This window comes from Pseudomonadota bacterium (assembly GCA_039033415.1).
GTDB lineage: Bacteria > Pseudomonadota > Gammaproteobacteria > Xanthomonadales > SZUA-38 > JANQOZ01.
The window spans coordinates 1-115,343 of sequence record JBCCCR010000006.1 but is presented as its reverse complement, the minus strand read 5'-3'; the positions used below and the strand labels follow the sequence as shown (position 1 = coordinate 115,343).

Genomic DNA, 115,343 nt, shown 5'->3' with positions numbered 1-115,343 from the left:
TCGGTGGGACATCCGCTGGAGCTCGACCGGGTGCTTGGCTACGAAGCCAACTACGCGGGCACCAGCTTTGCCACCCTCGACAAATGGCGCCAGGGTGATTTTCGCTATGGCTCGGACCAGGTCAATCTCGTCGCCGACAAGCAGCAGGTGAATTCGCTGGGTCGGGTTGCGTTTGATGATGAGGGTGTCGCAGCTCGCGAGTGGGATCTGGTCCGGGACGGCATTCTGGTGAACTATCAGGCGACCCGGGATCAGGTTCACATGCTCGATCAGGACCAGTCGCACGGCTGTAGCTACGCGGACAGCTGGTCGAGCGTGCAGTTTCAACGGATGCCCAACGTGTCACTGGAACCGGGCAAAGCGCCGTTGACGCCGGACGACATGATCAAAGAGGTCGAGAAAGGCATCTATATTGTCGGTCGCGGTTCGTACTCGATCGATCAGCAGCGCTATAACATGCAGTTTGGCGGCCAGCTCTTTTACGAGATTGTTGACGGGAAAATCACGGGCATGCTGGAAGATGTTACCTATCAGTCAACGAGCACTGAGTTTTGGAATGCTTGTGTCGCGAGCTGCGACGCTAGCGACTACCGCCTCGGCGGTACGTTCTTTGACGGAAAGGGGGAGCCAAGCCAGGTGAGCGCGGTTTCCCACGGCTGCTCAACCACCCGCTTTAACGATATCAAGGTGATTAATTCCGCCCGAAAAATATAACGATACGGGTGGGCCCGGCACTCGGTGTCGGGACTTTCGACACTGACCGCCGCCGGACGCGACCGGCAATATCCCGATCCATAGGCGTTCCGCACCACACTAGCGGGCCGCACAAACAGATTTGAGGGGCATTCCCAATGGAAAGACGAGATTTTTTGAAGGTCACCGGTGTCGGTATGGGCACCCTGGCGCTGCCGATCACCGGCAACGTGATTGCGGCGGAACAGCTGGTGCTGCCGCTGGAACTCGAGGTGAAAAAATCGCTCGCGGAGGCGGCGCTCAACACGGCGACGACCGCGGGAGCGAGCTACGCTGACGTGCGCGTCGGTCGATACCTCAACCAGTTTGTTGTGACCCGTGAAAACAAGGTCCAGAACATCGTCAACACCGAGTCGCTGGGCGTCGGCGTTCGGGTGATCAGCAACGGCACCTGGGGCTTCGCCGCCACGTCCGGGCTAGACCCCGATAGCGTCAACCGGGCGGCCGCCAAGGCGGTGGCAACGGCCAAGGCCAACTCGAAATTTCAGGACAAGCCGGTGGTGCTGGCGCCGGTCAAGGGTGTCGGCGAGGTGAGCTGGAAAACGCCGATCAAAAAGAACGCCATGGAAGTGCCGATTGCCGAAAAGGTGGACATGCTGCTGTCCGTGAACGCCGCGGCTTTGGGCGCGGGCGCCGATTTCATCAACTCGATTCTTTTTCTGGTCAACGAGCAAAAGTACTTCGCCTCGACCGACGGGTCTTACATCGACCAGGACGTTCATCGGCTTTGGGCGCCCTTCTTTGCTACCGCGATCGATAAGTCCACCGGGAAGTTCAAGTCCCGGCAGGGGCTGAGCTCCCCGGTAGGACGCGGCTGGGAATACCTCGAAGGCCGCGAGGAAGACAAGATCAAGAGCGTGACCACTCTGTACGACAAGTCCTACGACATGGTCGAAGACGCGCGGCTCGCTGCCGAGCAGGCGCGTGAGAAGCACAAGGCCAAGTCGGTTGAACCCGGCAAGTACGATCTCGTGCTGGAACCCAGCCACATGTGGCTCACCATTCATGAATCGGTGGGCCATCCGCTGGAGCTCGACCGCGTGCTCGGCTACGAGGCCAACTACGCTGGCACCAGCTTTGCCACCATCGACAAGTGGCGTGCCGGCGACTTCAAGTATGGCTCTGAAGTCGTGAATCTGGTCGCAGACAAGACCCAGGTGGGGTCGCTCGGCCACGTCGCCTACGACGACGAAGGCGTGCCGACCGGCGAATGGGACCTGGTGCGAGACGGTACGCTGGTCAACTACCAGGCGATCCGCGATCAGGTGCACATGATCGACCAGAATCAGTCGCACGGCTGCTGCTATGCGGATAACTGGTCAACGGTGCAGTTCCAGCGCATGCCCAACGTGTCGCTGGAGCCGGGCAAAGAGCCGTTGACGCCCGAAGAGATGATCAAAGACGTCGAAAAAGGCATTTATATTGTCGGCTCGGGGTCGTTCTCAATCGACCAGCAGCGCTACAACTTTCAGTTCGGCGGTCAGCTGTTCTACGAAATCAAAGACGGTGAAATTGCGGGCATGCTCGAAGATGTGACCTACCAGTCCACGACCAACGAGTTCTGGAACTCGTGCGTGGCGATCTGCGATGAACGCGACTACCGGCTTGGCGGTTCGTTCTTCGACGGCAAAGGGGAACCCAGCCAGGTGAGCGCGGTGTCGCACGGCAGTGCCACCACCCGCTTTAACGACATCAACGTCATCAACTCATCGCGCAAGATCTAAATCGGGAGACGCATCATGACCATTATGGACAGCAAGCAGGCCAAAGGCCTGATGGACAAGGTTCTGGGCTTCTCTAAGGCTGAGGAGTGCGAAGTGAATCTCTCGGGGGCCGTCACGGGCAACGTGCGCTACGCCCTCAACACGGTCACCACCTCGGGCGTCACTGAAGACGTGACGATGGTGGTGCAGTCGGCGTTCGGCAAGAAATCGGGGGTCGCCACCATCAACCAGTTTGACGACAAGTCGCTCGAGCGGGCCGTGCGGACCTCCGAGGAACTAGCGCGTTTGTCCCCGGAGAGCGAGGAGTACATGCCGCGGCTCGGCCAGCAGGACTACCTCGAAGGCAATGGCTTTGTCGACGCAACGGCCAAGATCACGGCGGAATATCGCGCGCAGGCCGCCGCGGACTCGATCATCCCGAGCCGCAAAGCCGAGCTGACCGCGGCCGGTTTCATCAACGACTACGCCAGCTTTTCGGCGATGGCTAACAGCAAAGGGCTGTTTGCCTTTTATCCGTCGACCGGTATCGATTTCTCCACCACCATCCGTACCGCTGACGGTACCGGCTCAGGCTGGGCGTCCCGTGACTTCAACGACGTACGCCTGCTGAACACGGCTGACGCGTCCAAGGTGGCGATGGATAAGGCCGTGCGCTCCCGCGAAGCCAAGGCGATCGAGCCCGGCAAGTACACCGTGATCCTCGAGCCCGCCGCCAGCGTCAGGCTGATCAACAACATGGCGGGCTCCATGAGCCGCCGCCTCGCTGACGAAGGCCGCAGTTTCCTGTCCAAGGAAGGGGGAGAAACCAAAATCGGCGAGAAGCTATTCGATGAGCGTGTGACGGTTTACTCAGATCCGCAAAACGCCGACAACCCGTATTCACCCTGGTCGGGTGACGGTCAGGCGCATACCAAACGCACCTGGATCAAAGATGGGGTGGTGCAGCAGCTGCCGTGCTCGCGCTACTGGGCTGAGCAAAAGGAATACGAGGCGATCGCCAATCCCAACGGTTGGATTATGGTCGGCGGCAGCGAGAGCACGGCTGATCTGATCAAGGGCGTGCGCCGCGGAATTTTGGTTACGCGGACCTGGTACATTCGCTCGGTGGATCCACAAACGCAGCTCTACACGGGCCTGACCCGCGACGGAACTTTTTTTGTCGAAAACGGCGAAATCCAGTATCCGGTCAAAAACCTGCGCTTCAACGAAAGCCCGGTGATCATGCTCAACAACATCGAGAAGCTCGGCAAGCCGGTACGGATCAACGGCAACATGGTGCCGCCGATGGTGGTGCGCGACTTCACGTTCACCTCGTTGTCTGACGCCGTTTAGTGTCCTGTCCCGCTAATTCGTTGCGTTTCAGCGCGTGTCCACAAGGCCCTGGGGCAAGGCGTGAGCCGCCGGCCAGGGTGGTTCCCTGGCCAAGGTTCGCAACGCCGCCCCAGGCCTTGTGGTGCGCGCCCAAAGGGAGCCCCCTTGGCGCCAATAACCGCGTTGCATCGCTTGCCAAGGGCTACGGCCATTGGCGGCGCGATGCGCCTTGTTCTTGGCCCCAAGGGGGCTCTGAAATGCAACAACTTAGCGGGACAGGACACTAAGTGGATACTAGGCGCCGGCAGTTTTGTCAGGTGCTATCGGGAATGGCGGCAGCAACCGCCGTTCCCGCTCTCGCTGAGCGAGCCTACGACTTTCGATTCACCCGGCTGATGTACGAATCGGGCAATTGGGATGTGGACGAGCGGATGCCGTCAAACCTTCTGAATAGCCTGATCGAGTACACGAACCTTCGCGTTGACCCCAACGAGTATGTGATTCCGCTGGCCGACCCGTCGATGCTCAGCGCGCCGTTCTGCTACATGGCCGGCCACCGACTCGTGCAGTTTACGCCCGAAGAAAAGCGAAACTTTGAAACCTACGTTCGCGGCGGCGGCTTTGTTTTTGCCGACGACTGTAACCACGATATCGACGGCCTGTTTGCCGTCAGCTTCGAGCGTCAGATGGCGGACATTTTTGGTGACGATGCGCTCGTCAAGATCCCCAACGACCACGATATCTACACCTGCTTTTTTCAGTTCGACGGACCGCCGACGACCTCGCTCGAGCTAAACGGCTGGGGTGATGACCTGGTGCACGACTACCTCAAGGCCATCATCATCGACGGCCGCGTTGGCGTGCTTTACAGCAACAAGGATTACGGTTGTGAGTGGGACTACGATTTGCGCAACAAGCGCTTTATGGCCCGCGACAATACCCGCTTCGGGGTCAACATCGTCGTCTACGCCATTTCCTCATGAAAACGACCCACAGCCCCCAACACGATCAGGTTGATGACCTGCTTAATTCGCTGGCCGGTGTCGGCCACGAGATGGCGAAAGTTATCGTGGGTCAGCAGGAGGTGGTTCGGCAGCTGCAGGTTGCGCTCCTGGCAGGTGGCCACTGCCTGCTGGAAGGGGTTCCTGGACTCGCCAAGACGCTGATGGTTCAGACGCTGGCGCGCTGTCTGGATCTGAGCTTTACCCGGATTCAGTTTACGCCCGATCTGATGCCAGCCGACCTCATCGGCACGGAGATTTTGCGCCGCGGCGAGGACGGCAGCGCGAGCTTTGAGTACCAGCCAGGACCGGTTTTCACCCAGGTGTTGCTGGCGGACGAAATCAACCGTACGCCCCCCAAGACGCAGGCGGCATTGCTCGAGGCGATGTCCGAGCGTTCCGTGAGCTACGCTGGAGAAACCCGCCTGCTGCCCGCACCGTTTTTTGTATTGGCAACCCAAAACCCGCTGGAGCAGGCCGGGACCTACCCGCTACCGGAGGCGCAGCTGGACCGGTTCCTGCTCCTGCTGAACGTGGCCTATCCGAGCCACGAAGAAGAGCTGGCCATTCTCAATGCCACCACCGGCAATCGGGAAGGCAAACCTCAGGCGCTGCTCAATGCCGAGCAGGTCCTGACACTACAGTCGCTGGCCCGCGACGTGGTGATCAGCGAGACGCTGGTCGACTATGCAGCCAGGCTGGTGCGCGCGACGCGCCCTGGCCAGAGCAAGATCGCCGAGGTGGATCAGTATCTACGCTGGGGCGCTGGCCCGCGGGCGGGGCAGGCGCTGGTGCTGACGGCCAAAGCCACCGCGCTCCTGGACGGTCGCTTTGCGGTCACCGAAGCGGATCTGCGGGCCAACGCGGGCCCGGTACTACGCCACCGGCTGCTGCCGAACTTCCATGCGCAGGCTGATGGCGTTACTGCCGACGATCTGGTTGACGCCGTGGTTCGAGGTGAGCCCCGGCCGGCCAGCCCGCTGGACTGAAGCCGCCCCGGCTCTTCCCATGAGCAGCGCAGCCGCCCGTCGTGAGGAGGTCATCAATCCCGCCACGCTCGCGGCCATCGACGACCTGGAGCTGGCGGGGCGTATGCTGGCAACCGGCTATCTGTTCGGCCGTCACCTGGGGCAGCGTCACGGACCGGGCTTTGAGTTTGCCCAATACCGCGCCTGGCAGCCGGGCGACTCCAGCCGGAGCGTTGACTGGCGGCTGTATGCCCGATCCGAACGTTTGAGCGTACGCGAGTCGGAGCTGGAGACCGACCAGCGTCTCTGGCTCCTGCTGGACACCTCCGCCAGCATGGACTTTGCTTCACCTGGCGGCGCCCTGAATAAGTTTGCTTACGCCTGTCGACTGGCCGCCGCACTGGGCTACCTCGCTCAGCAGCAGGGGGACGAGCTTGGCCTGATCACGCTGGCGTCCGACTGTCGTCTTCGCGTGCCGGCCAGCGCTGGTCGACTGCAGTGGTATCGGGTGCTGGGCGCGATGCGCGATCTACGCTGCGCTGGGAGCTTGGGCGACGTGTCGTCGATCGACGGTAACCCCACTGAGCTCCGGCTGCCGCAGGGCTTCAGCGACGCCTCGGAAGGTGCGCTGATAATTGTGCTGTCCGATTTTTACCAGCATCACGGCGAGCTCAGCGACCTGCTCGGCCGGCTGGCGAACGGCGGGCGCGACGTGCGGGCGGTGTGCCTGGAGACCGAGGCGGAGCGGACGCTTCCCTACCGGGGGGTTGTCCGCCTGCGAGATCCGGAGTCCGGCGTTGAGCGATTCACCGATCCAGCGCAAACACGCGCGGCGTATCGAGCGTCGCGGCAGTCTTATTTCGACGAGCTGCGGCGCACGCTGCTGGGTCGGGGCGTCAACTTTGAGCGATTCAACGTCGATGAACCGCTGGACGGTCGACTCCGGCGTTACCTGACGGATCAGCCATGATCAGCTGGCAAAACCCTGGCTGGCTTTGGGGGCTGACGGCCCTGGTGGTGCCGCTGGTGATTCACCTGCTCAATGCGTCGAGCGGCCAGCCGATGACCTTTCCGGCGCTGCGTTTCACGGCACCCAGCCGAGCCCGACGGGTGCGGAGCATCTCGCTCAGGCAACCCTGGCTGCTAGCGCTGCGCTGGCTGCTGCTCACGCTGCTGGTCCTATGGCTGGCGGGCCCCAGCTGGCGCCCGGCGGTGCCGGCCGCCACCGCGGGTCCGGTGTTGGTCTCGCCGCTGGCTCTCCAGCGATATCCGGAAGCCGCCCGCGCCAAAGCCCGTGAGCTGGCGGCCGCCGGCGCCGAGGCGCCGCGCCAGCTCGCGACGGGCTTCCCCGACCTTGACCAGCCCGCGGTCTACGAAGGCCCGGTCGATCAGATGCTCCGTTCGCTGGCGGACACCTGGCCTGAGCGAACCCAGGTTGTGACGGTGGCCGATTCTCTGGATCGCAGCTGGCTTGCTGAGCCGTTGCCGCCCGGCGTCACGCTGCACACCGTCGCTGACGGCGCACTCCCGCCGCTTGAGGTGGGGCTGCTGGTGGGCTCCGAACGTTCGGAAGATGCCCGTTACGTCCGCGCTGCGCTCACCGCGCTGGCGAGCGCTGACCTGGTTCGCTGGCGGGAGCTGACGAACGCCGCTGACAGCGGACCTGACTCGGTGGTGGTAGACGCGCTGGTGTTGCTCGGCGTTGACCCGAGCGAGGTGGACGTGGCGCATCGCTTCTTTCTGACTGACGCCGGTGACACTGGCGACCGGTCGGAGCTGACGGTGGGTGAGCAGCGTTTTACGGTGCAGCGCGCCGCTAACCTCCCGGCGGGTGAGCCGGTGCTGCGCGATGATGGCGGCGAGCCGCTGCTGGTGCTCAGCAACGCGGGTCAGGTGCCGGGGCTCACCTTTGCCGGCCGGTTCCATCCCGACACCAACGCCCTGGTCAGCAGCGCGGCTTTTGTCGATCTGCTCAACGAGTGGCTGGTCCTCGCGCGCCAGCTCCCGCAGCCGCTTGAGCTGGCTGAGAATCCCGCACCCAGCTCTTGGCTGGCAGCGTTGGTGCTGGTGAGCTGGCTGCTAGAACGCGCGCTGGCGCTGCGGGCCTCACCGACATCGATCAGCGCGACGCCGAAGGGCGGCGGCGAAGCGACGACTCAGAACACCCCGGCTGCGGTGACGTGAAGCTCGATCCGGCCCTTCTCAAACTCCAGCAGCGTATGCAGCGCCGCTTGCTGCTGATCGCTTTCGGGAGCGGTGCGGTCATGCTGGCGGCGGGGGCCGCCGTCAGCAGCGCCTGGCCTGGCTGGGCTCGACTTAGCGTCCTGCTGTTGCTGGGTGCATCCCTGGCGGCCTGGACCGAGCACTGGTGGCACCGGCTGCAGGGGAAGACCCTGGCCCGCCACCTCAACCGCCGCTGGCCCGTGCTGGAAGACAGCGCGCAGCTGCTCGTCGGAGACCAGGCGACGGCAAATCCGCTAGCGGCACGGCAGGCCAGGCGTGTTGTCCTGGCGCTGGAGCGGCAGCAGATTCCTGGCCAGCTGCCGCGAGGCGCGCGCCGCAGCCTGCTGAAGCTGCTGGCGCTGGCCCTGGCCGTCCTGCTGGCGCCAAAGCTCGGCATGCTGAGCACGCCGCGGGATGGACTCGGCGGTGCACACCTCACAGGTTTGGCACTTGAGGTCAGCCCGCCGGCCTATACCGGACAGGAAGCACAACGGCTGTCCACTGCGGCAGCGACGGTGGTTGAGGGCTCGCGCCTACGGTGGGAGCTGGCGTTTGCAGGCGTTGTCGATCTGGCTTGGCTGTCGTTTGACGACGCGCCGGACGTCCGGGCCACCGCCCTTGGTCCCGGTCGCTTTGCGGTGGACCAGCGGATCAGCAGCACTCGCGTCTATACCGTTAGCTGGCAAGCCGCCGGCCAGGAGTTCAGCACGGAGCCGGCACTCATCCAGGTTCAGCGGGATCAGCCGCCCTCCGTTAGTGTCCAGATCCCGGAGTTCAGCCCGCAAGAGGTTCGCGATCCGGTCGGCGACCAACCCACTTTTGTCGTCGAAGTCAGTGACGACTTTGGCCTGGGTGACGTGGTGATCCTGGCGACGGTCGCCAAGGGTGACGGGGAGGGCGTGAAGTTTCGCGATATTGAGCTCGCTTTTGACGACGAAGCGGCCGTGCCGGTCCCGACGGGCATGCGCGCGGCGGTCCGCTTCCAGCGCGCCTGGGACCTGGAGGCGCTGGGCATGGAACCCGGTGATGAGCTCTACTTCCGCGCGCGGGTCACCGATAACCGCGAACCCGAAGCCAATTCGGCGCAGACGCCCGTGCTGATGCTGCGATGGCTGGCACAACGCGGTCGTCGCACCCTGGCGCTCCAGGGGCTGGCGGTTGATATCTTGCCCGAGTATTTCCGTAGCCAGCGTCAGATCATCATCGACACCGAGAAGCTCGTGGCCGACCGCAGCCGGATCAGCGTCGGTGAGGGAATCGGTCGCTCGCGCTCGCTGGCGCGCGATCAGAAAACGCTGCGCATCCGCTACGGACAGTATCTCGGCGAAGAGTACGAGAGCGAGATCGGCCTGCCGTCAGCAGCTGACCTCGAGCTCGATGACAGCCACGCCGGCGAGAGTTTTGCTGAGCATCTGGCGCATGCCCAGGGCCCGCATGGTGGACCAGGTCACAATCATGGCGGTGATCCGACGGCAACAGGTGCCGCCGACGGGGGCACAACCATCGGCGGGCTGCCGGGCTTCATGGCGGATTTTGTGCACGCCCATGATTCAGCTGAGCAGGCCACGCTGTTCGACGAAAAGACGCGCGAAACGCTCAAAGCGGCGCTGGCGGAGATGTGGCAGTCGGAGCTAAATCTCCACTTGTCACGCCCGGTTCAGGCATTGCCCTACCAGTACCAGGCGCTGACGCTGCTGAAGCAGGTCCAGCAGGCCAACCGAATCTACGTGCGGCGCGCCGGCTTTGAACCGCCAGCGCTGGACGAGGGTAAACGACTGACCGGCGATCCGGACGAAAGCGCCGATTCACGCTCGGCATGGCGCGAGGATGACAAGTTGACTCGTAGTCGGCTACGCCTCAGTGAGCTGCTCACGGCTCTGGCCGCGGCCCAGCCCTCACCGGATGAGTTGGCCTGGCTGCAAACGCAGGCGATCGACGACGCGGATCGAACTACGGTGCGACTCGCGGCAGCAACGCTTGGGGTTGGGCCTTGTGCCGACTGTCTTCGACAGCTCCAGGCTGTCGTTTGGCGGACCCTCGGCTCGGTAGATCCCCCGGCCAATGTGCGCCGCAGTGGTCCGCAGGGTCGTTTCGCCGAGTCGTATTTTGCGCCGCTCGCCGTCGAGCCAGACGCCGCTGCGGCGGCCGGCTCCGACACCCGATGAGTCTGCTGGTGGCGCCGGCCTGGGCCACTATCAGCGCGCTGCTGCTGGCGGTGCCTGCGGCGGCGCTCAGCTGGCAGCTTATCCGGCAGCCCCTCAATAGCGCTCGACGTTGGCTGGTATTGGTTGTCCAGTGGCTTGGTGCAGTAAGCCTTTGGCTCCTGCTGGTCCAGCCCCAGCGCGTCGACAACGTCGCGCGGCCGGTCGTGCTTCTGACGCCCGGAAGTTCAGCGGTTGAGGGTACCGGGGTGGTCAGGCTCTCCGGCCTCGACCTTTATCCGCTGCTGAAGGAAGTGCCCCGGGCGGACCTTATCGAGGTGCGAGGCCACGGGCTGCCGCTGGAACAGTGGCGCGGAACCGACGCCAGCCTGTCTTTCAACCCGGCGACGCTGCCGGCAGGTCTGCTGGATGTCGACTGGCCGCAGCGTCTGATCCTCGGTCAGCCGCTGACGGTCTCCGCCCGCGCGCACCGGCTCCTGCAAGCGAGGGAAGCGGTGCTGCTGGCGCCCGGAGACGTTGAGATCCAGCGGACGTCCATCGGTAGAGACGGGCGCTTCAGCCTGTCGATGTTGCCGCCGACAAGCGGGTCGATGGTGCTGCACCTGGCGCTTCGCGACAGCACCGGGGGCACGGTGCTGCGTGAACCTCTGCCGGTGCTGATCGAAGAGCCCGCCGGTCCTCGGGTGCTGCTGGCGCTGGAGAATCTGAGCTTCGAGGCGCGAGATTTGCAGCGATGGCTGGCGCGCTCGACGCCGGGTCTGAGGCTCGAGGCCCAGGTTGGCGCGCGCGTCCGCAGAACGCTAACCAGCGGGGAATCGCCGGCGCTCGACGCCTGGCAGCGCGAACCCGACGCGCTGGATCTGATGGTGGTTGACAGTGCCTGGCTTGCGGGGCTCGGGGCCGTCGAGGGCGCCCGGCTGGCGCGAGCGGTGGTCGGCGGCATGGGTCTGCTGGTGCTGGGTGACGATCGGCTGCTGAGCCTAGCTACCAGTCCGCTGCTGGATACGTTTGCCCTCGAGGCTGCCGACGGCGGTGCAACGCGCCTGTCGTTCGAGGGGGGCGCGGCAGAGCTGGAGCGGGTGGCGGTCACCGGAGCTGGTGGGCGGGCGATCGTTTCCGCGACCGACGCATCGCCCCTGGTGCTGTCGCGATCACTCGGCGCGGGCTCGGTGGTGGTATCCCTTTTGCGAAACAGCTACTCGCTGAACACGCGAGGTCAGGAAACGGCCTACGCGTCGCTCTGGCGAGAGGTGGTGTCCACGGCCGCTCGGCCGCTGCCGGCCGAGGAGTGGATAACGTCGCCGCTGCCCGTGATGCGTGTCGGGGAGCGAGTGGCTCGCTGTGACGCCAGCCGCTGTCGGGCTGGAGCGCTACAGAACGCCGGTTGGAACGATCTCGACGGGCTTCGCCAGTTTGCTTTCTCGGATGACAACTGGTCGGCGTATCGAGCCCAGCTGCTGCAGGAACAAACCAAACTGGCCGTGGCGCTGCGGGGCGCAGCTGGGAATCCGGGCGCCGGCCGAGCGCCCTGGATACCGCTCGGAGTGTTGTGGTTGACGTTCGTTCTTAGCGCTGGCTTGCTCTGGCTGGAGCAGAAATTTCGCACCTAAAGCAGTTTGCTGACCCAGGTTGCAACGGTGGCGTGGTGATTTTGCCAGGCGGTCCAGGCTGACCCGGCCCAGCGGGTAACCGCTTCCTCGTGCGCCTCAGCGGAGGATGCCAGCGCCACGTCAGCGACCGTCACCTCGCCGACCGAAGCCGGCGGTTCAAGCCAGTGAAACCAGTCGCGGTGCTGGCTGGCTTTGGACAGCAGCGCGGTAGCGACAGCGGGTTCCACGCGCCGTTCCAGGACCGCATGCAGGCTGATCAGGTGGAGGCACACGGATCGAATCGCCGCCGGCAAAGGTTCGGTGGCGCTCTCGCCGGGATGCTGGACGGCGTAGGCGTCGACGGTCAGCCGATGCAGCCTCGCGTAGGTTGGGTTGGCGTACTCACGTTCCAGCACCGTGCCAAAGGTGGCCCAGCAGCCGGGGGACGAGATCATATAGCGGTGGATCGGTCCTTCGATATCGGGCACCTGGGCGCCACACCAGGGGCACGGCGCGGTGGCAACGGAGCTTTCGGCGCGCATCATCTTTACTGCCTGATCAGGCCTGCTGCGCTTCGCTGCGCCTGAGTATTATGAGTCCAGCGGCGACCCCTGCGATCCAGGCGACATAGACCGCGCCAACCATTCGCTCATACAGTCCGAGCCATCCGGGCGTCACAAAGTAGGCGAGCAGTACCAGCCAGAGCCAGATGCCAAGGCACGCGACCGTGAACAGGCCAAGTTCCCTGGACCGGCGGGCAAGACCCGGCTGGAGTGCACCCATAGCGAGGCCAATCAGGCTCGCGACGATCCACAAAGGATCGTTGGCGTCCGGCCCTGCGAGTACGTCCGCCGTGGCGCTGGCGAAGTAATAGGCAACCGCAAAAAGCGCTACGCCACTGATCGCCAGCAAGGCCCGCCCGTATGGCCAAAGGCGGCCGCGGTCCTGCCCGCCCAGCGCCAGCGTAAGCGCCAGATGGGCCAGGCCAAACAGCAGCAGCCCAAGCGTGTGCAGCGTGCCCCAGGGCTGTGAGCTCAGTGCGCTGATTGGATCACGAACCGCGTCGAGGCGGCTATTGAGCAGCACCACGGTATGCAGTACGGGTGTCGCCAGGGTGGCGACCAGAGCCAATCGCAGCCACATAGGGATCGAGGCTTTCCGGTGAGAAAGGTGAATCGTACTCCGGTGGGGCGACAGCGCAAAGTGTTCTTAAGCCAGCCGTCGCTTGTCGACGGGCTGCTGAGGCAGCACCGCCAAGGGCGCCTGGGCCGTGCTATGGTCGCACCGCTGCCCGCTATGACAAATCCAATCACACTGAACGATCCCGCTTTCTGGGTGGTGAGCATTCCCGCGGCGCTGCTCTTTGGTATCTCCAAAGGCGGCTTTGGCGGTGGGCTCGGCATCGTTGCGGTCCCGCTGATGTCGCTCGTGATGTCCCCGGTGCAGGCGGCCGGCATTCTGCTGCCCATGCTGTTGGTGCTGGACGCGGCAGGCATCCGCGCCTTCTGGGGACATTGGGACTGGCCGAGCTTCCGGCTGCTCGGCGGCGGCGCCGTGCTGGGCATCGCTGCCGGCGGCTTAACCTTCGGGCTGGTTAGCGCGGACGCGATTCGCCTGCTTGTCGGTGCCGTTGCGCTGGCCTTCTCGGCTTATCATTACTACCGCCAATGGCGACCGCTGGATCTAGCCGGGCGCAGCGGGGGCTCGGTGGTGGGCGTCGCTGCGGGCCTTGCGAGTGGGTATACCAGCACGCTGGCCCACGCCGGCTCGCCGCCTGTCACCATGTACCTGCTGCCCAAGGGGCTGCCTCGACAGCAGTTTGTCGCGACCACGGTGATTTTGTTTGCGTTGATCAACGCCACCAAGCTGATCCCGTACGGTTTGCTGGGCCAGCTGGCGCCGGGCAACGTCGCTGCCGCCGGGGCGCTGGTGCCGGCCGGCCTGCTTGGCCTCTGGCTGGGCATCAGGCTTCAGCGGCTGCTGTCGGAACGCTGGTTCTATCACATCTGCTACGGGTTGCTGGTGCTGGTCGGAGTGCGACTCCTTTATGACGGCGGTCTCCAGCTCCTGGCCGCAGGCTGACCCGTCCGCGCGGCTCTAGCGGAGCGGGTAGCGCTGGGCTACAGTGCGGCGCTGGCGTAAACAAGGAGTCTGCAGGAATCATTATGAGTGCCACCCGTCGCGAACTATTTGGCCCCGGTCCCACCAACGTCCCCGCGAGCATCCTCAGCGCGCTCTCAGCCCCGACCATCGGGCATCTGGATCCTGAGTTTCTCGAGCTGATGGATCGGGTTAGTCAGCGGCTGCGCCATGCCTACCAGACCGACAATCCTCTGACGTTTGTTCTGTCTGCGCCGGGTTCTATCGGCATGGAAACCAGCCTGGTGAACCTGCTTGAGCCCGGAGACACGATCATCATCTGCATCAACGGTGTGTTCGGCGGACGGATGAAAGAGATTGCCACCCGGGCCGGTGCAACCGTGGTCACGGTGGAAAACGAATGGGGAACGCCGGTTGATCCGGACCAGCTCGAGCAGGCGCTCAAAAACCACCCCGAAGCGGGGGTGGTGGCGTTTGTGCATGCCGAAACCAGCACCGGGGTTCGCTCCGACGCGCGCACCATCGCTGCGCTTGCCCGCCAGCATGGCTGCCTGACGGTGGCGGATTGTGTCACCTCGCTGTCGGGCGTCGAGCTAAGGGTCGACGGCTGGGGCATCGACGTCGCCTACTCCGGCAGCCAGAAGTGTCTATCGTGCGTGCCCGGCCTCTCACCCATCACCTTCAGCGCCGCCGCGGTCGAGCGAATCCGTCGCCGCACCCACCCGGTGCAAAGCTGGTTCTGCGATATTAGCCTGCTCATGAGCTACTACGAGACCGGCGAAAAAACCCGGGCCTATCACCACACGGCGCCGGTCAACTCCCTGTTTGCCATCGCAGAGGCGCTGCGTTTGGTCGAAGCAGAGACGCTGGAGAAGCGGTGGGCGCGGCACCTCAGCGCGGCCGTTCATCTGTACGAGCGGCTGGAGGCTGCCGGCCTGGAGCCGCTCGTGGCCGCAGAGCACCGCCTGCCGCCGCTGACGCTGGTGAAAATTCCGTCGGACGCCGACGATGCCGGCGTTCGCGGCACGCTGCTCAGCAAGCGCAACATCGAGCTGGGCGGCGGCCTCGGCAAGTTTGCCGGCAAAGCCTGGCGGATTGGCCTGATGGGGGAAAACGCCACGCCTGAACGCGCGGACTATCTGGTGGACGCGCTGCTTGAGGTGATGGGAGCGGGTTAGTGTCCGCCCCGCCTAAACCACCGCTAACCCCAGGTTCCGCTGTCCGTCGGGGGCGGCAGCAGGATGGATCTGGCCTGATCGCGAAGCGCCTCGCGATCGCTGCCCGGAGCCGGTGCGAGCTCGTAGATTTCGTTAATCATCTCGAAGGCTGAGCCCGCCTGTTCGGGGGAAAAGGCGGGCAGGCTCGGCTCCAGCACCTGCTGGAGGTTGGCGATGACCTCCTCGCCGCTGCCCAGCAGAAAAGTGCTCGATCGCAGCAGCGCAGCGGCGTCTTTCGGCGCCAAATGGAAGTCTGTCTGGAAGAGATCCAGCAGCTTTTGCTTCTCCTCAGCGCTGATCTCCCCGTCAGCTTTCGCAACGGCCGCCATGACCAGCGCCGTGGCGTCCATCGGCTTCTCGACGGCGTAGATGGGGTTGGCTTCATAGCGCTTTTTCCAATCGCGCCGTCGACGCCAGAGCCAGGGGTTCAGTCCCCCAAGATCAACACCCATATCGGCGAGCCGGTAAAGCAACCAGGCGAGCGTGACCAGACTCCCGAGCAAACCAATGATTATATGCATCGGGCTATTTTTCCCGCAGCTGTCGAGGTTTTCAAGCGCTAAAACGTCGCTTTACCCGACCATATTCGCGTGTCGGACCAGGTTCCTGGGGTCGGCATGTTGTCGCTTGGTCGGGGAGGAGCCACGTTAGGCAGGCCGGGCTTGGCCATCTGCCAGTGTACGGTGAGTTCACTCCCAGGTTGTCGCTCGATGTCGATGGTGGCGCCGGCAGGTACGCCGTAGAGCCTCAGGTTGGTTGGCTTGGTGCCGCTCACCGCGCGCCCATCAACATGCAGTACTGCCAGCGCCTCCGGTGGATCGAAGTAGAGGGCGGCTCGCGCCGCGGTCTCGCTCGCCGTCAGCGTTAGCGCAGCTCCAGCGCCAGCTTCTGTCGTTTGGGTGAACGCCGGACCGAACGCATCGATGCCGCTGATCTCCGCCCCTCGCCACCAGCTCCCGCGGCTGTTGGGCACCAGTTCAGCCAGGGGCAGCTGCTCCGCCTTGGCCATCGGCGCGCCGACGAAGTCGGGCGGATCGGGATCCCGGCTGCCCCACCAGCTCGTCCCGGTAGCCACGTCGGTGAGCGCAAACAGCTCGCTTGGCCGTGGCTGCGTGGCGGAAAAGCGGAACTGAAATTGTGCGGTGACCAGAACGGCCACACCAGCGGCAAGCAGCGCGCTGGACAGCGGGCTTCGGGCGGGCGCGATAGGCAGGAGGGTGGCGGCCAGCAGCAGCACCAGGAGGGCCAGCGGCAGCTGCGGCAAAAAGATGCCGAGGCCAAGGTACACCGCGTGGACCATGGCGGGCATCAGCAGCAGCGCCGGAATCCACGCCAATGCCAGCCAGGCGTTGAGCCGGTCACCGCCCTCCGCGGATCGTGCCGACATCAGCAGCAGTCCGCCGGGCAGAGCGAGCAGGGCAGCCGGATAGCTCGCATGGGGCAAGGTCAGGAGCGCAACGATGCCCAGCACGGTCCACAGCATTGCGGACAGTGCCAGCCAGGCAAGCGTGGGTAAGCCTCGACGGGCCGGGTAGAGCAGCGCCAGCGTCGCCAGCACGGTGATCGCCACCGGCACCAACCGGTCCGCGAAGAACCCGATGCCAAGCTGGACGGCCAGAAACGCTCCAACCCAAACCCAGGGGACCGAATAGCTAAGTCGGCGCCCCAGCCACAGCGTGCCGCCGATGGTGAGCAGGGCGGCGCCCAGAAAATTCAGCTCGTAGAGGTGAAAATTGCGCCAGAAGTCGGCATCGCGCCAGCCGCCGGCGAACCACAGATCGCTGAGGCTCTCGAACAGATTGCTGACATTCATGAGCACGGCCAGCAGCGCCGCCAGCGCTACCGCTAGCGACCGGCCGCTGAGCAGGCGGCGAGCCAGGACCAGCCTCAGGCCGACGAGTACCGCTGCCGTCGCCAGGCCCGCCAGCAGCCAAACCGTGAGCAGTGAGTATTGGACGAACACCCAGCTGGACAAATTAAAGTAGGTTTTGTCGTTGTCGGTGCGCGCCAGCGCGAGATCGGCGTTGATCAAGTGGCGGGTCAACGCCACTGCGTTGCCGGCCTGCTGGGCCAGCGAACGAGGAGAGAGATTGGTGGAGTTGTCTGTGGCCGCGTGGTAATTGGGATAACCGTCGATAAAGGCGAAGTTGATGCCCGGAATCCCCTCACCGAGGGAGATCGTCATATCCGTATCGTTGGGCATCCGCTTGTAGACCTCAAAGCTGATGGAGTTAGCCAGCGGGGATCCCAGCACGTCGCCCAGCATCTCGATCAGGCCGCTGTTCCCGCTACTGGTCTGAAACATCTGCGGCGGCCCGGCGTTGCCGCGCGCCTCGAAGTTGACAACGAGGTCGACTTCCGCAGCGAGCGGGTGCTGGCGGAAAAAACCCTGGGCGCCGAACAGACCCATCTCCTCGCCGTCGGTGATGACTACCAGTAAGCGATTTCGCCGATTGGGCTGTGACGCCGCCTCGCGGGCGCCGGCCAGCTGGGCGGCCACGCCGGATGCCGCGTCACCCGCGCCGGGGCCCTGCCAGACCGAATCGTAGTGACTCATCAGCAGAAAGGTGCCGGACTCCTCGTCGGGGGTGGTGCTGGGAAGTTCGGCCACCACGTTTTCTACCCACGCCACTCGCGGACTGGCGGAGGTGCGGCTGGGGTGCAGGTAGTCGACTCGCGTCCGCTGCACGGAAACCTCAAAGCCCAGGTCTCTGAGCTGCTGCTCAAGCAGTGAACGAACCCGACGGGCGGGCTCGGAGCCAAGCGGGTGAGGTTCAGCGGCGATCGACGCCACGTCGGCCTGCAGCGTCTTGAGGTCAAGGTCGAGCGGATCAGCGCCGCGCCTGGCGTCCCAGACGGCAAAGACGGCAACAATCAAAAGAAGCCAGAAAGGCAGGGTATGGGATTGCTTGATGGCGGCGTTTCCTTCTCCGTAGCCTGCCCGAGGCGGGCAAAACGATTGAAAGGATACGTTAGCTCACGCTGCTGGCGGTGGCCATAGGGAGCCGGTGGGCCTCGTCGGGACCTATCAACTCGATCCGGTCTCGCCCGCTGCGCTTGGCGAGATAAAGCGCCTGATCAGCGCGGCGCCGAAGGCTGGCGACGTCGTCCAGCGCTCCGAGCCACGTGAGACCGATACTGGTCGTGACGGAAAACTTCTGATCGCCCGCACCGGAAAAGTAGAGATCCGACAGGCGTCGGCGGATGTTCTCACCTCGCTCGCGCGCATGATTCAGGTCAGCGCCCAGCAGCACAATCAAAAACTCTTCTCCGCCCGAGCGGAAGATCAGATCGGAGGAACGACACGCCTGCCGCATGACGCCGGCAAAGGTCTTCAGCACTGCGTCGCCGCAGTCGTGCCCGTGGATGTCGTTGACCTTCTTGAAGTGGTCAAGGTCGAGGGTCAGCAGCGATAGCGCCGAATTGGAGGCCAGCGACATCGACAGCGCGTTACCCAAGGCCTGCTCCATGCTGCGTCGGTTGCCCAGCCCGGTGAGCGGGTCGGTGAGGGCCTGCTCCTGATATTCGCTGCTGTTCGCGCGGGCCTGCCGGCTCCAGCGGAGTAGCCCAAGGCCGGTGAGCACCGCGCCGATCATAAGCGCAACGTTCTCCGGCCATGATCCCAAGACCATGGCGCCATCGCGAAACTCGTCGAGCACGTCCTCCAGCAATCCTGCGCACAGCAGCGTCACGCCGCTGAAGATCAGCCAGTAGGTCGTCTGACTGGCGCGCAATCGAAGCAGGGCGATCAGGGAACAGGCTGCGAGCGCCAGCAGGAAGCCGCCGCCAACCACGTCGGGCCAGTCGACGCTCGTCACAGGCTGACCCGCGGACGCCGAGAAGCGACCCCAGACGCCGAGGCCAACCACCACGACGCAAGTCATGACAACCGCGCTGTCAATTCGGGGTTGGTTCAAACCCATCTCCTCCATCCCAATGGGGCGTCATTTTATGGGCGACGCCACCCGATATTGTGACTGCGCCGGCTAATTGGCTTTGTTTTAACATCGTTTGCAATGGTGACTATCGCCCGTATCGCCCCGTTTTAGCGGGGAGTGGCGATTGACATCCGCGGGAAAACCCCGGACGCTGCCCAACCTTTTTTCCATTTCGCGAAAGGTCTTTTCCATGGTCCTAGCCTTCCTCAATGCGACGGTTTGCGGCGCAGTTCTGCGTGTGTGTCAGGGTCGTGGGGCCCGCTTATGGCTGCTGGCAACGGCGGTGCTCGCCAGCGCGCCTACGCTGGCGCTCGACACGCGGCTGCTGGCGGGTCTGGAAGCGCGCAACATCGGTCCGGCTGCGATGTCCGGCAGGATTTCGGCACTCGATGCGCTGGCAAGCGATCCGAACTTTATTGTCGCCGGAGCGGGAACCGGCGGAGTGTGGATCTCCGAAAATGGCGGCCTGAACTGGCGTCCGGTTTTCGACGACCAGCCCGTGACGTCGATCGGCGCGCTGGCGATTAACCAAAAAAATCCGAACATCATCTGGGTGGGCACCGGCGAGAGCAACGTTCGGAATTCAACCTCGATCGGCGCCGGGATTTTCAAATCGGTCGACGGCGGTGAGACCTGGGTACAGATGGGTCTTGAGGACTCCGAGCGCATCGACCGTATCGCGCTGCATCCGGATAATCCTGATGTGGCCTACGTCGCCGCCCTCGGAACGCTCTGGGGCCCCAACGAGTCGCGCGGGGTCTATCGCACCATCGATGGGGGCAAAACCTGGGACAAGATCCTTTACGTCGACGAGCGCACCGGTGCCACCGACGTCAAGCTCGATCCGGCCAATCCACACAAACTCTACGCGGCGATGTGGGAATTTCGACGCTGGCCTTATCAGTTTAAGTCCGGCGGGCCGGGCTCCGGCCTCTATGTTTCGCACGATGGTGGCGACAGCTGGCAGCAGCGCACCGCGGCGGATGGGCTGCCGAAAGGTGAGCTGGGAAGGATGGTGGTAGCGCCATCGCCGGCGGACAGCAGCCGCGTCTACGTGTTGGTCGAAGCAAAGAAGAGTGCGTTGATGCGATCGGACGACGGTGGACGAACTTTTAAAACCGTTAATGACGATTACAACGTGGCCATCCGGCCGTTCTACTACACCGAGCTGTTCGCCGACCCGCAGAACCCGGACCGGGTTTACAACGTTGAGAGCCGGCTACGGGTGTCGGTCGATGGCGGCAAAAGTTTCACCTACAACGAGGCGGTGGACTGCTGTCGCCCGGGCAACTTTGTCCATATCGACAACCACGCGTTCTGGATCAATCCGTCGAACCCCGAGAACATTCTCCTCGGCAATGACGGAGGTATCGCGGTCACCCGCGATCGGGGAGAAACCTGGCGATTTGTCGAAAACCTGGCGCTGGCTCAGTTCTATCACATCGCGGTGGACAACGACGATCCGTACAACGTCTACGGCGGGCTGCAGGACAACGGGTCGTGGCGGGGACCGGCCGAGGTCCGCGAAAACGCGGGCATCCGCAATCTCCATTGGCAGGAGGTCGGCTTCGGTGACGGCTTCGACACCCAGCCGGACCCGCGCAATTCGCGGCGAGGCTTTTCCATGTCTCAGGGCGGTACCCTCTATCGCTGGAGTCTGGATTCCGGCGAGCAGCAGCTAATCCGTCCCGCTCCACCGACGCCGGATACCGAACTCCGCTTCAACTGGAACGCGGCCCTCGCGATTGATCCGTTCAATCCGGACGTCGTCTACTACGGCAGTCAGTTTGTGCACAAAAGCGTCGACTTTGGCGCGAGCTGGGAGGTGATCAGCCCGGACCTGACCACCAACAATCCGGCGTTTCAGACGTATCGCGAGTCCGGCGGTCTGACGCCCGACGTCACCGCGGCGGAAAACTTCACCACGATAGTGGCCATTGCCCCGAGCCCCGTGACCGAGGGCGTGCTCTGGGTCGGCACGGACGACGGACGGGTGCACGTGACCCGCGACGGTGGGGCCAGCTGGACCCGGGTGGATACCAACGTCCGCGGCGTACCGGCCGGGGCCTGGGTGCCGATGATCGAACCGAGTCCGCATGATGCCGCGGTGGCTTTTGTGGTTTTTGACGACCATCGCCGGTCCGATATGAAAACCTATGTGGCCCGCGCCGAAAACTATGGCGCTCGCTGGCGGCTGCTGAGCCGCGACGACAACCTGGAAGGCTACGCGCTGTCGATCAAGCAGGATCCGATAGACCCGGAGCTGCTGTTTCTCGGCACCGAGTTTGGGCTCTACTTCAGCAGCACCGGCGGCGCAAACTGGCATCGCTTCAGCGCGGGGGTGCCCACGGTTTCAGTGATGGACATGGCCATCCAGGCCCGGGAAAACGACCTCGTGCTGGGTACCCACGGACGCAGCGTTTATGTGATCGATGACTATAGCGCGCTGCGTGGGCTTGACGATGGAACGATGGCACAACGCTTTGCGCTGCTCAGCGCGGGCCCAGGCCAGCAGTACGTGCGGGCCCAGACGCCTGGCGGTCGTTTCACCGGGTCAGGGGAGTTTCGAGCACCCAACGAGCCCTATGGTGCTCTGCTGACGTTTGTCGTTGCTGGCGACGACCTGCCGCATCCGGACCAGGATGCCGAGCGCGAGCGCCTCAATGCCGAGAGCCGGGCGAAGGCGGAAGCGTCGGGTGACGAGGAGGGTGATTCGGACACCGGAGAAGGTGATGACAAGCCAACCAAGGTGGAGCTAAGGGTCTTCGCTGATGACGGCAAACTGCTGCGAACCCGTCGCTTTAAGGTCCACCAGGGTATCAACCGCATCACCTGGGATCTGCGGGCTGACGGGGTCCGTCCGCTGCCCGGCCCGGAGCCGGCCAAGCTGGAGGACGGCTTGCCGCGCGGCCCGCAGGTGCCGCCGGGTACCTACGATGTGGTGCTGACCTTCGACGGTATCGAGCAGCGCGCGAGCGTCGAAGTGCTGGCGGACGCGCATGCCGACTATTCCTTGGCCGGCCGCGAGGCCAACTACGCCGCGCAGCTCAGCCTTCAGGAGCTAAGAGAGCGGCTGGTGACGTTGACCGAGAAGGTGGTCCACGCCCGCGATGATGTCAAAGTCATTCAGGCGCGAATCAAGCGCGCGCAACGGGCAGAAGAGGATGTGCATGAGTCGCTGCTCGAGACCGCAGACTCGGTGCTCGAAGCCCTGAACGATTGGGAAAAGCGCGTCCGGGTGCCGGCAAAAACCCGCGGCATTGTCTTCGACGACGATAAGCTGACCAGCGTCCTGGGTATCGCGCAGTTTTATGTTGGCTCGACGCTCGGTGAGCCCTCATCGACGGCTCGGATCCATATGGAGCGGGCGGCGACGGCCGTTGGTGCCGCGGAAGCCGACTACGCTGAGTTTGTGCGCGAGACGCTCGAGCCATTTGCCAGCACCGCGGGCCAGACGCCGCTGGGTCTGTTTTCCGGCGGTGCGCGGTAACCGGCGTTGAGCTGGCTATTCGCGGCGCTGCTGCTGCTGGCCCTGGCCGCCAGCGTGTGGCTGTTCAATGGTCTGGTGCATGCGCGCAACCTGTGTGCTTCAGCCTGGGCGGATATCGACGTGCAGCTGCAGCGGCGTCACGACCTGGTTCCGCGGCTGGTCAAGGTGGTCAAGGCCGCCGCAAGCCACGAGCGTGAGACGCTGGAGGCGGTGGTGGAAAGCCGCGACCTGGCGGTGCGTGCCGGGGAGGTGGCCGACAAGGGAGAGCGCGAGGAGGCGCTCGGTGACGCCATCTCGCGGCTGGTGCTCCTGGTTGAGGATTACCCTGACCTGAAGGCCGGTGACAGCTTCCTCGAGCTGAACGAAGATCTCGTCGACATCGAAGACAAGCTTCAATACGCGAGGCGCTTCTATAACGGCGCCACCCGGGAATATAACAACCGGGTGCAGCGCTTTCCGGATCAGCTGGTCGCCGGGTCGTTCGGCTTCAAGCTGGCCGACTACTTCCAGGCTGACGCTGATGCGAGAACCGCTGCAACGGTGGGTCTGTCATGAGCCACCGCGGGTTCCTTCGGGCCCTTGCTGGATCGATGCTGATGCTGGGCCTGCTGCTGACCACTCATGTCGCGCTGGCACAGGAAAAGATTCTCCGCTTTGACTCGGTGATTGCGCTCGCCGCTGACGGGTCAATGGAGGTCACGGAGACAATCCGCGTGCGGGCTCAGGGGAATGCGATACGCCGCGGCATCTTCCGCGACTTTCCCACGCGCTATCGGGATCGCTGGGGCAATGAGGTGATCGTCGACTTCGATGTGCTGTCTGCCCGCCGTGACGGTCAGGCCGAGAATTTCCGAACCGAAAATCTCAGCAACGGCGTGCGCGTGTACCTGGGCCGTGAGGACGTGTGGCTTGAGCCGGGCGTCTACAGCTATGAGATCCGCTATCGGACCAACCACCAGGCGGGGTTCTATGAAGACTTTGATGAACTGTATTGGAACGTTACCGGCAATGGCTGGGACTTCTCAATTGCCGCTGCGAGCGCCCGGGTCCGACTCCCGGCGTCGGTAGCCGATGAAGCTTTGCGCCTGGCGGCCTACACCGGGCCATTCGGCAGCACCCGCAGTGACGCAACGGCTCAGCGATTGCCCAGCGGCGAAGTGTTGTTTGAAACCACGCGCGAGCTGGGTCCGCGGCAGGGCCTGACCATCGGTGTCGGTTTCCCCAAGGGGATCCTCATCGAGCCCAGCGGCGCGGCCAAAGCCGCCCGGCTGCTGGAAAACAACGCGGGCATGCTGGCTGGCGGCGGCGGTTGGCTGGCGGTGCTGGGGTTCTATCTTTTCTCCTGGCAACGGGTGGGAAAAGATCCGAAGGCCGGCATCATTATTCCGCGGTATACGGCGCCGGACGGCTATTCGCCGGCGGCGCTGCGCTACATTTGGCGACGAAAATATGATTCGGGTTGTTTCAGCGCCGCGCTGGTCAATCTGGCGGTTAAAGGCGAACTCAACATTCGCCGCAGTGACGGGTGGCTCAATCGGATGTTTTCCGTCCAGCGAACGCCGGAGCAGGGCGGGAAATTTCCGCTCGCGCCCGGAGAGCAGGTGCTGTTGGACCGGCTGCTGGGTCACCGCAAGACCCGCCTGAAGTTCGAAAACAAAAACCATAGCAAGATCCGAAGCGCTCTGAAGAACCACAAACGCTCGCTGGTCAGCGACTATGGCCAACGCTACTTCAGCCTGAACGGTAGTGTGTTGGGGCGGGGCGTGGTTCTATCGATTCTGGCGGCACTGCTGATGTTCGTTTTCAGTCGCTATGCCGGTGCCTATATGGCAATTGTCATCGCCATGCTGGTGATCACCAACGTGCTCTTTTTTCGTTGGATGGAAGCACCGACCATGCATGGACGCAAACTCCTCGACCATATCGAAGGCCTGCGGCTATATCTGGGCGTGGCCGAACGGCCCGACCTCGAGCGGCAGAAGGAGCCGCTACCCACCTTCGAAGAGTTTGAGAAGCAGCTGCCGTATGCCGTGGCGCTCGACTGCGCCAGTACGTGGGTCGATCGCTTCGAAAGTGAACTGGCACGGCTTCAGGAAGCCGGTCAGCTCAAGCATCGGGGCTGGTATTCCAGCCAGGGTGACCTGTCGTCAAGCGGTATCACGAGCAGCGTCAACTCGCTAGGCAGCGCGCTGGGCAGCGCCATCTCGTCATCGTCCGTTCCGCCTGGATCGAGCTCTAGCGGTGGCTCCGGCGGCGGCGGGTTTTCCGGCGGCGGCGGCGGCGGCGGTGGGGGCGGCGGCTGGTAGTAAACCTACTGCTGCTGACGGCTGCGCCGGTGGCCGTCGAGGCTGAAATAGGTCAGAGCGATCAGCTCATGCAGCTGACCGAGGTAAACCTGACAGCGGTCCAGATACTGGCTGAGCGCCGAGTCTCTTGCGAGGCGCTCGACGTCGCGCGAGAAGTGTTTGCTGAGCTCTCGACAGTAAGCTAACGCACGCCGATTGCGGGGCAGCTGCTTCAGCGCGAGACCCATCTGCGCGACACAGAATTCGAGCGACCGAGGGTAGCTGGCGTCGTGCAGCAGGAAGTCGAGTACCGAATCCCGGGAGATGGTGGCCTGCATCCGTCGACGATAGGCGGAGTCGGCTGACAGCGAGCGCAGGATGCCGCGCCAGTACCCCTGACGCGATGCCGGCGAATCGGCCTGTACCTCGCTGGCGGCGCGAACGTCGATGATTCGAGTGGTCATGTCGGCCCGCTCCAGGTTGCTGCCCAGCCGACGAAACTCGTAGGCATCACCGCGACTGAGACTGTTCTCCAGCAGCCCACTGAGCTGCTGACCCAACCCGATTAACCGTCGAAGGTGAGCGGCTCGCGCGGATCGCGACAGTTGGCCCGTGAGATTGTCCCGCGCGTAAAGATGCGCGGCATTGATCAGCTCCCAGGTCTCCGTCGGCATAATCTCGCGGATTGTCCGCGCGTTTTCCCGAGCTCCGGCCAGCGAGCTGATGAGCGATCCCGGGTTGTCCCGTTCGCTCAACAGGAATCGACACACCGCCTGTTCCTGGTTGGATGCGTCGGCGCGATCGAAGTGTGGGCTGCTGCCGGTAATATCGATTAGCGTCGACCAGCCGTCATGCCCCGTTGTGGGCAGGTCGAGCATCAGGTCCGTCGTCACGTTGATCAGCCGCGCCGTGTTTTCCACCCGCTCAAGGTAGCGCGCGAGCCAGTAGACCCGATCGGCAACGCGCGACAGCATCGGGGACAAGCTCACGCCTCGTCTCCCTCGGTCGTTCCGCCGACAATCCAGGTGTCTTTGCTCCCGCCGCCTTGCGAGGAGTTGACCACGATGGAACCTTTGACCATGGCCACGCGGGTGAGGCCACCGGCGGTCACCGCCGTGTCGGCGCCGCTGAGGATAAACGGCCGCAGATCCAGATGCCTCGGTTCAGCCTTGGCGCCGATTACCGCCGGGGCGGTGGACAGCGACAGCATGGGTTGCGCGATAAAATTACGCGGGTTCCGCCGAATCTTGTCGGCAAATTCCTGGCGTTCCTTGACCTTGGCTTTCGGTCCAATGAGCATTCCGTAGCCGCCGGACTCGCTGACGGGCTTGACCACGAGCTTGTCCAGGTTATTCACCACGTAGTCCCGTTCGTCTCTAACGTTACAGCGATAGGACGGCACGTTGGCCAGGATGGGTTCCTCGTTCAGGTAATAGCGGATCATGTCCGGTACGTAGGTATAGACGAGCTTGTCATCAGCGACGCCGCAGCCGGGTGCGTTAGCCAGCGCCACGTGGCCAGCCTGCCAGGCGCTCATCAGTCCGGGAACGCCCAGCATCGAGTCGGCCCGAAACACCTTGGGGTCGAGAAACAGATCGTCAATCCGCCGGTAGATGACGTGGATCCGAGTCAGTCCGCTGATGGTGCGTGCGTAAACCTTTCGATCGCGGCCTACGGTCAGATCGCTGCCCTCGACCAGCAGCGCGCCCATCTCCTGCGCAAGATAGGCATGCTCGAAGTAGGCGGAGTTGTAGATTCCCGGCGTTAGCACGGCAATGTTTGGCTGTGCCTCGGGCGTCAGGGAACAGAGTGTCTCGTAAAGCTGCGTCGGATAATCATCCACCGGTCGGATCAGGTATTCAGCAAACAGCTCCGGCAGGACCCGCTTCATCACCTGCCGGTTTTCCAGCATGTAGGCAACGCCCGACGGGACCCGGAGATTGTCCTCGAGCACATATACGTCGCCATTTTCGTCCCGGACCAGGTCGCTACCGCACACGTGAGACCAGATGCCGTGGGGCGGCGAGATGCCTCGGCACTCGGGTCGATAGTCTTTGCTGTTGGCGATGACTGCCGGATCGACTACGCCATCGTTCATGATCTGCTGGTCGTGGTATACGTCGTCGATGAACTGGTTGAGCGCCTTGACCCGCTGCTTGAGTCCCCGCTCAATCTCGTCCCACTCAGCGGCCTGGATGATTCGGGGAATGATGTCGAATGGCCATTCGCGGTCGATTGAGCCTTCGACGTCGTTGTAGACGGTGAAGGTAATGCCCATGGTACGGATCGCAAGCTCAGCGGCGGCTTTTCGTTCCTTAAGCTCGTGTGCATTCATCCCGGCAAAGGTTCGACACAGCGTGCCCGCGCCCGCTCTGGCCCGCCCGCTCGGCAGGATCAATTCATCGAAGCAATCGGGTGATTGGTAGTCTTTCCAGTCAATGGCCATACCGGGGCATGCTTGCATACCGGTGAACGTCGTGCCAGCATTTATCGAGCAAACATCTGCTGACCCCCATGACCTACTGTCTTGCCCTGAAAGTGGATTCGGGCCTTCTGCTCGCGTCCGATTCTCGCACCAATGCCGGTGTGGACCATATCAATACCTACAGCAAGCTACGGATTTTCGACGATGCTCCGGACCGTACCCTGGTTCTGCTCAGCGCCGGCAACCTGGCGACCACCCAGGCGGTCTCCAACCGGCTGCAGCGCGACCTGGAGGACAGCCGGTCCAAAGTGAATCTGCACAAGCTCGACTATATGTTCGACGCCGCGGAATACATCGGCCAGATCAGCCGGCGGGCGCAGAGTCTGACCGGCCCCGATCAGAGCAGCGTCAACACGCGGGCGAGCTTCATCCTTGGCGGGCAGATTCAGGGCCAGCCGCCGCGGCTCTATCTCATCTACCCCGAAGGGAACTACATTCAGGCCTCGAGCAGCGCCCCCTTTCTGCAGATCGGAGAGACCAAATACGGCAAGCCGATCCTGGATCGCCTGGTTCACAAGGGCCTGTCGCTGGATGACGCGGCGCGCCTGGCGCTCGTGTCGATCGATTCGACGCGGCGCAGTAATGTGTCTGTCGGCCCGCCGTTCGAAGTGGCCTATTACGAACGCGATCGCCTCCAGCTCACCCGCACGCTGAGCTTCGACCGGGATGACCCTCACTTCGTTCGGCTCTGCGATCAGTGGGGTGAGGCGCTGGAGCAAAGTTTCTCCGTGCTGCCCGCTTTCGACTGGGAGGACAGCGGAAAAGCGCCGGACGCATGAGCCCGGGAGGATCCGTGCCCCGCTAGAGGTCGTTGATCACCCGGTGCACAAAATCGAGTTTCTCGATCACCGGTTCGGTGAGCGTAAAGGGGTAAGTATCACTAAGGCCCATGCTGCGGTTCATCGCGTTGAGCGCCAGCGTCAGCTGCTGCCAGTCGTCGACCATCTGACCAAAGTTGGGATAGTGAGGGCTCCAGGGCTGCACGCTGAAGGCTTCAGCCTGCGGCGGCAGCGGCGAACCGACGGGTCGGTGCGCCACCTCAAAACCCATGGCGTGGGCGGTCTCCAGGCCATCGAACATATGTAGATAGTGGGCCCAGGTTTCCGCCCAGTCTTCCCAGGGATGAGCGCTGGCGTAGGCGCTGACGTACTCCTGTCGCCAGCTTGAGTCGCTGAGGTTGCTGTAGTGGTCTCGCAGGGCGGCCTCATAGTCGAGCGTCTCGTCGCCGAACAGCGCTCGAAACTCATTCAGCCAGCTGCTGGTACGAATCAGCTGATCCCAGAAATAGTGGCCAATCTCGTGCCGAAAATGCCCGAGGAGGGTCCGGTAGGGCTCGTTCATCGCCTCGCGCATCGTCTCCCGGGCGCCGGCATCAGCCTCCTTGAGATTGATGGTGATGACGCCACGATCATGGCCGGTATACACAGGGCTGCCCAGCGCGCCCTCCGAATAGTCGAGGCTGTCCGCCATAAAACGGAAGGCGAGCGCCCCGGGCTGTGACGCGTCCGTGATGAGCGGTAGCTCGAGCTGCTCAAGCGTGTAGAGCAGCCGTTTCTTCGCCGCCTCCAGCCGACCCCAAAGCCGGAGATTATCCGGGTCGGAGAGGTTGGGAATGACCTGGTTGAGGTTGCACGCCCAGCAGCGATCGCTCGGGGAGTCTTGGGGCAGCAGCCAGTTACAGACGCCATGCTCCAGCCCGTTGCTGCAATAGCGCAGGGGCGACTCAGCCGGCCGCATCTCCCGCGTGGCCGGGTCGTAGCCCACCGTACGCCCGCAGGCCAGGCACCGGGTGTTTTCGAAATGCAGCCGATTGCCGCATACACAGGAAAAGGGTTTCACCGAGAGACATCCATCCGTCGGACGATCAGGTTGCCACAATGCACGGTTTTGGCCGCTGAGAACAGTGATGGAATTCTCTTAACAACCCGCTAACCTCCAATAAGCTATACGTAATAATTCCACTCAACATCGGGGTATTTTATGAAAGCGACCGCCTTGCGTGCTTCACTCCTCCCCCTTCTCACCTTCGGCTACGTTTCTCTTGCCGGCGCCGCAACCTTTACCGTGGATGACCCTGGCGACCCGGTTGGCGTCAGCACAACCCTCCGGACCGCGATCACTCAGGCCAATGCCAGCGCCGATCCGCTCGACATTATCGTCTTCAATCTGCCGGCCAACAGCGTGATTACGCTGGCCTCGGAGCTGCCGGTGATCAGCGACGACGTCATCATCGATGGATCTAACGTGCCGGGGCTTGCCATCAACGGCGCCGGGCAGTTTCGGATCTTCAATATCGATACCGCCGCTGACGAGATTGTGATGATCAACGACCTGCAGCTCGCTGCGGGTGGCACCGGCGGCAGCGTCGGAGTCAACGGCGGCGCCATTTTTCTTGCAGACAGCGAGCAGGTGATGCTCACCAACGTTTCGATCGACGCCTCTACTGCTGACTCCAGCGGCGGCGGTATCTACGTCGGTTCCGCCACGCTGGAGATCTCCGGTGGCGTGTTCAGCAACAACGTCGCCAGCGGCCTGAGCGCGGCTGAGGGTGGAGGCGCCATCTATGGCCTGGGCGGCACGATCACGATCGCTGACGGCGCCAGCTTCAGCGATAACCAGGCGAGCGGGGTTGCCGGCAGCGGCGGTGCCATCCACATGAGCGGCGGTTCGCTTGACGTCACCGGCGGCGACTTTGCCCGTAATCTTGCGAGTCGTGCAGGCGGGGCGCTGGAAGTCAGCGCCGCGACGGCCCAGGCGACCGTCACAATCGACGGCGTCAGCTTTGACGAAAATGACGCGGGCTTGTCGCCGGGTAACGGCGGTGCGATTCACGTCACCGCGCCGAGCTCCGGTGCCATAGCGAGTGTCGACGTCAGCGGCGGTAGCTTTACCGGCAACATCGCCGGCGCCGAGGGTGGCGGGCTTTGGAACGACGCTACAGGCGTCATGAGCGTGACCGGGGCAACGATCACCGGCAATACCGCCAGCGGCGCCGCAGCCGACCAGGGTGGCGGGGGGCTGTTCAATAACGGCGGCAACCTGACTGTCGTCAACACCACGGTAGATGGCAACACCGCTGACGGTGCGGCTGGCTCCGGTGGGGGCATCCTGAATGACGGCGGGATGCTAATGGTCGCCGGCGGCGCGATCAGCGGCAACTCGGCCAGCCGGGCTGGCGGCGGCCTTGAGGCTACCACGACCAACGGTCGCGATTCTGACACCCTGCTCCAGGACGTCACTTTTTCCACTAATCGAACCGGACCCGCACCGGGCAACGGCGGCGGGGTACACGTGACTGATCCGTCCGGTGACGCCAACGCCAGCGACATGACCGTCACCGGCGGTGCGTTCTCCGGCAACATCGCCAGCGAAGAGGGCGGGGGCCTGTGGAACGACGCCGGCGGCACGCTGACCATCGACGGCAGCGCCATCACCGGCAACACCGCGAGCGGAGCGGGTGCCGATCAGGGCGGTGGCGGAATTTTCAACAACGGCGGCACGGTCACACTGACCTCCGCCACGATCGACACCAATATCGCTGACGGCGCCTTAGGGTCCGGCGGCGGGATCCTGTCGGTGGGTGGGATCGTTGGCGCGACCGGGGGCTCGATCTCCGGAAACACCTCGGTTAGAGCCGGCGGCGGCCTGGAGGTAGCGGCGGCCATCGACAACGCGGGTGCCAACCTGGCCGGGGTTGTGGTGGCGAACAACGCTACCGGCGGCTCGCCCGGAAATGGTGGCGGCCTCCACGTGACCGATCCGGCCGGCGACACCTTTGAGGTGACGGTCATCGTGACGGACGGCTCCTTTACCGGCAACACGGCATCCGCTGAAGGCGGCGGCCTGTGGAACGCGGTCGGCGGCACGCTCGACCTCAGCGGCACGGTTATCACAGGCAATACGGCCAGCGGCAGCAGCTCGGACCAGGGTGGCGGCGGCGTGTTTAACGACGGTGGGGTGGTCACGATCAGCGCGGCGACGATCGACGGCAACGCGGCGGACGGCAGCGCGGGCTCCGGCGGCGGTATTCTGAACGATGGGGGCCGACTGACCGTTACCGGTGGAACTGTGTCCGACAACTCGGCCGTTCGTGCCGGCGGTGGAATCGAAGCGAACACGCGAAATCTGCGTGATTCGGTGATCTTGCTCGATGGCGTGACCGTTTCGCTCAACACGACAGGAATTTCGCCTGGCAACGGTGGCGGCGTACATGTGTCTGACCCGATCGGAGACAATGCAAGCACGTTCACGATCAATGCAGGCTCAATTACCGAAAATATCGCTAATGAAGAAGGCGGCGGCGTCTGGAATGACGCGGGTGGCACGCTTCAAATCACCGGTACAAACGTGTCGCTCAACCGTGCGACGGCCGCCAACGCGGTCGGGGACGTGCAGGGCGGCGGCGGTGTTTTCAACAACGGCGGACGGGTCAGCGTGACGGACGCGACGATCAGCGGCAACGAGGTCAACGGCGTTCTGGGAGCTGATGACGGCGGCGGCGGCGTGCTGAACGACGCCCGCAGCAATCCGGGGTCGGTGACGCTTCGAGGCACGATTATCACCGACAACACGGCGAGCGTCGGCTCGGGGAGCGGCGGTGGCGTTTTGAGCGTCGGCGGCTCATTTGAGATCACGGGCGGCCGGATTTCCGGCAACAGTGCCGCGCGGGCCGGTGGTGGTGTCGAACTTCGGGCCGTAGAGGCAGAGGCCAGCCTCGCGGTCGATCAAACGGACTTTCGCGGCAACGCCACGGGCGGCGCCCCCGGGAACGGCGGCGCCATTCACGTCACGGCGCCGGTTACGGGCATGGCGGCGACGGTGACCGTCGACGGCGGAACCTACGCCAGCAACACGGCGGCTGCTGAAGGCGGCGCGCTATGGAACGACGCGAACGGCGTGATGAATGTCAGCGCCAGTACGCTCAGCGGCAACACCGCCAGCGGTGACGGTGCGGATCAGGGCGGTGGCGGATTCTTCAACAACGGCGGAACCGCTACGCTGACCGGCGTGGTTGTCAGCAGCAACGTCGCGGATGGCGCTGCCGGCTCCGGCGGTGGGCTGCTGAACGACGGCGGCACGTTGAATCTGACGGGCCTGACGATCTCAACCAACACGGCGATGCGGGCCGGCGGCGGACTGGAAATCACGACGGCCAACGCTCGCGCTTCCACCGTGACCGTCGCGAACACCACCTTCGATCAAAACACGACCGGCGCCAGCCCCGGCAATGGCGGCGGGATTCACGTGACGGACATCGCGAGCGGGCCCGCCAGCCTCCTGACCCTGGTCGGCGGCGCACTTACCGACAATAGCGCCGCTGCTGAAGGAGGCGGGGTTTGGAACGATGTTGGGGGTACCCTGATCATCGGCGGCAGCACCATCACCGGCAATGTGGCCGGCGGCGACAGCCCGGACCAGGGTGGCGGTGGCGTCTTCAACAATGGCGGACAGGTCACGATCGCCAGCGCGACGATCGACAGCAATATCGCTGACGGCGTCGCCGGTTCCGGCGGTGGCATTCTCAATGACGGCGGCAGCCTGTCGCTGGCTGACGGCAGCGTTTCCGGCAACAGCGCCGTGCGTGCCGGCGGCGGCCTGGAAATCACCACAGCTAACGCCCGCAATTCGGACGTGCTGGTCGACGGCGTGATTTTCGATGCCAACGTGACCGGCGCCAGCCCGGGGAACGGGGGAGCAGTGCACGTGACGGACCCGGTCGGCGGCAGCGTCAGCACGCTGTCGATACTCGCTTCCACCGTAACCAACAACACCGCTGACCAGGAGGGGGGTGGCCTGTGGAACGACGCGGGTGGCAGCCTGAGCGTCGAGGCCACCCAAATTGCGGACAACGTGGCCAACGCCGCCAACGCGGCGGCTGACATCCAGGGCGGTGGCGGTGTGTTCAACAACGGCGGCACCGTCACGCTCACCGACGTCACGCTGGACAGCAATGACGCCGCAGGACCCGCGGAGGCGGACGACGGCGGCGGTGGCGTCGCCAACGTCACCGGCGGCAGCGTGACGATTCGCGACAGCGTCATCAGCGCCAATACGGCGGACTCGGGGAGCGGCAACGGCGGCGGAATTCTAAATGCCGCCGGCGCCACGCTGCAGGTCAACAACGTGCAGTTCACCGACAACTCCGCCGCTCGCGCTGGTGGTGCGGTGGAAAACGAAGGGGTGGCGTCCCTCACCGAGGTCACCGCCAGCCAGAACAGCGCCGGCGTGAATGGGGGCATGCTGCACATTACGGGCCCCGGCAGCACGTCCTTCAGCTCGAGCACCATCAGTGGCAACACGGCCGCCAATGAAGGCGGCGGCCTGTGGCTGTCAGGCGGAGGGGTCCTCAATCTCACCACCACCGGCGTCGATGGAAACGAGGCCCCGTTTGGCGGCGGCGTTTTCGTAGACGCGGGGTCTACGGGCAGCGGCAGCCTCACCGTGGACATGAGCGCGATCACCGGCAACACCGGCAGCACCAACGGCGGCGGGCTGGCGCTGGAGGCGGGCACCGTGACCCTGGTGAACAGCACGGTCTCGAGCAACACCGGCGGTGACGGGGGCGGCATTTTTAACGATGCGGCGGCGGTCAACCTGTCTTTTGTCACCGTGGCCAACAACAATGCCAGCGGGCCAGGCGGTGGCGTCAACAGCGACGGGTCGGGCAGCGTCAATGCCGACAACACCATTATCGGCGGCAACGTCGGTGCCGCCGGCAACGATTTTCAGGGCGCCCTGACCAGCGGCGACTTTCTGATTATCAGCGACACCGCAGGCGCCACAGTCACCGGCACCACCACCAACTCCAGCCTCGACGTCGACCCGCTGCTAGGGCCGCTGGCCGACAACGGTGGGCCAACGCTCACCCACCTACCGCTGGCCGGGAGTCCCGCCATCGGTGGCGCGGACAACACGAGCTGTCCCGGCATGGACCAGCGGACCTTTGCCCGCAACGATCCGGACTGTGACGTGGGTGCCGTTGAGGTGGGCGGCGTAGATACCGACCTGGTTTTTGCCGACTCGTTCGAGAACTGAGTGGTTGTGGCGGCCGCCCGCGCGGTCCACGCGTGGGTGCTGCGTCACTCTTAACGTCGGAGGATCGCCCACCAGCGGCCGATATTGAGCAGGCTGATCAGTGAGCTGGACACGTAGGTCAACGCGGCCGCGGTCAACAGCCGGTGCGCATGGGGCCGATCCACCGGCTTGAGGATCTCGCCGTGGACGAGCAGGGGCATGGCGCGCCGAAAGCTGGCGTCGAGCTCGGTCGGCAGCGTGATCAGGTGGATTAAGGTGGTGGTTGTCAGGCTCAGCAGGCCGCCAGCAATCATCAGCAGCCCGGTGCCGGGGGCCTTGGTCAGCAGGGTCACAAACGGTGCGGCCACCAGGATCGCGGCACCCGCTTTCTGCAGCGGAATGGCCATCTTCACCAGCCGGGTTCTCCAAAGCAGAGCAGGGTAGCGATCTCGGTCCTGCAGCGCGTGGCCAACCTCATGGGCGGCCACGGTGATGGCGGTCAGGCTGCGCCCGTCGTGGACCGATTCGGTCAGGCGCACCGCCTTGTCCTGGGGGTCGTAGTGATCCCCCGCCTCGGTTCTCTCTACCGTCACGTTTTTCATGTGCAGGCCATCCAGCAGGTGCCGGGCGAGCTCCGCCCCGGTCCCCGGGTAGCGGTCGGCCGGGCGGCTGTAGCGCTGCATGACCCGCTTAACCCAGAGGCCGGGCCCGTAGATCAGGCCCAGCACCAGCGCGGCGATCACGAGAAAGTGCATGGGGTCAGTCGGTGAAGCGGGGCTCGCGTTTGGCCATCCCTGCCATCACGGCCTCCATCTGGTTGGGTTGGCCCATCAGCCCCGTCTGGACCTTGGCCTCCAGCGCTAGCGCTTCGACCTCACCCAGCTCGCGCGTGCTTAGAAACAAAGACTTGGCGGCTCGGACCGCGTCGGGTGACTTGTTCGCAATCGCGCTGGCCATCTCCTGCGCAGCACTGAGGGCGTCGGGTGCGGTGCGGGTGATCAAACCCAGCGTGAGGGCCTCGGGGGCCTCGACCACTCGACCGCTCAGCGTTAGCTCCAGCAGCTGGTCATAGCGCAGCAGCGACCGGGTGGTCACGGTGGCGCCCATGTCCGGGATGATGCCCCAGCGAATTTCCATGATCGAAAACTTGGCTTCCGGCGCGGCGATCCGGACGTCGCAGCCCAGCGCGATCTGCATGCCGCCGCCGTAACAGTGGCCGGTGATCGCGGCAATAACCGGGACCGGTAGACGCTGCCAGCCAATGCAAACCCGTTGATAGATGTTTGAGCCGTGGGGGTCCGTGTCGCTCAGCAGCCGGTGCATCTCCTGCAGCTGGTCCGGCTGGGCCGCCAGGCTGTGGAGATCGATGCCGGCGCAGAAGGACGGCCCTTCACCAGAAAGGACGACCACCCGCAGGCCAGGCTGCTGCGCCAGAGTCCCCAGGGTCTCCTCCAGATCGCGGAACAGCGCCATATTGAGCGCATTGTGTTTTTCGGGTCGGTTGAGACGAACGTGGGCAATACCGTCAGCGAAGTCGACGGAAACGGTTTCGGTCATGGGAAGCAAGACTCAAGCGGAAAAGTCGTATTGTACCGAGCCGAAGGTATGCACAGTAGGTGTTACTCGCGGTGGTCGGAGAGCAGCGCGCTGCCGCGCGTGCAGCAGCAGCAGGTGAAGCCAGGCGCCAGAATGTTGCGACGCCGGCCCGGAGGCCGGCTATCCGTCAAAATTTTGGCGTTAGAGGCGTTTTTTCGGCGCGAGGAGACGTTACCTCGCCTGACAGCCAATGGGTCAATCTGGATGCCGCCAGCGGAATGGCCGCCAGCATCAGGATTCCCAAGAACACGGGAACCAGCAGCAATCCTGCTGCGCTGCCTACCGCAACGGCTAAAGCCGTCAGCAGAAGGCTGTTACCTCCCTGTCCTGCCAGATCGCACCCGTCTGTGGGATGTGGGTCGCTTTTCATAGCTGGTACTCTCGACATGACGTGGAAATGTCTGAACTCAAGCAAGTTCCGGGCCAACTGGTCCTGGTTGCTAAACGTCGGCACGCAAACCGGGGAAGCTGAGATCAGGTGGGTCGAAGGTGTGTAGGCGCGAATTTTGTCGTCGGGGGATTCGTCCGCTGGGGTCCAGCCGACCGGCTTATGGGGATAAATAGCCGATACCGAAGTAATAATTCCCGTATTCGCTTTGTGATTATGCTGTTCGGCAGTGTAACAGGGCCTCTGGCCGCTGTCAGTTTCGCCAAATCCTGTAATGCTCATGCACCACACCTCCACCGCCAAGAGTAACCCGACGGCGTCGGCAAAACGTGATGGACCCCCCAGATATTGTGTCAATCTTGTGACAATTGTTTACCGTCACGTAGGTGTCATAGGCCGAACCGCAATAAAAACAGAGGCTTAGCTTCTCGGAGTCGAGAGTGTTCCCCAAAGGCCGCTGAGCGTCATACGTGGCGGGTCCACGTCCGTGTCGGCGGCGTTATAGACGCCACCGCCCCGGCGGGCAATCTCACGCCATTGCGTTTCTGTCCGCGGGTTGCGACCAACCTGCAGCGTGTCGAAGGCCCTGCCCTTGCGTTGTTCCGCGTCGATCAGCTGAACGATGGCCGGATCGCTGGCGCGATGCCCTGGCGCATCGCCAATGAGCACCAACAGCTGCCGGTCCGCGTGGCGGCTCCAGTCGCTCGCTGCCGCAGCCTCAAGACCCTTCAGCAGAGCCTCCTCACCCCCGCCGCCACCGGCGGCCGTCTGCTGCTGGAGACAGCGCAGGAAGCGCTCGGGTGAACCCAGCGGGCACCGTCGCGTGAGGTAGGCGTCCCCCCGGTCACGATAAGCCACCAGCCCGAGCCGCAACCGGGCGTCGGGATAAGCCTTCCGGAGGTCTGTCGCCCACCGGGGTGCCGCGAGCTTAAGCCTCGTCAGCGCAGGGGCCATGCTTGCGGTGGTATCCAGCACCACAACCACCTCGATCAGTTCTGTCTCCCGGACGTCTGATGGCCGGTGGGTGAGGGCGACAAGCCCCAAAAATGTGACGATCAGCAGTCCCAAAACCGCGCGAAAGCCGATCATGTCATCGGGCGGGAATAGAGGCGGCGAAGAGCGGCTTCGGCGCGTCGTCGGGCAGCTAAGAACGCCGCGTCACCGTCCGGCGGTCGAGGACGACCCGAGTGACGGCCCGGCAGCCAGGGCAGCAGCACCTGAATCAGGTAAAAACACCAGAGCGAAAGTGCCAGGCCGGCGCCCGCGCCCAGGGCCCATAGCGCCGACGCAACGCCGACCGCCAGCAGGGCACCGTCAGCCACGCAGCCCAGGATCGATCGATGGAGCAGCGCGCAGCGGACCAGCCAAGTCCAGCCCAGCATCGCCAGGAGCGGGACGGGACCGGTGCCGGACGCAATGAGGGCAAGCGCCGTCGAGACCAGCGTCAGAAGCCCGCCCGTCATTGTGCCTGCCGCGGGCCGGCATGCGGCGATCAGCAGCAGAACGTAAGTGCCGAGCCCGGTGATGGTGATGGCGGTCGTGGAGGCGTGGATACCGATGAGCGGCAGCAGCAGCAGCGCTGCGCCGCTCGCAACCGCGAGCGTCAGTGCCAGCAGCAGAAGCGGCCCCGCGCTTGGCCGGCTCACGACTTCCTCCGACGCTGTTTCTCTGCCAGGACAGCCGCGTCCACTTCCTGTTCGGTAATCGCGTCGGCGTCGCCCGTCAGGCCGGACGCCGGTTCCTGCGTTAACTCAAATGCCGCCAGCTTTTGGCGCAGGGAGTCGAGCGCTGCGCGGTTTGCGGCGAGCTGCTCGCGTTCGCGCACTTCGGCGTCGGCGCTTTGCTGCGCTTGCTCTCGCCGCAGGCCGTGCTGCCGCTCGCACAGCAAGCGCTGGCGAACGAGCTGCCTGACCAGCGTTTCATCGCCAGCGGTAAACGCGTGATCGATATGCTGACTGAGGTCTTCCAGCCGCGCTTGAACACGTTCGGATTCAAGTTCCTGCGATCGCCGTTGCTCGTCGCGTCGCCGCAGCCGTTGCTGCTGCTCGGCCAGGCTCTGTTCCATGTCTCGGATGGCCTGCTTCAGCAGAGACTCCGGGTCCTCGATTCGGTCCAGCAACGCGTGAAAGTCCGCGGTAAACAGGTGAGATATGCGATTCAGCAATGCCATGACGGCCCTCCGTTAAGACTTGGCTAGTCAGGCTAGCGGCGGCCCGCGGCGGGCCATAGGCCGCCTTTGGTAAACGTTCCCCTCGGCTGTTTACCAACTGTTTACCGAACTTGGCTTCCGCCGCTGCTACCATGCAAACGTGACCGCAAAAGCCAAAATTCTGGTGGTTGAAGACGAGGCACCGATCCGCGAGGGGTTGGTGGACCTGCTGGTTTTCCACGGCTTTGAGGTCGACACCGCCGCAGATGGCCACAGCGGATTGGAGGCGGCGTTGAGCGGCGGTTATTCGCTGGTGCTGCTGGACGTGATGCTGCCCGGGGTTGATGGCTTCACGATCTGCGACAAGGTTCGGCGCAGCTTGCCCGACCAGCCGCTGATCATGCTGACGGCGCGTTCCCAGGACGAAGACGTGATCAACGGACTTCGCCTCGGTGCTGATGACTACATCGCCAAACCGTTTTCCGTCACCCAGCTGGTGCTTCGTGTGCAGGCGGTGCTGCGCCGATCGACGCCCACGGTGTCGGATCAGATCATCGAACTCGTCGGAGCTTGCCGGATCGATCCGCTGAACCTGGCGGGTGAGGTGGACGGCACGGCGGTAGCGTTCACCCGCCGGGAGATGGAGGTGCTGCAATACCTGGCCATCCATGCCGGCCGCCCCGTGTCACGCGAGGAGCTGCTGCATCGGGTCTGGGGTTATGCCCGCGATCTCCAGATCGAAACTCGCACGGTGGATATCCACGTGGCAAAGATTCGCCGCAAAATCGAAGCGGATCCGTCGGCGCCCCGGCGACTGGTGACCGTCCGGGGCGCGGGGTATCGGCTGGAAGCAGTCCCCGCGACAACCGCTTGATGGCCATGACTGAGCTCCGGCGCCTCAGGTTGCTGTTGGCTGGCTTTGTGCTGGCGCTGGCGGTGCCCGGGGCGGTGCTGATCCGGCATGCGTATACCCAGCTTCACTGGCAGGCGTTTTTTGCAGCCCGGCTTAATGCCCAGAGCGCTTCCGAGCGAATAGACCAGGCGCTGGTCGAACGCTTGCTGCGCCAGGTCACGGTACCGATGGATACCGCCAATCAGCAGCGAGCGGCGCTCGGCGCGAATGCCGTCCTGGCTGAAGAGCTGGTTAGCCCGGCCGGCTCGAGCCGCGTCGGCGGCCTCATGGGTCTGTTTGAGGTCGACCCCGATGGTCGGCTGCGGTTTCCCGGCGGTGGCCGCCCGAATCCGCAAAGCGGTCCGGCAGATCGCCTGGAGGACATCCAGCGCGTCCTGCTGAACAACGAACTGCTGGCACCAAGCGCTGGACGTGTCAGTCCGCCGAACCCGTCGCCGCGAGAATCGCCTCGCGCGGTTGCGGCTGAGCGGCAGGCGAAGCCTACGGTCACTTCGGATGTTCCGGGTGCGTATAGAGCACCGGCTCAGCTCGAGCCTGCGACCAGCCGGTTTGATCGGTTGAGCGACGATGCCGTGCAGCAAACTCTCGTTCGAAAGCGCGCGAATTATGGCCAGGTTGAGGACCTGAAGCTGGACCAATCGCTCGACCAGCAGGCGAACAGTCGGCGCGAAAAAGAAAGCTCTGCGGTGGACGCCGCAGAGAATGGAGCGCTTGACCCGATCGTCGTGACCTCAGCGGTTCCGGCCGATGCCGCCGCAGAATCGCCGCAGGAAATTGGTGACCCGGAATTCCGAGCGATCACCGCCTTTGAGGTCGACGCCGAGCCGTTTCAATTCAGCCTGCTGGACAGCGGTCATTTCGCGCTGTTTCGCAGCATCTGGCGACCGGAAGGCCGAACGGTGCAGGGCGCGCTTTACGAGGCGGAGGCGCTGCTTTCGGAGCTGCGCCAGGACATCAACGCCGCGGCGTTGGACGGCGTTCAGGTCCTGGTCGCCTACGGGGGAACGGTGCTGGACGTCGTCGGTTCAGCGGCGAAGCTGGCGGCGCAACCCGGCAGCCTCGGCGGGTCGTCGAACACCGCAGCGGGCTATGGGCCTGCTGCCGAAACCCTGGCCAGCGGGGCGGGTGGGCAGCTCCTGTACCGGGCGAGACTGACGCCGCCGCTCAGCAATCTGGAGCTGGTTTATTACGCGGAGCAGCTGCCCCTCGGCGCAGGGCTAAGCCTGCTGCTCTGGCTCAGCCTGACGCTGGCGCTTGTGCTCCTCGGCGGCGCGTTCGCGCTCTATCGGCTGGGCCTTGGCCAGCTGCAGCTCGCCCGGCAGCAACGAGATTTCGTCTCGGCGGTCAGCCATGAGCTGAAGACGCCGCTTACCTCAATCCGCATGTATGGCGAGATGCTGACCAGCGGGCTGGCCCCCACCGAAAAACAGCCGCAGTACTTCCAGTATATTTTTGACGAGAGCGAGCGCCTGTCCCGGCTGATCGACAACGTTCTCCAGCTGGCTCGCTTCGACCGGGGTGAGGCGACGTTCAACGCCTCCCCGCTGACCGTGGGCGAGCTGCTGGACCTGGTTCGATCGAGGATTACCTCACAGGTGACCGCTGCGGGGTTTGAGCTGGTCATCGATGAGGGAAACGCCGGATCGAGCAGGCTGGCGGTGGACGCGGACGCCATGCTCCAGCTGTTTATCAACCTGACCGACAACGCGCTGAAGTTCAGCCGCGGCAGCGATCGGCAGCGGATCGAGATCGGCGCCCGGGACGAAGCGTCAGCCGTGGTGCTGTGGGTTCGCGACTACGGACCCGGGATCAGCCCGGATCAGATCGGAAAGATCTTCCGCCTGTTCTACCGTACCGAAAGCGAGCTGACACGGGACACGATCGGCACGGGTATCGGCCTCTCGCTGGTCCAGCAGATTGTCACGGCCATGAACGGCAGCATCGACGTCGTCAATGCTGGTCCGGGGGCTCGTTTTGAGGTCAGTCTGCCGCGCTTGGCGTCCTGAGCGCCCTCGCCATACAAATCTTCGCAATTTCGGCAACGCGTTGTGCGGTGGTGCAAAACCATTGGCACATGGCCGGTTCGGTGCGTCACCCTAGCATGAAGACTGGCCGTGCAGCCGGCAAACTGCTGCTGTTCGCGCGGCCTGCCCACTCAAACAAATGGATGGATAGCCATGAACGCGGCTAACGGTTATGTCGAAAAAACGCTGACGGTCAACGCTGACGGCGCCATTGTGGTACCGGCGGCGATGGTCGCAGATATCGAGCTAGAGCCCGGCCAGCAGGTCGAAGTGATGCATGACGGGCAGCAGCTGCGCCTGACCCGCCCGGAAGTGCATGCTTACGCCGACTGGCGCGATATCTCTCACCAGCTACTGGACGACTCCTGACGCCTGCTCGTCGATAAATGTTTCGATCCAGCCGGCGACCCGATCGGCATGCACGTGGTGGGGCTGATGACCGGTGCCCGGCAGACGCTGATAGGTGACGGCAGGTAACACCTCCACCAGCCGGTCTGCGTGATTCCACGCCGGGACGATGGTGTCGGCATCGCCATGCACGAGGAGTACCGGCTGCGTGATTTCGCCGTACCGCCGACTCGGTTCGACGAGGTATTCACTGAGCTGTCGGATGTCTCTGGCCGTGGCGGCAAAGTGCCCGGGCCTGAGATAGAGATCGATCCCGCTTCGCTCTCGATAAGACGGGATCACCGGATCTGGCGCAAAGCCGTTGATGATGCCGCTGTCCAGGCGCAGCGACCCGGCGGGGGCGATCAGGCTGTGTGTGACCAACGGGCCTAACACCGGCACGCCGGGCACGTGATTGATCCAATCCACACCGCCGTCCCAAGGATAGGCGGCGCCGGCCAGCATGACGCCGCCAACCACCTGCTCCGGCGCGTCGAGCAGCCCGGCCATCACCACAGAGCCGGCCAGTGAGTGGCCGGCCCAGACGGCGCGTGGGATACCCAGCTCTAGCTGCAGGGCCAAAATCGCCTGGGCTTGGGCCGCGGGGTTCATCCATTGAGTCCCGGTTTGGTGCGAATAGCCGGCACCCGGTCGGTCCACCGCAACTACCTGCAGAGACGCCGACAGCCGATCGGTGAGCGAGAAGAAGTCGTTGAGGTTGGTGGTGGCGCCATGAAGCAGAAACAGCGCGGGTTTCCCGGGCGTGGCCGGACCGGTCACGCGATAGTGGAGCCGCACCCCTGGCTGCTGCATGAAAGCGCCCACCGGCGGATGTGCGGCTTCAGCCCGGCTGGTTCGAGCCGCGGTGAATGCGGCGCCGGACAGCAGCAACAAGCCGGCGAAGATGGTGGTCCAGATCAGGAGTTTCAAAAGCGTGTTGGCGTTAGCGGTCAGGCGATAGAATAAGGAAGGACCCGCCGCTTTGGAACTGCTGTCGACCATGAATGAGCCGCTGTTGATCAAGGAGCTGACCCAGCACTACGCGCGCGCCGGTGAGGTGACTTGGCTGGGGGTGCGTTCGGCCCGGAAGGCGCCGCTTGAGGCCCGTCAGGTTATCGAGCTGGACCCGGAACGAGGCTTGCTGGGTGACCACTACGCGGGACGCTCAGGAAAACGCCACCTGACGCTGATCAGCGCCGAACACCTGGCCGCGGTGGCCGGCTTTCTCGGCACCGGTCCACTCGAGCCCGGTATTACACGACGCAACGTGGTGGTTTCCGGGCTGAATCTGCTGGCCCTGAAAGGACAAGAGTTTGAGCTTGGCGAAGCGCTGCTAGCTTTTACCGATCTCTGTCATCCTTGTTCACGCATGGAACAGGTGCTTGGTCCGGGTGGGTACAACGCCATGCGCGGGCACGGCGGAATTTGTGCGAGGGTACTCCGGGGTGGGAGCGTTGCGCTGGGCGATGAGCTGTCGGTGCCAAGCTTGTGAACCCGGCGGTACTTGCCGGCGGCTCTTGAACCTAGCTGCGCTGGCTCCCACTTCTAGGCTTTCGGTTATCGAGTCTCCCGCATGCTAACGCTGCTGACGCAAGGGCAGTATTCGCTATTCGCGCTGCTGTTGTTCGCCATTATCGCCTCGCTGACGCTGCATGAGTTTGGCCACGCCTGGTCCGCCCATTTGCTGGGGGACGACACGGCGCGCCTCGCGGGGCGGCTGACCCTGAATCCGATTCCTCACATCGACCCCATCGGGCTGCTGATGGTGGTTATGGTGGGCTTCGGCTATGCCCGGCCGGTGCCGGTCAATCCGCGCCGGTTAAGAAAATCGTGGGGTCACGCAGCCGTGGCGGCGGCCGGGCCCGGCATGAATCTGCTGCTCGCTTTCCTGTCGATCAACCTGCTTGCGCTCGGCGCGACCCAGCAGATCGAGCTACTCAGCGGCCCTGCGCAGCGTGCGCTGCTGGTGCTGCTGGCACAGATCAATATTTTGCTGATGGCCTTCAATTTGATTCCGCTGGGGCCGCTGGACGGTCGGTACGTGATGGAGTGGGCACTGCCCAACGGCGCTAGCCGACGCTACAGCGCGTTCAACAATCAGTATGGCGTGATGGTATTCCTGGCACTGATCGCCCTGAGTATTTTTGGCGTGCCGGTTTTCAGCTGGCTTCTCGGGCTGGCGGATAAGGTGCTGCCCTGGCTGATTGTGGTGCCGCTGCCCTCGGGCTAAGGGCACTGACGATTCGCTGACGAGCCAGGCGAAGTGACCTATCTATCCTGCTTGGCCCGCTAACGCCGCTGAGGCGGGTCCCAGACGGCGGCGCTGATGATCGACCAAAGGTGAACGATCCAGCCCAGCCAGATCACCCACAGCACCGCGGCCAGGACAAACTGAATAAGTGCCGCCAGCAGGCGCCCCTGCAGCAGCTGTCCCAGCCCCGGGATAAAAAAGCTCGCCAGAGCGGCGATGACGTTACCGGCAGATCCTTGCGACATTATTGACCCTGTTGCTCAATCTCACCTGATGATGAAGCAACTCCCATGCCAGCGGCTAAGTTTCGTAAAATCAATTACTTATGGGAATCGTTGGCAGCGCGACTGGTGCGCATGGCGATGGATCGGCGAGATTGACCAGGCCCCTTACGGCTCTTTGCTGGTGCTGACCAGGTACTGGTGACCCTTTTCCATGAGCTGTACAAACCCCGCCTCGTCGCCGCGCTCGACCAGCTCCCGAATTCGGCTCAATGCGTCTGCGAGCGCACTCAAGGGGGCTCGGCCGTAGTCGTTGAGATGCTGGATCTCGAAGTACATCGGCGGATGTTCTCCGGCGACGGCGCGCGCGATCGCCAGCTGCGCATCAAAGGTGGTGCTCGACAGGTCTGCCAGGACGTTCGAGGCTTCACCGGACTCGCGCAGCGCCGTAAAGAACGCGATGTTGAGTGCGTGAGAGAGTCCCAGCACGTAACCCACCATACGGTCGTGGTCCTCGAGGCTCATCTCGACCTTCTCCGCCATGGTGTTGGCAAACAGGCTGACGGCGTGTTCGGTGGCGCTGGCGACACCCACGTCGCAAAAAATGATGTGACGACCGGACAGCAGATGCGTATCGGGGCCGAACATCGGGTGGACCGACGTCACGGAACAGCCGGCGTCAGCCAGGGCTCGCAGCGGCTGGCGCAACGGGCTTTTGAGCGACGCGAGGTCGAAGATGGTGCCCCGTGGTTTTAGCGGCAGGAGTTCGCGCAGCAGATCAGCGCTCACCTTGATCGGAGCGGCTACGACGAGCAGGTCGTATTGATCGACGACGTCCTGCCAGCGGTCGACCCGGGCATGGCGGCTCCTAACGTCCGACGGATCAACGATATCGACGCCAAAAGACTGGGAGTCGAGGAAGTCCGCGAACCAACCGCCCATCTTGCCGCAGCCGCCAAAAACGAGGGCGCGCTGATTGCTGCCGCTTGACGCGTGGACGAGCCGGTCCTTTTCCTGCGCCTGCAGACTGCCTTCGATCAGCATCGTCATGACCGTCTCGGCAAGCTTCGGTGAAATGCCCTGTAACTCGGCGTTTTTCCGGGCCAGCTCCAAAACCACCTTCTCCCGGCCGTAGTCGCGAGTCGCGGTGCCGGTGTCGCGTTTTGTTGCGCCGATCCGCTGCACAACCTCCTGGCGCCGCGCGATGAGGTCCACCAGCTGGCGGTCCAGATCGTTGAGTTCAGACCTCAGGTCTTCAAGCATTTTGTCGTTATTCTCCTACAAGCACTCGTAACAGTTGCTCACGTCTCGCACTGGATGGGCCCTGGCGGCGGCGCTAGAATAGCGCGCAGAGCGGTTTGGAGCACCTCGCGGGTGTTTCCAGCAGCAAAATCGCCGGCGAGTGTTCGCGAAGCCCGGAAGGCGTCAGCCACCGGCAAGCGGAACGCTGAGAGTGATGCCCCTGGAATGGGTGAGAAAGTGAGGCAGGGCAGACGTTTGTTTGACGCAAACGCCTGAATTGGGAACCAGAGGAAAAAATCATGAAACGGATGTTGATGTTACTGCTGTCGGCTGTTGTGGTCGGCGTTCCGGCGACCGCACTGGCTGCTAAAGACAAAATTACGGTGGGTGTTGTCGAGTTCAAAAACGAAAGCGGCGCCGGCTGGTGGCGAGGCGGCGTTGGCTGGGAGCTTTCCGGCATGCTCAGCAACGAGCTGGTCGCAACCAAAGCGTTCAGCGTGGTCGAGCGCAATAAGCTGCAGTCTGCGATCGAGGAGCAGAACCTGGGTGCTTCTGGCCGGGTCTCGGCCGGCACGGGCGCCAAGATCGGTAAGCTCATCGGCGCCGAGTATCTGGTGATGGGCACTGTCACCGCTTACGAAGAGAACACCGCAGACACGGGCGGCGGCATCAGCTTCCGCGGCATCTCGGTGGGCGGCAACAGCTCGGAAGCCTACATCGCGGTCGATCTCCGGGTGGTGAACTCGACGACTGGCGAAATCGAATACGTGCGCACCGTTGAAGCCCGCAGCAAGGGCGGTGGCCTGCGCCTGGGTGCCTATCGCGGTGGCTTTGGGGGCAACCTCGCGAGCCAGAACAAAACGCCGGCCGGTAAGGCAATCCGCGGTTCGCTGATCGAGATCTCGGACTACCTTGAATGCGCGATGGTCAAGCAGACCAAGCGCTGCATGAAGAAATATGACGAGAGAGACGAGCGCCGGCGCGAAAGCTCACGCAGCGCCATCGACCTCGACGGTTAAGGTTTGACCGCCCGTATGCCAGCCGCATTAACCGGCGGCTGATCGAGCGAAAACCTGGGTAAAGCAAAGCCGGCGGCTCATGAAGCTGCCGGCTTTTTTTTGTGGTCGGTGTACGTCTCGGCCAGCGGACGCGTTGCAGTGCTACTTGCCCGGCGCCTCTGCGTCGCGATTCATCAGCCGCCGTACGTTGGCGAGCGTGATACCGCGCGTGTACTGATAGACGAGGTCCGGCGGTGCCAGGGGATCGTCAGAAACCACGCGCGTGGCAAGATAAAAATCCTCCAGTTCCCGGATCTTCGCTCGGGTAAAGTCGCTGGCGTCGACCCGGGCGGCGGGGTCGTTGAACTGAACTTCTTCGACCACGCCTTCCTCATCAATCTTCAGCCCCTCAACGGGAAAGCGAAGTAAAAACCGATTGGCGTCGTCGACCAATACGGGCAGTCGGCAGGCGGGCGCTCGCCCGCGCCAGGTGTCACCTTCTCCTTTCTTGAGAAAAACAAAAAAGCGGTCGCCCTCAAACTGCCACGTCCCGAGCTCCGGGTAGTAGCAGCGCTGTTCGCCCAGCCCGCGTTCCGTGACCTCCAGGAGCTGCCCCTTCTCGACGCCGCGGTAAGGCACGAGGACCTCAAGCAGCGCCCAGCCGCTGGAGGGAAAAGCGCGCGTTCGGGCGTATTCGGTCTGCGCGACCCGGACCACGGCAATCGCGTCCGCGCCGGCCGCCATGGCGGCCAGGGTCTGCCCAGCCGCCGCTGACGGCGGAGGCTGGGTTGGCGTGGTGGCATCGCCCCCTGGCCCTCCGGTGACGCCGGTAGATTGCGCCCAAACACCCGGCGCTACGACGGCCACCAGCGTCAAACTGGCCGCCAGTATGGCGCCGGCCCTCCATGGGCTGGAGTTTGCCACTGCCCCGGCATTGTTTGTCCTGAAATATTTCATGACGGACTCCTGGTTCGAGTATTCAGCTGAATGCTCGGCTTCTTGTGTTCGACTTTGCGTTGGACCCCGAGTTTAGCCGGGAGTTTGCTGGGGAGTTGCTTCGGGGGTCAGCTGCCGTGCAGCAGCGAGCGCCTGTCCCATCTGCACCGATGCGCCGGGGGCTAGCTCGGTCCGCCACCTCACCGCGTCAGGCGGCAGCAGCACGATAACCGTTGAACCCATGTTGAAGCGGCCCATCTCCTCACCGGCCTTAAGCATCGGACCCTGATGGTCAGCCGGGCGCAGCCGCCGGCCCGGCGCCACAACCCCTTCCCAGACGTTGCTCATCGACGATACGCAAACGGCACCAACCAGTGCCACAATCATTGGCCCGAAGTCACATTCGAAGCGGGTGATCAGTCGCTCGTTGCGCGCGAACAAGAGTGGAATGGCGGCCGTGGTCGTGGGCGATACGGAGAACAGTTTGCCGGGCACGTAAACGCTGCGGCTGAGCGTTCCGGTCCAGGGCATGTGGACGCGATGATAATCCCGGGGTGATAGATAGACGGTAAGAAAACTGCCGTTAGCAAAAGCGGCGGCATCCCCGGCTGCCGGCGTGATGAACTCGCTGACGGTAAACGTGTGGCCTTTGGCCTGCAGCAGCGTGCCGTCTCGGATGGGGCCAAGCTGGCTGATGGCGCCGTCAGCCGGGCAGAGCAGGCTGTCATCGTCGCCAAGCGGCCTGACGCCATCTTTGAGCGGGCGGGTGAAAAAGGTGTTGAAGCTGGCGTAGCTTTTCGGGTCAGGCTCCGCTGCCTGACTCATGTCGACACCAAAGCCTTTGATGGCGAGACGTATCAGCATGTTCTTCAGCGGTGGGAAGGTCATGCGCGTGACCTTGTTTACCAGCCAGCTCAGTCCGTGCTGAGGCAGGACGTACTGCAGGAGCACAAACAGTCGAGCCTTCAGCCCCATGACTGAGCGAGCTCCTGGCTTGGATCGTCGATGTTCACCTGCTCAACAGGCCGGCCTGCTGGACTGAAGGTGCTCATGGGTTGGACCCGACCAGCTGCTTCAGGTCACTGACCAGCAGCTCGAGCTGCTGCGGCGCGGGAAACTGGCCGACCAGTCGGCCCTGCGGATTAAGCAGCAGTACGCTGGCGCTATGATCGACGTTGTATGACGTGGCGTCGGGCTCGTGCGGCTCAATATCAAAAAGGACGCCCAGCTGATGCGTCAACGCAACCAGCTGAGGCATCGGCCCGGTGGCCGCGTCGAACCGCGGGTCGAAAAACCCCACGTAATCGGCCAGGTGGCTGGCCGAATCACGGTCCGGATCCACTGAAACGAACGTCACTCCCAACGCATCCCCCAGGTCAGCGCCGTCGAGCACGCTGCTCATCAGAGCCATGGTCGAGGGACAGATATCCGGACAATGGGTAAACCCAAAAAATACTAACGTCCATCGCTGCTGCCAGCGGCTGAGGTCAAAGGCTTCTCCGTGCTGATCGAAGAGCGCAAAGTCCGCTACCACCCTGGGCTCGGGATAACGCTTAAAGGCGCGGAGCGTCGGTGCAGCAGCTGGCGAAGGCACGCCAGCCGCCTCGCTCAGTGCCGGGGCGGCCTCGCTTTCGACGGCGGCCCGTGAGGCAAGCTTCATACCGCCGAAGGCGCCCACAGCCGCAGCGGCAATCGCGGCCACTATCAGTATTGTTCGGTTCATCGGAATTTGGTCATTTCGTCCGGGCGCATTATACCGCCGCGAACGATCCTAAGAGTGTCAATGAGGGTCTGCGACAACCTATACTGGGCGATTGCCTGCTGGCGTCGCGCCAGCGTAAAGAAAATGAGGTAAACGCTATGGTGGGTGGTGACGTCGACGCCGCGCATCGACTGCTCGGAGAGGTGATCCCGGAGGTCGCCGCGGCGCTGGATCAGGCCGGCGTCTATTTTGGTCATGGGACCGACAATGCCATGGACGACGCATGCTGGTTGACCGCGGCGGCGCTGGGTGAGGACCCGCTGCAGGCGCCGATCGCGGATCGGCGGGTGTCGCCCAAGGAATACCTGGATGTCCAACGCTGGCTCGAGCGCCGGGTCAAAGACCGCGTACCGGTCGCCTACATGACGGGGATTGCCTGGTTTGCCGGCCATCGCTTTTACGTCGATCCTCACGTGCTGATTCCGAGGTCGCCAATCGCGGAGCTCATCAGCGAAGGTCTCTCGTTGTGGCCGCTGGCGGAAGGCGACCGGGTGCTCGATCTCTGCACCGGATCGGGCTGCATCGGCATTGGCGTTGCTTTGGCTTTTCCGCACATCGAGGTCAAAGCAACCGATTTGAGTGGTGACGCGCTGGCGGTCGCCCGGCGCAACGTGGCGCTGCACCGCGTAGGCGACCGTCTCGAGTTGCTCGAGGGAGATCTGTTTGAACCCGTCGTCGGCCAGTTTGCGCTAATCATCAGCAATCCGCCTTATGTCTCCCAGGCTGAGTACAACGAGCTGCCGGCGGAGTACGCGCACGAACCGGGCATCGCCCTGCATTGTGGTAGCGCCGGGCTGGACCTGCCGCTTCAGATTCTGCACGATGCGCCCGACTATCTGACCGAACACGGACAACTGATTTTGGAAACGGGAAACAGCGCGGACGCGCTCCAAGATGCCCTGGGAGATTTGCCCCTGACCTGGCTGGCTTTCGAGCACGGTGGGAGTGGCATCCTCACGGCCAGTCGCCAGGAGCTTGTGGCCTGGCGCCAACGCATCGCGTTTGCGAGGCGGGAGCTCAGCGATGTCCAGTAACAGCTTCGGGCGTTTGCTGCGGGTTACAACGTTTGGGGAAAGCCATGGCCCTGGCATTGGCTGCGTGATTGACGGTTTCCCGCCGGGGCTGCCGCTGAGCGCCGAAGATATCGTGCCCGATCTCCAGCGGCGGGCGACGGGAAAAACGCGACACACCTCACAGCGACGGGAGGCGGATGCGGTCACCATCCAGTCGGGGGTCTTCGAGGGTGTCACCACCGGCACGCCTATCGCCCTGCTGATTGAAAACACAGATGCGCGATCTAAGGATTACACCAACATTAAAGATCAGTATCGGCCTGGCCATGCTGACTACACGTACGACGCCAAGTACGGCTTCCGCGACTATCGAGGCGGTGGGCGGTCGTCCGCGCGGGAGACAACCATGCGCGTGGCGGCCGGTGCGGTGGCGCGAAAATATCTGGCACATCATTTCGGCATTGAGGTGCAGGCCTGCGTGGTTCAGGTCGGCGAACAGCGAGCCAGCACGGTCGATTGGTCTGAGGTGGAAAACAACCCGTTTTTCGCGCCCGATCCGGACTGGGTTCAGCCACTCGAAGCCTATATGGACGCGCTGCGGAAATCCGGCGACTCCGCCGGTGCGCGAGTCGACGTGGTGGCGCGCGGTGTGCCCGCCGGCTGGGGTGAACCGGTCTACGGCAAGCTGGATGCCGAGCTCGCGGCTGCGCTCATGAGTATCAACGCGGTCAAGGGCGTGGAGATCGGAGCCGGTTTTGCCTGCGTAGAGCAGCCGGGCAGTGTGCACCGTGACGAGATTACGCCAGAGGGCTTTCTGAGCAATCACGCCGGAGGCGTCCTGGGAGGCATCTCCACCGGGCAAGAGATCACGGCCAGCGTGGCGTTTAAGCCCACCTCCAGCCTGCGCCTGCCAGGCTCGACGGTCGATCGCCACGGCGAAGCCGTCGAGGTTGTGACCAAAGGTCGCCATGATCCTTGTGTGGGGCTGCGGGCACCACCGATTGTCGAGGCGATGACGCTGCTGGTGCTGCTCGATCAGTTTCTGCGGCACCGGGCGCAGAACGCTGATGTCGAGATTCCCTTTACGATTCCCGCAGGTGATGGTCATGACCGATGAACTGACGGTTGCGGTTGCCGGTGCCACCGGCGCGGTCGGCCGCGCCATGACGGCGATCCTAGAGCAGCGCGAGTTTCCCCTGACCCGTCTCGTGCCGTTGGCCAGCGCCCGCAGCGCGGGCACCACCATCCGTTTTCGGGGTCAGGAGATACCGGTTCAGGTGCTGGAAGACTACGATTTTTCCACCACTCAGCTGGCGCTGTTTTCCGCCGGTGGGTCGGTGTCCGCTCGCTTCGCACCGGTGGCTGCGCAGGCCGGCTGCGTGGTGGTGGACAACACGTCGGAGTTTCGCCTGCACGACGACGTGCCGTTGGTGGTGGCCGAGGTTAATCCGCACGCCCTGGCCGGGTATCGCCAGCGCAATATCGTGGCGAACCCGAACTGTTCCACTATGCAGCTGATGGTCGCGCTCGCCCCGATCCAACGGGCGGCGGGTATCAGGCGCATTAACATCGCCACCTACCAGAGCGTTTCGGGCGCGGGTCAGCAGGGTATCGATGAGCTCCGGGAACAAGCGGCGCAGCTTGCGGCCGGTGAACCCGTCACGCCGCGGAAATTCGGCGACCAGATCGCCTATAACGTTGTGCCGCACATCGACAGCTTCCAGGACAACGGCTACACGCGCGAAGAGATGAAGCTTGTTTGGGAGACCCGCAAGATCCTGGAGGATCCGGACATCGGCGTGAATCCGACGGCGGTTCGAGTGCCGGTATTTTATGGGCACGCGGAAGCCGTGCATCTGGAAACCCGGGAACCGATCGATCTGGATACCGTGCGCGGGCTGCTGGCGGAAGCGCCGGGCGTGGTCCTGATGGACGGTCGGGAGGCTGGAGGTTATCCGACGCCGGCAACCCATGCGGACGGCACCGATCCGGTGTTTGTCGGCAGGATTCGCCGGGACCTCACCCATCCGAACGGAATCGATCTGTGGGTGGTGTCGGATAACGTGAGAAAAGGCGCGGCGCTGAACAGCGTCCAGTTGGCGGAGCTATTGGTAAAAAGTCATTTATAATCTATAGTTGAGGCCGGCTTATCATGTCTAATCTAAATAGTGCTACGTAACATATTAATAGTAGTGCTGAATTTGATGTATGGGGGATGCGGTAATGAATAGCAGCCTAATCAGGAAGATGGCGGTGCTGGCGGTCGGGATGGTGCCGTTTGCAGCATGGTCGCTGGGGCTGGGCGAAATACAGGTCGGCTCCAAGCTCAATCAGCCGCTCGAGGCCGAGATTGCGCTCCTCTATGACGACGTCACCGAGCCCGAGTCTACCGAGGTCAGCCTCGCTGCGCCCGAAGATTTCGAACGCGTGGGTCTCGACGCGGCCGCGCTGCTGGTCGACCTGACCTTCACCGTGCAGGCTGACTCGGCAGGCCGCTACGTGATCGCCGTGACGTCAGACGAGCCGGTGACCGATCCTTTTGTGGACTTTTTGATCGAAGTGAACTGGCCGAACGGTCGGTTGCTGCGCGAATACGTCGTGCTGCTGGACCCGCCGGTTTCGGCCGGTGCTGCCGAGGTCAGCTCCGCCGCGCCTCAGCCCCGCGAGACGGCACCTCGACCGACGGCCATGGACGCACCAGCGCCGGCAACCGCCGATCGCGTGCGGCCCGCCCCGTCGACCAGCAGCAGCTCGAGCACCGGTTCCCGGGCGGGGTCTTTGGCTGGCGGTACCTACGAGGTGGAGGGGGGCGACACCCTGTGGGAAATCGCTCGCGACTACCGCTCGTCCGGTGACATTACGATCAATCAGATGATGATGGCGCTGTACCGGCTAAACCCGGATGCCTTCTATCAGGACAATATCAACGCGCTCAAAAAAGGCGCAATCCTGCGGATGCCGGATTCCGCCGATCTGAGCTCGCAAAGCGTTGCCCAGGCGCTGTCCAGCGTACGGACCCAAAACCAAGCCTGGGAAAGCTACCGCCAGAACGTCTCCAGCAGCACGCCGGTCGTGTCTGAGTCGGCGGCGACCGCTGACTACGTTAGCCCGACCCCAGCGCCGGCTGCGGACCCGCAAACTCGTCTCGAACTGGTCCCGCCGAGCGGCTCCAGTGACGACGCCAGCGATACGGGGTCCGGGCAGTCCGGCTCCGACGCAGCCAATCGGGCGCAGCTGGCTGAGCTGCGCGATGACCTCGCCCGTTCCCGCGAAGATCTCATCAGCACCAACCAGGAAAATGAGGAGATGCGTTCGCGCATCGCCGATCTGGAGCGCCTGATCAGTACCTATGAGCGCACAATCACCCTCAAGGATGCCGATCTTGCTGATCTGCAAAACCAAATTGAGCTAACCGGCCAGGCGGTTGCAGACCTGGGCACGGCAGCGGATCCGATGGTCGACGAGGCCATGGGAGCTGTGGATAGCGGCGTCAACGCCATGGATGACGCGATGGACGACAGCATGGCGGACGCCGGATCTTCCTCCGACGCCGGCGCTGAGGACGGCGCGAGCCTCGACCAGGAGCTGGCGGCTTTGGATCAGGAAGCTGCCGCGGCAGACAGCACGGAGGCAGACGACTCGGAGGCAACCGAGGCCGAAACCCCGACCCCTCCGCCGGCGACCAGCGCACCTGCCGAAGAATCGATGGCGGACAAAGCACTGGCGCTAGCCAAGAACCCCATGGTGCTCGGCGGTGCGGGGCTTCTCGTATTGCTGGGCGTCGGCGGCCTCGTGCTGTCAAGGCGGGGTAAAGATGATGAGGGCGACCTCGGCGGAGCTTCTCTGGTGGATCGCATTGCAACCGCCCAAGAGCCCGAAACCAGTGAGCTGCCGGTCGTCGAAACCGACGCTGCCGTGGTCGAACTCGACGCACCGTCCCTGGATGATCTGCAGGCGGCTGCCGGCGAAGAACCGGACAGCCCACAGGCACACCTGGCGTATCTTCGGGCACTTTACGCCGCGGAGGACAAGGACCGGTTTGTGCAGGCCTCGCAGGCGATGTTGGATGGCGTCGGCGGAACGACTCACCCTGCGTGGATGGAAGTACGTGCCATGGGCGCGACCCTGGCGCCGGAAAGCGGTCTGTTCGGGGAGGCTGAGGCGGCCGCTGATGAGGAGCTGGATATGCCGACGGTGTCGCTCGATGAACCCGACCTGGAGTTTGACGTCGCGGAAAGCGGCGGTGACGACGACGGCGGACTGGATTTTGATCTGGACGGCGTCGACGATGCGGATGACGACCTGTCGCTCGATATCGGCGCCGAAACAGTGCCGGCGGCTGATGCCGACAGCGGCGACGATCTGGATCTGGGGCTGGATGACGCAGAGCCGGTCGCTGAGCTGGCGGACGACGACGCAGGCGATGACCTCGACCTGGACTTTGATCTCGATGGCGAGGGGCTCGACCTAGGCGATGAGCCTCTGGCCGATGACAACACGGCGAGCGCGGGCGCTGAGGAAGACACCGAGTTTGAGCTTCAGTCGGTCACCGACGAAGTAGCGGAAGCGGCCGTTGCGGCGGGCGGCGCGATTGAGGATACGGCTGAAATCGACCTCGGAACCGTGGACGACGCGGGCGATACGCTGGCTGAGCTTGAAGCTGCGGATGAAGACCTGGGGGACCTGGGGCTCGATGACCTCGATCTGGACAGCGACGAGCTGTTTGGTGATGACGATTCGGTTGGCACCAAGCTGGATCTCGCAAAAGCTTACATCGACATGGGTGACCCGGAAGGCGCCAAGGGCATGCTGGAAGAGGTCATGGCCGAAGGCAGCGATAGTCAGAAAGAGGAAGCGCAGGGGTTGCTCGATAACCTCAGCTAGTTTCGAAGTGGTCTGTGTGATGCCGGCGTTCTGTCGGCACGTGATCCGGCCAAGCCGGTGAACGCCGCTCGAATCGCCTTGGGTGTCGAGTACGACGGCACCCGGTTTTTGGGTTGGCAAACCCAGGCTCAAACCCCCACGGTCCAGTCAGAGCTGGAACGCGCTCTCGCACAGGTTGCTGACGGCCCGGTGTCGGTGATCGGGGCCGGTCGCACCGACAGCGGCGTGCATGCCGCCTGCCAAGTTGCCCACTTTGACCCACCAACCGATCGTCCGATGCGCTCCTGGGTGCTGGGCACCAACACCCATCTTCCAGAGGATCTCAGGATCATCTGGGCAATCCCCGTCTCCAGCGACTTCAACGCGCGGTTCTCCGCCAGCGCCCGGCGCTATGCGTACCGCATCGTCAATCGCCCGGTGCGGCCCGCACTCGACCGACTGACTCACACCTGGGAGGCACGGACCCTCAAGGCTGAGGCGATGCACCAGGGCGCGCAGGCTTTGGTGGGTGAACATGATTTCAGTGCGTTTCGCGCAGCCGCCTGCCAGGCCCGGCACGGCGTTCGACGCATCCATCACATAACGGTGTCCAAGATTGGCGACACGGTAACGATCGAGGTGGAAGGGAACGCCTTCCTGCACCACATGGTGAGAAACATAGCCGGCTCCCTGCTGGTGGTTGGCCGCGGCGAAAAACCGCCGAGCTGGATCGGCGAGCTGCTGGCGTCCCGGGATCGAACCATCGCCGGGCCGACGGCGCCCGCGTGCGGGCTGACGCTGGAAATGGTGACGTACCCTGCGGCGTTTGAGCTGCCGTCATGACCAAGACCCACATCAAATTTTGCGGGTTCACTCGTCAGGAAGATCTGGCGCACGCATGCAGTATCGGCATTGACGCGGCCGGCCTGGTGCTGGTCCCCAAGAGCGCGCGCTGCGTTTCTCTTCCCCAGGCACGAGCGCTGGCGGCGGCTATGACGCCTCCGGTCAAGAGCGTTCTCCTGTTTCTGAATCCGACCCGATCCGACGTTCAGGAAGCCGTCGACGCGGTCGATCCGGACGTCCTGCAGTTTCACGGCACCGAGTCACCGGAGTTCTGCGCGGCGTTCGGGCGACCCTGGGTGAAAGCCCTCAGCGAGTCTGTGGCGGCGCAGGAAATGGATCGCTACGGCGATGCCTGCAAACTGCTGATTGACAGCCACCTGCCGGGCAGGCTCGGCGGGACAGGGCAGACGATTGACGCTGCTAGCTTTCCCGGCGATAGTGGAGGGTCACGCTGGGTACTGGCCGGAGGCCTGACGCCCGGCAACGTAAACGCCTGCGTCCGCAGCCTAAGACCGTGGGCGGTGGACGTCAGCAGTGGCATAGAGAGCGAACCGGGAATTAAGGACCCGACAAAGATGACGAGTTTTGTAGAGCAGGTGCGACGCGCAGATGAGGCCTGAGACCCCTTACGTTTGGCCCGATCAGCAAGGCCATTTTGGACCTTACGGCGGCAGCTTCGTGGCCGAAACCCTGATGGCGGCGCTGGACGATCTGCGCGATGCCTATCAGCGGCTCAGCACCGATCCGGAATTTCAGGCGCGGCTGGACCATGATCTGGCCCATTATGTAGGCCGACCGTCGCCCATTTACCACGCCGAACGCTTGAGTCAGCAGGTCGGCGGCGCCCAGATCCTGCTAAAACGCGAGGACCTGAACCACACCGGCGCTCACAAGATTAACAACACGGTTGGTCAGGCCCTCCTTGCCAAGGCGTTGGGAAAGCCGCGGGTTATTGCAGAAACCGGTGCGGGTCAGCACGGGGTTGCGTCCGCCACCGTCGCCGCCCGCCTGGGCCTCGAGTGTGTGGTCTACATGGGTTCAACCGACATTGAACGCCAGGCGCCCAACGTCTACCGCATGAAGCTGCTGGGCGCCGAAGTACGGCCGGTGGAATCCGGCTCCAAAACGCTGAAAGACGCGCTGAACGAGGCGCTGCGCGACTGGGTGACCAACGTTGACGACACGTTCTATGTCATCGGTACGGTCGCGGGCCCGCATCCGTATCCGCTCCTTGTTCGCGACTTCAACGCGGTCTGCGGCCGGGAGGCTCGCCGCCAGATGCTCGAGGAATACGGCCAGCTGCCGGACGCGCTGGTGGCCTGCGTCGGCGGCGGATCAAATGCCATTGGGCTGTTTCACCCATTTATCGAAGACAAGGCGGTGCAGATGGTCGGCGTTGAGGCGGCTGGCAGCGGCATCGAGTCCGGTCAGCACGCGGCCTCGCTGTGTGCCGGCAAGGTGGGCGTGCTGCACGGCAATCGAACCTATCTTCTGGATAGCCCGGACGGCCAGATCACCGAGACCCATTCGGTTTCGGCCGGGCTCGATTACCCGGGTGTCGGGCCGGAGCACGCCTGGCTGAAGGACATCGGCCGGGCGCGGTATGAATCGGTCACCGACGCTGAAACCATGGCGGCGTTTCACCAGCTCTGTCGGGTGGAGGGCATTATTCCAGCTCTGGAGAGCAGCCATGCCCTGGCGCACGCGGTAAAGATGGCCGCCGACATGTCGCCGTCTCAGTACATTCTCGTCAACCTGTCCGGGCGCGGCGATAAAGACGTGAACACCGTTGCGGCTCTGGAGGGGCTGGCGCTATGACCATTGAAGCGAACGCATCTGACAATCGCATCGACGCGCTATTTGCCGCCCGTGACGGTGGCGACCCGGAGCTCGTCTGTTTTCTGACCGCCGGCGACCCGGGCCTTGAGAGCACGGTCCCGGCTATGCACGCACTGGTGCGGGGCGGGGCATCGATGCTGGAGCTAGGCATGCCATTTTCCGATCCGATGGCGGACGGGCCGGTGATTCAGGCCGCCAGTGAACGGGCCCTGGCGCGCGGGGCGGATATGTCTTACGTGCTTCGCTGTGTCGAAGAATTTCGCAGCGGCGACCAGCGCACGCCGGTGGTGTTGATGGGTTATCTCAATCCTATCGAGCGCTTTGGATTCGAGCGCTTCTGCGAGGATGCATCGAAGGCCGGCGTCGACGCTCTGCTGATCGTCGACCTCCCGCCTGAAGAGTGTTGCTGTGTGACCGATCACTCAGCGCCGCTCGGCATGAAGCAGATCTTCCTGGTGGCTCCCACCACCTCAGCGGCCCGTCTAGGCGCCATCGCTGAAGCGGCGGGGGGCTTCATCTATTACGTTTCCCTCAAGGGCATTACGGGCGCGGCCAATTTGGACACCAGCGACGTGGCCCGCCGTGTTGCCTCGATCCGGGAACGCTCCGACCTGCCGGTGGCGGTTGGTTTTGGCGTCAAAACCCGCGCTGATGTGTCCGCCCTTGCCGGGGTGGCTGATGCGGTCGTTGTCGGCAGCGCGTTGGTGCAGTCGATGCACGATGCCGGGACTGATGCGGCTAACGCGGTGGCGGAGAATTTCGCTCGCGAGCTGACCGGTCAGACCGACAGCCAGGCGCCGCAGGCGCCCGTTTCTGACGCGGTGCGCGGCGCCGCTGAAGGGGCACCCTCATGAGCTGGCTGAAGAAGCTGATGCCTTCGCGGATTCGCACCGAAGGCGCCGGCAAAAAGCGGGTACCCGAGGGAACCTGGCAGCAGTGTCAGCAGTGCGGGGCTGCGCTCTATGCCCGGGAGCTTGAGCGTGACCAGATGGTCTGTTCGAAGTGCGGTCACCATATGCCGATCGTTGCCCGCAACCGGCTGCTCAATTTCCTCGATGAGGAAGGTCTCGAGGAGATTGCCGACCAGCTCGAGCCGATAGATGCGCTGAAGTTCCGCGATAAAAAGACGTATCGGAGCCGGATCAGCCAGGCGCAGAAAGCGACCGGCGAAAAGGATGCTCTCGTCGCGATGGCCGGCACGATAAAGGGTCGGCCGGTGGTCGCTACCGCTTTCGATTTTCGGTTTATGGGCGGCTCCATGGGCTCGGTCGTGGGCGAGCGCTTTACCCGGGCAGCTCAGCGGGCCATCAGCCAGTCGTGCCCGTTGATCAATTTTTCCGCGACGGGTGGGGCCAGAATGCAGGAGTCCCTTCTATCGCTGATGCAGATGGCCAAAACAAGCGCGGTCTTGGGGAAGATGGCCAACGCTGGCCTGCCGTACATTTCGGTGCTGACCCATCCGACCACCGGTGGCGTATCCGCCAGCCTGGGCATGTTGGGTGACGTGAATATTGCTGAGCCCGGCGCGCTGATCGGCTTTGCCGGGCCGCGCGTGATCGAGCAAACTGTCCGAGAAACCCTGCCCGAAGGTTTCCAGCGCAGCGAGTTTCTGCTCGAGCATGGTGCTGTCGACATGATTGTGGATCGGCGGGAACTGCGCGACCACATCGCAAGCCTGCTGGCCATCCTGATGCCGTTTGAGTCGGAAGGCAGCCAGTCAAGCGAAACGCCCGACGCGTCGCCCGAAGACGCGGCCAGTGAGCCCGAGACGGAGCGGGAGCCAGCCTGAGCCGACCGTCGGCTGCGGGGTCTTCACATATGGGGCGCGGCCGTTCCATCAGCTGGTGGATGAACCACCTGTCGCGAATCCATCCCGCTACGATGGCCCTGGGCCTGGATCGTGTCGGCGAGGTTTATCGTCGGCTGGGTGGTCAACGGCCGGCACCCAAGGTCATCACCGTGGCAGGGACCAACGGCAAGGGTTCAAGCTGCGCGATTCTCACCGCTATTTTACTCGCCGCCGGCAGCCGCGTCGGCACATTCACCTCACCGCATCTGTTTCGGTTTAATGAGCGGATCGCCATCGACGGCGAGCCGGTTGACGACCGCCGGCTGATCGATGCCCTGGAGGTGGTAGAAAAGGCCCGCGGCGAGATCGAGCTGACGTATTTCGAATACGCTGCGCTGGCCGCATTTGTCTGTTTCCAGCAGGCTGGCGTGGACGCGGCCGTGCTCGAGGTGGGCCTCGGCGGCCGGCTGGACGCCGTGAACGTGGTCGACCCAGATCTCGCGCTCATCACCAACATCGGCTTTGACCACATGCACTGGCTCGGCGATACGCTCGACCAGATTGCGGTGGAGAAGGCCGGTATCTTTCGCCCCGGACAGCCGGCGGTCTGTGCGCAGGCGACCGCCCCCGCCGGGCTCCACGAAGCAGCGCGACGGACCGGCGTGGACTGGCGGGTTGCGGGCCGAGACTTTGATCAGCAGGTCACCAACCGAGGCTGGACCTGGACCCACGGCAAACACCAGCTGTCGCAGCTACCCAGACCGGCTCTGCCAGGAGACCACCAGCTGGTCAACGCGTCCGGCTGTCTTGCGGCCCTGGCTGGAGTCGGGCTGCTGCCCCCTAAGCAGATTGTCGCTACGGGTCTGACCCAGGCGCGCGTCGCCGGGCGACTGTGGCGGGTTGCCGAGGAGCCTGACGTGATCCTGGACGTCGGCCACAATCCCGCCGCGGCGCGCGTGCTTCGTCGCTGGCTGGAGAGCACGCCTTGCGACGGCGAAAGCTGGCTGGTGCTCGGTATGCTGAGGGATAAGGCCCCGCAGGGTTTTGTGGCGGAGCTGGCGCCACGGATTAACCGCTTTGTATTTTGTGGCCTGCCGGGCAGACGCGGCCAGAGCGCGCGTCAGCTGCGCGGCAAGGTTCGTGTACCCCAGCTCAAGGCCAGGCTGGCGGACGATCCCGCGGCGGCGCTCGACTGGGTTTTGCCGCGCCTCCAGCCGGCTGACCGCCTCCTGCTGGCCGGGTCTTTTGTCACCGTCGAGCTCGCGGCCCGGCACCTGGGCCTTGCCAACGGATCCTGACCGGCGTTAACCGGTTTCTAAGGTCTTGGAGGTATACTGTTGGATTGCCGCCGGTTTTCGGCTCCTTCGATTAACTAAAGGGATGAAACCCAGGTCATGCCGCTGATTCTTTCTATATCCCGCACGACAAACGGCTGCTGATTCCATGGATGTTGCGCTCAAACAACGGCTGGTCGGCGCCAGCGTTCTGGTGATCTTTGCGGTGACGTTTATTCCGATGCTGCTCGACGGCCCGCCGAGCAGCCCCATCGAGGCGCCGATCGCCATTCCCGAGCCGCCGGACGCACGATTTGAGACCCGGCTGCTGCCGGTGGACCCCGAGGCGGCGGCGACCCAGCGGCCGGCCGCCCAGTCGGTGCCGGACACCGCCGCCACGAGCGCCCCCGCGCGCCCGGTTGTCACGCGGCCGCGGACCGCTGATACGACCGCCCAGGCGCCGGCGCGGACGACAACACCGGCCCCCAGCCCCACCGGGGAAACCGCGGAGGAGCCTTCCTCCGGCGACGCGGACTCAACAACGCCGGCCGTCGGCGGCGACTGGGTTCTCCAGGTTGGCAGCTTCGGCAACGCCGCCAACGCGGCGAGACTCGTCAGCCGGCTGCAGGAGGCGTCGTGGCAGGCTTACCAGGAGAAGGTTGAAATGGGCAGCAACGCGCTTTATCGGGTTCGCGTCGGTGCGTGGCCGGATCGGGACCGAGCGCTGGATGCCGGGGAAGGCCTGCTCAAAGCGTTCCCTGAGCTGGAGCTATCGGTTCGACAGCGCCAGGGTGAAACCCCGCCAATGCCGGCGGCGCAGGCGCTGTTGAAGGGCTGGATGGTGCAGATGGGCAGCTTCAACAGCCGCAGCAACGCCATGGCGCTCCGCGACAAGCTGCGTGGTGGCGGCTACTCGGCACATCTCTCAGACGCTGGCGCCGGCGCCAGCGCTCGTTATCGTGTTCGTGTGGGTCCGGAACTCGACGAGGACACGGCTCGCGCAACCCGCGAGCGGCTGCGTGAGCAGTTTGGCCTCTCCGGGATGGTCGTTGACCACCCCTAGCGCCCTGGCACCGTAAGCGGCAGCCTTCACGATGGACGCCTTCAACTGGGCTGACTGGACCATCCTCGGGATTCTGGCGCTGTCCATGCTGATCAGTTTCTTTCGCGGTTTTGTGCGCGAGTTCATGGCCCTGGCCATCTGGATTGCTGCGGTCTGGGTGGCACTTACGTTTGCCGACCAGGTTGCGCCGCTGATCGGCGAGCGGGTTGAGGTTCCCTCGGTGAGGCTGGCGATTGCGTTTGCCGCCCTGTTTTTTGCCACGCTACTAGCCGGCGGACTGCTGAATTACGTGCTTGGTCTGCTGATCAGCCAAACCGGCTTGTCGGGCACCGACCGCTTTCTCGGGTTGTTCTTCGGCGCTGCACGCGGCGCGCTGCTGCTGGTCGTCGGCGTTTCGCTGCTATCGCTGACCCCGCTGCCGGCCGACCCGTGGTGGCAGAACTCCCTGGTGCTGCCGAGACTCGAAGCGCTGGCCCGGTGGTCAGCGCGCTATCTCCCGGAAGATTTCAGCGACTACCTGAAGGGCGGCCCTCCGGGTTCCCTGGGTTTGCCTGAACTGCCGCTCCCCGGCGGCGATGAGCCGGATTCTGATACGGCGCGGGATGGTGCCGGGGCAAGCCCCGATGCGGCGTGAGCTGGCCCGGCGGTCAACGACGCTGCGCCTTGCCAACAGCGCTGCCAAAACGGCAGAATGCGCACTGCCGGACCCCGCCCGCCGGGGCTCCTTAACTGCCACGCTCCAGGATGACATGAACCCATGTGCGGCGTCATTGGAATTGTAGGACGGGAAGAGGTTGCTGCGACCCTCTACGAGGGTTTGACGGTGCTCCAGCATCGCGGCCAGGATGCGGCCGGCATCGTCACCTGTGCGGGTGACAAGATGCATCTTCACAAGGGCAACGGTCTCGTCAACGACGTGTTCACCGCTAACGACGTGCGGGGGCTCCGGGGCAATTGGGGTATCGGCCACGTCCGCTATCCCACGGCCGGGGGAGACGCCAGCGAAGAATCTCAGCCCATGTACGTCAACTCACCCTTCGGGATCGCGCTTGGCCACAACGGGAACCTGACCAACGCCCAGGCGCTAAAACGCGAGCTGTTCGAGTCGGATCGGCGTCATATCAACACCGATTCCGATTCGGAGGTTTTGCTCAACGTGCTAGCGCATGAGCTCCGCCCTGAAGTTGCGCTGTCGCTGTCACCGGAAAACCTCTTTACCGCGGTCAAAGGACTGCATCGGCGCTGCCGCGGCGGCTACTCCTTCGTGGCGCTGATTCCCGGCTACGGGCTACTGGGCGTGCGGGACCCGTGGGGTATCCGGCCGCTGGTCTACGGCCAGCGTGAGACCGAGGCTGGCGTGGAATATGCCATCGCCTCGGAGAGCGTGGCGCTGGACGTTCTCGGCTTTAAGCTGATCGGCGACGTTCAGCCGGGTGAAGCGCTGTTCATCAGCGAGCAGGGTGAGTGCTTCCGCCAGCAGTGCGCGGACGAAATCCACTGCACGCCGTGTATCTTTGAGCTGGTTTACTTCGCTCGGCCTGACTCCATGATGGACGATATCTCGGTCTATAAGGCGCGTCTGCGCATGGGGGAGAAGCTCGCTCAGAAGATCCTGCGACTACGCCCGGATCACGACATCGACGTCGTGATCCCCGTCCCCGACACCTCTCGAACCGCGGCGATTCCGCTGGCGCACCAGCTTGGCGTCAAGTACCGGGAGGGGTTCATCAAGAACCGCTACATCGGGCGAACGTTTATCATGCCGGGACAGCAGGAGCGTCAGCGATCGGTGCGCCGCAAGCTGAACGTGGTCGACCTGGAATTCCGCGGCAAGACGGTGCTGATTATCGACGACTCGATTGTTCGCGGCACCACGTCGAAGCAGATTATCCAGATGGCCCGAGACGCCGGTGCGCGTCGGGTTTACTTTGCGTCGGCGGCGCCGCCCGTTCGCTATCCCAACGTCTATGGGATCGACATGCCGGCGGCGGAGGAACTGATCGCGCATCAGCGCAGCGAGGAGGAAATCCAGGAAGCGCTTGGAGCCGACTGGCTCATTTACCAGTCGCTGGACGATCTGGTGGCAGCCTGCAGCGAGGGCAACCCCGGCATCACCCGCTTCGATACATCGTGCTTTTCCAACGAGTACGTCACCGGTGTTTCGGACGAATATTTTCGTCAGATCGAGGTTGAACGATCTGACTCAGCTAAAACAGCCCGCGCCCAGGCGGTCTGAACCAACCATTCGCAAGGAGCTTTCATGAGCTATCGACACGTCAAATACCCCGAAAATGGCACCCGGATTGAAGTCAGGGACAACAAGCTGGTCGTGCCCGACAATCCCATTTTGGGATTTGTTGAGGGGGACGGGATCGGGGGCGATATTACGGCCGCCAGCCTTCGCGTGTGGGACGCAGCGGTCGAGAAGGCCTACGGTGGTCGCCGCAAGGTGCATTGGGCGGAGCTGTACCTGGGGGAAAAGGCGGCGGGGCTTTACGACGGCGACTATTTCCCGGACGAAACGCTGGAGGCCATCAAAGATCTGGTTGTGGCGATCAAGGGGCCGCTCACCACCCCGGTCGGCGGCGGTTTTCGCTCGCTGAACGTGTCGCTGCGGCAGGTGCTGGATCTCTATGCCTGCGTGCGCCCGGTGCGGTACTTCAACGGCGTGCCCTCACCGATGAAACGGCCGGAAGAGGTCGACTGCGTCATTTTTCGGGAGAACACCGAAGACGTTTACTGCGGCATCGAGTTCCAGAGTGGCACGCCGGAGAATGAGAAGCTGGCCGCGTTCCTGCGTGATGAAATGGGCGTCGACTTCTTCCCGGAAGCGGGGCTTGGCGTGAAGCCCATCAGCGCCTTCGGCACGAAGCGACTGGTTCGCAAGGCGATTCAGTACGCAATCGATCGGGGTCACGACAGCGTGACGCTCGTGCACAAGGGCAACATCATGAAGTTCACCGAGGGCGCATTCCGCAACTGGGGCTATGAGGTGGCGCGGGAGGAGTTCGGTGAGCAGACCATTACCGAAGACGAGGTCTGGGATCAGCACGACGGCCGCCCGCCCGAGGGTAAGATCGTGATCAAGGATCGGATTGCCGACATTATGTTCCAGCTGATGCAGCTGCGCCCGGCAGAGTTCAGCGTGATCGCCACCATGAACCTGAACGGAGACTATCTGTCCGACGCGCTCGCTGCGGAAGTGGGCGGTATCGGCATTGCGCCCGGCGCCAATATCGCTGATCACGTAGCGGTCTTTGAAGCGACCCACGGAACGGCGCCCAAGTATGCGGGCCAAGACAAGGTCAATCCGAGTTCGCTGATGCTCTCCGGCGTGATGATGTTTGAACACATCGGGTGGCAGGAAGTGGCCGACGTCATCAACAAGGCTTACCCCAAGGTGATCGAGCGAAAGGTTGTGACGTACGACTTTGCCCGGCAGATGGCCGGCGCCACCGAAGTGTCGACCAGCGGTTTTGCAGACGCGCTGATCGAGGAAATCGGTCGAGTCTGACCGCCGTCCAGGCTGTTGCTTCGTCGTATTGATCCCGACAGCCCGTCGCCTGACGGGCCCTGACCCTGGTGTCCCCGCTCAGAGCTTGGCTGCTGGCTCTCTGTCTGGTTGCAAGCTGGGGCGTCTGGCTGGCCTGGCTAGCCGCCACGCACGGTCCGGGTTACCCGGGCGAGCTTTCTGAGTCATGGCAGGAGGTCGACACGTGGGAGCTGTCCCGCGGCGCTGCCTGGGGTGACGGCTCGAGTCTGGCGATTGCCAAGCTGGATTCGAGCGGTGAGTTCTTCGCGGTTGCCCAGACGAGCTTCGAAGCGGAGCAGGGGGCTCTCCTTCGGCTGAGGGCGCAGAACTATCCGTTGAACTACGTGCTGATGCTGGCATGGAAGCGTGCGGACGGGGAGCAGGTTTACTTCACGCGTTTGCAGGTGCCGGATGGCGGCTCGCAATCCTACCTGATGTCCCGCCAGACCGACTGGCAGGGCGTAATCACTGAAATGGTGCTCTACGGATACCCGCAGCCGCAAACGAGTCCGCCGGTGGTGCTGGATAAGCCAGTCATATTCGACACGGTCGTTTGGGCGGGCGACAGCTGGCTTGGCCGCCTTGACGCACTCTGGACCGGCTGGTCCGCCCTGGATCCTTGGGCCATGCTGTCGGTGAGCTCGCTGGGTCGGTACCCGGATCTGGACGAAGGGATTGGCCTGAACGCGGCGGTGGGTGGTGCCGCGGTGATCACCCTCGCCTTGGTCTGCCTACTGGGCGGCCTCCGGCGTGAGCTGTGGGCCGGCGCAGCGCTGACCGTTTTGCTGGGTGCGACGGTTCTCCTGCAGCTGCAGTCGAGCCGCAGCCTGTTCGCCCAGGTCAGCGAAACCCGCCATCGCCTCGCCGGGCTGTCACCGGAAGAGCGCCGGCGCTTCCAGTTTGACCGCGACCTGGTGGACCTCGCAGCCCTGGCTCAGCCGAAGATCCAGCCGCGAGATCGCGTTCACGTCGTTACCGACGATCGCTTTTTTAACCTTCGGGCGGCATGGCATCTTCGGCCGTCAAACGTGTCGACGTTTTACCTTCCTCCGGCTGAACCTGGGGGGGCGCTACGCCCCGGCGATTTGGTGTTTCTGTACCGCCAGCCTGGGTTGACCGAGCCGGTAAGCCGGGGACTGCTCACCCTGGGTTCCCGGACGTGGCGGGTATTGCCACTGGCGACCGGCTCGGGCGGAGCGATGGTGAGGCTGCTGGATCGGAAGCCATGATGACGTCTTTGGGATGGTGGGCTTTAACGCTGGCAGCGCTGGTGCTCCCAACGGTCTGCGGCGGTCTACTGGTGATGAGTGCGCTAAAGACGTCGCTCGACCGCATGACGATTCTCTGGTCCATGGCGGCCGGTCATTTTGTGGGGCTTGGACTCACCGCACTGCTGCTGGCGTTGCTGCGCGCTGCCGGCTGGATCGACCAGATGCTGCCCGGAGCCGCGGTGTTGCTCCTGCTGACTGCGGGCGTGGCCGGTGTTGCGGTGCTTCGGCGTGGGCGCCGCCCGGGTTTTGAGGAGCTGGCGTCACCCGAAAGCTTCGGCGGCGCCGCCGAGCGAGTTCTCTGGTGGCTGCTGCTGCTGTGGCTGCTGGCCCTGCTGCTGCTGGCGGGCAGCGAGGCCTTGCTACGCCCCGTCTATCCCTGGGATGCGTGGTCCGCCTGGAGCGTCAAGGCGCGCGTCTGGTCCGAGCTCGGGCCGGACGTGAGATTTGTCGCTTTCCAGCAGTGGATCCGAACGGAAGACCCAACGGTTTACACCAACGAAGCATGGCGCTATCCCGATACATTGCCACTGATTCAGAATTGGATAACCCAGTGGCATGGCGGCTGGGATTCGGCGGCAGCGCGGATGCCCTGGGTCAGCTGTGCACTGGCGTTGGGGCTGCTGCTCTACAGCACCGCTCGCTTGACCGATCTGAGGCCGCTGCTGTCGATGATCGGGACCTTTCTCCTGTTGACCCTGCCGATCCTCAACACTCAAGTGGCGCTCGCCGGCTATGCGGACATCTGGCTGTCCGCCGCGATGGTGACCTTTGTGGCGACGCTCATGATGCACCTCGCCGGGAAGGCATCGATGTGGCTCAGCCTGGCATCGCTCCTGCTCGTCGGTAGCCTGAAGCTGGAGGGTGTGGTGTGGGCATTGATCGGGCTGGCGACGATCATGATGGTCCGCCTGCCCAGATCTCGGCGGCTCTTAGCTATCGCGGCTGCGGTCGCCGCGTTTGTGCTCTGGCTGGTGACCGGCGGCTTTAGTCTTTCGCTGGCCGGGCTGACCTTCAAGATGACGCCGGCGCTCATCGAGCTGCCCTACCTCGGACGTCACCCGCTGGGTTTTGACAACCAGCTGCAAAGCCTGATCACGGCGCTGCTGGATCTGCCGAATTGGCATCTGTTCTGGCTGTTCGGATTGCCCGCTGCGCTCTGGGCCGCGTGGCAGGCCAGGAATACCGCCGACGGACGCGGCCTGAGTTCCCTGCTGCTGCTGGGGCTGGGGTTTTTGTTTGCGCTCTTTTTCTTTACGCAGGCGGCGGTCTGGGCTGAGTCGATGACGGCGTCTAACCGGCTTGCCCTGCATCTGGCGCCGGCGGTCGGCTTATGGGCCTGGGTGCTATTGGGGCGTCAGCACAGCTGACGATAAAGCTCGGCGAAGCGTTCGACCGTTTGATTGATATGGAATTGCGGGAAGTTGGCCCGTGCCTGCTCACTGAATTGTTCGCGCAATGATGGGCTGCCGGCAATCTCTTTGAGCCGCTCAACCAGGGAAGGGACGTTGTCGGGCTCCGCAAGCAGCCCGTGACCGCCGCGTCCGACCACGTAGGGGACACCCGAGCCGGGCAGGTTGGTGGCGATCACCGGCGTCCCCAGGGCCATGGCCTCCACCAGCACGATCCCGAAAGCCTCGGTTCGCTCGATCGACGGCAGGCAGAGGCAGTCGGCGTCAGCGATGGCGCTGTTGCGCAGCGCGTCGTCCGCGTCATGGATCATCCGAACGCGATCCTGTAGCCCCCACGTAGCAATCAGCGTCTCCAGTCGCCCTCGCTCCTGGCCGTCTCCGACCAGCAGCAGGCTCGCCTCGGGCATCGACCTCATCGCCTCGAGTAGCCGGTCGAAGCCCTTGTAATAGGTGAGTCGACCCACCGCAGCGAGCTTCAGGCCGGCGCTAGGCCACGTGACAGGCACGCGTTGGGTCAGCCTCGCGGGATCGATGCCAAACGGGATGACGTGCAGTTTCTCTGGGTCAAGGCGACTGAGCACGTCGCTGCCGGCGGCGTAGGCATGGCTGGCAGCCACAACCGCTGCGGCTCGACGAAGCGTCGCCGACTCAAGTAACCGGTACGGCGGCGTGGCTACCCGTAATCGCCACTGGTACCGGGAGGCCACAACGTCAGAATGCCAGTTGATCACCCAGGGGATTTCCCGGGCCGACTTCATCGCCAACACCGCGAAGGCCGCCGGGTTGGGCAGATGGAGATGCAGCAGATGTGGCTTAAAACTTTTTAGCTGACGCCGGATTGCCGCAGGAAATCCAGGCGCAAGCGGCGTGAACAGCGCCTCTCCACGCGTCGTCACCCCGGAAAGGCGGGGCAACGCGGGAAAGGGAACTCCGTCCTTTCGATGTACCAGCATGGCGCACGTAACGTCCGTGGCGGCGAACGCCTCGAACAGATCGCCACAAAAGGTCTCGATGCCGCCGGGCACCGGCGGGAAGTACTTGCCGACGTGAAGAACCCGCAACGCCGACACGGCGCTTAGCCTCGCTAGCGGCCGCCAGCGCGCCGGCTTTCGCCGCTTCGGTCTTCCTCAATCTCAGCCTGCAGCCGGAGGTTTTCCTCGGCCAGGATGGCCATTTTTTGTCCCAGGCGGCGGATGCGTCGCTCGTGCCGAGAGGACTCGATGTCCGATTTGAGCATTTTCAGCAGCAGCATCCCGATCGCCAGGGAAAAAAGGAGGTTTGGCGGATAGGAAACGCCGGTATACCCGGCAATCAGGTCAATCGTTCGCGGAAACAGCCCCAGCACAATTGTGATACCGGCCACCACAAGCCACCACAGCGCATACGGACCATGGAGATGATCGCGTCGAACCAGGTAGAGAATGGCACCCGCCAGCAAGATGCCAATAAACGATGTGGTCACCTGGTAGCTCATGCTGCCTCCGCGTTGTGCCGGCGCCGCGGACCCAGACGGGACACGCACAGCACCGTGGTTTGCATCATGTACTGAGCAACAACGAACCAGGAACTAAAAACCCTTGAATGGCCCGCTTTTCTTGCGGACATCGTGACTGGCAATTCCTCGATCGTAATGCCCTGGCGCTGCAGCAGCATGAGTACCCCGATATCTTGATAGTCCAGCAGGCTGGCGTAGCGGCGCCCAAGCACCTTGATGGCCCGCAGGTTGTAGGCCCGGAGGCCGGAGGTGAAATCGCGGATCGACAGCCGGGTCAGGAGCCGAAAATAGGCCCAAGCGACACGTTTGGCGGCGCTGAGGCGGTGAGGGCAGGCCCCGACGGCGACGTCCGTCCGGCCGCTGACAACCGCCTGAAGGATTTTGTTGACCGACCGGGCGTGATGCTGGCCGTCGGCATCCATCGTCACAACAAAGCGGTAGCCGTACTGCAGCGCATAGCGCAGGCCGGCCTGCGTGGCGCACCACGCGCCCATAGAAAAAGGCAGTTTGAGGACCGCCGCACCGGCCGTGGCGGCGACTGCGCCCGTTCGATCGGTGCTGGCGTCGTCCACCACCACCACGCAGCAGCGGTGGCGACTGCGGATGTCACTAACTACCGCACCGACGGTTCGTTCCTCATTACGAGCGGGAATGACAACCAGAAAATCGGACCGGTTTTTTCGGTCCGGCAATGCGATAACATCTCCCCGGGCGGGTTGTGACGTCATCTAAGTCCCCAAAATGCACCTTATAACTGTGTATTTTACCACCGGTTTTCACGTTTTATCGATGTTTTCTGACATTTTTCCGTGGGCGGCGAAAAAAAGTGCACTTTTTTCGAATTGTGTGACGCTTTTTCTGCGTGTTATCCGCTTCTACCTAATGAGAACGCTGCTTCCGAGCAGCTATAGTTGGGAAAAGATCACCCATTGATCACTTAGGAGAGGGTTATTCCATGAAAAAGTTAGCAACAAGCATTGCTGCACTCGGCCTGCTCGCCGGCGGTTCTGTCGCCAGCGCCTGCACCCTGAGCGCGTGGTCGGCACCGAGCGGCACAGCCCCAGTCGTCGGCGGCCCGGCTGACCCCGTGACCGTTTCACGCTTCGGCGGTATCTGCGCCATGCAGGCGGATTCCGGCACGCAGTGGGTGCAAGACAACTCACCTGCAGCGGAAGGAACGCTGATCGTTCGTTTTTATGTGCTCGTTAACGGATCGGGCGACGCGACGGTCTTTGAGGCCTATTCTGATGAGGGCGGATCTACGCCTGTCTTCTCAGTTTCGACGACGGGATCCAACGTCACCGTCACGCCGGCTTCGGGTACCGCAGCTTCCACTAGCGCTGGCGCGGGTTGGACGCCGATTGAAGTCAGCTGGACCAGCGGCGGCGCGATCAGCCTGTGGGTTGGCGGCAACGCCGGCGCCGGCGATGCCGCGGACGCCACCGGTACCGACACGGGCAGCGCGACGGTTGAAGCCATTCAGTTTGGCGCCGTGAACGGCCTGGGCGGTTTCACCTCCATCAACTTTGACGACTATGAGTCTCGCCGGACGACGGCTATTGGCCAGCTGTGCCAGGGCGATGCCAACAACGACGGCACCATTAACGTTGTGGACGCTTCTGCTGTAGTTGCCGAGCGTTTGAATCCGACCACCAATCCGGCGCCTGGGGCTCCAGATGCTAACGGTGACGGCACGATTAACGTCGTTGACGCTTCTGCGATCGTTGCGATTCGCCTCGGTCCGACCGCCGGTGCTTGCCCGTAAGCGCGGCCAGCCAAATAGCTATCTAGTTTAGGAGATTGAAAATGTTGAAAAACACGATGAAAACGCTGGCTGCTGCGTCACTGCTGGCTTCGGGTGCGTCCTTTGGTGCCGATCTGATGGTCACGCCATTCGCCGCTGGAAACCAAACGCAGCTCCGCTTCGAGTTTGTGAACGACGAGTCTGCAGTCACCGCGCTTGAATTCGATATCAAGCTTGAGGGTATGGGCAGCGCCAAAATTGAAACCGGCAACTGCACCGCTGGTATCTTCACCAACCACTCTGGCAGCTGCGCGTACAACGCGGAGCGGAAAACGCTGACGGTGCTGGTTTTCAGCCCCGCCAATGAGGTGCTTCCGACCTTTGAACTCGGTTCGGTCACCCTCGGTGTCGCGCCTCAGCAACTCGGCAGCCTGAAGGTTCAAAACCTGGTGATGGCTGACACGAACGGTAAAGCGGTTGAAGGCGGTACGCTGATGCTTGATAAATCACTTCTACGAGACGCGCTAAGTGACGAGAAGTTAGACCAATTTTCCGCGAAATAATCAGTCGATAACGCTTCCGACGCCGTCAGATTGTGGTATGCTCTGGCGGCGTCGTTTTGCGACTTCTAAAAACTCAAGGGGTGATAACAATGCGTTTTACGTCCAGCACAGCGGCGATATTGCTGCTTCTTTTGGCCTCGACGGCTGGCGCCCAGCCGTTTTTCACGATCGGATCAGGCAGCGGTAATCCCGGCGCCGGCGTTACGGTCGATTTTTCATTCAGTGACGGTGGTCAGAGCCTCGACTCGTTCGAGGGGACGATCACTTACGACAGCGCAAACCTGACCGCAGACCTGTCGGCTTGCGGTGGTTTCACGAACGTTGTCCCGCCGGATGCGATCCCATCTTGCTCCGACAATGGCTCTGGCGTGATCACCGTTATCGGCTTCAGCGGCTCCGGTTCAGCACTCACCGGCCAAAGCCTGGGTTCGATCACGTTTACGATCGGCGCAGGCGTGATGCCGCCGATGGACTTCTCGCTTGATGTGGGCGGTGAGGCCTTTGCGTTCGCTGGTGGCACTGTCACCGCTGGTACTTCAACCGACGGAACAATCTCCGCGGCCGACGGCCCTGGACCCGGTGTGTTGAACGTTCAGCCGGCTACTCTCGGACTGATGGCCGACGTGAATGCTGCCGCTGGTACAGGCGTGATCACCATCTCCAACGACGGTGCGATGATCGACGCGACGATCAACCCTTCTTGTTCGCTGGGGCCGATCACTGGCTCAGCTTCCATTACGGTTACGGCGGCGCCTGCGTCTCTGGCGCCGGGAGCTAGCGGTACGGTCACCGCCAGCTGCTCAGGTGCGACAGTCGGACAGTCGACTGCTACTTATACATGTACCGCCGGCGCGGCAACCGTGACGAATGGCGAGACGGCTATCACCTGCGACATCGCTGTGGGTACGCCGAATCCGAATCCGGCGGGCGGCACTACCACGGCTATCAACGTTGGCCCGGTTACTCGCGGCAACTCTGGAACGGGTGCGCTGACCTTCACGGAGACCAACAACTCCGGCGGTGCGTACGACGTGTCTTGTGTGCTGACCGACGACGGCATGGGTGCCTTCGCCATCACCAGCGCCACAACCGCTACGGTTAACGCGGCCACGCCGTTTGCACTGACCGTCAGCGGTACGTCTACCCAGACCGATCCGCAGCCCACGGGCGTGGCTACCTGTACCTACAGCGCCGGCGCCACCGGCACGGTTACGATCAACCTCGGTATCGCCCTGGTGCCGGAGATTGTTCCGACCATGACGGAGTGGGGTCTGATTCTGTTGACCCTGGCTCTCGTAGGCTTCGGTGCCTTCCAGCTGCGTCGGCGGGCTCCGCTGGCGTAAGCCAAAGCAACACCAAAAAAGCCGGGGCTTGCCCCGGCTTTTTTTTGCCTGCAATTTCTTGGCAGCACCTTTAGATGCTCAACCGCGGGCCATAAGCCCTGACCAAAACGCGTTTGAGATGGCGGCAGGAGGCGGTCATGAAGTATCTAGCCCGGGAAGGGCAGGAGGCGGTCATCCAGAGCGATGTGAACGTGCTCAGGCTTGTACCAGTCACCGAGGACGATACGCCGGGCGGGTGCGTCGTTAACGACCAGAGCATGGTCGCCCGGGCGATGCGTGTGTCCGTGGATCATCTGCTGGACGCCCGCTTTAGTCATGCAGGACATGACGGCGTCCGGGTTTACGTCCATGATCTCTTCAGCTGCTTCCCCGGTATGGCGCTGGGACTCGTCTCGCGCTTCGTTTGCCATCGCCAGCCGTTGTTCGACAGTCTGAGCTAGCACCGCCTGCTGCCACTGAGGATCGCGAACCTTTGCGCGAATCGCCTGATAGACGTGATCGTCGGTACACAAGTGATCGCCGTGGCTTAGGAGGGTGGGTTTGCCGTTGATGGTAATCACGGTCGGATCGTCGAGGATTGTCATGCCGCAATGGCTCGCAAACTCCTCACCGAGCAGGAAATCCCGGTTACCGGCCATAAAAAACACGCCGACACCGCGTTCGGACAAACCCTTAAGCAGGACCGCCGTCTCTTTTGCCGTCGCCGGAACGTAGTCGTCCCCAATCCAGAATTCGAACAGGTCGCCGAGGATATAAAGCTCAGCCAGCCCGTCGCGGTACCGTTCGAGACAGTCTCGAAACGGCTTTAGCGACTGCGGGTTGGTGGGGTCGAGGTGGAGGTCTGAAACGAACAGTTTCACCGCGTGCTACTGATCTCCTGACGCCGCTTCGGGTAACGCCTCGGGTGTCGGCGCTACCGGGGCCTCAACCTTTTCGGCCTTCAGGACGACGATAGGCTCGCGGGGGACGTCTCGTGGAAAGGGCCCGCCGGGTCCGGTGTCCACCACACGCATGGCTTCGATCACGTCCATGCCTGAGACCACCCGGCCAAAGACGGCGTAGCCCCACGCTCGGGAGTTGGTTTTGCCGGTGTGGTTTAACGCCAGGTTGTCGGCAACGTTAATGTAGAACTGCGACGTCGCCGAATGGGGATCCGCGGTTCGAGCCATCGCGAGGGTGCCTTTGACGTTGGGCTCCATATTGTCCGCTTCGTTGGTAATCGGCTCTCGTGTCGGTTTTTTGGTGAACTCCGCCGTATAGCCGCCACCCTGGATCACAAAGGAACCGATGATGCGATGAAAGACCGTGCCGTCATAGAACCCATCGTCGACGTAGGCAAGAAAATTTTGGACGCTGACCGGCGCTTTTTCAGGCAGCAGCTCCACGACAAACGCACCCATCGAGGTATCGAATTCGACAAACGTTGCTGCGGCGGCGGTTTCGCTGCCTTCGGTCTCAGCGCCGTCCTGGGCGAGGACCGACGTGCAGCTCAGGGCCGTCGCCAGCATGATGGTTCGCAACATGTTCTGCTCCCTCAATGAAGGACGCCAGTCTACCCAAAAGCGCGACCTCAAACACCTGAAAACCCCCTTTTCCCGTCGACCGAAGCGGGGAGTGGGCCTGGTCGACTAAGAGCTGGATGTAGACACGCTTCGAACGGAAAAGCGTAGAGTTCTGAGCTTGCCCGCTTGATTTTGTGTGGGACGGCTCGCGGGGCCGAATGGTCAAAAAAACAGCAGTGGGCACCGCTAAGGCATGATCAAAAATACCCCTTGTCAGGGACGAATATGATAAAATCTCGCGAACTGAAGGCTTACAGTGGCGCTGAGTGGGAGACGCCCTGTTTGGACCCTTAGCGGAAAGATCATTGGGTATCCATTCCCGAGGGGCTGGTTTTTCTGCGGGAAGCATCCAGGCAGCCGTCGATTCTGCCAGATCGGCGGGTTTTTGGCCCGCGCGGCTGCGCAACCCACCGCCATTTGACGATAAGAAAAGGTCAACTCTATGGCTGAACTGGCCAAAGAAATCCTGAAGGTCAATTTAGAAGACGAGATGCGTCAGTCCTATCTGGACTACGCGATGAGCGTTATTGTCGGCCGCGCGCTGCCGGACGCGCGCGATGGCCTGAAGCCGGTGCATCGACGCGTGCTCTATGCCATGTCCGAGCTGGGCAACGACTGGAACAAGGCGTACAAAAAGTCTGCCCGCGTGGTGGGTGACGTAATCGGTAAGTATCACCCCCACGGTGACTCGGCGGTTTACGACACGATCGTGCGGATGGCTCAGCCGTTTGCCATGCGCTACATGCTGGTGGACGGTCAGGGCAATTTTGGTTCGGTTGACGGCGATCGAGCGGCCGCCATGCGCTACACCGAAATTCGCATGTCGCGGTTGGCGCACGAGCTGCTGCGCGACCTGGATCGCGAAACCGTCGATTTTGCGCCGAACTATGACGAAACAGAATCCGAGCCAGTGGTGCTGCCCACGCGGGTGCCCAACCTGCTGGTCAACGGGTCAGCGGGCATCGCGGTGGGCATGGCCACGAATATTCCGCCCCACAACCTGACCGAGGTGGTGAGCGCAACCCTGGCGCTCATCGATTCGCCCGAGCTCGATGTCGATGAGCTCATGGAACACATGCCGGGTCCTGACTTCCCGACGGCGGGGATCATCAACGGCGCGGCCGGTATCCGCGAGGCTTACCGCACCGGCCGCGGACGGATCTACGTCCGGGCCCGCACCGAGATTGAGACCGACGAACGCAACGGAAAGCAGACGATCATCGTCAGCGAGCTGCCTTACCAGGTCAACAAAGCGCGCCTGATCGAAAAGATTGCGCTGCTCGTCAAGGAAAAGAAGCTCGAAGGGATCACCAATCTGCGGGATGAGTCCGACAAGGACGGTATGCGTATGGTGATCGAGCTGCGTCGCGGTGAGGTCGCGGACGTGGTGCTGAACAACCTGTATCAACAAACGCAGATGCAGAGCGTGTTCGGTATCAACATGGTGGCGCTGCTCGACGGTCAGCCTCGGCTGCTGACGCTGAAGCAGGTCCTGGAGGCGTTCATCAGCCACCGCCGTGAGGTGGTCACCCGCCGCACGCTTTACGATCTGCGCAAAGCCCGCGACCGCGCCCACGTCCTGGAAGGTCTGACGGTGGCGCTGGCCAACATCGACGAAATCATTGCGGTGATCAAAGCCTCACCCGGACCCAAGGAGGCCCGCGAGGCGCTGCAGTCTCGGCGCTGGGAGCCGGGCGTGGTGGCGAGCCTGCTGTCACGCGCCGGCGCGGAGGCGTCTCGCCCCGAAAATCTCGACCTGTCGCTCGGTCTGTCCGACGAGGGTTATCAGCTTTCTGAGGTCCAGGCGCAGTCCATCCTCGACTTGAGGCTGAACCGCCTGACCGGTCTTGAGCAGGACAAACTGGTGGCGGAATACGAGGAGATCCTCGACGCCATTGCCGAGCTTCTGGCAATCCTTTCCGACCCGGACAAGCTGATGGCGGTGATCCGTGAGGAGCTTGAAGACCTTAGAGAAAAGTTTGGCGACGAGCGGCGCACGGTCATCAACGAGCGTCACACGGGTCTGAGCCTCGAAGATCTGATCAGCGAGGAAGATGTGGTGGTGACCTTGTCGCACGCCGGCTACGCCAAAGCACAGCCGCTGGACGCCTACCGGGCCCAGCGACGCGGGGGCCGTGGGCGATCAGCGACCAGTATGAAGGACGAGGATTTTGTCGATAAGTTATTTGTCGCCAACACCCACGACACGCTCCTGTGCTTTACGTCCAACGGCAAGATCTACTGGATTAAAGTGTTTGAGCTGCCGCAGGCCTCTCGAGCTGCGCGCGGCAAACCGATCGTCAATCTGCTGCCCCTGGCTGAGGGTGAGCGTGTGAACGCGGTCCTGCCGGTACGGGAGTTCCTCGACAGTGAGTACGTCTTTTTTGCGGCCCGCTCTGGCTACGTCAAGAAGACGCCGCTATCAGCGTTTTCACGCCCTAGGGCTAATGGGATCATCGCCATCGATCTGCCGCAGGACGACGAGCTGATCGACGTGGCTATCACCAACGGAGAGCACCACATTCTGTTGTTCTCCAGCGCCGGCAAAGCTATTCGCTTTGACGAGTCGGACGTTCGCTCGATGGGGCGCACGGCTCGGGGCGTGATTGGTCTGCGCCTGGCTGATGACGCCACGCTGGTCTCAATGATCGTCGCTGACGGACGCGCGATTCTGACGGCAACCCAGAACGGCTTTGGTAAGCGGACGGCGTTAGAAGAGTTCCCCAGCCACCGACGCGGCGGGCAGGGCGTCATTGCGGTGCAAACCAACGACCGCAACGGAGACTGCGTTGGGGCGGTTCAGGTTTGTGATGACGATGAGGTCATGCTGATCAGCAATGCCGGGACGCTGGTGCGAACGCGCGTGGAAGAAATCTCGGTTCAGGGTCGTAACACCCAGGGTGTCACGCTGATTCGTCTCGGCGACGAAGAAGATCTGGTCGGCATTGCGCCAATCGAGTCGATGGAAGACGAGGACGAGGATAGCGAGCTGGAGGCAGATGGACAGACTGGCGACGGCGACGAAGCCGGTCCATCCGATCCGGAGCCGAGACCCGACCCAGAATCCGGCCCAGAACCCGACGCCTAGGTTTGGTGAGTCAATCGGCCAGACGAGCTGGCACAAAAAAGCCCCTGATCACAGGGGCTTTTTTGTGGGTCTTAGGTCAGCTGGCCTGCTGACCTGTTGTATCGTTACAGGGCGGCGAGAATCGCCTCAGCGCTGCTGACGCGGAACTCGCCGGCGTCCTCAATGTGCAACGCGGTGACAACACCGTTGTCGGCGATCAGCGCAAAGCGCTGTGAACGCAGCCCCATGCCGAAACCACTTGCGTCCAGCTCAAGCCCAAGCGCTTTGGTGTAGTCGCCGTTGCCGTCAGCCAGCATCAGGACCTTGCCGTCCGCATTCTGGTCTTTGGCCCAGGCGTTCATGACAAACACGTCGTTGACCGACAGGCAGGCGATGGTGTTCACGCCTTTGGCGCGCAGATCGTCATAGCTGTGCAGGTAGCCGGGCAGATGTTGCGCGGAGCAGGTCGGGGTAAAGGCGCCGGGCACGGCAAACAGCACCACTTTCTTGCCTTCAAAAACTTCTTTGGTCGAGACGTTTTTGACGCCATCGTCCATCACAGCAAAGGACCCTTCGGGAAGGGTGTCTCCGACATTAATCGTCATGGGGGAACTCCTGGTTTCTTTTTCTGGCTCTATGGCCGGTCAGGCATTGATGAATTCACGAATGGTGCCGGCGAGGGTGCCTTCATCCACGGGTTTGGTCAAGTAGCCCTTGGCGCCTTGCCGTAAGCCCCAGACCCGGTCGGTTTCCTGGTTTTTTGTGGTGACCAGAATGACAGGTATGTGTGCCGTTGCCGCGTCGCGGCTCAGCGATCGCGTTGCCTGAAAACCATTGAGATTCGGCATCACAACATCCATCAGCACAAGATCAGGCAGTTGCTCCTTGGCGGTCTGGACCCCCTCCGCTCCGTCTTCCGCGGTCAGCGTGTCGTGGCCCAGTTTTTCCACGATCTTTTGCAGGCTGTAAAGCTGTGATGGCGAATCGTCAACTATGAGGATTTTAGCCATGTTGTGGTAAAGCGGTCCCTTCCTTCTGGGTCGTACTATACCCCAAATTGGGCCCCAGTGACGCCAGCGGCCCTGCCGTTCAGCCCGCGGTATGGACCACTGTTCGGCCCACCGATTCACCGCTCAACAGCAGCTCAAACACCTCTGGAAGCTGCTTCAACGTCACCTCGCGGGTGATGATCTGGTCGAGCAGCGCGGGTTTCAGGTCTGACGCTAACCGCTCCCAAACCTGTCGCCGAAGCGGCATGGGGCAGCCGGCTGAGTTGATGCCCAGCAGGCTGATGCCGCGAATAATAAAAGGCATGACGGTCGTGTGGAGCTCGTGGCCGCCGGCCAGCCCGCACGAGGCGATGCTGCCCCATGGGGCAACGACGCGAGTGAGCCCGGCGAGCATTTCGCCACCGACGGTGTCCACGGCGCCCGCCCAGCGATGCGTCTCCAGCGGGCGCTGTCCCCAGTGCAGATCCCGGCGGGAAACGCACTGCTTGGCACCCAGCTCGATGAGCAGGTCAAAGCGCGCTGACTTGCCGCTGATCGCGTGAACATCAAAGCCTGCCTGGCTGAAGACCTGTAGCGCCAGCGTGCCGACGCCGCCGCTGGCACCGGTGACAACAACCGGCCCCATATCGGGGACCTGGCCCACGGCCTCCATCCGAAGCAGACAAAGGCCCGCGGTAAATCCGGCCGTGCCAAGCCCCATGGCCTCGCGCGTGCTGAGGCCTTTCGGTAATGGGACCACCTTGTCACCCGAGACCGTGGCGATCTGGGTATACCCGCCGTCCACCGTCTCAGACAGGCCGCAGCCGGTGGTCAGCACCGCGTCCCCTTCCTGGAACTCCGCGTGGCGTGAGGCCGAAATGCTGCCGGCGAGGTCAATGCCGCCGACGAGCGGAAATCGGCGCAGGATGGCACCCTTTCCGGTCCCGGCCAGCGCGTCTTTGTAGTTGACGCTGGAGTATTCGACGGCAATCCGGACCTCACCGTCGTTGAGTTCGGGCACCGGCAGCTCCTTGAGGCCCGCCTGGTGGGTTTTTCCGTCGCGGTCGATCTGGAATGCGAGCGTCGTTTGCGTCATGACCTGAACTTTGTCCGTTCAGTTCGCTCGGTGAATCGCTCGACCGTCCAGGTGGAGCGCCGCTTCGTGAACGGCCTCGGACATTGTTGGATGAGCATGCACGATGCGCGCGAGATCCTCGGAACTGCCGTGAAACTCCATGGTGACCACCGCCTCAGCGATCAGTTCGGACGCCTGGGCGCCCACAATGTGAACGCCCAGCAGTTCGTCCGTTTCGGCGTGTGCAATCATCTTCACCAGGCCCGCGGTCTCACCCATGGCGAGCGCCCGACCAGTCGCGGCAAAGGGGAAGCTCCCAGTCCGAATCGGTATGTCGCGTTCCTTGGCTTCCTGTTCGTTGATACCCACCCAGGCGATTTCCGGCTCGGTGTAAATCACCCAGGGAACCACGTCGAGGTTGACGTGGGATGCCTGGCCGGCAATCCGTTCAGCCACCGCAATCCCCTCTTCGGTGCCTTTGTGGGCCAGCATCGGGCCGCGGACCGCGTCGCCGATGGCGTAGACGCCGCCTGCGGCGGTCTGGCAGTGTTCGTCCACCTCGATGCGGCCACGATCGTCCAGGGTCACGCCGGCGGCTTCATCGACACAGCCTTCCGTTCTGGCCCGTCGCCCGACAGCCACCAGCAGCCGGTCGAAAGGCACCACGTGCTCGGTGCCGTCAACCTCGTAGGTGACCTGCACCTCCTCACCCTTAACCTCTGCCGATTTGACTCTGGCGTTCAGACGAATATCCAGGCCTTGCTTCTTGAACTCACGCTGTGCGGCCCGGGCGATATCCCGGTCACACGCGCCGAGAAAGTCGGGCAGCGCCTCCAGGAGCACCACCTCTGATCCCAGCCGTCGCCAAACGCTGCCCAGCTCCAGGCCGATCACGCCGGCGCCGATTACGCCAAGCGATTCCGGCACCTTATCCAGGTCCAGCGCGCCCGCGTTGTCCACGATGTATTGCCCGTCAAACGACACGTTGGGTATCTCGATAGGCACCGAGCCTACCGCCAGGATCACGCTGTCAGCGCTGATGGTCTGCGTTTCGGAACCGTCCAGAGGCGTCAGCTCCACCTGCTTGCCGGCCAGCAGCTTGCCGTGCGCGGCAAACGTATCGACGCCCGCGCCCTTGAGGAGCTGCTTGATGCCGCCGGTGAGCTGCCCCACGATCTTGTCCTTGCGGCCGATCATGGTGCCAACGTTGATTTCCACGGGGCCGGTGCTGATGCCGTGGGCCGCGTAGGTGTGGCTTGCATGCTCGAAGTGTTTGCTCGAATCCAGCAACGCCTTCGAGGGGATGCAGCCCACGTTCAGGCAGGTTCCCCCGAGGGAGGGTTTGCCGTCTTTGTTTTTGAAATCATCGCAGATCGCGGTTTTCATGCCGAGCTGGGCGCAGCGAATTGCCGCGGGGTAGCCGGCGGGTCCGGCCCCGATCACAATTACGTCATAGTCTGCCAAGGGTCTTCTCCGAGAAGCAGTCAGGTTTTTAGGGGTTCAAGAGACGTGCGGCAGATTCTGTCACCAACGGGACAAAATAGGCCGCACCTCCCGCTAGATGTCTAGCAGCAGCCGCGCCGGGTCTTCCAGGGCGTCTTTGATGGCCACCAGGAACAGGACCGCGTCTTTGCCGTCGATGATCCTGTGGTCGTAGGTCAGAGCGATGTACATCATGGGCCGCGCCACAACCTCACCGTCGACGACCACCGCCCGCTCCTTGATCGCGTGCATCCCGAGGATGGCGCTCTGCGGCATATTCAAGATGGGGGTCGACAGCAGCGATCCAAAGGTGCCGCCGTTGCTGACCGTGAAGGTGCCCCCGGTTAGATCCTCAAGCTTTAGCGTCCGCTCTTTCGCCTGGACGGCGTAAGTGCGAATCCCTTGCTCGATTTCCGCGAAGCTCATGTGGCCGGCGTCCCGCAGGATTGGCACCACCAGCCCGCGGTCACTCGCAACGGCGATACCGATATCCTGGTAGCCGTGGTAAACCACGTCGTCACCGTCGATGCTCGCGTTGACGATCGGGAACCGCTTCAGCGCCTCGGCGGAGGCTTTGACAAAAAAGGACATAAAGCCGAGCTTCACGCCGTGGCGCTCGGCGAAGCGGTCCTTGTGCTGGTTGCGCAGCGCGATGACGGCCGAAAGATCCACCTCGTTGAACGAGGTCAGCATAGCGGCGGTGTTGTTGGCGTCGACCATCCGCTGGGCGATTCGCTGGCGCAGCCGGGTCATGGAAACCCGTTCCTCGGGTCGGGGGCCACTGACCGCTCCCGGACCGCCTTCCATATGCCGCAGCACGTCGCCTTTGGTGATCCGGCCGTCGCGACCCGTCCCGCTGATCGATCCCGCATCGAGCTGGTTCTCGGTCACCATCTTGCGCACTGAGGGACTGAGGTTGTCGGCGTTGGCACTCTCAGCGGCCGGAGCGGCTGGCGCCGGGTCGGGTTCCGCCGCCGGTGCGGCCTCGGGAGCTGCTGCCGCGGCCGGAGCCGCCTCAGCGGCTGGAGCGGGTTCCGCCGGCGCCTCGCCTTCCTCCACGATGCCCAGCACCTGACCGGTGGTCACCAGGGCGCCGGTATCCTCACTGATATCGGCGACCGTGCCGTCGCAAGGCGAGGGAACCTCGAGCACCACTTTGTCGGTTTCCAGGTCCACCAGATTTTCGTCGCGGCGGACAAATTCGCCGGGCTTCTTATGCCAGGTGGCAACCGTGGCATCCGATACGGACTCCGGCAGCACCGGTACTTTGATTTCTTGCGTCATGGTTGAGACAGCCTCAGATGGTTAGATGGGCGGTGACGGTTATTCCACCGCTAGCTCGATGCCGCCGCCCGGAGTGAGGGCTTCGGCAACCAGCGCTTCCTGTTCCTGAACGTGCTTTCGCAGTCGGCCTGCCGCCGGTGACGGCGACACCGAGCGGCCGCAGTAGAGCAACGTCTGATGGTCCTTGATGGTTGCCTGCAGGTGGTGCTTGATTTGATACCAGGCACCCTGGTTCATGGGTTCCTCCTGGCACCAAACCACCTCTTTGGCGTTGGGGTAGTCCGCCAGGAGCCGGCCGAGCAGTACCCGCGGGAAAGGGTAGAGTTGCTCGACCCGGATCACCGGCATCAGCGAGTCCTCGCGCTTTTGGCGTTCGCTGACGATGTCGTAGTAGACCTTGCCAGAGCACAGCAGGATTCGTTCGACCTGATCGCGCTGCTTGACCACGCGATCCGGGATGACCGTCTGGAACTGACCGTCGCCCAGCCGGGCGAACGCGGACGTTGAGGCCTTGTTGCGCAGCAGGCTTTTGGGGGTCATGACCACCAGCGGCTTGCGCGTGGCGCGGATCATCTGTCGCCGCAGCATGTGAAACATCTGTGCGGGCGTGGTCGGTACGCACACCTGAATGTTGTCGAAGGCACAGAGCTGCATAAAACGCTCCAGCCTGGCAGAAGAGTGCTCCGGACCCTGTCCCTCATAGCCATGGGGTAGGAACATAACCAGGCCGCTCAGGCGGCCCCACTTGGCCTCGCCGGAGCTGATGAACTGATCGATGACCACCTGGGCGCCGTTAACAAAATCACCGAACTGCGCCTCCCAGATGCACAGGGTCCTCGGGTCCGAGCTGGCGAAGCCATACTCAAAGCCCAATACCGCTTCTTCGGATAGAAGCGAATCGATGATGGTGACAATCTGGTGCGCCTCATCGGCGGATTCCGGGCCACGCGCAAAGGACTCGAGCGGCGCATGCAGCTCACCGTCGTTCTGGTTGTGCAGCACGGCATGCCGGTGAAAGAACGTGCCGCGGCCGCTGTCCTGGCCAACCAGTCGGAGGCCGTAACCTTCCTCCAGCAGGCTCGCGTAAGCGAGGTTTTCGGCGAAGCCCCAGTCGACCGGCAGGTCGCCGGCCAGCATCTTGCGCCGATCGTCCATGATGCGCTGAACCCGAGAGTGCAGAATAAACCCCTCGGGCAGCGTTAGCAGCTTCTCACCCAATTGCTGCAGCCGTTCGTTCGAAACCGTTGTGTCCACCTGTTCGCTGAGAACACCGTCCAGATGGGGCTGCCAGTTGATGGTGAAAGGATTGGCAAACGGTCCGTCGATAATCTCGGCTACCGGGTGCCCGGCGTCGAGCGCGTCGCGGTAGTCCGCTTTGATCTTGTCATCGCCAGCCCCGTCGAGGATACCCTGGTTCGCCAGCGACCGTGCGTAAAGCGCCCGGGTGGTCTCCAGCTGCCGGATCTTTTTGTACATCACAGGCTGCGTGGCAGCCGGCTCGTCAGCCTCGTTATGGCCCAGCCTGCGATAGCACACCAGATCGATGACCACATCCTTCTTGAAGGCCATGCGGTAATCGGAGGCGATCTGCATGCAAAACATGACCGCTTCCGGATCGTCCCCGTTGACGTGGAAGATTGGCGCCTGAACCATCTTGGCCACTTCCGTGCAGTACAGCGTCGAGCGGGCGTCCAGCGGGTTGCTCAGCGTGAACCCGATCTGATTGTTGATCACCACGTGCATGGTGCCGCCCACCTGAAAACCTCGGGCCTGAGACATGTTGAACAGTTCCATGACCACGCCCTGGCCGGCCACCGCCGCATCGCCGTGGATCAGAACCGGCATCACCTCTTTGTGCGTAAAGTCGCCGCGGCGCGTCTGGCGAGCGCGGGCGGAGCCGGCGACTACCGGATCGATGATCTCCAGGTGTGAGGGGTTGAACCCCAGGGTGATGTGAACGATGCCGCCGGGCGTTTCCAGCTCCGAGGAGTAGCCGAGGTGGTACTTGACGTCGCCGACGTGGAACGGGTCGTCGCTCTCGTTCTTACCTTCAAATTCTTCAAAGAGCAGGGCGGGCGACTTGCCAAGAATATTGACCAGCACGTTAAGACGGCCGCGGTGTGCCATGCCCATCACCACCTCTTCGACGCCCTGGCTGCCGACCCGCTGAATCATCCCGTGGAGCAGGGGAATCAGCGATTCGCCGCCCTCGAGCGAAAAACGCTTCTGGCCGACGTATTTGGTGTGAAGGTACTTCTCCAGGCCTTCGGCGGAGGTCAGGTGCTCGAGGATGCTGATCTTTTCTTCGCTGGAGAAGTTGGGTCGTCCGGCGGTGCGCTCGAGCCGTTCCTGCAGCCAACGGCGCTGGGCCGTGTCCGTGATGTGCATGTATTCCGCGCCGACGCTGGTGCAGTAGACCGATTCGAGCAGCGCCACCAGATCGCGCAGCGTCATCTGGTGTTCGTTGGCGAGGGTGCCGGTATTGAAAATCGTGTCCAGATCCTGATCGTTCAGGCCATGGGTCGCAAGGCTAAGGTCGGGTACTTCGGGACGTGGGCTCAACTCCAGCGGATCGAGATTGGCTCGCTGGTGACCCCGCAGGCGGTAGGCATTGATCAGTCGCAGCACGCCGGCCTGCTTTTCGATCAGATCGTCGCTGACGGAAAAGGTGCCCGCCGCTTTGCCGTTCTGCCTGCCAAGGGCGGCAAAACGGTCAAGCACCGGCAGATGCCTCAGATCGTTGCTGCCGCCGAGGCCGCGAAAGACTTTTTGCCACTGTTCCGGGACCCCGTGTGGGTCGACCAGATAGTCGTCGTAGAGTTCTTCGAGATACGTCGCATTGCCGCCGGCCAGATGGGAGGTCTGGAGCAGCTCGTCGAGCCTTTTGCTCACGTGGTTTTTATCCTTTCCTTAAGCGGCGGAAGTATACCTCAGCTGAGGTTTTGCGTCTGCGAAAATGGCGCTAGTTCAAAGCGCCAGCCGGCGGAAGTTTGGATCGGGGCTGGCGGCCTCCCACATGGGGTCAAAGAGCTCCAGCTGGCGCCGTGCTTCCCGCCGGTGCCACAGCATGCTGTAGCCATCGAACTGGTCTCCGAAGGGACGCAGCAGCAGGTGGTGTTCATCACCTACCGAGAAGGCGCTGGGGTAGTCCTGGTGATCCTTGGCCGGGCGTCGGATCTGAATGACGCTGGGCAGGCGTTGAGCGAGGGCGATCAGCGGGTGACAGGCCTGGACCGCTGCGCCTGAGTCCAGGACCAGGATTCGGATCTGTGGGCGAAGATCACAGACCGCCAGGCTGCGCAGCTGCTCCATCAGCAGCGGCTGATCGAGCACGCGGCGGTCGAGGTCCCGCGAAAAAATGGTCAGCCGCCGGCGCGTTGCCTTGAGCTGTTCGTGCCATTGCCGCAGCAGGTTGACTCGGTCGTCGAAGTCGCTTCGCCCCGGATTCTGGTCTCCGGCTTCAGGGCGCTCGTGCAGGCTGGGCGAGGCCGGCGCCGGGGGACTCAGCTCCCGACGCATCCACACGTGATCGATGCCAACGTCCTGGAAGATCTCACCGTAGGGTTCGAAGCCGTGGCGCTGGTAAAAGCCGGTTGCGTACGTCTGGGCCGCGAGGCGCAGTTCGCCAAGATGCTGCAGGCTGCCCGCTTCGACCGCGGCGCGCAGCAGCGCATCACCCACTTTTTTCCTTCGCCAGTATTTGAGCACGGCCACGCGGCCGATTCTCCCGTCCCGCGTCAGGCGCGCCGTGCCAATCGCGCTGCCCGTCTGATCGAGCGCCAGAAAGTGCTGCGCCGTCGGATCATCGTCGTCCCACTCCTCATCCTCCGGTACCTGCTGCTCGACGATAAACACCTCGGTGCGTACCGCCCGGATAGCGCTCTCGTCAAAACGCCAGGTGGCTGGCTCTACAAAATAGTCGTCGGTAATCATGCCTGGCGAAACACACCCTCTCGGCAAAGCGCCGACAGCAGGTCTTGCTGCCCCGCCTGCGCCAGCTGCACCAACTCGGCCGATGACAGAATCCGGTTGCCGGCCAGCATCGCGGCGTTCTGGGGATCGACCGCATAGCGTTCGCCGTTGGCAAACAGCCAGCCCGAAGGCCCCTCTGCGTACCAGGCCAGCAGGGCACCGGGTACCCGGGTCAGCGACACGCCGGCCAACAGGGCCTCATCGCGTTGCGGAACCGTTGCCGAGCCGTCGTCTGCCCAATCGACGCCACCGCGGGTCACCATCTCGCCAAACCAGCAGGCCAGGTTGGCGTCGGTGACATGCTCGACGCCCCCGAGCGTCCGGCGCAGCTGAGCCAAATCCTCAGCGACGATCTCACCCGACCGTTGCCCGGTCCGGTATGGATCGACCAGGCGCTGGGATTCTTCGCAGTGTCCGATTTGCCATTCTGCAAAGTCGGCCCAGAGCTCGGCGGCCGACGGCGTGCGAAGACCGATAGACCAGGTGGTGCAAGCGTCCAGGGCAACGCCGTGATGGGGAACGCCCGGCGGAAGATAAAGGCAGTCGCCTGGCTCCAAGACCCACTCATCGGTCGGCTGAAAATCGGCCAACAGCTGGAGCTCCTGATCGGGCCGCAGGCGGCCGTCGGGGTCGGCGCTGGCGTCTATTTGCCAGTGGCGCCGGCCGATGCCCTGCACGAGAAAGACGTCATAGTGGTCCAGGTGGGGTCCCACCGAGCCGCCGGTCGCGGCATAGCTGACCATCACGTCCTCCAGTCGCCAGCGCCCGACCCTGGCGAACCGATCCAGGAGCATGTCAGCCTCGGGGAGGACCTTGTCGACGTCGCGTACCAGCAGCGTCCAGGGTAGGTCTCCGGTTGGCGCGGAAAGATCCGGGCCGTAGCGCACCGAAAAGCCGTCGTCCCGGTCCGGGCCCTCAACCAGGCGGCTGTGTAGCCGCGGATCGGTGATGGCTGATAACAGCCAGGGCAGGTCAACGCCTTGGAGTAACGTCGCATCGATCGCGTCGCGAACCAGCAGCGGGCGTCGCTGCCAGTACTCGTCAAAAAACGCGTCGCTGCAAAACTCGCTGAAGCGTTCAGATGTCATCCGCCAGCTTCTCGGCCAGACCCGTATAGGCCGCCGGCGTTAGCTTTTTGAGCGCCATGGAAACATCTTCCGGCAGCGCCAGGTCGTCGATCAGTCGGGCCAGCGTTTCGTGATCGATCTGCTTGCCGCGGGTGAGCGCCTTCAGTCGCTCGTAAGGATTTTCGATGCCGTACAAACGCATGACGGTCTGGACCGGCTCAGCCAATACCTCGATTGCCGCCGCCAGGTCCCTCGCCATAACGTCGGGGTCGGCCAGCAGTTTGCCCAGGCCTTTGTTCAGCGATGCGTGGGCAATCGCCATGTAGCCAAACGCGGCGCCCATGCTTCGCAGGACGGTGGAGTCGGTCAAGTCGCGCTGGAAGCGCGATACGGGGAGCTTTTCTGCCAGGTGTGACAGCACCGCATTGGCCAGCCCGAGGTTCCCCTCAGCGTTTTCGAAGTCGATCGGATTGACCTTGTGCGGCATGGTCGACGATCCCACCTCACCTTCAACCGTGCGCTGCCGAAAATACCCCAGTGAAATGTAGCCCCACAGGTCGCGGCAGAAGTCCAGCAGGATCACGTTGACCCGTCGGCAGCCGTCAAAAAACGCCGCCAGATTGTCATGGGGTTCAATCTGCGTGGTATACGGATGGTGCGACAGCCCGAGTCCCTCAACAAAACGCTGGCTGACCTGCGGCCAGTCGACCTGAGGCAGCGCGACGACGTGGGCGTTGAAGTTGCCCACCGCGCCGTTGATTTTGCCGGTGACCGGCACAGCGGCAAGGCCGTCCAGCTGCCCCCTCAGTCGGGCCACTACGTTGGCGAGCTCCTTGCCGAGGGTGGTCGGCGATGCGGTCTGGCCGTGGGTGCGCGACAGCATGGGAATAGCGGCCAGCTCACGTGCCATCCCTGCAATGCGTTCGGTCAGGTCGCTGAGCGCGGGTATCGCTACCGTTGCTCGATAGTCGAGGATCATCAGCCCATAAGCGAGATTGTTAATGTCCTCGGACGTGCAGGCGAAATGAATCAGCTCGCTGACGGGAGCAAGCTCAGCATGTCCCGCCAGCCGGTCTTTCAGGTAGTACTCCACCGCCTTGACGTCGTGGTTTGTCCGCGCCTCGATGGCTTTGACCTCTCGCGCCTGCTCGGGGTCGAAATCTTCCAGCAGCTGGTCCAGATGCTGCCGCGCGTCATCGCTTAAGGGGCCGCCGAAGCGGTCGACCACCGGCGGAAGCTCACAAAGGTGCTTGAGCCAGGCAATCTCGACCTGCAGGCGGCGCCTGATCAGACCGAATTCGCTGAAGATCGGCCGCAGCAGGGCCGTTTTGCCGGCGTAGCGCCCGTCCAGCGGGGAGACGGCGGTTACCGGGTCGAGGTCCAGAGTCATGTTGGCGTCCGTGAGTGGGGCAGAAGCCCAAACCGCCTATGATACCGCCGACGAAGGGTGGGTGCCCGCCTGCCGGGTGTTCGGCAGGCCGGGATTTACCTGGCGTTATTAGGCGTCGTCGCGGTACCGACGGATGTAGATCGCGGCAGCGATGCAGACAACGCCGAAGGCGACGCCCCACCACAGGTCGGCCTGGCCAAAGCGTTCGAAGACCGAGGCCCAGGAGGCTGGCGATTCGGTGACGCCATCACTGTCGAAGCTGAGGGTGCCAACCTGGATCGAATCGTTCTGGATCGATAATTCGATCGGCACAACCCCACCCAGCAAGCGGTTGCCCAGCACCTGCCAGTAGCTGAAGTCAAAGCTCAGGTATTGGGTTGCGGTGATCCATTGGTAAACAATGCCGAGCAGCACCGGCGGCGCCACGGCCCAGAGGAATGGCTTGGAGCGGGCAAAGGCTGAGGCCAGGATCGCCCAGCCCCATACCGGCAGCATCCAGAACGCCTGCACAAAGTACGCTGCCAGCATAAAGGTCCAGACGTTGAGCGGATCGGCCGGCCCCCACAGATACTCATAGACCGGTATATCGCTGAACAGAAACAGCACGCTGGCGATAATCAGCATGGCAACGTGCATCAGCGCGATCGCTATCACCCAAAGAAACGGGGCGACCAGGCTGCCGGCCACCAGCTTGGAAAGCGTGGTTTTGGTGTCCGAAATGGGGAGCGACTTCCAGAAGAGGAAGCTGCGGTCCCGGCGATCGTCGTACAGCGACCCCAGGAAATAAAAGAATACGACAAACAGCAAAATCAGGTGGTAAATCGCTGAAGATCCAAGAAGGTTGAGATCCCACAAGACGTCAAGCTGATCCTTCGGCACCTCCTTGATGGCGGCGACCGCCCGGGTCAGCAGGAATTTTTCGCCGTCAATTTCGTTGATCACCGTGCTGAGCGCCGTCAGCAGCGCCACCGTGACAAAGACAAAAAATCCCCCGATGCCCAGCGGCAGGGTCCAGAAGGAACCGCGGTTCTCCCAGAACTCACGTTTCAGCAGCATCCCAAAGCTGCTCAAGGCAACGCTCTTCATGCGGCTTCGTCCTTCATGGTGGCGACAAACAGGTCCGCGATGCTCGGGTTGTGCAGTTCTCCCAGCTCAGCAAGCGCCAGCTGGTCTGCGTTGTCATAGAGAAAGACGAATTTGCCAAACACGGAGCGTTCGTGGATCGGCTTCAGTGCCCGGGCTTCGTCCGCTGACTCCGGCGCCACCATCACCTCGACAAAGCGCTCAGCGATGTCCTCCATGCTGGCGTCGATGATGATCTTGCCGTCTTTGATGAACATCAGATCAGTGAGGATGTGCTCCACTTCCTCCACCTGGTGGGTGGTGATGATGATCGTGCGTTCTTCGTCGAAGTAGTCGTTCAGCAGGTTGGAGTAAAACTCTTTCCGATAGATGATATCGAGGCCGAGGGTGGGTTCATCCAACACCAGCAGCTTGGCATCGATGGACATCACCAGGGCCAGATGCAGCTGGGCGATCATGCCTTTCGACAGCTCTTTGACCCTGGACTCGGGCTTGATCTTGGTTTTCGACAAAAAGCCGAGCGCCCGCTCCCGCGAAAAGCGCGGGTGAACGCCTTCGACAAAGTCCACCGCCTGATGCACCTTCAGCCACCGGGGCAGGACCGCAACGTCGGCAATAAAACACACCTGATCCATCAGTTCGTGGCGCTGCTTCATCGGATCCATTCCGAGGATCGACAGCTCGCCGTCGAAGCTGGTCAGGCCGAGCATGGCCTTGAGGGCGGTGGTCTTGCCAGCGCCGTTGGGACCGATCAGGCCAACGATGCGGCCTGGCTCGATCTGAAAACTGACGTTGTCCAGCGCTACCGACGACTTGTATTTCTTTCGCAGCCCGTTCGCGTTAACGATCGCTGACATCCGCTTCCCCTTTTGATGATTCTCCGTTGTCTCCGTTGCCCGTCTGATGACCGGTCCCCCCGGCCATCAGCTGGTCTGCGCTGAGTCCCAGGCGCTGAATTTTTGCCAGGACGCCGGGCCACTCCTTTTCCACAAATTTCTCCCGTTCTGCCACCAGCAGGCGCTCCCTGGCGCCCGTACGTACGAACATTCCCAGACCGCGGCGGCGCTCCACCAGCGCGTCGTCAACCAGGCTCTGGTACGCTTTTGAAACGGTGATCGGGTTGAGTTGAAAGTCTGCTGCGACGGTGCGGACGGACGGCAGCGGGTCGCCGTCGCCGAGCACGCCATCGAGAATCATTGCGATGGCGTGATCGCGCAACTGCACGTAGATAGGCTGGCTGTCGTTCCAGTGGCGGCGCATCAGGGTTGGGTCGTTTGGTGCGTTAGCGCAACCAGCCCACAGACAGATCCAGCAGTCGGCGGCTCTTCTTGCCGTCCACCGGCGCGTTGACGGCGGCGGTGGAAATGCACTCACTGGTAAAGACGTCGACGACCTGGTCGCTTTCGCCCAGCGACGACATGAGATAGGCGGCGCTCAGCATGATGCCCAGGGCTAACGTCTGTGCCCCCAATACGGCTGCGATCAATACACCTGGTCGCGTGAAAACGGTCTTGCTCATGCGTTGGCTGCCTTTGCCGGTTTAGTGTTGTAGTGAACTATAACACCCATTGAGCCCTTGAGACAGGGTGCCAGGAGTCACGGTCCGGCCGATGCAACGTTTTTACAAATGCGCGCTCTAAGGCACAATGCACCCCTTTTTTGGCAGATGGAGCCACTATGAACGCACGTAAAACCCTCTTTCACGCCGTTTGCGCGTCAGCGGCCTTGGTGGCCGTCAACGCTGTCGCCCAGGATATCCAGGGCGAAGATGCGGAGCTCAGCTACAAAATGGGCTATGACATCGGCGTGCGTATGCAGGAGATGGGCATCAAGAACCTGGATCCGTCTGCTTTCTCCGCCGGCGCAATGGACGCGATGGCGGACAAGGACAGCCAGCTCTCCACAGCCCAGTCTGACGCGGCTGCCGCGACGCTGACGCGTCTGCAGTCCGAAGAGATGGACCGTAAGCGGCTCGAGCTTGCCAACGCTGCAGAAAACAATCTGAAGATCGGCAAAGCCTTCCTGGATGAGAACGCGCAGCGCGATGGTGTTCAGGTGACCCCATCGGGACTGCAGTACGAGGTGGTGCGCGCCGGCGACGGCCCCCGCCCGAAGGCGACGGACACGGTGCGGGTGCACTACCAGGGCACGCTGATCGACGGGACCGAATTCGACAGCTCCTACAGCCGCGGCGAGCCGGCTGTGTTCCCGCTCAATCGAGTGATTTCCGGCTGGACCGAAGGGCTTCAGCTGATGCCGGTGGGTAGCGAGTATCGATTCTGCATTCCCTCAGATCTGGCCTACGGCGGACGAAACCAGGGCAAGATCGGCCCCAACTCAACGCTAGTCTTTAAGGTGGAGCTTCTCGGTATCGAGGGCTGACCGCCGTCCTGACTCCGGCCGACGGCCGGGGTCAGCACTGAAGCTACTACTCAGCCTGATCGGCGGCCTGGCACACCAGGCCGCTGGTCAGCAAATCCTCCAGCAGCGTCTCCACGTCCTTCAGGGCCTGAGCTTCGGTGACGTCAAACTCCTCCACCAGGCGTTCGGCGGCTCCCGTCAGAGTCTTCCCTTCCAGCAAGTTCAGAAACGCCGCGCAGGCGGTGTCGTTCAGCTCGAAGTACTGCCCCTTTTGGGTATCGAGAAGCACCATCGCGTCACCCGTACGCTGACACATCACGTGATCCGGCAGGACATACCCGCTGCTGGTCATGGCGGCGACAAGTCCCGGGTGCCCGCACCCTGAAGCGGGTGATGATCACCCTCCGACCAGCTCCGGTCATGAAGCGTAATCCACGCGTGGGCCGAGAATGCCGGCTGTACCTGGGTACCGATCCGAAGCTGGGCCGGGTAGCCGCGTTGGCGCAGGAGCGAAGCGGCTGCCACGCAGCGGCTGAGGCAGGTGGACCAGGGCAAAAAGGCGGTTCGTTCAAAAGCCTCTAGCGGCGACAAGTCGCTTCCCCAGGCGCGCTTAAGCCTCCCGGGCGGTGGACCCAGCAACTCGGCAGCTGCGGTCTGGAATCCGCGCCGGCGCAGGCGGAATGCGGCCCGCGAAACCAGCCAAGCGGCTCGGATGCGGCTGATCAGCGCCACGGGGTTACGGCCTTCAGGCAATCCACCATCGACGGAAGCGCGGCGGGCTCTTGGGGGTAGCTCAGGCGACACGCGGTGGTTCGCTTCGACAGCGCCGCAGCAAATTGCAGGTGGCGCCGCAGGCCTTCCGGCGAAAAGAGCCGGCCGGTCAGCGTGTGTTCGACCGCGCCTAACGTGGCCTCAGCCGGCGTGAGCGGGGTCACCGTGACTTGCTCTGACCCATCGCCGGGCGCAACGTCTCCCGTTTTATAGGGCTGCAGGAACACCAGGTGCGTGATCACACACTCCGGCTCCGTGAGTGTCGCTCGCCAGCGGGGCCACTTGGGCTGTGGGTAGTGACCCGGGCAGATCGCGGAAGCGCCGCCACAGCGCACCGCTACGGTGTCGTCAGCCCAGAGTCCAGCGCCGGCTTCGGCGAGCGCCCGGCTCAGGGTCGTTTTTCCCGCGCCGCTGGAACCCAGCAGCAGCGTGAGGCCGCTGCGGTGGCGAAATGCCGCTGCGTGCAAACAGTAGGTATCGTGATGGCTGAGCACCAGCGGGAGCAGGGGGCCGCAAAGCGCTTCGGTCAACGCCTCAGCGGACAGGCCCGCTGGGTACCACAGCTGGTCGGGGAGCTCGATTCGAAAGTTGCCGAGGTCTTCGATCGCTAACGTCAGGGCGGCAGAAGCTCCACTAATCGTAACGTCACGCTCTCGTCGGCCGATCAGTCCGCGGGATGATCGTTGCCAGGCCGCCGGTGACCGCTGTGTCTCGTCGGCACCATCGTGAGTTCTGACGCTCAACCGTGCCGACCCTGACTCGACAGTCGGTAAAGGAAAAGGCTTGAAATGGGGCAGCGGTTGGTCAATCGCCAGATCGAGGCCGGCGATGCGGTAATGATGGTCGGGTAGCGCGGAACCTGACGTGCGACCGCCGATGAATATGGGTGTGTCGATCCCGGTTCGTGCGGCCATGCCGCTCAGGGACGCAGCGTCCCCGGATTGCCGCTTTCGCCAACGCCGGGCGTTGGACCGAGGGTGACGTCGCGGACGTCGCCGCGGGGGATCAGCTCGGGCCGGCGGTAGGGTTTTCGCGTCTTGGCCGCCGGCTTGCGCTCGGGTTCTCGGGATTTCATGACTCGTTTGTAGCGGCTGACCCTACCGAAGTCAATTCAGCCTCTGTGTCTTCCGGTGAAATTCTGTAGCCATCTTGCTGCACTGACGCAGCACCACAGCACGTAGAGGCTGAACCCGCTCCAGTCGTTTTTCTGCTGACGCTCCTCGAGCCACGCGGGGTCTATATAAGGCTGCCAATGTTCGGCGAGGCTCAGCGCCTCCTGCACCTTGTCCCAATGGTCTTTGAGGACCGCCTGGCGAAACATCGGTTCGAGGCTGGTCTTGGCCAACCGCTCCGTCACGGCAGCAGGCAGGCGTCCCCGCATCGCCTGGCGCGTGACCGGTTTGGTGGCGCCGGTGTGTGGATCGAGCCAGCAGTGGGCCGGCAGGCTGAGGAAAAACTGCACCAGCTTCCACTGCCGGTAAGGAAACCGATACTCCACGCCCCAGGCCAGCCCCTGCAGGTACCCCAGGTGTGCGGCGCGGGCGGTGCTGCTGTTGAGGCAGCCTTCCACGCGATCGATCTGGGTGATCGGTCCGTAAATCGGGTGGTCGCGCCCGGCGGTTGTCAACAGGGAGCGGCTATGGTCCGTCAGCCAGGGGCGAACGGGGCTTCGCCGGCCGCGGGAAATGCCGTTGAGCGGACCCAGCCGGCGCACCGTTGGGTCCCGCCAGAAGGCTGGCGTTGCCCGCAAGCGTTTGGCCAGCGTGCCCAGAGACGCCAGCGGCTGGCGAAAAAAGCTGTCCCGAAGCGCATACGGATACCCCAGGTAAAGCTGGTCGGCAAAGTCGCCGGTCAGCACGCCCCGGTGACCCTGCTGACGCGCCCTCACCGCCAGCCGCCAGCGCAAAGCCTGGTACGCATCCAGCTCTGGACCGCAGGCGAGGGTCGGCGTCTTCTCAAAAGCGTCGCCGAGCGGCTCAGCATCGTCACAATCGATTTCGGTCAGCGCCAGCCCTAGGTCATCGCAAACCCGCTTCGCCAGGTTATGTTCCCCACATTCCGGCCAGCGCTCGATCCGATAGGTCAGGGCTTGGCGCAGGTCACTCAGAGCTGCCGCCGCCGGGCTATCCAGTCCGCCGCTGATGGCGACGGCATCACCGTCAGACCGGGTGGCTGCCACCGCGCTGCGCAGGTTTTCCAGCAGTCCTTCTCGCTGGTCGGCGGCGCTGAGCCGCCGCACCGTCGGGTCGTAGTGAAAGCGCCAATAGCGTTGCGGCGTTGGATTCGTGTCGGGCGTAAGCTGCAGCCAGTGACCCGGCGGCAGCGAACTCACGCCGGCAATGGGCGACAGTGACGGTGGCGGCGGTTCGGCGGCGAAGACGCTTGCGAGGTAGGCAGGCTCCGGCTGCGGTTGATCCGGCCACAGCATGCGCTCGTCGGTGGCCACCCAGCGGGCGTCCTCGGTTTCCGCAATAAACGCCCCGCGGGTCCCCAGCGGATCTCGCAGTAGCCGCAGCGTCCCCTCGACCCGATCGATCAGCATCATGACATAGCTGCCGCTGAACCATTCGGCGACCTGCGGGCCGCGCGCTGCCAACAGCTCTAGCGCCTCCCGGGTCGTCGGCCCGTCGGGATCGAGCTGCCCCCACACCAGCCCGACGTGGCGACTGTCGAGCTCGATCAGCGGCTCGAAGTCTTCGTTATCATGCTTCGCTTCCGGTCGCAGGGGATGCCCCAGTGCGCCGACACGGAGGCCCTGCCACGCGAAACATTTCTGAGGCTGATCGAGCCGGAGTCGGGCTCGCGCCAGGCGCTCATCGAAGGCCCGCTGCGCTGCTGGGTCGTTTCTCCTGGGCTCAGGGTCACGATGGATTTTCGCGAGCAGCGCGCCGCTTACCATCTCGGATCCCTGCTGTCCGCCCGCCCCCGGTCGAGAGCGCGGTTCAGCGCCTTCGCCAAGCCTCCGGCCAGCCGACGCAGATAGCCGAGCGGGTGGCCGCCAAAGCCCCTGGCGTCCATGAAGCGGCGCGACGGAAAAACCAGCTGCCGAAGATATCGTAGGCGGGGGCGGAAGCGGGGCAGTGCGCGCAGGTCCTGCAGCAGGGTTGAGCGGCCGGACACGTAGTGGCGGGTTCGCTGCCGTGCGCCGGCCAGCAGGCGGTGTCGCGCGGTCTCGGAGAAACGGGTGCCTAGCGTATCCGAGCAAAGCTCGAGCGTCGCGCTGGCGATTGGCGCTAAGCCAAGTCTCGTTGCCAGTTCGACGAGGTCAGACCGCTGGGAGGGGGACAAGAGCTCCCAGATCAGGTGCAGGTCGAGCAGCCACTTCATCGCGGGTCGATCCGCGTGGTGACCCAGCAGGTGCGCGGCGGCATGCAGCCAGGCGGCCGCCGGCGTGAGAACCCTCAGGCCAGGGGAAGCTTCTTCACTCAGATTGATGAGCGCCTCGTAAGAAAGCGCTGCGGCAAGCTCCGACCGATTGCTGCTCTGCCAGTGAAGATCCAGATGGCACGTGGTGCCGTGATGGTTGTCCAGCGTAAATCGCTGCTGGGTCATCACCAGGTCTCCGTCCACCGCAAGCTCGGGGTGGTAGCCCTGGGCGAGCAGGGCGTCGCACGCCGCCTCGCGATCAGCTGAGTTGATGAGAATGTCCAGGTCGCCCACCGGTCGCAGGGTCGGATCCGGGTAGAGCCAGGTATTTAGCGCCGCGCCCTTAAGCACGAGCGGCGCCTCCAGGGCGGCCAGCGCCTCTGGCCAGCACTGCTGCCAGCTCAGCCACTGGGCGGCATAGGCGCTGCGCCAAGCCTGGAGGTCTTCGCGAAGGTCCGTCGGCAGATCCAATTCGTTAGCCCACGCGCACGCCATGCCGAGAAGCCCATGCTGCTCCAGCCAGTCGAACGAGACCGGCCGGTCAGCCGGGACGCGTTGCAGCGCTCTTGCTGCGGACTCCTGGAATGCCTGCGGGTCGGGTTTCACTCCGTCTTACTAACCTCTACCATTGACGCCTGGGCATTATCTACCAGGAACTCAGCTTTGAAAGTCACGATATTTGGATCCGGGTACGTGGGTCTGGTCACGGGAGCCTGTCTCGCAGAAGCGGGCAACCACGTGGTCTGCGTGGATGTGGACGAAGAAAAAATTGCGGGCCTCAACCGCGGCGAGCTACCTATCTACGAGCCGGGGCTGGAGCACCTGGTGTCCAGCAATGCAAAGGCCGGTCGTTTGGCGTTTACCAGCGATGCCGCCAGCGCGGTTCGCCACGGCGAGTTTCAGTTTATTGCGGTGGGAACGCCGCCAGATGAAGACGGTAGCGCCGATTTGCAGTACGTCCTGTCGGTCGCGCGGACGATCGGCGAGCACATGGATCAGCCAAAGATTGTCGTCGACAAATCGACGGTGCCTGTGGGGACCGCCGACCAGGTCAGCCAGGCCATGGGCGCTGAGCTGCAGGCGCGCGGTGCTGAGATCGACTACTGGGTGATTTCGAATCCCGAATTTCTGAAAGAAGGGGCGGCGATCGAAGACTGCCAGAAGCCTGATCGAATTGTGCTCGGAGGCGACGACGAGCACGCGCTGACCCGCATGAAACACCTTTATGCGCCGTTCAATCGCAACCATGACAAGATCATCACCATGGATATTCGTTCGGCGGAGCTGACCAAATATGCCGCCAACGCGATGCTGGCAACCAAAATCTCTTTTATGAACGAGATCGCAAATCTTGCTGAGCGCGTCGGCGCTGACGTCGAGCAGGTTCGCCGGGGCATCGGGTCCGATCCCCGGATCGGCTTTTCGTTCATCTATCCGGGCTGCGGATATGGCGGGTCCTGTTTTCCGAAAGACGTGCAGGCGCTGTCGAGGACCGCGGCGGAAGTGGGCTACGAGGCACGCATTCTCAACTCGGTTGAGGCGGTCAATGCGGATCAGAAGTCGGTGCTGCTGGGCAAGATCGGGGCACATTTCGGCAGTCTCGAGGGCAAAACCTTTGCGTTCTGGGGGCTCGCGTTCAAGCCGAATACGGACGACATGCGCGAGGCGCCAAGCCGCACACTGATGGAAGGGTTGTGGGCCGCTGGTGCCACGGTTCGTGCCTACGATCCGGAGGCGGGTGAAGAGGCCCAGCGGATTTACGGTGATCACCCGTCGCTGGTGCTCTGCGATGACGCTTATGAGGCTGCCGACGGTGCGGATGCACTGGTGATCGTGACCGAGTGGCGCAGCTTCTGGTCGCCAGATTTTGAGCGGCTGGCGGGCCTGCTGCGGGCGCCGGTGATCTTTGACGGACGCAATCTCTATGATCCGGATCACGCCGCCAGCAAGGGTTTTGCCTACTACGCGATTGGCCGAGGCGCGAGCGTTGCCGTTCCAGGAGCGCCGGCGTGACCAGTCCGGAAGGCCGCCGCTATCACACCCGGAGGCGGGTGCTGGTTACGGGCGGCGCCGGTTTTCTCGGTTCACATCTCTGCGAGAAGCTGCTGGAGGCCGGGGCGGACGTGATCTGCCTGGACAACTTTTTTACCGGCACAAAAGACAACATTCGCCATCTGCTCGATCATTCGAGTTTTGAGCTGCTGCGTCACGACGTAACCTTTCCGCTCTACGTTGAGGTGGACGAGATCTATAATCTCGCCTGTCCAGCGTCGCCCGTGCACTATCAGAGTGACCCGGTGCAGACCACCAAGACCAGCGTCCACGGCGCCATCAATATGCTGGGTCTGGCCAAGCGACTGGGCTGCCGTATCCTCCAGGCATCCACCAGCGAGGTCTACGGGGATCCCGAACTGCACCCGCAGCCCGAATCCTATTGGGGCCGGGTGAATCCGATCGGGCCTCGGTCGTGTTACGACGAGGGAAAACGGTGTGCTGAGACGCTGTTTTTTGACTATCACCGGCAGCACGCGCTGCCGATTAAGGTCGCTCGGATTTTCAACACGTATGGGCCACGCATGCACCCATCAGACGGTCGGGTCGTGTCGAATTTTGTGGTCCAGGCGCTGCGCGGCGAGCCGTTGACGTTGTTTGGCGATGGCAGCCAAACCCGATCGTTCTGTTATGTGGACGATCTGATCGACGGGCTGCTGCGGCTCATGCGCTCGGCCGAAGACTTTGTCGGGCCGGTCAATATCGGCAATCCGGGTGAGTTCACCGTCCGGGAGCTGGCGGAGCTGGTGATTGAGCTGACGGGCAGCAGTAGCCCCATCGAATACCGTCCGCTGCCGCAGGACGATCCGACCCAGCGTCAGCCCAGGATCGAGCTGGCCGAGCAGGCGCTTGACTGGCGGCCGAAGGTGGAGCTCCGGCAGGGCCTGGGCCGAACCATCGAGTATTTCGATCGGCTGCTGGGCAATGGCGATGAGTGACGGCAAACCCACAGTTCTGGTGACCGGCGGCGCCGGCTACATCGGGTCCCACACCTGCAAGGTCCTCAAGCGAGCGCGGTATCGCCCGGTGGTCCTCGATAATCTGTCGACCGGCCATCGGTGGGCCGTGAAATGGGGTCCCTTGATCAAGGGCGACCTGCTGATGCCGGAGGTGATCGACCGGGTGATGGTCGAGTATCAGCCGATTGCGGTGATCCACTTCGCAGCGTTGGCCTATGTCGGCGAATCGGTGAGAGACCCGCAGCGCTATTACCGGAACAACGTGGTTGGCACGCTGAACCTGCTCGACAGCATGCGGCGTCACAAGGTCGACAAGATGGTGTTCTCCAGCACCTGCGCCACCTATGGTGAACCCCGCCTGATCCCCATTCCCGAGGCGCACCCGCAGTTCCCGATTAACCCCTACGGCCGAACCAAGCTGGTCATCGAACAGGCGCTGCGCGACTACGGTTCGGCTTATGGCCTCAAGTCGGCCTCGCTGCGCTATTTCAACGCAGCCGGCGCGGACCCGCAGGGTGACATCGGGGAGCTGCACGAGCCGGAGACCCACCTCATTCCGCTGCTCCTCGAGGTGGCTGCCGGGCTTAAGGAGAACGTTACGGTGTTCGGGCAGGACTACGATACCGAGGACGGCACGTGCATTCGGGACTACGTCCACGTGAACGATCTGGCAAAAGCGCATGTCCTGGCGCTGGAAACCCTTGACGGCGGTGGCGGCACCCAAACCTATAACCTTGGGATGGGTCGCGGTTATTCCGTGCGGCAGGTGATCGATGCGGCGCGCCGGGTGACGGGCAAGGATATCCCCGTGGTCGACGGCGCAGCGCGACCCGGTGATCCGCCCAAACTGGTCGCTGACGCGACCCGCGCTCACAATCGGCTGCGCTGGGAACCGGAATACCTGGAGATCGAGCCGCTGATCGAGACCGCCTGGCAGTGGCTGCAGCATCGCCTGAAACACAAAGATCAATTCTCTGACTGACCCTTAATCCTGCGGTGCCCTGCGCATCGGGTCCCACCAGCGCTAAAAACCCGAGACCATCTGGCCGATAAGAATGGGCTAAGGGTGGGGCGCTTTTCTTTCCGCCCGGCGCTTTCGTCAGCGCTGTGACTGAAGAAATCTTCGTTGAATGCCGATGGATGTGTTCAAGCGTTGAACAACGGTGTTTTCTACTTTAGGATTATGCCCCAAGCCTATGATTTTAAATAAAGACACTTGGTTTTTGGTTCAGAGTAAGGTCGCTGGCGAGGAGCGCGCCAGGGAGCAGCTGGACCGTCAGGGATACCAGACCTACCTGCCCATGGCTCGAAACCCGCTGCGGCGTCGGCGGGTTCGCCGGGCGGCGCAGCCGCTTTTTGCCCGCTATCTGTTTGTGGCCGTCACCCAGGAGCAGGTGCTGGCGCCGATCGATTCAACCTTTGGTGTTTCGCGGCTGGTGCGCTTCGGCACGGAGCCTGCTCAGGTCCCTGGCTGGGTGATTTCGGGGCTGCAGGCGGCCACCTGTCCCGACACCGGGCTGGTCAGGCTGGACCAGCCAGCGCTGAGCGCCGGTGATCCGGTTGAAGTATTTGGTGGCCCGATGGCCGGGCTCCGAGGCATTTTTCAGGCGGCGGACGGCAACGCCCGAGCCTGGCTCCTGGTGGAATTATTGGGCCAGTCGCGGCGGGTTTCCCTGCCGCTTGACAGCCTTCGCGCAGCTCGCTGAAGTTCGGCAGCTGCCTTTGCCGTGCGGTGCGCGACAGCACACTGCAGGGCGGTAGCGTGCCTCCATGCACGCGTTGATTCGATCGATGCATCAAGAAATCCATTACCGTCTGCTCAAGCTGCTGGAGCATCAGCCCAGCTGCAGTCAGCGTGTGCTCGCCCGACGGCTGGAGATCAGCCTGGGTAAGGTCAACTATTGCCTGAAAGCCCTCGTGGATACCGGCATGATCGTCCCGGAGACGGATGTTGGACTGGGCAAACCTCGACGCTACCGCGTCACCGCCCAGGGGCGCCAGGCACGGCGGCTGGCGGCGGCGGCCTTTCTGGAGCATAAGACCCACGAACTGGAGTCGCTTCGTCGGGAGATTGAGCGTCTCAAGGCTGAGCTGCGGCATGACGTTGACCGCACGTCCGAGGAAGGCCATGTGCGCCGTTAACGGCATCTACGCGTACCACCGCAGCGCGCCGGATGTGGATCCGGTGGAAGCGGCGACGACGCGCGACGCGATGACCCGTCGGGGCCCTGACGATTGTGGGCTTTGGGAGTCGGCAGACCACCGGCTGGTGCTGGGCCATCGGCGTCTCAGCATCATCGATCTGAGCGAGGCGGGTAGGCAGCCCATGGTCAGCGGCTGCGGCCGCTTCGTCCTGTGCTTCAACGGCGAAATCTTTAACTATGAGGAGCTGCGGGAGGAGCTGACGGCGGACGGCGAGCGGTTTCGGTCCAGCAGCGATTCGGAGGTCTTGCTGAAGCTGTTACGCAGGCACGGGAGTGATGCGCTGCGCAGACTGCGCGGCATGTTTGCACTGGCGTTCTGGGACCAGCAGACGCGTGAGCTGCTGCTCGCTAGGGATCACTTTGGCATCAAGCCCCTTTACGTTGCGGACGACGGCTGGCAGCTGCGTTTCGCCAGTCAGGTGAAAGCGCTGCTGACCAGCCGAGCGGTTTCCCGCGAACTGGACCCGGCCGGCCAGGCCGGCTTTCTGTTGACCGGCAGCATCCCTGAACCCTTTACGCTGTATCGTGCCATTCGCCCGCTGCCGGCGGGTCACTACCAACGCTGCGGTCCTACCGGGCCAGCAGCGCCGGTTTCCTTCCTCAGCGAGCCTTCGAACGCGAACGGGAATCGACCGGCAGATCTCAAAGCGGCAGTCGAGGACTCGATCAAGGCACACCTCGTGGCCGACGTTCCCGTCGGCGTTTTTCTGTCGGCGGGCATCGACAGTGCCGTCTTGGCGGCCTTGGCGAGTCGGCAGAATCCGAAGCTTGAGGCGCTGACTGTCGGCTTTGCCGAATACCGCAACAGTGACCGTGACGAGGTGACGCTGGCGCGCCAGATCGCCGGCCGCCTGGGCGTGCGCCACCAGGTGTCTTACTACGCTCGGGAACAGTTTGAGCGAGACCTGCCGAAGGTGCTGTCGGCCATGGATCAACCGAGTATCGACGGCCTCAACACCTGGATTGTGGCGGGCGCGGCGGCAAAAGCCGGCTGGAAGACAGCGCTATCCGGCCTGGGCGCCGATGAGCTGTTCGCGGGCTATCCGTCGTTTTCGGATGTTCCTCGATGGCACCGGCAGGCATCCTGGGCGAGCTGGGTGCCGGGCCTGGGCCGCCTGCTTCGAACGGCGCTGGGGCCAATCTGTTCGGTATTGGGGCTGTCGCCTAAGGCCGCCGGCATGCTCGAGTATGGCGAGAGTCTGGGCGGGGCTTATTTGTTGAAGCGCGGTCTGTTTATGCCCTGGGAGCTTCCCGGGCTGATGGGGCGCTCGGCGGCGCGCGAGGGGCTGAGGCGCCTCAACCTGGTGGGCCGCATGGACCAGCGGGCCCGGCGAGAGAGCAATCCAGCGGCCGCAGTCAGCGCGTTAGAGCAGGGTTTTTACCTCAAGAATCAGCTGCTGCGTGATGCGGACTGGGCGGGGATGAGTCACTCGCTTGAGATCCGGGTGCCGTATGTTGATACGTCGCTACAGCAGCTGGCGGGGGGAGTGCGCTTCAATAAAACTGATCTCTTGCGGACCGCGGCGGACCTCCTGCCGGAAACGCTCTTTGAGCGACCCAAGACGGGCTTCACCACGCCGCTGGACCAATGGCGTGGCCACCCAGGCGCGGGCTGGGCGCGCCATTGGGCGCAGGAGCTGCAGTGCAGGTTCTAGCTTTGGTCACCGAGGCGTTCAACGCCCGCGGCGGTATCCAGGAATTCAATCGCCACTGGCTGACCAGTCTGGCTTTGGGGCCAGCCAACCGCGTTGAGGTACTCGCAACCGGCGGTGGTGACTATGAGTCTTCCGGTCTGCGGCAGCGCAGCGCCAAGGGCCGGTGGCGCTATCTTGCGATGGCGCGCCAGGCGCTGGCGGAGCAGCCTCCTGACCTGCTGCTGTGCGGCCACCTTTCTTTGCTCCCGCTGGCCGCCTGGCTGGCAGGCCGCCATGGCCTGCCGCTCTGGCTTCAGCTTCATGGTATCGAGGCGTGGCAGCGGCCCGCTTCGCTCTGGCGGCGCCCGGGTTTGGCTCGGGTTTCCCTGGTCACCGCCGTCAGCCGTTACACGAGGCGGCGCTTTCTGAGCTGGTCCAATCTGCCGGAACATCGGGTGCGGATACTGCCGAACACGGTAGGCGAGGACTGTTTCGCTGAGCCGGCAACGGGCCGGCCGCCGCGAGAGGTGCCGGACCGCTACCTTCTGAGCGTCGGGCGGTTAGACGCGCAGGAACGATACAAGGGGCATGACCAGGTCATCCGCGCGCTGTCCTCGGTTCTGCAGGATCAGCCCGACCTGCACTATGTGATCGCCGGCAGCGGATCCGATCTCGGCAGGCTAGAAGCCTTGGCTGCCCGCTGCGGCGTGGCGGACCGCGTGGTTTTCCTTCACGCGGTTACCCGGGCCGAACTGCACTTCCTCTATCGTCATGCTGAGCTGTTTGTGCTGCCGAGCACCGGTGAGGGTTTCGGCATCGTTTATCTGGAGGCGCTGGCCTGCGGCTGCCCGGTGCTGGGCTTGGGTCAGGACGGCAGCGCCGACCCGCTGAGCCTCGCCGGCGGGACATTTGTCGCCTCGGAAGATATGGCACGCTCAATCCTGAAGGCTTTGCGAGAACGAACCAACCGGCCGGCTGATCCGGCAGCGGTGAGGGAACGATTTGGCCTGCCGGCGTTTCGGGCGCAAGTCGACGCATTGACGGCGGAGACCATGACCCAATGACCGGGCTCTGGCGAGACCTCGCTACCGTGCTGGGCGACCAGCTGCGGCGGATTCCCTGGGTGGTGGGCGTGATGCTGACCGCGGCAGCGCTCGATCTGCTGGGTGTGAGCCTCATTGCGCCCTTCGTCGGCAGCGCGTTCTCGTCCTCCGAACAGCCGACAGGCGGTACGCCGATCTGGTTGGGCATCGCCATTCTTCTGGCTTTTGCGCTGCGGGCGGTTGCCGGCTTCTATCTGCAGCGCACCATTGTGCGCTTCAGTGATCATCATCGCGCCCTGCTGATGTCCAGGCTGCTGAAACAGTATCTCCTTCAGCCCTGGGCTTTCCATCTGCAGCGCAGCGAGGCCGAGTTGACCAACACGCTGCTCTACGAGGTGGCGCTTTACAGCGGGAACGTACTCAACGCGCTGCTTCGGTTGATTGCAGACGGCCTGGTCCTGCTGGCGCTTGGCCTTTTTCTGGTTTTTCTGAGCCCTCCGGTTGCCGTTGCGATGGGCATGCTGATCGGCGTTACCGTGCTGCTGGTGAACCTGGTAACCCGACGGCCGATGCGTCAAAACGCTGAGCGCATCGTTCGACGCTATGAGCGGGTGGTGCAAACCGTCGGCAACAGCCTGGCGGCGTTAAAGCAGGCGCGGGTTTTAGGTTCGCAGCGTCTTTTCTGTCGCAGGCTGGAGCAGGCCGCAGCGGAGCAGGCGGAAGCAACGGCCCTTCAGAACGCGCTGCAGACGGTTCCGCGCAGCGCGCTGGAGCTGGCGGTGGTCACCCTGATGCTCGGGGCGGCGCTGTGGGCTGGCCGAAGTCCGGAATCTCTGGCTGCGGCGATGGCGACGCTGGGAACCTTCGGCGTTGCCAGCATCCGGCTGATTCCTGCCGCAACGTCGGTGGCAAATCAGGTGAATCTGCTGCGGGCCAATCGCCCCGTGCTGGGCAGGCTGGCGACTGACCTGCGGTTGCCCGCCGCCGATCTGAACGCGCCGCCGCCCGCCACTGGGCGTCTGCCTGAGCTCATTCTCGAACGCGTGAGTTTTTGTTATCCCGGCAGCGAGGTGGCGGCGCTTCGGGATGTGAGTCTGAGCATCGAGCCGGGCAGCTGCTGCGGCATCGTCGGCCCTTCCGGGTCCGGCAAAAGTACGCTGGGCGACCTGCTGCTGGGGCTGCTTTCGCCGACAGCGGGGGTGATGACAGTCGACGGCACGCCGCTGACCGAAGACAACCTCTCCTGGACTCGACGCTGCGCCTACATCCCGCAGGACCCGTGCCTGTTTCATGATTCGCTCCGAACCAATATCACGCTGGATGATCGGTCCGGGCGAGCGGTAGATGCGGCGGTCGAGAAAGCGCTTGGCAAGGCGGCGCTGGGCGATTTGCTGGAGGAGCTGCCGCGCGGTCTGGACGAGCCGCTGGGGGATCGCGGCCAGCGGCTTTCGGGCGGCCAGCGACAGCGGTTGGCAATTGCCAGAGCGCTTTTTCATCAGCGCGAGTTTTTGGTTTTCGACGAAGCCACGTCAGCGCTGGACGATGCCACCGAACGGGACATTATCAGCGCGATCACCGAGCTTCGCGGAAAGGCGACCGTGCTGGTGATCACGCACCGCAAAGCGCTGCTGGCCCCGTGTGGTGAGGTTTTTGAAATCAAAGACGGACAGCTTGCGCTGCAGGCTGATCGGAAGGTGGTGGCGTGAGGCTGGCGTTGATCATTCCTGAGTGGGGTGAGGTCGCCGGTGGGATCGCTACGTACTATCGACATCTTGTGCCCGAGCTGATCAGCCTCGGGCACGATGTGCAGGTTTTTGTCGGCAGCAGTTCGGTCATCGACGAAGAGCCGCAAGAACCCTTTGCGCACGGCCTCCAAAATCGGATCTATCAACAGCACCTTCAGCGCTTCGCGCATCTGAAGCCGCTGGCTGGGCTCGACCGCCATCTGGCTGCGGCCTGGGCGTTGAAACAACAGGTTGATGAGGCGGCGCGAGAACAGCCCTTTGACGTGGTTGAGTGCTGCGATTGGGGGCTGGGGTTCATGCCCTGGCTGGAAAGTGACACGCCGCTGGCCGTGCGGCTGCACGCCAGCCTCAGCCAGATCGCTGACGCTGAGCAGCTGCCCGGAGAGCGGGTCTTCCAGACCGTGACGGCACTGATTGAGCAGCTTGGCTTAACCTGGGCTGACGGACTCGTCACCTACGCTGACGCAAACGCTGATCGCTGGTCGGCGCTGCTGGGAAAAACGGTGTCGGTGATCCGGCCGCCGTATCCGCTCGCTGAGAGCGGCGGTGGCGCAGGTCGGGCCTTGGTCAGCGGCAAGATTCAGCGTTGGAAAGGGGTTGAGGTTTTGCTGCAGGCGATGGAGCGGGTGCCGGATGCACAGCTCGATTGGTACGGCCGGGACATGCCCACACGGCTCGATGGAAAACCAATCTCCATGTCGGAGCTGATGGGCAAACGCTTTCCCGATTGCTGGGGAAGCCGGCTGCTGCCCCGCGGCATGGTTCCGCCGTCGGAGCTCGCGGAGCGCCGCCGCGAGTCCGCTTTTGTCGTCGTTCCCTCGAGCTGGGATGTCTTCAATTTTACGGTTGTGGAGGCGATGGCCTCCGGGATTCCGGCCATTGTGTCGGGCGGCGCCGGCGCCTCGGAACTTGTGGAGCATGGCGTAAACGGATTCCGGTTCGAGGCGGAGGACCCGGCCGCGCTGGCGGACTGTCTTGGCCGCTGTCTGGCGCAAAGACCTGCTGAGCGCGAAGCTATGGGCGCTGCCGCAAGAGCCGCCGTGGCCGAACAGCTCGACCCCGCGAACCAGGCGCGCAGACATGTTGAATTCTACGAGCGAGTGGCCGGCACCGAACGACTTGCGCGACCGGTCGAGCTATGGCGAAGCGTGCTCGACAGCGCCGGCGGTCTGACCGGCGCGGGGGATCTGGCGCAAAATTTTGCCGGTCGCGACCTGGCCAAAGCGCTGGTCGAACGGGGCGCGCAGCGGCTGGGGCTGCAGCGATGAGCCTGGCGCTCTGTATTCCCGCGTACAACGCCGCTGAGTTTCTGCCCCGGCTGCTGGAGGATGCGGCCCGGCAGACCCAGCCCTTCGATGAGATTTGGGTTCATGACGACGCCAGCACCGATGGGACAGGCGCCCTGGCAAAACGTCTCGGCGCCAGGGTCCTCCGCAGCGATCAGAACGTCGGTTGTTCCCTGGGCAAGCATCGGCTGCTGGAGGCAACGGCGTGTGACCTGGTTCATTTTCACGACGCTGACGACGGTTTAAGACCGGACTTTGTGGCCGCCAATTTGGCGGCCATGGGCGCCGAGATTGACGTGCTTCTCAGCGGTTATGAATATCGGGAACATCAAAACGGTTCGCTCCTCGCCAGACGTTTATTTGATGACGCAGCACTCGTGGACGATCCGGTTGCCTATACGATCGAAGAGCCCATCAACGCCATCTGCGGTGTTTACCGCCGTCGGTCTGTGCTCGCCGCCGGCGGCTACCAGATTCCTGATCGGCAGCTGTTTAACGAGGACCAGGCGTTCCATTGCAGACTGGCGCGCGGGGGCCTCAAATTCCGGGCGCTTCAATCCATCCACGTGATCAACTACCGGGTACCTGGGTCGATGTCGGGAGCCGCTCAGCAGGCCTGTGTTTCAGCGCAATTTGAGGTGATGGCCCAGGCGGCCGCGGAATCGGGGCCGCGACATCACTCGGCGATTTCCACCCGGCTTTGGCAGATCAGCGCCGTGGCGGCATCGCTCAAGGACTGGCGTGTCGCCGACCGTGCGGCGCTGCTGGCAAGCCAGCTAGCTGGACAGGGCCCGGGTGAAGGTCACGCGGCTTACCGATGGCTGGCACGCCGCGCGCCGCGGGTTGCCATTAGGCTGCGCGAGCGCGCGATTGGCTGGCTGGGAAAACGGCCGGTGGAGGAGCGGCCGTGACCGATCCGCGAGTCTCGGTCATCGTTCCGGCCTTTAACGCCGGTGAGTGGCTCAAGCCCTGCATCGAGTCGATCCTGGCGCAAACCGTTTCAGACTTCGAGGTGATTGTGGTTGATGACGGTTCAACGGACGGCTCGGTGGATACACTGGTGGTGTCCGATCAGCGCTTGAGGATCGTTAAGCAGAACAACCAGGGCGCAGCAGCCGCCCGGAATCGGGGCTTAGCGGAAACGCGGGGCCGCTGGATCAGCTTCGTGGATGCTGATGATCTTCTCCATCGAGACAAGCTTCGACACCAGTTCGACTACCTGTCGGCAAGCCCGTCCGTCGAGCTCACCGCCGGCTCGTGGTGTCGGTTTGTCGATGAGCCTCCAGCGGTCCCTCAGGTGGTCGCCGACGACCTGTGGCGCCCGCAAACCCCGGTGTCCTGGCAGATCGCTGCGCTGTCGCAAAACCTGATGATTCAGCCCGCTGCCTGGCTGGCATCCCGGTCGCTGGTCGAGCGGGTTGGTCCCTGGAATCCAGCGCTGTCGCTCAACGACGACGGCGAATATTTTGCGCGGCTGATGCTGGCGACGGATCAGGTGGGCTTTTCGGCCCGTGCGCTCAGCTTTTATCGATCGGGCAGCGACCAGACGCTGAGCGCGGGGCGGTCGGCGTCCCACTTCAAATCGGCGGTCACGGCGCTCGAGCTGATAGGGCGGCAGCTGCTTGCTGTTGAGGACTCGGACGCAGTCCGATCCGCACTCGCCGCGGCGTGGTCGCGGCTGGCGGTCGAGTGTTACCCCTACGCGCCTGACTTAAGCCTGAGCTGCGAGGTCAGTGCTCGAGACCACGGCCACTTTCAGCCGGCGGTGGGTGGCGGGCGGTGGGTACGACGCTTGGCCGGCCCCCTGGGCTGGCGGTTGGCCCGACGACTCCAGGCGACGGTCTACGATCTAGGCTACCGCCAGTTCGGTCAGCGACGAACAGCCCGAAAGGCGCCGCATGCCTGATGTGCCCACCATCTGCCTGGTTAGCCCGGGACACTTCTCGTCAAACCCACGATTGGTCAAGGAGCTGACCGCACTGCATCGGGCCAACTTTTCCGTCCGTACCGTCACCTCGGCGCAGGTACCTTGGTTCGCGGAGTTGGATGAGCAGATGGACGAACCAGCCCTCGCGGACGGGCTTCGCCTCAGCCGGCTTGGACGGCTGCCGCGGATTCTGCTCAGGCTGCGTCAAAAGAGTTATCGGGCCTGGGTAGCGCTGCTGTTTCGCCTCGGTTGTCGACCCAGGGCGTGGCACCTTGCGGAGGCCCTGAATCCTGACTGCCGCCGCCTGCGGAACACCCTGCGGCGACAAAACGCAACCGCTTCGGCACCCTTTGCGCTGGCGATTGCGCACAATCTCGCGGCGCTGCCGGCGGCCGCAACGGTCGCGCGGGAAACCGGCGCCGGTTTTGCCTTTGACGCGGAGGATAGCCATGTTGATGAGCTCGACGAGAGCCAGTCGTTCGACCGGCGCCTGCGAGAGGCTTTGGAGTCGGCGTACCTCCCGGACGCCCGCTACGTCAGCGCCGCCTCGCCGGGTATTGCGAATGCGCTGACCCAACGCTACGGCCTTCAACCGACGGTGCTGCTCAACGTGTTCAGCCCGAATCGAGAGCGGCCGCAAATCATACCCCCGCTGGGCCCCGGTGATCCGGTCAGGTTTTTCTGGTTCTCGCAGACGATTGGACCGGATCGTGGGCTCGACGGTTTTCTCGCGCTCGCGCCAAAGCTCTGTGCGGCGCTCGAAAGACCGCTCGAGTTGACGCTGGTGGGACGACCGATACCGGGCTTTGACGCGACACTGCGGCGTGAGGCTCAGGCTTGTGGCGTTGAGTTGACGCTCATGTCCCTCCTCGCCCCTGAAGCGTTATTTGAATTGGCGGCGGGACATCATTGTGGCCTGGCGCTGGAGCACCGCCAACCGGTCAACAAGGATATATGCCTGGCGAACAAGATATTTACCTACCTGGCCGCAGGTCTTCCAACGTTGCTCACTCCCACGGCAGCCCATCTCGCGCTGGCGCCGGAGCTCACCGACGCCGTGCATCTGCTGGACGATCCACCGGTGTCCGAACCGGTGAGCCGATGGCTGGAAGAGGTTGTGTGCACGGGCCGCGGACACGCCGCCGCCCTGAGGCATTTTAGCGACCGCTTCAACTGGGACATCGAATCCAAAGTTTTCCTGGAGCGCGTCAAGGAGGCGCTGGCGTCGTGAGAGTTCTTCTCACCGCGGATCCCTTTCTGCCTGTCCCGCCCACGCTCTACGGCGGCATCGAGCGGGTCATTGCGCAGCTGGCTGACGAACTCCTCCAGCTGGGTCACGATGTCGGACTGTTGGCACACCCGGACTCGACGGCTCCGACCGAGCGCTTTGGATGGGCTGATACCCACCCGGCAAGCAGCCTCGCACACTGGCGGAATGGACGTGCGCTGGCGAACGCCGCTCGCGACTTTCAACCGGACCTCGTGCACAGCTTTTCGCGCCTGGCCTATCTGATGCAAGCGGCGCTCAGCGGGAGCATGCGGGCGGTGCCGAGTCTGATGTGCTACCAGCGCGAACCCACCGGGCGGACAATCTCACTGGCCAGCCGCTGGCTTGGAGGACGCCTCCGATTCAGCGGCTGCAGCGGCTACATCGCCAGCCGCGGCCGGGCCAGCGCCGGTACCTGGCACGCGGTACACAACTGTGTGCGGTGCGCAGACTACAACTGGAGCGATCGAGTTGGGACGGATGCGCCGCTGGTTTTTCTGAGTCGAGTTGAATCGATCAAAGGGGCTCACCTGGCGATTCAGATCGCGCGCGAATCAGGCCGGCGTCTCCTGATCGCGGGCAATCACGCGGAAGAGGGGCCTGAGCGCCGTTACTTCGATTCACAGGTAATAGCGGAATGTGACGAGCAGATCGAGTACATCGGCCCGGTCAACGACGAGCAAAAGCAGGCGCTGCTCACCCAGGCAGCCGCGATGGTGGTGCCCATCCAGTGGAATGAACCGTTTGGCATCGTCTTTGCCGAAAGCCTTGCCAGCGGGACGCCCGTGATCACCTGTCCGCGAGGGGCGACCCCGGAAATCATTGAGCATGGACGCCATGGTTTTCTGATCGAGGATATTGCTGCCGGCGTCGCGGCCGTCAGTAGGCTTGAAGAAATCGATCGCCGGGCGTGTCGGACGCGGGCGCTAGAGGCGTTTGACGTCCCGGTCATCACACAACGTTACCTAGCCGTCTATGAGGAGATGCTCGCATGAAGCGGGTGATGCTGTTGCTGGATGGCATCGTCTTGTTTGGTCGCGAACGCGGCAATATCGACGTAATGCAACACCTCCAGAGCCGCGGCGAACAAGTGATGGTGGCGATACACGAGCACTGGGGTCGTCAACAGGTGGTGCCTCACCTGGAATCGCTAGGTTTACCCTGGTGCGAGCTCGACTTTTACGATCGACTTGGACGCAGCACCACGTGGCTGCAATGGATGACCGCTCTGGTGGTAATTTTGAAGGCGAACCTACAGCTGGCACTCCGGCTGCGACGTACTCCGATCAACGCCCTGCAGATCTCCAATCCCGAGACACTGCTGAATTTTCTGCCGCTGCTGTGGATCGTTCGAAAACCGCTGATCTTGCGCTGCGGGGATACGCCGGTTTCTCACACCATGGCTCACCGCCTGCTGTGGCGTGTGTGTTTGGCGCGCGTCAATCGAGTGGTCGCTATCTCCGACCACATTGCCTGCCGTCTCAGAGAGTTGGGTTGTCCGCCAGAGAAGCTGACGACCATTTGGTCACGGCCCTTTGTCCGACCACGCCAGTCCGATGTCGCCGCGCCGATCAAAAGGGCTGGCCTGGTGTTGGGTTTTGTTGGTCAGCTTGAGCACCATAAAGGCATCGACCATCTGCTCGAGGCTTGCGACACGCTACACGAGGCCGGCGTCGAGTTTCAGCTTCGAGTAGCCGGAAGAGCTAGTGCATTCTGGGATGCGCTTGCCAAGCGCCACGGGTCCGCTTCCTGGCTGTCCTTTGAGGGGTTTGTCGAGGATGTGACAGCTTTCTTGATCGGCTGTGATGTGTTGGTGGTGCCGTCTTTGGTCGAAGAGGGCCTGGGTGCGGTCGTCATTGAGGCAAAAAAGGCGGGGGTCGCCTCGGTGGTCTATCCCCGAGGCGGGTTACCGGAGCTGATCTCGCAGTCTGTAGACGGATTGATCTGTGAAGCTCCGGAGGTCCCTAGTCTGGTATCCGCCCTCAAGAGCCTCAGTGAGACACCGAACACTGTTTTGAGCATGGGCGAGGCTGCGCGCCGTTCGGCAGAAGATATCGAGCGGGCTTTTGAAGCTGGCTGGAGTTCAGTGTATGCGTTATAGCGCGCAGCTTCGAATCCTGGGATTGCTTTGTATCCCGCTCCTTTTTATTCTCATTCGCGCCCCGCTGGTGAATTATCCGCTGACGTTGCTGGCATTTGGAATCCTGGGGATTGCCTTTGTAATGCTGTGGCGCACCAACGAACCGCCGCTGGTGATGCTGGTAGTGGTTTATCAGTGGCTGCAGGCCAGCACGAAATTGCTGCATGCCAACGTGCTCGGAATCCCGCTTGACGATATGCTGGTCGAAGGCTCCTTCGGCGCTGAGCACCCCGTCATGGGCGCACTGAGTGAGGCAACCGGGCTGACCCTCATCGGTTTGCTGGCTTTGATCGCGGGTTTTGCAGTGGCCCAGCTCCAGTTTTCACAGCGACTGGAACGGGTTGGCGAAGCGCCGGAAGCGGGCCCCGTAGATTCAGACCAGGTGCGCCTGCGACTGCTCATGGCCACCGGTGCCGCGATTGCGGTCTCGAGTGTCCTCAAGAGCTTGCAGTACCTGCTGCCGGGCAGCGTGACTCAGATCATCCTGCCGCTGATCGATCTCAAGTGGGCATTTGTTTTTGCACTGGCCTGTCAGGTCTTGCGGGATCGAAGAGGCTACGGGTGGCTGATTGCGGTCTGCGGTCTCGAAATTGTGCTCGGTTTTGCCGCCTATTTTTCCGCCTGGAAAGAGGTCATCCTGGTCCTGGCGCTGGCCTACTTTTTTTGCCGGCCGAGCTTTGAATTCCGCCGTGTTGCCGCCGGCTTTGGCATCGTCTCAATCGGATTGGTTTTGGCCGTGTTCTGGACGGCGATTAAGGTCGACCAGCGACAGTTTTTGAACCGGGGAACCGGTCAGCAGGTGATCACCCGCAGCACCGGGGAAAGCATTTTGAACGCGTTCGATCTGGCTGCGGCCACCGAGGCCGAGGCTTACCGCCAGGCCGTTGGGCAGCTCGCGGACAGAATCGCCTACGTAGACTATTTTGCCAATGCCCTGATCCACGTGCCGCAGGTTCGACCCTACGAAAACGGACGTCTTTGGTGGCGCGCGGTGACTCATGTTTTTACGCCGCGCATTCTGTTTCCCAACAAACCGCCGCTGCCCTCTGACTCAGAACAAACGATGTACTACACCGGTCTGCTTCTCGCATCGAGCTTCGAAGGGACATCGATCAGCCTGGGCTATATGGCGGAGAGTTATATCGATTTTGGCGCGCTAGGCATGTTTGTCCCGATCTTCCTTTGGGGCTATCTGGTGGTCGCGGCGATCTCGCAGCTCATTATTCGCTATGGGCGCTCGGACCTCGTGTGGGGCGCTGCGGTGGTCATCATCCTCAATACCCTGATCCTGGAGGTGGCTGCCGTGAAGATGGTGGGCGGCACCTTAATGAGCATCATCGTATTGTTTCTGTTGTTCCGGTTTGTCGGTGGGCCGCTGACGGCGAACATCTATCAGTCGCGACCGGTGGCGGTGTGACGGGTCAGCAAAAACTCGCGGTTGTATGCTCACACCCGATTCAGTACTTTGCCCCATGGTTTCGCTGGCTTTCAGCAAATCTCGATGCGGCGCTGCGAGTGTTCTATCTGGACAATCCGGCCAGTCGCGATGGTGCGGACCCCGGCTTTGGTCAATCCGTCACCTGGGATACGCCGCTGCTCAGCGGTTACGACTGCGAGTTTGTCGAAAACACCGCCGCTGACCCGGGAACTCATCATTTCCGTGGCCTGCGCAATCCGGCGCTTTGGCCAGCGCTCGCGCGCTACGGACCTGCGGCTACGCTGCTGATGACCTATCGCTACGAAAGCATTCTGCCGGCTATGATCCGCGGAAGGCTGCCGGCGAATACCTGGCTTCGCGGCGATTCAACGCTGCTGGCGCGACCGGACGGGCTGCGTCGCCGCCTTGCCGATGGCGTGATTCGTCGCGCCTTCCAAAGTCTGGCTGGTGCACTGTTTGTCGGTCAGCACAACCTCGCCTATTTTCGCCATCATGGTATCGACGACCAGCACCTTCATCGTTCACCGCCGGCCGTGGATCCCGATCATTTTTGCCCGGCACAAGAGGTCCGGGAGGAGGCGGCCGCCTGGCGCCAGCGCTTAACGCTCGATCGCTCGCAGCCGCTGGTGCTGTTTGTCGGCAAGCTGCAGTCGATCAAACGCCCGCTCCTGGTGCTCAGAGCGTTTCGCCGCGCGCGGCTGGGTCGGGCGGCCCTCGCTTTTGTCGGCACCGGTGAACTGGAAGGTAAGCTGCGTGAAGCGATCGGAGATGACCCTCAGGTTCACATGCTCGGGTTCAGAAATCAGGGGGCCTTGCCGGCAATCTACGCGGCTGCCAATCTGCTGGTGCTCCCGTCGATTACCGAAACCTGGGGCCTGGTGGTGAACGAAGCCTTTTCCCGGGGATTGCCCGCTCTTGTCAGTGATCGCGTCGGTTGCGGCCCTGACATGATTGCCGGCCGGGATACGGGTGCGGTGTTTACACACGACGATGAGGCTGCCCTGGCCTCGG

The 115,343-nt window shown here is 63.1% G+C and carries 102 protein-coding genes (1 of these 102 running past the window's edge); 58 read left to right on the top strand and 44 right to left on the bottom strand.

Translation table 11 applies throughout. The features are described 5' to 3' along the window. The 8 genes from AAF358_06395 to AAF358_06360 form a co-directional block, all read left to right on the top strand. A protein-coding gene (locus AAF358_06395; protein ID MEM7705164.1) for a TldD/PmbA family protein crosses the window boundary here: on the top strand, positions 1-714 show its end. Its footprint begins 906 nt before the window's first position; 714 of the gene's 1,620 nt are visible here — the last part of the coding sequence; its start codon lies beyond the left edge, outside the window; it ends in the stop codon at positions 712-714. A 137-nt stretch (positions 715-851) separates the two neighbouring features. Beyond that, a complete protein-coding gene (locus tag AAF358_06390; protein ID MEM7705163.1) occupies positions 852-2,477 on the top strand; it encodes a TldD/PmbA family protein in 1,626 nt (541 codons plus the stop codon). Positions 2,478-2,492: 15 nt separating this feature from the next. After that, positions 2,493-3,809 carry a TldD/PmbA family protein gene (locus tag AAF358_06385; protein ID MEM7705162.1) on the top strand — a complete coding sequence of 439 codons (1,317 nt, stop codon included), beginning with the start codon at positions 2,493-2,495 and terminating at the stop codon, positions 3,807-3,809. Positions 3,810-4,117: 308 nt separating this feature from the next. After that, entirely contained in the window at positions 4,118-4,771 is a 654-nt protein-coding gene (locus tag AAF358_06380; protein MEM7705161.1) for a DUF4159 domain-containing protein, read from the top strand. Next, the gene (locus AAF358_06375; GenBank protein ID MEM7705160.1) at positions 4,768-5,778 is read left to right on the top strand and encodes a MoxR family ATPase; all 1,011 of its coding nucleotides are present in this window, start codon (positions 4,768-4,770) and stop codon (positions 5,776-5,778) included. Before AAF358_06380 ends, AAF358_06375 begins: the two co-directional genes overlap by 4 nt. A 19-nt stretch (positions 5,779-5,797) precedes the next feature. Then, the gene (locus tag AAF358_06370) at positions 5,798-6,727 is read left to right on the top strand and encodes a DUF58 domain-containing protein (GenBank protein MEM7705159.1); all 930 of its coding nucleotides are present in this window, start codon (positions 5,798-5,800) and stop codon (positions 6,725-6,727) included. After that, on the top strand, positions 6,724-7,941 hold the full coding sequence (locus AAF358_06365; protein ID MEM7705158.1) for a BatA domain-containing protein: 1,218 nt from the start codon (positions 6,724-6,726) through the stop codon (positions 7,939-7,941). The genes AAF358_06370 and AAF358_06365 overlap by 4 nt, the downstream gene beginning before the upstream one ends. 2,200 nt (positions 7,942-10,141) lie before the next feature. Further along, positions 10,142-11,752: a hypothetical protein gene (locus tag AAF358_06360; GenBank protein ID MEM7705157.1), complete on the top strand. Its 1,611-nt coding sequence runs from the start codon at positions 10,142-10,144 to the stop codon at positions 11,750-11,752. On the opposite strand, the gene AAF358_06355 is transcribed toward AAF358_06360, so the two are convergent. Beyond that, positions 11,749-12,276, bottom strand: a complete 528-nt coding sequence (locus tag AAF358_06355) for a DUF5946 family protein (GenBank protein ID MEM7705156.1) — start codon at positions 12,274-12,276, stop codon at positions 11,749-11,751. The two genes, AAF358_06360 and AAF358_06355, sit on opposite strands and share 4 nt — an antisense overlap. Before the next feature lie 13 nt (positions 12,277-12,289). Then, a complete protein-coding gene (locus AAF358_06350; GenBank protein ID MEM7705155.1) occupies positions 12,290-12,874 on the bottom strand; it encodes a DUF998 domain-containing protein in 585 nt (194 codons plus the stop codon). A 153-nt stretch (positions 12,875-13,027) separates the two neighbouring features. On the opposite strand from AAF358_06350, the gene AAF358_06345 reads away from it, so the two are divergent. Continuing rightward, entirely contained in the window at positions 13,028-13,813 is a 786-nt protein-coding gene (locus AAF358_06345; protein MEM7705154.1) for a sulfite exporter TauE/SafE family protein, read from the top strand. Positions 13,814-13,896: 83 nt separating this feature from the next. Continuing rightward, entirely contained in the window at positions 13,897-15,009 is a 1,113-nt protein-coding gene (locus AAF358_06340; protein MEM7705153.1) for an alanine--glyoxylate aminotransferase family protein, read from the top strand. Between the two features lie 23 nt (positions 15,010-15,032). Here the strand turns inward: AAF358_06340 and AAF358_06335 are convergent, their stop codons facing one another. The 3 genes from AAF358_06335 to AAF358_06325 form a co-directional block, all read right to left on the bottom strand. Further along, positions 15,033-15,569 (bottom strand): tellurite resistance TerB family protein, encoded by a 537-nt coding sequence (locus AAF358_06335; GenBank protein MEM7705152.1) that lies wholly within the window; start codon positions 15,567-15,569, stop codon positions 15,033-15,035. 38 nt (positions 15,570-15,607) lie between these two features. Next, on the bottom strand, positions 15,608-17,926 hold the full coding sequence (locus tag AAF358_06330) for a M28 family peptidase (GenBank protein MEM7705151.1): 2,319 nt from the start codon (positions 17,924-17,926) through the stop codon (positions 15,608-15,610). A gap of 94 nt (positions 17,927-18,020) precedes the next feature. Continuing rightward, on the bottom strand, positions 18,021-18,965 hold the full coding sequence (locus AAF358_06325; GenBank protein MEM7705150.1) for a GGDEF domain-containing protein: 945 nt from the start codon (positions 18,963-18,965) through the stop codon (positions 18,021-18,023). 211 nt (positions 18,966-19,176) lie between these two features. On the opposite strand from AAF358_06325, the gene AAF358_06320 reads away from it, so the two are divergent. Genes AAF358_06320 through AAF358_06310 form a run of 3 tightly spaced genes read left to right on the top strand, consistent with a single transcriptional unit; the run spans position 19,177 to position 24,782 of the window. Then, a complete protein-coding gene (locus AAF358_06320; GenBank protein ID MEM7705149.1) occupies positions 19,177-22,476 on the top strand; it encodes a hypothetical protein in 3,300 nt (1,099 codons plus the stop codon). 6 nt (positions 22,477-22,482) lie between these two features. Then, positions 22,483-23,031, top strand: a complete 549-nt coding sequence (locus AAF358_06315; GenBank protein MEM7705148.1) for a LemA family protein — start codon at positions 22,483-22,485, stop codon at positions 23,029-23,031. Beyond that, positions 23,028-24,782 carry a DUF2207 domain-containing protein gene (locus AAF358_06310; protein MEM7705147.1) on the top strand — a complete coding sequence of 585 codons (1,755 nt, stop codon included), beginning with the start codon at positions 23,028-23,030 and terminating at the stop codon, positions 24,780-24,782. Before AAF358_06315 ends, AAF358_06310 begins: the two co-directional genes overlap by 4 nt. Before the next feature lie 5 nt (positions 24,783-24,787). On the opposite strand, the gene AAF358_06305 is transcribed toward AAF358_06310, so the two are convergent. Further along, the gene (locus AAF358_06305; GenBank protein ID MEM7705146.1) at positions 24,788-25,750 is read right to left on the bottom strand and encodes an alpha-E domain-containing protein; all 963 of its coding nucleotides are present in this window, start codon (positions 25,748-25,750) and stop codon (positions 24,788-24,790) included. After that, complete coding sequence (locus AAF358_06300) at positions 25,747-27,207, bottom strand: circularly permuted type 2 ATP-grasp protein (GenBank protein ID MEM7705145.1); 1,461 nt, start codon at positions 27,205-27,207, stop codon at positions 25,747-25,749. The genes AAF358_06305 and AAF358_06300 overlap by 4 nt, the downstream gene beginning before the upstream one ends. A gap of 68 nt (positions 27,208-27,275) precedes the next feature. Between AAF358_06300 and AAF358_06295 the strand changes: the two genes are divergently transcribed. Then, positions 27,276-28,025 (top strand): hypothetical protein, encoded by a 750-nt coding sequence (locus AAF358_06295; GenBank protein ID MEM7705144.1) that lies wholly within the window; start codon positions 27,276-27,278, stop codon positions 28,023-28,025. A 22-nt stretch (positions 28,026-28,047) separates the two neighbouring features. Here AAF358_06295 and AAF358_06290 read toward each other — a convergent pair whose 3' ends face one another. Then, entirely contained in the window at positions 28,048-29,085 is a 1,038-nt protein-coding gene (locus AAF358_06290) for a putative zinc-binding metallopeptidase (GenBank protein MEM7705143.1), read from the bottom strand. Positions 29,086-29,226: 141 nt separating this feature from the next. Between AAF358_06290 and AAF358_06285 the strand changes: the two genes are divergently transcribed. Then, positions 29,227-34,281: a choice-of-anchor Q domain-containing protein gene (locus AAF358_06285; GenBank protein ID MEM7705142.1), complete on the top strand. Its 5,055-nt coding sequence runs from the start codon at positions 29,227-29,229 to the stop codon at positions 34,279-34,281. 50 nt (positions 34,282-34,331) lie between these two features. On the opposite strand, the gene AAF358_06280 is transcribed toward AAF358_06285, so the two are convergent. The 6 genes from AAF358_06280 to AAF358_06255 form a co-directional block, all read right to left on the bottom strand. Beyond that, on the bottom strand, positions 34,332-35,015 hold the full coding sequence (locus AAF358_06280; protein MEM7705141.1) for a zinc metallopeptidase: 684 nt from the start codon (positions 35,013-35,015) through the stop codon (positions 34,332-34,334). 4 nt (positions 35,016-35,019) lie between these two features. After that, positions 35,020-35,817: a crotonase/enoyl-CoA hydratase family protein gene (locus AAF358_06275; GenBank protein ID MEM7705140.1), complete on the bottom strand. Its 798-nt coding sequence runs from the start codon at positions 35,815-35,817 to the stop codon at positions 35,020-35,022. A 166-nt stretch (positions 35,818-35,983) separates the two neighbouring features. Beyond that, on the bottom strand, positions 35,984-36,526 hold the full coding sequence (locus AAF358_06270; GenBank protein MEM7705139.1) for a hypothetical protein: 543 nt from the start codon (positions 36,524-36,526) through the stop codon (positions 35,984-35,986). A 138-nt stretch (positions 36,527-36,664) separates the two neighbouring features. Continuing rightward, positions 36,665-37,333: a vWA domain-containing protein gene (locus tag AAF358_06265; protein MEM7705138.1), complete on the bottom strand. Its 669-nt coding sequence runs from the start codon at positions 37,331-37,333 to the stop codon at positions 36,665-36,667. Continuing rightward, positions 37,330-37,890 carry a hypothetical protein gene (locus AAF358_06260; GenBank protein MEM7705137.1) on the bottom strand — a complete coding sequence of 187 codons (561 nt, stop codon included), beginning with the start codon at positions 37,888-37,890 and terminating at the stop codon, positions 37,330-37,332. Before AAF358_06260 ends, AAF358_06265 begins: the two co-directional genes overlap by 4 nt. Beyond that, positions 37,887-38,414 (bottom strand): PspA/IM30 family protein, encoded by a 528-nt coding sequence (locus AAF358_06255; GenBank protein ID MEM7705136.1) that lies wholly within the window; start codon positions 38,412-38,414, stop codon positions 37,887-37,889. Before AAF358_06255 ends, AAF358_06260 begins: the two co-directional genes overlap by 4 nt. Positions 38,415-38,553: 139 nt before the next feature. Between AAF358_06255 and AAF358_06250 the strand changes: the two genes are divergently transcribed. The 3 genes from AAF358_06250 (at position 38,554) to AAF358_06240 (ending at position 41,699) form a co-directional block, all read left to right on the top strand. Further along, positions 38,554-39,267, top strand: coding sequence for a response regulator transcription factor (locus AAF358_06250; GenBank protein ID MEM7705135.1), 714 nt, complete (start codon positions 38,554-38,556; stop codon positions 39,265-39,267). Continuing rightward, positions 39,267-41,312 (top strand): HAMP domain-containing sensor histidine kinase, encoded by a 2,046-nt coding sequence (locus AAF358_06245; protein MEM7705134.1) that lies wholly within the window; start codon positions 39,267-39,269, stop codon positions 41,310-41,312. Before AAF358_06250 ends, AAF358_06245 begins: the two co-directional genes overlap by 1 nt. Positions 41,313-41,483: 171 nt before the next feature. Continuing rightward, positions 41,484-41,699: an AbrB/MazE/SpoVT family DNA-binding domain-containing protein gene (locus tag AAF358_06240; GenBank protein MEM7705133.1), complete on the top strand. Its 216-nt coding sequence runs from the start codon at positions 41,484-41,486 to the stop codon at positions 41,697-41,699. Here the strand turns inward: AAF358_06240 and AAF358_06235 are convergent. After that, on the bottom strand, positions 41,682-42,719 hold the full coding sequence (locus AAF358_06235) for an alpha/beta hydrolase (GenBank protein ID MEM7705132.1): 1,038 nt from the start codon (positions 42,717-42,719) through the stop codon (positions 41,682-41,684). The genes AAF358_06240 and AAF358_06235 overlap by 18 nt on opposite strands. Between AAF358_06235 and AAF358_06230 the strand changes: the two genes are divergently transcribed. After that, positions 42,718-43,209 (top strand): MOSC domain-containing protein, encoded by a 492-nt coding sequence (locus tag AAF358_06230; GenBank protein MEM7705131.1) that lies wholly within the window; start codon positions 42,718-42,720, stop codon positions 43,207-43,209. The genes AAF358_06235 and AAF358_06230 overlap by 2 nt on opposite strands. A gap of 81 nt (positions 43,210-43,290) precedes the next feature. Beyond that, on the top strand, positions 43,291-43,947 hold the full coding sequence (locus AAF358_06225) for a site-2 protease family protein (protein MEM7705130.1): 657 nt from the start codon (positions 43,291-43,293) through the stop codon (positions 43,945-43,947). A gap of 59 nt (positions 43,948-44,006) precedes the next feature. Here the strand turns inward: AAF358_06225 and AAF358_06220 are convergent, their stop codons facing one another. After that, on the bottom strand, positions 44,007-44,213 hold the full coding sequence (locus AAF358_06220; protein ID MEM7705129.1) for a hypothetical protein: 207 nt from the start codon (positions 44,211-44,213) through the stop codon (positions 44,007-44,009). 144 nt (positions 44,214-44,357) lie between these two features. Continuing rightward, positions 44,358-45,452, bottom strand: coding sequence for a prephenate dehydrogenase/arogenate dehydrogenase family protein (locus AAF358_06215; protein MEM7705128.1), 1,095 nt, complete (start codon positions 45,450-45,452; stop codon positions 44,358-44,360). Positions 45,453-45,730: 278 nt separating this feature from the next. On the opposite strand from AAF358_06215, the gene AAF358_06210 reads away from it, so the two are divergent. Further along, the gene (locus tag AAF358_06210) at positions 45,731-46,450 is read left to right on the top strand and encodes a CsgG/HfaB family protein (GenBank protein ID MEM7705127.1); all 720 of its coding nucleotides are present in this window, start codon (positions 45,731-45,733) and stop codon (positions 46,448-46,450) included. 141 nt (positions 46,451-46,591) lie between these two features. On the opposite strand, the gene AAF358_06205 is transcribed toward AAF358_06210, so the two are convergent. From AAF358_06205 to AAF358_06195, 3 genes are all read right to left on the bottom strand, one after another. Beyond that, positions 46,592-47,386: a hypothetical protein gene (locus AAF358_06205; protein ID MEM7705126.1), complete on the bottom strand. Its 795-nt coding sequence runs from the start codon at positions 47,384-47,386 to the stop codon at positions 46,592-46,594. A gap of 72 nt (positions 47,387-47,458) precedes the next feature. After that, the gene (gene asd / locus AAF358_06200; protein ID MEM7705125.1) at positions 47,459-48,334 is read right to left on the bottom strand and encodes an archaetidylserine decarboxylase; all 876 of its coding nucleotides are present in this window, start codon (positions 48,332-48,334) and stop codon (positions 47,459-47,461) included. Between the two features lie 79 nt (positions 48,335-48,413). Continuing rightward, positions 48,414-49,088, bottom strand: a complete 675-nt coding sequence (locus AAF358_06195; protein MEM7705124.1) for an SCO family protein — start codon at positions 49,086-49,088, stop codon at positions 48,414-48,416. A gap of 137 nt (positions 49,089-49,225) precedes the next feature. On the opposite strand from AAF358_06195, the gene prmB reads away from it, so the two are divergent. The 16 genes from prmB (at position 49,226) to AAF358_06115 (ending at position 67,981) form a co-directional block, all read left to right on the top strand. Next, positions 49,226-50,161, top strand: coding sequence for a 50S ribosomal protein L3 N(5)-glutamine methyltransferase (gene prmB / locus AAF358_06190; GenBank protein ID MEM7705123.1), 936 nt, complete (start codon positions 49,226-49,228; stop codon positions 50,159-50,161). Then, on the top strand, positions 50,151-51,257 hold the full coding sequence (gene aroC / locus AAF358_06185) for a chorismate synthase (protein MEM7705122.1): 1,107 nt from the start codon (positions 50,151-50,153) through the stop codon (positions 51,255-51,257). Before prmB ends, aroC begins: the two co-directional genes overlap by 11 nt. Further along, positions 51,247-52,269, top strand: a complete 1,023-nt coding sequence (locus tag AAF358_06180; GenBank protein ID MEM7705121.1) for an aspartate-semialdehyde dehydrogenase — start codon at positions 51,247-51,249, stop codon at positions 52,267-52,269. Before aroC ends, AAF358_06180 begins: the two co-directional genes overlap by 11 nt. A gap of 94 nt (positions 52,270-52,363) precedes the next feature. Further along, on the top strand, positions 52,364-55,024 hold the full coding sequence (locus AAF358_06175; protein MEM7705120.1) for a FimV/HubP family polar landmark protein: 2,661 nt from the start codon (positions 52,364-52,366) through the stop codon (positions 55,022-55,024). Positions 55,025-55,081: 57 nt separating this feature from the next. Continuing rightward, positions 55,082-55,846, top strand: a complete 765-nt coding sequence (gene truA, locus AAF358_06170) for a tRNA pseudouridine(38-40) synthase TruA (protein MEM7705119.1) — start codon at positions 55,082-55,084, stop codon at positions 55,844-55,846. Then, positions 55,843-56,466 (top strand): phosphoribosylanthranilate isomerase, encoded by a 624-nt coding sequence (locus tag AAF358_06165; GenBank protein MEM7705118.1) that lies wholly within the window; start codon positions 55,843-55,845, stop codon positions 56,464-56,466. The genes truA and AAF358_06165 overlap by 4 nt, the downstream gene beginning before the upstream one ends. Next, positions 56,456-57,664 (top strand): tryptophan synthase subunit beta, encoded by a 1,209-nt coding sequence (gene trpB, locus AAF358_06160; GenBank protein MEM7705117.1) that lies wholly within the window; start codon positions 56,456-56,458, stop codon positions 57,662-57,664. Before AAF358_06165 ends, trpB begins: the two co-directional genes overlap by 11 nt. Continuing rightward, positions 57,661-58,539: a tryptophan synthase subunit alpha gene (gene trpA, locus AAF358_06155; GenBank protein MEM7705116.1), complete on the top strand. Its 879-nt coding sequence runs from the start codon at positions 57,661-57,663 to the stop codon at positions 58,537-58,539. Before trpB ends, trpA begins: the two co-directional genes overlap by 4 nt. After that, a complete protein-coding gene (gene accD / locus AAF358_06150) occupies positions 58,536-59,474 on the top strand; it encodes an acetyl-CoA carboxylase, carboxyltransferase subunit beta (protein ID MEM7705115.1) in 939 nt (312 codons plus the stop codon). Before trpA ends, accD begins: the two co-directional genes overlap by 4 nt. Positions 59,475-59,533: 59 nt before the next feature. Beyond that, the gene (locus AAF358_06145) at positions 59,534-60,772 is read left to right on the top strand and encodes a folylpolyglutamate synthase/dihydrofolate synthase family protein (GenBank protein MEM7705114.1); all 1,239 of its coding nucleotides are present in this window, start codon (positions 59,534-59,536) and stop codon (positions 60,770-60,772) included. A gap of 145 nt (positions 60,773-60,917) precedes the next feature. Then, a complete protein-coding gene (locus tag AAF358_06140; protein MEM7705113.1) occupies positions 60,918-61,811 on the top strand; it encodes an SPOR domain-containing protein in 894 nt (297 codons plus the stop codon). Between the two features lie 31 nt (positions 61,812-61,842). After that, positions 61,843-62,445, top strand: a complete 603-nt coding sequence (locus tag AAF358_06135) for a CvpA family protein (protein ID MEM7705112.1) — start codon at positions 61,843-61,845, stop codon at positions 62,443-62,445. 123 nt (positions 62,446-62,568) lie between these two features. Beyond that, entirely contained in the window at positions 62,569-64,047 is a 1,479-nt protein-coding gene (gene purF / locus AAF358_06130; GenBank protein MEM7705111.1) for an amidophosphoribosyltransferase, read from the top strand. 24 nt (positions 64,048-64,071) lie between these two features. Next, positions 64,072-65,325 (top strand): isocitrate dehydrogenase (NADP(+)), encoded by a 1,254-nt coding sequence (gene icd / locus AAF358_06125; GenBank protein ID MEM7705110.1) that lies wholly within the window; start codon positions 64,072-64,074, stop codon positions 65,323-65,325. Positions 65,326-65,393: 68 nt separating this feature from the next. Beyond that, entirely contained in the window at positions 65,394-66,572 is a 1,179-nt protein-coding gene (locus tag AAF358_06120; protein ID MEM7705109.1) for a hypothetical protein, read from the top strand. Next, complete coding sequence (locus tag AAF358_06115) at positions 66,569-67,981, top strand: hypothetical protein (GenBank protein MEM7705108.1); 1,413 nt, start codon at positions 66,569-66,571, stop codon at positions 67,979-67,981. The genes AAF358_06120 and AAF358_06115 overlap by 4 nt, the downstream gene beginning before the upstream one ends. On the opposite strand, the gene AAF358_06110 is transcribed toward AAF358_06115, so the two are convergent. The 3 genes from AAF358_06110 to AAF358_06100 are packed head-to-tail and all read right to left on the bottom strand — an operon-like array spanning position 67,969 to position 70,246. Beyond that, complete coding sequence (locus AAF358_06110) at positions 67,969-69,093, bottom strand: glycosyltransferase (protein ID MEM7705107.1); 1,125 nt, start codon at positions 69,091-69,093, stop codon at positions 67,969-67,971. The genes AAF358_06115 and AAF358_06110 overlap by 13 nt on opposite strands. 14 nt (positions 69,094-69,107) lie before the next feature. After that, positions 69,108-69,497, bottom strand: a complete 390-nt coding sequence (locus AAF358_06105) for a DUF2304 domain-containing protein (GenBank protein MEM7705106.1) — start codon at positions 69,495-69,497, stop codon at positions 69,108-69,110. Next, positions 69,494-70,246: a glycosyltransferase family 2 protein gene (locus tag AAF358_06100; GenBank protein MEM7705105.1), complete on the bottom strand. Its 753-nt coding sequence runs from the start codon at positions 70,244-70,246 to the stop codon at positions 69,494-69,496. Before AAF358_06100 ends, AAF358_06105 begins: the two co-directional genes overlap by 4 nt. 227 nt (positions 70,247-70,473) lie before the next feature. On the opposite strand from AAF358_06100, the gene AAF358_06095 reads away from it, so the two are divergent. From AAF358_06095 to AAF358_06085, 3 genes are all read left to right on the top strand, one after another. After that, positions 70,474-71,283, top strand: coding sequence for a dockerin type I repeat-containing protein (locus tag AAF358_06095; protein MEM7705104.1), 810 nt, complete (start codon positions 70,474-70,476; stop codon positions 71,281-71,283). A gap of 41 nt (positions 71,284-71,324) precedes the next feature. Next, positions 71,325-71,825 carry a hypothetical protein gene (locus tag AAF358_06090; GenBank protein MEM7705103.1) on the top strand — a complete coding sequence of 167 codons (501 nt, stop codon included), beginning with the start codon at positions 71,325-71,327 and terminating at the stop codon, positions 71,823-71,825. 89 nt (positions 71,826-71,914) lie between these two features. Beyond that, on the top strand, positions 71,915-73,168 hold the full coding sequence (locus AAF358_06085) for an IPTL-CTERM sorting domain-containing protein (protein ID MEM7705102.1): 1,254 nt from the start codon (positions 71,915-71,917) through the stop codon (positions 73,166-73,168). 146 nt (positions 73,169-73,314) lie between these two features. On the opposite strand, the gene AAF358_06080 is transcribed toward AAF358_06085, so the two are convergent. Together AAF358_06080 and AAF358_06075 are read right to left on the bottom strand one after the other, a co-directional pair. Next, complete coding sequence (locus AAF358_06080) at positions 73,315-74,028, bottom strand: UDP-2,3-diacylglucosamine diphosphatase (protein ID MEM7705101.1); 714 nt, start codon at positions 74,026-74,028, stop codon at positions 73,315-73,317. Between the two features lie 6 nt (positions 74,029-74,034). Beyond that, entirely contained in the window at positions 74,035-74,691 is a 657-nt protein-coding gene (locus tag AAF358_06075; protein ID MEM7705100.1) for a peptidylprolyl isomerase, read from the bottom strand. 481 nt (positions 74,692-75,172) lie between these two features. Here AAF358_06075 and gyrA point away from each other — a divergent pair, with 481 nt between their 5' ends. Next, the gene (gyrA, locus tag AAF358_06070; protein ID MEM7705099.1) at positions 75,173-77,818 is read left to right on the top strand and encodes a DNA gyrase subunit A; all 2,646 of its coding nucleotides are present in this window, start codon (positions 75,173-75,175) and stop codon (positions 77,816-77,818) included. Between the two features lie 104 nt (positions 77,819-77,922). On the opposite strand, the gene AAF358_06065 is transcribed toward gyrA, so the two are convergent. The 13 genes from AAF358_06065 to AAF358_06005 form a co-directional block, all read right to left on the bottom strand. After that, positions 77,923-78,402, bottom strand: a complete 480-nt coding sequence (locus AAF358_06065) for a peroxiredoxin (protein ID MEM7705098.1) — start codon at positions 78,400-78,402, stop codon at positions 77,923-77,925. 39 nt (positions 78,403-78,441) lie between these two features. Further along, entirely contained in the window at positions 78,442-78,807 is a 366-nt protein-coding gene (pilH, locus tag AAF358_06060) for a twitching motility response regulator PilH (GenBank protein ID MEM7705097.1), read from the bottom strand. A 79-nt stretch (positions 78,808-78,886) separates the two neighbouring features. After that, positions 78,887-79,882, bottom strand: coding sequence for an acryloyl-CoA reductase (locus tag AAF358_06055; GenBank protein ID MEM7705096.1), 996 nt, complete (start codon positions 79,880-79,882; stop codon positions 78,887-78,889). A gap of 18 nt (positions 79,883-79,900) precedes the next feature. After that, positions 79,901-81,325: a dihydrolipoyl dehydrogenase gene (lpdA, locus tag AAF358_06050; protein MEM7705095.1), complete on the bottom strand. Its 1,425-nt coding sequence runs from the start codon at positions 81,323-81,325 to the stop codon at positions 79,901-79,903. Positions 81,326-81,418: 93 nt separating this feature from the next. Continuing rightward, positions 81,419-82,627, bottom strand: a complete 1,209-nt coding sequence (gene odhB / locus AAF358_06045; GenBank protein ID MEM7705094.1) for a 2-oxoglutarate dehydrogenase complex dihydrolipoyllysine-residue succinyltransferase — start codon at positions 82,625-82,627, stop codon at positions 81,419-81,421. A gap of 39 nt (positions 82,628-82,666) precedes the next feature. Continuing rightward, on the bottom strand, positions 82,667-85,519 hold the full coding sequence (locus AAF358_06040) for a 2-oxoglutarate dehydrogenase E1 component (GenBank protein MEM7705093.1): 2,853 nt from the start codon (positions 85,517-85,519) through the stop codon (positions 82,667-82,669). A gap of 75 nt (positions 85,520-85,594) precedes the next feature. Continuing rightward, a complete protein-coding gene (locus AAF358_06035; protein ID MEM7705092.1) occupies positions 85,595-86,560 on the bottom strand; it encodes a GNAT family N-acetyltransferase in 966 nt (321 codons plus the stop codon). After that, positions 86,557-87,687 (bottom strand): cupin domain-containing protein, encoded by a 1,131-nt coding sequence (locus AAF358_06030; protein ID MEM7705091.1) that lies wholly within the window; start codon positions 87,685-87,687, stop codon positions 86,557-86,559. The genes AAF358_06035 and AAF358_06030 overlap by 4 nt, the downstream gene beginning before the upstream one ends. Then, the gene (purB, locus tag AAF358_06025; protein MEM7705090.1) at positions 87,677-89,056 is read right to left on the bottom strand and encodes an adenylosuccinate lyase; all 1,380 of its coding nucleotides are present in this window, start codon (positions 89,054-89,056) and stop codon (positions 87,677-87,679) included. The genes AAF358_06030 and purB overlap by 11 nt, the downstream gene beginning before the upstream one ends. A 108-nt stretch (positions 89,057-89,164) precedes the next feature. Continuing rightward, complete coding sequence (locus tag AAF358_06020) at positions 89,165-90,142, bottom strand: hypothetical protein (GenBank protein MEM7705089.1); 978 nt, start codon at positions 90,140-90,142, stop codon at positions 89,165-89,167. Then, positions 90,139-90,996, bottom strand: a complete 858-nt coding sequence (locus tag AAF358_06015; protein MEM7705088.1) for an ABC transporter ATP-binding protein — start codon at positions 90,994-90,996, stop codon at positions 90,139-90,141. Before AAF358_06015 ends, AAF358_06020 begins: the two co-directional genes overlap by 4 nt. Beyond that, complete coding sequence (locus AAF358_06010; GenBank protein ID MEM7705087.1) at positions 90,980-91,399, bottom strand: GntR family transcriptional regulator; 420 nt, start codon at positions 91,397-91,399, stop codon at positions 90,980-90,982. The genes AAF358_06015 and AAF358_06010 overlap by 17 nt, the downstream gene beginning before the upstream one ends. Before the next feature lie 22 nt (positions 91,400-91,421). Beyond that, the gene (locus tag AAF358_06005; GenBank protein ID MEM7705086.1) at positions 91,422-91,658 is read right to left on the bottom strand and encodes a hypothetical protein; all 237 of its coding nucleotides are present in this window, start codon (positions 91,656-91,658) and stop codon (positions 91,422-91,424) included. Positions 91,659-91,816: 158 nt separating this feature from the next. Here AAF358_06005 and AAF358_06000 point away from each other — a divergent pair, with 158 nt between their 5' ends. Further along, a complete protein-coding gene (locus AAF358_06000) occupies positions 91,817-92,521 on the top strand; it encodes an FKBP-type peptidyl-prolyl cis-trans isomerase (protein MEM7705085.1) in 705 nt (234 codons plus the stop codon). A 46-nt stretch (positions 92,522-92,567) separates the two neighbouring features. On the opposite strand, the gene AAF358_05995 is transcribed toward AAF358_06000, so the two are convergent. Genes AAF358_05995 through AAF358_05970 form a run of 6 tightly spaced genes read right to left on the bottom strand, consistent with a single transcriptional unit; the run spans position 92,568 to position 97,243 of the window. Next, positions 92,568-92,852 (bottom strand): lasso peptide biosynthesis PqqD family chaperone, encoded by a 285-nt coding sequence (locus AAF358_05995; GenBank protein ID MEM7705084.1) that lies wholly within the window; start codon positions 92,850-92,852, stop codon positions 92,568-92,570. Further along, a complete protein-coding gene (locus tag AAF358_05990) occupies positions 92,849-93,232 on the bottom strand; it encodes a lasso peptide biosynthesis B2 protein (protein MEM7705083.1) in 384 nt (127 codons plus the stop codon). Before AAF358_05990 ends, AAF358_05995 begins: the two co-directional genes overlap by 4 nt. Then, positions 93,223-94,185, bottom strand: a complete 963-nt coding sequence (locus AAF358_05985; GenBank protein ID MEM7705082.1) for a hypothetical protein — start codon at positions 94,183-94,185, stop codon at positions 93,223-93,225. The genes AAF358_05990 and AAF358_05985 overlap by 10 nt, the downstream gene beginning before the upstream one ends. Positions 94,186-94,190: 5 nt before the next feature. Beyond that, positions 94,191-94,346: a hypothetical protein gene (locus AAF358_05980; GenBank protein MEM7705081.1), complete on the bottom strand. Its 156-nt coding sequence runs from the start codon at positions 94,344-94,346 to the stop codon at positions 94,191-94,193. A 36-nt stretch (positions 94,347-94,382) separates the two neighbouring features. Then, positions 94,383-96,170, bottom strand: coding sequence for an asparagine synthetase B family protein (locus AAF358_05975; GenBank protein ID MEM7705080.1), 1,788 nt, complete (start codon positions 96,168-96,170; stop codon positions 94,383-94,385). Continuing rightward, complete coding sequence (locus AAF358_05970) at positions 96,164-97,243, bottom strand: nucleotidyltransferase family protein (GenBank protein MEM7705079.1); 1,080 nt, start codon at positions 97,241-97,243, stop codon at positions 96,164-96,166. The genes AAF358_05975 and AAF358_05970 overlap by 7 nt, the downstream gene beginning before the upstream one ends. Positions 97,244-97,300: 57 nt before the next feature. Between AAF358_05970 and AAF358_05965 the strand changes: the two genes are divergently transcribed. From AAF358_05965 to AAF358_05890, 16 genes are all read left to right on the top strand, one after another. After that, on the top strand, positions 97,301-98,650 hold the full coding sequence (locus AAF358_05965; GenBank protein ID MEM7705078.1) for a UDP-glucose/GDP-mannose dehydrogenase family protein: 1,350 nt from the start codon (positions 97,301-97,303) through the stop codon (positions 98,648-98,650). Further along, the gene (locus AAF358_05960) at positions 98,647-99,627 is read left to right on the top strand and encodes a UDP-glucuronic acid decarboxylase family protein (GenBank protein ID MEM7705077.1); all 981 of its coding nucleotides are present in this window, start codon (positions 98,647-98,649) and stop codon (positions 99,625-99,627) included. Before AAF358_05965 ends, AAF358_05960 begins: the two co-directional genes overlap by 4 nt. After that, entirely contained in the window at positions 99,614-100,630 is a 1,017-nt protein-coding gene (galE, locus tag AAF358_05955) for a UDP-glucose 4-epimerase GalE (protein ID MEM7705076.1), read from the top strand. The genes AAF358_05960 and galE overlap by 14 nt, the downstream gene beginning before the upstream one ends. A gap of 214 nt (positions 100,631-100,844) precedes the next feature. Next, on the top strand, positions 100,845-101,354 hold the full coding sequence (locus AAF358_05950; protein ID MEM7705075.1) for a transcription termination/antitermination NusG family protein: 510 nt from the start codon (positions 100,845-100,847) through the stop codon (positions 101,352-101,354). Positions 101,355-101,439: 85 nt separating this feature from the next. Next, positions 101,440-101,790 carry a winged helix-turn-helix transcriptional regulator gene (locus tag AAF358_05945; protein MEM7705074.1) on the top strand — a complete coding sequence of 117 codons (351 nt, stop codon included), beginning with the start codon at positions 101,440-101,442 and terminating at the stop codon, positions 101,788-101,790. Next, complete coding sequence (gene asnB, locus AAF358_05940; protein ID MEM7705073.1) at positions 101,777-103,507, top strand: asparagine synthase (glutamine-hydrolyzing); 1,731 nt, start codon at positions 101,777-101,779, stop codon at positions 103,505-103,507. The genes AAF358_05945 and asnB overlap by 14 nt, the downstream gene beginning before the upstream one ends. Then, a complete protein-coding gene (locus AAF358_05935; GenBank protein MEM7705072.1) occupies positions 103,495-104,550 on the top strand; it encodes a glycosyltransferase family 4 protein in 1,056 nt (351 codons plus the stop codon). Before asnB ends, AAF358_05935 begins: the two co-directional genes overlap by 13 nt. After that, a complete protein-coding gene (locus tag AAF358_05930) occupies positions 104,547-106,235 on the top strand; it encodes an ABC transporter ATP-binding protein (protein MEM7705071.1) in 1,689 nt (562 codons plus the stop codon). Before AAF358_05935 ends, AAF358_05930 begins: the two co-directional genes overlap by 4 nt. Beyond that, positions 106,232-107,542 (top strand): glycosyltransferase family 4 protein, encoded by a 1,311-nt coding sequence (locus AAF358_05925; protein ID MEM7705070.1) that lies wholly within the window; start codon positions 106,232-106,234, stop codon positions 107,540-107,542. The genes AAF358_05930 and AAF358_05925 overlap by 4 nt, the downstream gene beginning before the upstream one ends. After that, a complete protein-coding gene (locus AAF358_05920) occupies positions 107,539-108,471 on the top strand; it encodes a glycosyltransferase family A protein (protein ID MEM7705069.1) in 933 nt (310 codons plus the stop codon). The genes AAF358_05925 and AAF358_05920 overlap by 4 nt, the downstream gene beginning before the upstream one ends. Then, the gene (locus AAF358_05915; protein ID MEM7705068.1) at positions 108,468-109,466 is read left to right on the top strand and encodes a glycosyltransferase family A protein; all 999 of its coding nucleotides are present in this window, start codon (positions 108,468-108,470) and stop codon (positions 109,464-109,466) included. Before AAF358_05920 ends, AAF358_05915 begins: the two co-directional genes overlap by 4 nt. After that, a complete protein-coding gene (locus AAF358_05910; protein ID MEM7705067.1) occupies positions 109,459-110,718 on the top strand; it encodes a hypothetical protein in 1,260 nt (419 codons plus the stop codon). The genes AAF358_05915 and AAF358_05910 overlap by 8 nt, the downstream gene beginning before the upstream one ends. Next, positions 110,715-111,749, top strand: a complete 1,035-nt coding sequence (locus tag AAF358_05905; protein ID MEM7705066.1) for a glycosyltransferase — start codon at positions 110,715-110,717, stop codon at positions 111,747-111,749. The genes AAF358_05910 and AAF358_05905 overlap by 4 nt, the downstream gene beginning before the upstream one ends. Further along, the gene (locus AAF358_05900) at positions 111,746-112,855 is read left to right on the top strand and encodes a glycosyltransferase family 4 protein (GenBank protein ID MEM7705065.1); all 1,110 of its coding nucleotides are present in this window, start codon (positions 111,746-111,748) and stop codon (positions 112,853-112,855) included. Before AAF358_05905 ends, AAF358_05900 begins: the two co-directional genes overlap by 4 nt. Next, positions 112,845-114,311, top strand: a complete 1,467-nt coding sequence (locus AAF358_05895; GenBank protein ID MEM7705064.1) for a hypothetical protein — start codon at positions 112,845-112,847, stop codon at positions 114,309-114,311. The genes AAF358_05900 and AAF358_05895 overlap by 11 nt, the downstream gene beginning before the upstream one ends. Continuing rightward, positions 114,308-115,343: glycosyltransferase family 4 protein (locus AAF358_05890; protein MEM7705063.1), on the top strand; the 1,036-nt coding region annotated here is incomplete at its 3' end. The genes AAF358_05895 and AAF358_05890, both read left to right, overlap by 4 nt.

Coding starts and splice junctions, on each gene's coding strand:
- AAF358_06340 (MEM7705153.1), top strand. CDS start 13,897: ATGAGTGCCACCCGTCGCGAACTATTTGGCCCCGGTCCCACCAACGTC.
- odhB (MEM7705094.1), bottom strand. CDS start 82,627: ATGACGCAAGAAATCAAAGTACCGGTGCTGCCGGAGTCCGTATCGGAT.
- AAF358_06355 (MEM7705156.1), bottom strand. CDS start 12,276: ATGATGCGCGCCGAAAGCTCCGTTGCCACCGCGCCGTGCCCCTGGTGT.
- AAF358_06270 (MEM7705139.1), bottom strand. CDS start 36,526: ATGAGCATTACAGGATTTGGCGAAACTGACAGCGGCCAGAGGCCCTGT.
- AAF358_06020 (MEM7705089.1), bottom strand. CDS start 90,142: ATGAAGAGCGTTGCCTTGAGCAGCTTTGGGATGCTGCTGAAACGTGAG.
- AAF358_06360 (MEM7705157.1), top strand. CDS start 10,142: ATGAGTCTGCTGGTGGCGCCGGCCTGGGCCACTATCAGCGCGCTGCTG.
- AAF358_06230 (MEM7705131.1), top strand. CDS start 42,718: ATGAATGAGCCGCTGTTGATCAAGGAGCTGACCCAGCACTACGCGCGC.
- AAF358_06000 (MEM7705085.1), top strand. CDS start 91,817: ATGAACGCACGTAAAACCCTCTTTCACGCCGTTTGCGCGTCAGCGGCC.
- AAF358_05900 (MEM7705065.1), top strand. CDS start 111,746: ATGAAGCGGGTGATGCTGTTGCTGGATGGCATCGTCTTGTTTGGTCGC.
- aroC (MEM7705122.1), top strand. CDS start 50,151: ATGTCCAGTAACAGCTTCGGGCGTTTGCTGCGGGTTACAACGTTTGGG.
- AAF358_06180 (MEM7705121.1), top strand. CDS start 51,247: ATGACCGATGAACTGACGGTTGCGGTTGCCGGTGCCACCGGCGCGGTC.
- AAF358_06375 (MEM7705160.1), top strand. CDS start 4,768: ATGAAAACGACCCACAGCCCCCAACACGATCAGGTTGATGACCTGCTT.
- AAF358_06255 (MEM7705136.1), bottom strand. CDS start 38,414: ATGGCATTGCTGAATCGCATATCTCACCTGTTTACCGCGGACTTTCAC.
- accD (MEM7705115.1), top strand. CDS start 58,536: ATGAGCTGGCTGAAGAAGCTGATGCCTTCGCGGATTCGCACCGAAGGC.
- AAF358_06320 (MEM7705149.1), top strand. CDS start 19,177: ATGGTCCTAGCCTTCCTCAATGCGACGGTTTGCGGCGCAGTTCTGCGT.
- AAF358_05895 (MEM7705064.1), top strand. CDS start 112,845: ATGCGTTATAGCGCGCAGCTTCGAATCCTGGGATTGCTTTGTATCCCG.
- AAF358_06235 (MEM7705132.1), bottom strand. CDS start 42,719: ATGGTCGACAGCAGTTCCAAAGCGGCGGGTCCTTCCTTATTCTATCGC.
- AAF358_06135 (MEM7705112.1), top strand. CDS start 61,843: ATGGACGCCTTCAACTGGGCTGACTGGACCATCCTCGGGATTCTGGCG.
- AAF358_06195 (MEM7705124.1), bottom strand. CDS start 49,088: ATGAACCGAACAATACTGATAGTGGCCGCGATTGCCGCTGCGGCTGTG.
- AAF358_05920 (MEM7705069.1), top strand. CDS start 107,539: ATGAGCCTGGCGCTCTGTATTCCCGCGTACAACGCCGCTGAGTTTCTG.
- galE (MEM7705076.1), top strand. CDS start 99,614: ATGGCGATGAGTGACGGCAAACCCACAGTTCTGGTGACCGGCGGCGCC.
- AAF358_06145 (MEM7705114.1), top strand. CDS start 59,534: ATGAACCACCTGTCGCGAATCCATCCCGCTACGATGGCCCTGGGCCTG.
- AAF358_05945 (MEM7705074.1), top strand. CDS start 101,440: ATGCATCAAGAAATCCATTACCGTCTGCTCAAGCTGCTGGAGCATCAG.
- AAF358_06310 (MEM7705147.1), top strand. CDS start 23,028: ATGAGCCACCGCGGGTTCCTTCGGGCCCTTGCTGGATCGATGCTGATG.
- AAF358_06295 (MEM7705144.1), top strand. CDS start 27,276: ATGACCTACTGTCTTGCCCTGAAAGTGGATTCGGGCCTTCTGCTCGCG.
- AAF358_06055 (MEM7705096.1), bottom strand. CDS start 79,882: ATGACGCAAACGACGCTCGCATTCCAGATCGACCGCGACGGAAAAACC.
- AAF358_06085 (MEM7705102.1), top strand. CDS start 71,915: ATGCGTTTTACGTCCAGCACAGCGGCGATATTGCTGCTTCTTTTGGCC.
- prmB (MEM7705123.1), top strand. CDS start 49,226: ATGGTGGGTGGTGACGTCGACGCCGCGCATCGACTGCTCGGAGAGGTG.
- icd (MEM7705110.1), top strand. CDS start 64,072: ATGAGCTATCGACACGTCAAATACCCCGAAAATGGCACCCGGATTGAA.
- AAF358_06215 (MEM7705128.1), bottom strand. CDS start 45,452: ATGCTTGAAGACCTGAGGTCTGAACTCAACGATCTGGACCGCCAGCTG.
- AAF358_06175 (MEM7705120.1), top strand. CDS start 52,364: ATGAATAGCAGCCTAATCAGGAAGATGGCGGTGCTGGCGGTCGGGATG.
- AAF358_06370 (MEM7705159.1), top strand. CDS start 5,798: ATGAGCAGCGCAGCCGCCCGTCGTGAGGAGGTCATCAATCCCGCCACG.
- asnB (MEM7705073.1), top strand. CDS start 101,777: ATGTGCGCCGTTAACGGCATCTACGCGTACCACCGCAGCGCGCCGGAT.
- AAF358_06300 (MEM7705145.1), bottom strand. CDS start 27,207: ATGGCCATTGACTGGAAAGACTACCAATCACCCGATTGCTTCGATGAA.
- AAF358_06390 (MEM7705163.1), top strand. CDS start 852: ATGGAAAGACGAGATTTTTTGAAGGTCACCGGTGTCGGTATGGGCACC.
- AAF358_06240 (MEM7705133.1), top strand. CDS start 41,484: ATGAACGCGGCTAACGGTTATGTCGAAAAAACGCTGACGGTCAACGCT.
- AAF358_06065 (MEM7705098.1), bottom strand. CDS start 78,402: ATGACGATTAATGTCGGAGACACCCTTCCCGAAGGGTCCTTTGCTGTG.
- AAF358_06220 (MEM7705129.1), bottom strand. CDS start 44,213: ATGTCGCAAGGATCTGCCGGTAACGTCATCGCCGCTCTGGCGAGCTTT.
- AAF358_05950 (MEM7705075.1), top strand. CDS start 100,845: ATGATTTTAAATAAAGACACTTGGTTTTTGGTTCAGAGTAAGGTCGCT.
- AAF358_06385 (MEM7705162.1), top strand. CDS start 2,493: ATGACCATTATGGACAGCAAGCAGGCCAAAGGCCTGATGGACAAGGTT.
- AAF358_06275 (MEM7705140.1), bottom strand. CDS start 35,817: ATGACCGAAACCGTTTCCGTCGACTTCGCTGACGGTATTGCCCACGTT.
- AAF358_06210 (MEM7705127.1), top strand. CDS start 45,731: ATGAAACGGATGTTGATGTTACTGCTGTCGGCTGTTGTGGTCGGCGTT.
- purF (MEM7705111.1), top strand. CDS start 62,569: ATGTGCGGCGTCATTGGAATTGTAGGACGGGAAGAGGTTGCTGCGACC.
- AAF358_05980 (MEM7705081.1), bottom strand. CDS start 94,346: ATGAAATCCCGAGAACCCGAGCGCAAGCCGGCGGCCAAGACGCGAAAA.
- AAF358_06140 (MEM7705113.1), top strand. CDS start 60,918: ATGGATGTTGCGCTCAAACAACGGCTGGTCGGCGCCAGCGTTCTGGTG.
- trpA (MEM7705116.1), top strand. CDS start 57,661: ATGACCATTGAAGCGAACGCATCTGACAATCGCATCGACGCGCTATTT.
- AAF358_06010 (MEM7705087.1), bottom strand. CDS start 91,399: ATGCGCCGCCACTGGAACGACAGCCAGCCTATCTACGTGCAGTTGCGC.
- AAF358_06225 (MEM7705130.1), top strand. CDS start 43,291: ATGCTAACGCTGCTGACGCAAGGGCAGTATTCGCTATTCGCGCTGCTG.
- AAF358_06030 (MEM7705091.1), bottom strand. CDS start 87,687: ATGACATCTGAACGCTTCAGCGAGTTTTGCAGCGACGCGTTTTTTGAC.
- AAF358_06285 (MEM7705142.1), top strand. CDS start 29,227: ATGAAAGCGACCGCCTTGCGTGCTTCACTCCTCCCCCTTCTCACCTTC.
- AAF358_05930 (MEM7705071.1), top strand. CDS start 104,547: ATGACCGGGCTCTGGCGAGACCTCGCTACCGTGCTGGGCGACCAGCTG.
- AAF358_06005 (MEM7705086.1), bottom strand. CDS start 91,658: ATGAGCAAGACCGTTTTCACGCGACCAGGTGTATTGATCGCAGCCGTA.
- AAF358_05975 (MEM7705080.1), bottom strand. CDS start 96,170: ATGGTAAGCGGCGCGCTGCTCGCGAAAATCCATCGTGACCCTGAGCCC.
- AAF358_06090 (MEM7705103.1), top strand. CDS start 71,325: ATGTTGAAAAACACGATGAAAACGCTGGCTGCTGCGTCACTGCTGGCT.
- AAF358_06350 (MEM7705155.1), bottom strand. CDS start 12,874: ATGTGGCTGCGATTGGCTCTGGTCGCCACCCTGGCGACACCCGTACTG.
- AAF358_06015 (MEM7705088.1), bottom strand. CDS start 90,996: ATGTCAGCGATCGTTAACGCGAACGGGCTGCGAAAGAAATACAAGTCG.
- trpB (MEM7705117.1), top strand. CDS start 56,456: ATGAGGCCTGAGACCCCTTACGTTTGGCCCGATCAGCAAGGCCATTTT.
- AAF358_06345 (MEM7705154.1), top strand. CDS start 13,028: ATGACAAATCCAATCACACTGAACGATCCCGCTTTCTGGGTGGTGAGC.
- AAF358_06365 (MEM7705158.1), top strand. CDS start 6,724: ATGATCAGCTGGCAAAACCCTGGCTGGCTTTGGGGGCTGACGGCCCTG.
- AAF358_05985 (MEM7705082.1), bottom strand. CDS start 94,185: ATGGCCGCACGAACCGGGATCGACACACCCATATTCATCGGCGGTCGC.
- purB (MEM7705090.1), bottom strand. CDS start 89,056: ATGACTCTGGACCTCGACCCGGTAACCGCCGTCTCCCCGCTGGACGGG.
- AAF358_06105 (MEM7705106.1), bottom strand. CDS start 69,497: ATGAGCTACCAGGTGACCACATCGTTTATTGGCATCTTGCTGGCGGGT.
- AAF358_05995 (MEM7705084.1), bottom strand. CDS start 92,852: ATGACCAGCAGCGGGTATGTCCTGCCGGATCACGTGATGTGTCAGCGT.
- AAF358_06245 (MEM7705134.1), top strand. CDS start 39,267: ATGGCCATGACTGAGCTCCGGCGCCTCAGGTTGCTGTTGGCTGGCTTT.
- AAF358_05910 (MEM7705067.1), top strand. CDS start 109,459: ATGCCTGATGTGCCCACCATCTGCCTGGTTAGCCCGGGACACTTCTCG.
- gyrA (MEM7705099.1), top strand. CDS start 75,173: ATGGCTGAACTGGCCAAAGAAATCCTGAAGGTCAATTTAGAAGACGAG.
- AAF358_06335 (MEM7705152.1), bottom strand. CDS start 15,569: ATGCATATAATCATTGGTTTGCTCGGGAGTCTGGTCACGCTCGCCTGG.
- AAF358_06100 (MEM7705105.1), bottom strand. CDS start 70,246: ATGACGTCACAACCCGCCCGGGGAGATGTTATCGCATTGCCGGACCGA.
- AAF358_06115 (MEM7705108.1), top strand. CDS start 66,569: ATGATGACGTCTTTGGGATGGTGGGCTTTAACGCTGGCAGCGCTGGTG.
- AAF358_06380 (MEM7705161.1), top strand. CDS start 4,118: ATGGCGGCAGCAACCGCCGTTCCCGCTCTCGCTGAGCGAGCCTACGAC.
- AAF358_06165 (MEM7705118.1), top strand. CDS start 55,843: ATGACCAAGACCCACATCAAATTTTGCGGGTTCACTCGTCAGGAAGAT.
- AAF358_06205 (MEM7705126.1), bottom strand. CDS start 47,386: ATGAAATATTTCAGGACAAACAATGCCGGGGCAGTGGCAAACTCCAGC.
- AAF358_06035 (MEM7705092.1), bottom strand. CDS start 86,560: ATGATTACCGACGACTATTTTGTAGAGCCAGCCACCTGGCGTTTTGAC.
- pilH (MEM7705097.1), bottom strand. CDS start 78,807: ATGGCTAAAATCCTCATAGTTGACGATTCGCCATCACAGCTTTACAGC.
- AAF358_06265 (MEM7705138.1), bottom strand. CDS start 37,333: ATGATCGGCTTTCGCGCGGTTTTGGGACTGCTGATCGTCACATTTTTG.
- AAF358_06280 (MEM7705141.1), bottom strand. CDS start 35,015: ATGCACTTTCTCGTGATCGCCGCGCTGGTGCTGGGCCTGATCTACGGG.
- AAF358_06095 (MEM7705104.1), top strand. CDS start 70,474: ATGAAAAAGTTAGCAACAAGCATTGCTGCACTCGGCCTGCTCGCCGGC.
- AAF358_06075 (MEM7705100.1), bottom strand. CDS start 74,691: ATGTTGCGAACCATCATGCTGGCGACGGCCCTGAGCTGCACGTCGGTC.